The organism is Vibrio sp. E14 (assembly GCF_020515785.1).
GTDB lineage: Bacteria > Pseudomonadota > Gammaproteobacteria > Enterobacterales > Vibrionaceae > Vibrio > Vibrio diabolicus.
In genome coordinates this window covers 1-82,146 of sequence record NZ_JAHPJI010000012.1, presented here as the reverse complement: position 1 = coordinate 82,146, position 82,146 = coordinate 1, and the positions used below count along the sequence as shown (strand labels likewise).

81 protein-coding genes are annotated in these 82,146 nt (G+C 46.8%); 45 read left to right on the top strand and 36 right to left on the bottom strand.

Features of this window, described 5'->3' with window-relative positions:
* Positions 1-336: 336 nt before the first annotated feature.
* From hemG to LIX84_RS21420, 3 genes are read right to left on the bottom strand one after another with little or no spacing between them, the layout of a single operon-like run.
* Positions 337-864, bottom strand: coding sequence for a menaquinone-dependent protoporphyrinogen IX dehydrogenase (gene hemG / locus LIX84_RS21430; RefSeq protein ID WP_047010266.1), 528 nt, complete (start codon positions 862-864; stop codon positions 337-339).
* Positions 865-873: 9 nt separating this feature from the next.
* Positions 874-2,331 carry a TrkH family potassium uptake protein gene (locus LIX84_RS21425; RefSeq protein WP_226422138.1) on the bottom strand — a complete coding sequence of 486 codons (1,458 nt, stop codon included), beginning with the start codon at positions 2,329-2,331 and terminating at the stop codon, positions 874-876.
* Between the two features lie 46 nt (positions 2,332-2,377).
* Positions 2,378-3,001 (bottom strand): YigZ family protein, encoded by a 624-nt coding sequence (locus tag LIX84_RS21420; protein WP_074190073.1) that lies wholly within the window; start codon positions 2,999-3,001, stop codon positions 2,378-2,380.
* Positions 3,002-3,262: 261 nt separating this feature from the next.
* Here LIX84_RS21420 and fadB point away from each other — a divergent pair, with 261 nt between their 5' ends.
* The 3 genes from fadB (at position 3,263) to acuI (ending at position 7,886) form a co-directional block, all read left to right on the top strand.
* Positions 3,263-5,434 (top strand): fatty acid oxidation complex subunit alpha FadB, encoded by a 2,172-nt coding sequence (fadB, locus tag LIX84_RS21415; protein WP_226422137.1) that lies wholly within the window; start codon positions 3,263-3,265, stop codon positions 5,432-5,434.
* 14 nt (positions 5,435-5,448) lie between these two features.
* A complete protein-coding gene (gene fadA / locus LIX84_RS21410; protein ID WP_104971102.1) occupies positions 5,449-6,624 on the top strand; it encodes an acetyl-CoA C-acyltransferase FadA in 1,176 nt (391 codons plus the stop codon).
* A 281-nt stretch (positions 6,625-6,905) separates the two neighbouring features.
* The gene (acuI, locus tag LIX84_RS21405) at positions 6,906-7,886 is read left to right on the top strand and encodes an acrylyl-CoA reductase (NADPH) (RefSeq protein ID WP_104971101.1); all 981 of its coding nucleotides are present in this window, start codon (positions 6,906-6,908) and stop codon (positions 7,884-7,886) included.
* A 51-nt stretch (positions 7,887-7,937) separates the two neighbouring features.
* Here the strand turns inward: acuI and LIX84_RS21400 are convergent, their stop codons facing one another.
* Positions 7,938-8,882 (bottom strand): LysR family transcriptional regulator, encoded by a 945-nt coding sequence (locus tag LIX84_RS21400; protein ID WP_005378881.1) that lies wholly within the window; start codon positions 8,880-8,882, stop codon positions 7,938-7,940.
* A gap of 166 nt (positions 8,883-9,048) precedes the next feature.
* Positions 9,049-9,231: a hypothetical protein gene (locus tag LIX84_RS21395; protein WP_005394131.1), complete on the bottom strand. Its 183-nt coding sequence runs from the start codon at positions 9,229-9,231 to the stop codon at positions 9,049-9,051.
* A gap of 133 nt (positions 9,232-9,364) precedes the next feature.
* Here LIX84_RS21395 and tusA point away from each other — a divergent pair, with 133 nt between their 5' ends.
* Complete coding sequence (tusA, locus tag LIX84_RS21390) at positions 9,365-9,613, top strand: sulfurtransferase TusA (RefSeq protein WP_005394130.1); 249 nt, start codon at positions 9,365-9,367, stop codon at positions 9,611-9,613.
* A gap of 42 nt (positions 9,614-9,655) precedes the next feature.
* Here the strand turns inward: tusA and LIX84_RS21385 are convergent, their stop codons facing one another.
* Positions 9,656-9,916, bottom strand: coding sequence for a hypothetical protein (locus tag LIX84_RS21385; protein ID WP_031780377.1), 261 nt, complete (start codon positions 9,914-9,916; stop codon positions 9,656-9,658).
* A gap of 206 nt (positions 9,917-10,122) precedes the next feature.
* Positions 10,123-10,677 carry a TMEM165/GDT1 family protein gene (locus LIX84_RS21380; RefSeq protein ID WP_226422136.1) on the bottom strand — a complete coding sequence of 185 codons (555 nt, stop codon included), beginning with the start codon at positions 10,675-10,677 and terminating at the stop codon, positions 10,123-10,125.
* A 484-nt stretch (positions 10,678-11,161) separates the two neighbouring features.
* Between LIX84_RS21380 and glyQ the strand changes: the two genes are divergently transcribed.
* From glyQ to LIX84_RS21360, 4 genes are all read left to right on the top strand, one after another.
* Positions 11,162-12,079 carry a glycine--tRNA ligase subunit alpha gene (gene glyQ, locus LIX84_RS21375; protein WP_048625586.1) on the top strand — a complete coding sequence of 306 codons (918 nt, stop codon included), beginning with the start codon at positions 11,162-11,164 and terminating at the stop codon, positions 12,077-12,079.
* 12 nt (positions 12,080-12,091) lie between these two features.
* Positions 12,092-14,158 carry a glycine--tRNA ligase subunit beta gene (gene glyS / locus LIX84_RS21370; RefSeq protein ID WP_226422135.1) on the top strand — a complete coding sequence of 689 codons (2,067 nt, stop codon included), beginning with the start codon at positions 12,092-12,094 and terminating at the stop codon, positions 14,156-14,158.
* A gap of 218 nt (positions 14,159-14,376) precedes the next feature.
* Positions 14,377-16,461, top strand: a complete 2,085-nt coding sequence (locus tag LIX84_RS21365) for an alpha-amylase (protein WP_226422134.1) — start codon at positions 14,377-14,379, stop codon at positions 16,459-16,461.
* Between the two features lie 221 nt (positions 16,462-16,682).
* Positions 16,683-17,936 (top strand): valine--pyruvate transaminase, encoded by a 1,254-nt coding sequence (locus LIX84_RS21360; RefSeq protein WP_226422133.1) that lies wholly within the window; start codon positions 16,683-16,685, stop codon positions 17,934-17,936.
* Positions 17,937-18,021: 85 nt separating this feature from the next.
* On the opposite strand, the gene LIX84_RS21355 is transcribed toward LIX84_RS21360, so the two are convergent.
* From LIX84_RS21355 to dnaA, 6 genes are all read right to left on the bottom strand, one after another.
* Positions 18,022-18,459 carry an Hsp20 family protein gene (locus LIX84_RS21355; RefSeq protein ID WP_005458680.1) on the bottom strand — a complete coding sequence of 146 codons (438 nt, stop codon included), beginning with the start codon at positions 18,457-18,459 and terminating at the stop codon, positions 18,022-18,024.
* Between the two features lie 532 nt (positions 18,460-18,991).
* The gene (locus LIX84_RS21350; RefSeq protein ID WP_226422132.1) at positions 18,992-19,408 is read right to left on the bottom strand and encodes a GreA/GreB family elongation factor; all 417 of its coding nucleotides are present in this window, start codon (positions 19,406-19,408) and stop codon (positions 18,992-18,994) included.
* 346 nt (positions 19,409-19,754) lie between these two features.
* A complete protein-coding gene (gene gyrB, locus LIX84_RS21345; RefSeq protein ID WP_005394109.1) occupies positions 19,755-22,172 on the bottom strand; it encodes a DNA topoisomerase (ATP-hydrolyzing) subunit B in 2,418 nt (805 codons plus the stop codon).
* A 13-nt stretch (positions 22,173-22,185) separates the two neighbouring features.
* The gene (gene recF, locus LIX84_RS21340; protein ID WP_005394107.1) at positions 22,186-23,265 is read right to left on the bottom strand and encodes a DNA replication/repair protein RecF; all 1,080 of its coding nucleotides are present in this window, start codon (positions 23,263-23,265) and stop codon (positions 22,186-22,188) included.
* A gap of 9 nt (positions 23,266-23,274) precedes the next feature.
* Positions 23,275-24,375, bottom strand: coding sequence for a DNA polymerase III subunit beta (gene dnaN, locus LIX84_RS21335; protein ID WP_005394106.1), 1,101 nt, complete (start codon positions 24,373-24,375; stop codon positions 23,275-23,277).
* A 63-nt stretch (positions 24,376-24,438) separates the two neighbouring features.
* Positions 24,439-25,845 carry a chromosomal replication initiator protein DnaA gene (gene dnaA, locus LIX84_RS21330; protein WP_005378835.1) on the bottom strand — a complete coding sequence of 469 codons (1,407 nt, stop codon included), beginning with the start codon at positions 25,843-25,845 and terminating at the stop codon, positions 24,439-24,441.
* A gap of 412 nt (positions 25,846-26,257) precedes the next feature.
* On the opposite strand from dnaA, the gene LIX84_RS21325 reads away from it, so the two are divergent.
* The 23 genes from LIX84_RS21325 to glmU all read left to right on the top strand — a co-directional run bounded on the left by LIX84_RS21325 (position 26,258) and on the right by glmU (position 46,507).
* Positions 26,258-27,004: an amino acid ABC transporter substrate-binding protein gene (locus LIX84_RS21325; protein ID WP_005378831.1), complete on the top strand. Its 747-nt coding sequence runs from the start codon at positions 26,258-26,260 to the stop codon at positions 27,002-27,004.
* Between the two features lie 114 nt (positions 27,005-27,118).
* Positions 27,119-27,790 (top strand): amino acid ABC transporter permease, encoded by a 672-nt coding sequence (locus LIX84_RS21320; protein ID WP_005378829.1) that lies wholly within the window; start codon positions 27,119-27,121, stop codon positions 27,788-27,790.
* Positions 27,787-28,524: an amino acid ABC transporter ATP-binding protein gene (locus LIX84_RS21315; protein WP_226422131.1), complete on the top strand. Its 738-nt coding sequence runs from the start codon at positions 27,787-27,789 to the stop codon at positions 28,522-28,524. The genes LIX84_RS21320 and LIX84_RS21315 overlap by 4 nt, the downstream gene beginning before the upstream one ends.
* Before the next feature lie 242 nt (positions 28,525-28,766).
* Complete coding sequence (rpmH, locus tag LIX84_RS21310; protein WP_005378825.1) at positions 28,767-28,901, top strand: 50S ribosomal protein L34; 135 nt, start codon at positions 28,767-28,769, stop codon at positions 28,899-28,901.
* A 46-nt stretch (positions 28,902-28,947) separates the two neighbouring features.
* A complete protein-coding gene (rnpA, locus tag LIX84_RS21305; RefSeq protein ID WP_005394102.1) occupies positions 28,948-29,271 on the top strand; it encodes a ribonuclease P protein component in 324 nt (107 codons plus the stop codon).
* Entirely contained in the window at positions 29,238-29,495 is a 258-nt protein-coding gene (yidD, locus tag LIX84_RS21300) for a membrane protein insertion efficiency factor YidD (protein WP_005378822.1), read from the top strand. Before rnpA ends, yidD begins: the two co-directional genes overlap by 34 nt.
* Positions 29,496-29,497: 2 nt before the next feature.
* The gene (yidC, locus tag LIX84_RS21295; RefSeq protein ID WP_005383834.1) at positions 29,498-31,120 is read left to right on the top strand and encodes a membrane protein insertase YidC; all 1,623 of its coding nucleotides are present in this window, start codon (positions 29,498-29,500) and stop codon (positions 31,118-31,120) included.
* A gap of 130 nt (positions 31,121-31,250) precedes the next feature.
* Entirely contained in the window at positions 31,251-32,612 is a 1,362-nt protein-coding gene (mnmE, locus tag LIX84_RS21290) for a tRNA uridine-5-carboxymethylaminomethyl(34) synthesis GTPase MnmE (RefSeq protein ID WP_005383836.1), read from the top strand.
* A gap of 100 nt (positions 32,613-32,712) precedes the next feature.
* Entirely contained in the window at positions 32,713-33,147 is a 435-nt protein-coding gene (gene mioC / locus LIX84_RS21285; RefSeq protein WP_005378900.1) for an FMN-binding protein MioC, read from the top strand.
* 477 nt (positions 33,148-33,624) lie between these two features.
* Positions 33,625-35,520, top strand: coding sequence for a tRNA uridine-5-carboxymethylaminomethyl(34) synthesis enzyme MnmG (gene mnmG, locus LIX84_RS21280; RefSeq protein ID WP_005378901.1), 1,896 nt, complete (start codon positions 33,625-33,627; stop codon positions 35,518-35,520).
* Positions 35,520-36,155 carry a 16S rRNA (guanine(527)-N(7))-methyltransferase RsmG gene (gene rsmG / locus LIX84_RS21275; protein ID WP_226422130.1) on the top strand — a complete coding sequence of 212 codons (636 nt, stop codon included), beginning with the start codon at positions 35,520-35,522 and terminating at the stop codon, positions 36,153-36,155. The genes mnmG and rsmG overlap by 1 nt, the downstream gene beginning before the upstream one ends.
* Positions 36,156-36,165: 10 nt before the next feature.
* Complete coding sequence (locus LIX84_RS21270; RefSeq protein ID WP_005383838.1) at positions 36,166-36,939, top strand: ParA family protein; 774 nt, start codon at positions 36,166-36,168, stop codon at positions 36,937-36,939.
* A gap of 24 nt (positions 36,940-36,963) precedes the next feature.
* A complete protein-coding gene (locus LIX84_RS21265) occupies positions 36,964-37,845 on the top strand; it encodes a ParB/RepB/Spo0J family partition protein (protein ID WP_085344405.1) in 882 nt (293 codons plus the stop codon).
* A gap of 189 nt (positions 37,846-38,034) precedes the next feature.
* Positions 38,035-38,424 (top strand): F0F1 ATP synthase subunit I, encoded by a 390-nt coding sequence (locus LIX84_RS21260; protein WP_005378921.1) that lies wholly within the window; start codon positions 38,035-38,037, stop codon positions 38,422-38,424.
* Positions 38,425-38,432: 8 nt separating this feature from the next.
* The gene (gene atpB / locus LIX84_RS21255) at positions 38,433-39,245 is read left to right on the top strand and encodes a F0F1 ATP synthase subunit A (protein ID WP_005378922.1); all 813 of its coding nucleotides are present in this window, start codon (positions 38,433-38,435) and stop codon (positions 39,243-39,245) included.
* Positions 39,246-39,302: 57 nt separating this feature from the next.
* Complete coding sequence (gene atpE, locus LIX84_RS21250) at positions 39,303-39,557, top strand: F0F1 ATP synthase subunit C (RefSeq protein ID WP_002540812.1); 255 nt, start codon at positions 39,303-39,305, stop codon at positions 39,555-39,557.
* A 74-nt stretch (positions 39,558-39,631) separates the two neighbouring features.
* Positions 39,632-40,102 carry a F0F1 ATP synthase subunit B gene (gene atpF / locus LIX84_RS21245; protein ID WP_031780375.1) on the top strand — a complete coding sequence of 157 codons (471 nt, stop codon included), beginning with the start codon at positions 39,632-39,634 and terminating at the stop codon, positions 40,100-40,102.
* Positions 40,103-40,116: 14 nt separating this feature from the next.
* Positions 40,117-40,650 (top strand): F0F1 ATP synthase subunit delta, encoded by a 534-nt coding sequence (gene atpH / locus LIX84_RS21240; RefSeq protein ID WP_005394085.1) that lies wholly within the window; start codon positions 40,117-40,119, stop codon positions 40,648-40,650.
* Between the two features lie 13 nt (positions 40,651-40,663).
* A complete protein-coding gene (atpA, locus tag LIX84_RS21235; RefSeq protein ID WP_005394084.1) occupies positions 40,664-42,205 on the top strand; it encodes a F0F1 ATP synthase subunit alpha in 1,542 nt (513 codons plus the stop codon).
* Positions 42,206-42,249: 44 nt separating this feature from the next.
* The gene (gene atpG, locus LIX84_RS21230) at positions 42,250-43,116 is read left to right on the top strand and encodes a F0F1 ATP synthase subunit gamma (RefSeq protein ID WP_005394082.1); all 867 of its coding nucleotides are present in this window, start codon (positions 42,250-42,252) and stop codon (positions 43,114-43,116) included.
* A gap of 35 nt (positions 43,117-43,151) precedes the next feature.
* Positions 43,152-44,555, top strand: a complete 1,404-nt coding sequence (atpD, locus tag LIX84_RS21225) for a F0F1 ATP synthase subunit beta (RefSeq protein ID WP_005383849.1) — start codon at positions 43,152-43,154, stop codon at positions 44,553-44,555.
* An 18-nt stretch (positions 44,556-44,573) separates the two neighbouring features.
* Complete coding sequence (locus LIX84_RS21220; protein ID WP_005378937.1) at positions 44,574-44,996, top strand: F0F1 ATP synthase subunit epsilon; 423 nt, start codon at positions 44,574-44,576, stop codon at positions 44,994-44,996.
* 149 nt (positions 44,997-45,145) lie between these two features.
* A complete protein-coding gene (gene glmU / locus LIX84_RS21215) occupies positions 45,146-46,507 on the top strand; it encodes a bifunctional UDP-N-acetylglucosamine diphosphorylase/glucosamine-1-phosphate N-acetyltransferase GlmU (protein ID WP_226422129.1) in 1,362 nt (453 codons plus the stop codon).
* Positions 46,508-46,588: 81 nt separating this feature from the next.
* Here glmU and LIX84_RS21210 read toward each other — a convergent pair whose 3' ends face one another.
* Positions 46,589-47,329 carry an amino acid ABC transporter permease gene (locus LIX84_RS21210; RefSeq protein WP_226422128.1) on the bottom strand — a complete coding sequence of 247 codons (741 nt, stop codon included), beginning with the start codon at positions 47,327-47,329 and terminating at the stop codon, positions 46,589-46,591.
* Positions 47,330-47,444: 115 nt separating this feature from the next.
* On the opposite strand from LIX84_RS21210, the gene LIX84_RS21205 reads away from it, so the two are divergent.
* The gene (locus LIX84_RS21205; protein WP_226422127.1) at positions 47,445-48,221 is read left to right on the top strand and encodes a transporter substrate-binding domain-containing protein; all 777 of its coding nucleotides are present in this window, start codon (positions 47,445-47,447) and stop codon (positions 48,219-48,221) included.
* A gap of 45 nt (positions 48,222-48,266) precedes the next feature.
* On the opposite strand, the gene punC is transcribed toward LIX84_RS21205, so the two are convergent.
* On the bottom strand, positions 48,267-49,472 hold the full coding sequence (punC, locus tag LIX84_RS21200) for a purine nucleoside transporter PunC (RefSeq protein WP_104974661.1): 1,206 nt from the start codon (positions 49,470-49,472) through the stop codon (positions 48,267-48,269).
* A 152-nt stretch (positions 49,473-49,624) separates the two neighbouring features.
* Between punC and punR the strand changes: the two genes are divergently transcribed.
* Positions 49,625-50,527, top strand: coding sequence for a DNA-binding transcriptional activator PunR (punR, locus tag LIX84_RS21195; RefSeq protein WP_005394068.1), 903 nt, complete (start codon positions 49,625-49,627; stop codon positions 50,525-50,527).
* Between the two features lie 55 nt (positions 50,528-50,582).
* Here punR and ilvA read toward each other — a convergent pair whose 3' ends face one another.
* From ilvA to ilvG, 5 genes are read right to left on the bottom strand one after another with little or no spacing between them, the layout of a single operon-like run.
* On the bottom strand, positions 50,583-52,130 hold the full coding sequence (ilvA, locus tag LIX84_RS21190) for a threonine ammonia-lyase, biosynthetic (RefSeq protein WP_104971093.1): 1,548 nt from the start codon (positions 52,128-52,130) through the stop codon (positions 50,583-50,585).
* Positions 52,131-52,132: 2 nt separating this feature from the next.
* Positions 52,133-53,974, bottom strand: coding sequence for a dihydroxy-acid dehydratase (ilvD, locus tag LIX84_RS21185; protein ID WP_182020077.1), 1,842 nt, complete (start codon positions 53,972-53,974; stop codon positions 52,133-52,135).
* A 14-nt stretch (positions 53,975-53,988) separates the two neighbouring features.
* Positions 53,989-54,927: a branched-chain-amino-acid transaminase gene (gene ilvE, locus LIX84_RS21180; RefSeq protein ID WP_005378953.1), complete on the bottom strand. Its 939-nt coding sequence runs from the start codon at positions 54,925-54,927 to the stop codon at positions 53,989-53,991.
* A 12-nt stretch (positions 54,928-54,939) separates the two neighbouring features.
* The gene (ilvM, locus tag LIX84_RS21175) at positions 54,940-55,224 is read right to left on the bottom strand and encodes an acetolactate synthase 2 small subunit (protein ID WP_005378958.1); all 285 of its coding nucleotides are present in this window, start codon (positions 55,222-55,224) and stop codon (positions 54,940-54,942) included.
* An 11-nt stretch (positions 55,225-55,235) separates the two neighbouring features.
* The gene (ilvG, locus tag LIX84_RS21170) at positions 55,236-56,882 is read right to left on the bottom strand and encodes an acetolactate synthase 2 catalytic subunit (RefSeq protein WP_005394061.1); all 1,647 of its coding nucleotides are present in this window, start codon (positions 56,880-56,882) and stop codon (positions 55,236-55,238) included.
* 464 nt (positions 56,883-57,346) lie between these two features.
* Here ilvG and LIX84_RS21165 point away from each other — a divergent pair, with 464 nt between their 5' ends.
* The gene (locus LIX84_RS21165; RefSeq protein WP_226422126.1) at positions 57,347-58,870 is read left to right on the top strand and encodes a YifB family Mg chelatase-like AAA ATPase; all 1,524 of its coding nucleotides are present in this window, start codon (positions 57,347-57,349) and stop codon (positions 58,868-58,870) included.
* 55 nt (positions 58,871-58,925) lie between these two features.
* On the opposite strand, the gene LIX84_RS21160 is transcribed toward LIX84_RS21165, so the two are convergent.
* A complete protein-coding gene (locus tag LIX84_RS21160) occupies positions 58,926-59,882 on the bottom strand; it encodes a DUF2860 domain-containing protein (RefSeq protein WP_226422125.1) in 957 nt (318 codons plus the stop codon).
* 149 nt (positions 59,883-60,031) lie between these two features.
* Here LIX84_RS21160 and LIX84_RS21155 point away from each other — a divergent pair, with 149 nt between their 5' ends.
* Entirely contained in the window at positions 60,032-60,910 is an 879-nt protein-coding gene (locus LIX84_RS21155) for an acyltransferase (protein WP_226422124.1), read from the top strand.
* Between the two features lie 46 nt (positions 60,911-60,956).
* On the opposite strand, the gene LIX84_RS21150 is transcribed toward LIX84_RS21155, so the two are convergent.
* The 5 genes from LIX84_RS21150 to LIX84_RS21130 form a co-directional block, all read right to left on the bottom strand.
* Positions 60,957-61,559, bottom strand: coding sequence for a thiol:disulfide interchange protein DsbA/DsbL (locus tag LIX84_RS21150; RefSeq protein WP_005379036.1), 603 nt, complete (start codon positions 61,557-61,559; stop codon positions 60,957-60,959).
* Between the two features lie 34 nt (positions 61,560-61,593).
* On the bottom strand, positions 61,594-62,580 hold the full coding sequence (locus tag LIX84_RS21145) for a serine/threonine protein kinase (protein WP_074190074.1): 987 nt from the start codon (positions 62,578-62,580) through the stop codon (positions 61,594-61,596).
* Between the two features lie 54 nt (positions 62,581-62,634).
* Entirely contained in the window at positions 62,635-64,056 is a 1,422-nt protein-coding gene (ccoG, locus tag LIX84_RS21140; RefSeq protein WP_006742922.1) for a cytochrome c oxidase accessory protein CcoG, read from the bottom strand.
* Between the two features lie 313 nt (positions 64,057-64,369).
* Entirely contained in the window at positions 64,370-64,636 is a 267-nt protein-coding gene (locus tag LIX84_RS21135; RefSeq protein WP_048625604.1) for a YihD family protein, read from the bottom strand.
* A gap of 166 nt (positions 64,637-64,802) precedes the next feature.
* Positions 64,803-64,970: a hypothetical protein gene (locus tag LIX84_RS21130; protein ID WP_005379043.1), complete on the bottom strand. Its 168-nt coding sequence runs from the start codon at positions 64,968-64,970 to the stop codon at positions 64,803-64,805.
* A 296-nt stretch (positions 64,971-65,266) separates the two neighbouring features.
* Between LIX84_RS21130 and LIX84_RS21125 the strand changes: the two genes are divergently transcribed.
* Complete coding sequence (locus tag LIX84_RS21125; RefSeq protein ID WP_005394045.1) at positions 65,267-66,073, top strand: sporulation protein; 807 nt, start codon at positions 65,267-65,269, stop codon at positions 66,071-66,073.
* A gap of 70 nt (positions 66,074-66,143) precedes the next feature.
* On the top strand, positions 66,144-66,797 hold the full coding sequence (gene trhA, locus LIX84_RS21120) for a PAQR family membrane homeostasis protein TrhA (RefSeq protein ID WP_226422123.1): 654 nt from the start codon (positions 66,144-66,146) through the stop codon (positions 66,795-66,797).
* A gap of 38 nt (positions 66,798-66,835) precedes the next feature.
* Here trhA and LIX84_RS21115 read toward each other — a convergent pair whose 3' ends face one another.
* The 6 genes from LIX84_RS21115 to def form a co-directional block, all read right to left on the bottom strand.
* The gene (locus tag LIX84_RS21115) at positions 66,836-67,420 is read right to left on the bottom strand and encodes a DUF3157 family protein (protein WP_085344704.1); all 585 of its coding nucleotides are present in this window, start codon (positions 67,418-67,420) and stop codon (positions 66,836-66,838) included.
* A gap of 25 nt (positions 67,421-67,445) precedes the next feature.
* Positions 67,446-68,891, bottom strand: coding sequence for a TrkH family potassium uptake protein (locus LIX84_RS21110; protein ID WP_006742925.1), 1,446 nt, complete (start codon positions 68,889-68,891; stop codon positions 67,446-67,448).
* Between the two features lie 9 nt (positions 68,892-68,900).
* Complete coding sequence (trkA, locus tag LIX84_RS21105) at positions 68,901-70,277, bottom strand: Trk system potassium transporter TrkA (RefSeq protein ID WP_005394041.1); 1,377 nt, start codon at positions 70,275-70,277, stop codon at positions 68,901-68,903.
* A 64-nt stretch (positions 70,278-70,341) separates the two neighbouring features.
* Positions 70,342-71,625: a 16S rRNA (cytosine(967)-C(5))-methyltransferase RsmB gene (gene rsmB, locus LIX84_RS21100; RefSeq protein WP_025628789.1), complete on the bottom strand. Its 1,284-nt coding sequence runs from the start codon at positions 71,623-71,625 to the stop codon at positions 70,342-70,344.
* Between the two features lie 80 nt (positions 71,626-71,705).
* Entirely contained in the window at positions 71,706-72,653 is a 948-nt protein-coding gene (fmt, locus tag LIX84_RS21095; RefSeq protein ID WP_005461453.1) for a methionyl-tRNA formyltransferase, read from the bottom strand.
* A gap of 33 nt (positions 72,654-72,686) precedes the next feature.
* Entirely contained in the window at positions 72,687-73,205 is a 519-nt protein-coding gene (def, locus tag LIX84_RS21090; protein WP_005379068.1) for a peptide deformylase, read from the bottom strand.
* Positions 73,206-73,343: 138 nt separating this feature from the next.
* Between def and LIX84_RS21085 the strand changes: the two genes are divergently transcribed.
* The 4 genes from LIX84_RS21085 (at position 73,344) to LIX84_RS21070 (ending at position 76,665) form a co-directional block, all read left to right on the top strand.
* Entirely contained in the window at positions 73,344-74,438 is a 1,095-nt protein-coding gene (locus LIX84_RS21085) for a LysM peptidoglycan-binding domain-containing protein (protein ID WP_226422122.1), read from the top strand.
* Positions 74,422-75,534: a DNA-processing protein DprA gene (gene dprA / locus LIX84_RS21080; protein ID WP_226422121.1), complete on the top strand. Its 1,113-nt coding sequence runs from the start codon at positions 74,422-74,424 to the stop codon at positions 75,532-75,534. Before LIX84_RS21085 ends, dprA begins: the two co-directional genes overlap by 17 nt.
* A 2-nt stretch (positions 75,535-75,536) precedes the next feature.
* The gene (locus LIX84_RS21075) at positions 75,537-76,016 is read left to right on the top strand and encodes a DUF494 family protein (protein ID WP_005379074.1); all 480 of its coding nucleotides are present in this window, start codon (positions 75,537-75,539) and stop codon (positions 76,014-76,016) included.
* Positions 76,017-76,095: 79 nt separating this feature from the next.
* Complete coding sequence (locus LIX84_RS21070) at positions 76,096-76,665, top strand: DNA topoisomerase family protein (protein WP_104971082.1); 570 nt, start codon at positions 76,096-76,098, stop codon at positions 76,663-76,665.
* 68 nt (positions 76,666-76,733) lie between these two features.
* On the opposite strand, the gene LIX84_RS21065 is transcribed toward LIX84_RS21070, so the two are convergent.
* A complete protein-coding gene (locus LIX84_RS21065) occupies positions 76,734-77,867 on the bottom strand; it encodes a 5-(carboxyamino)imidazole ribonucleotide synthase (RefSeq protein WP_226422120.1) in 1,134 nt (377 codons plus the stop codon).
* Between the two features lie 4 nt (positions 77,868-77,871).
* Positions 77,872-78,357, bottom strand: a complete 486-nt coding sequence (gene purE, locus LIX84_RS21060; protein ID WP_203343684.1) for a 5-(carboxyamino)imidazole ribonucleotide mutase — start codon at positions 78,355-78,357, stop codon at positions 77,872-77,874.
* Positions 78,358-78,556: 199 nt separating this feature from the next.
* Here purE and LIX84_RS21055 point away from each other — a divergent pair, with 199 nt between their 5' ends.
* From LIX84_RS21055 to LIX84_RS21040, 4 genes are all read left to right on the top strand, one after another.
* On the top strand, positions 78,557-79,114 hold the full coding sequence (locus LIX84_RS21055; protein ID WP_226422119.1) for an L-threonylcarbamoyladenylate synthase: 558 nt from the start codon (positions 78,557-78,559) through the stop codon (positions 79,112-79,114).
* Between the two features lie 47 nt (positions 79,115-79,161).
* A complete protein-coding gene (gene hemF / locus LIX84_RS21050; protein ID WP_114324044.1) occupies positions 79,162-80,079 on the top strand; it encodes an oxygen-dependent coproporphyrinogen oxidase in 918 nt (305 codons plus the stop codon).
* Positions 80,080-80,180: 101 nt separating this feature from the next.
* Positions 80,181-81,014 carry a shikimate dehydrogenase gene (aroE, locus tag LIX84_RS21045; RefSeq protein ID WP_226422118.1) on the top strand — a complete coding sequence of 278 codons (834 nt, stop codon included), beginning with the start codon at positions 80,181-80,183 and terminating at the stop codon, positions 81,012-81,014.
* Between the two features lie 3 nt (positions 81,015-81,017).
* Positions 81,018-81,281 carry a DUF1488 domain-containing protein gene (locus LIX84_RS21040; RefSeq protein ID WP_005461429.1) on the top strand — a complete coding sequence of 88 codons (264 nt, stop codon included), beginning with the start codon at positions 81,018-81,020 and terminating at the stop codon, positions 81,279-81,281.
* Between the two features lie 7 nt (positions 81,282-81,288).
* Here the strand turns inward: LIX84_RS21040 and LIX84_RS21035 are convergent, their stop codons facing one another.
* Both LIX84_RS21035 and LIX84_RS21030 read right to left on the bottom strand, forming a co-directional pair.
* Positions 81,289-81,837: a gamma carbonic anhydrase family protein gene (locus LIX84_RS21035; protein WP_005461433.1), complete on the bottom strand. Its 549-nt coding sequence runs from the start codon at positions 81,835-81,837 to the stop codon at positions 81,289-81,291.
* Between the two features lie 97 nt (positions 81,838-81,934).
* Positions 81,935-82,146 (bottom strand): hypothetical protein (locus LIX84_RS21030; RefSeq protein ID WP_226422117.1); only part of this gene is annotated, 212 nt, incomplete at its 5' end.

The following is an 82,146-nucleotide window of genomic DNA, read 5'->3' as shown; positions in this document are numbered from 1 at the left end:
AGTATCTAATTGGATTATCATCAACGAGTGCCCACACAGATTGATAGGTCTATATTGTTAAAGAGCTTTCCTGTTGAGCTTTGCTCAAAACAGGACGGCCATTTTAGCGAGTTAAAGTTTAGTGTCAATCACTTTTTTCAAACTTTCTTCAAGCGTTTCCGCTTGGCTAATTTGGCTTGCTAACTTGGCTTTCGTTTCTTTCGAAGCGTTGTCGTGTCAGCGAGGTGGCATTATAGAGATTGCGATCACATTGGCAAGCCCTTTTTCTCGTTTTTTTTGATTTTTTTATCGTTCGGATAAATTTGCATCAAAAGCGGTCAAAAGAGCACGTTATTTCTACAGTTCTCTGAATTTATCTGCGAAAAGAGCCACTTTTTCCCAATTGGTGTATTCCACTTCTTTGGTCGTATCGGTTTCGCCACCTGTCATCGACATAATGAACCTAATCATAGTTCTGTCGAACCAGCCGTAACGTGGGTAATAAAGTGCACCAGCAAAAACACCGATTAGCGTTGGTCTCCAAGGCGACTTAATTAGGAACTTGCGAATGTAGGCACTACCTTCAGGTGTATCCTTTCCTTGGTCCTCTTTACGAGCGGTTAGGTTTACGCAGAAAAATGCCACTTTATTTTGCTCCAATTGATTGAGGTTTCGCTCAATAAACTGGTATAGCTTTTTATTAAGATGGCCATAGCGAATAGAGGCGCCTATCAACACTCTGTCGTATTGGCTGAAGTCAATCGTCTCGACATTATGTAAATCCACCAGCTCACAATCGAAGTCTGGAAGTTGTTCATCTATATAGTGAAGAATTTTTTTAGTCTGCCCTTCGCGGGAAGAGTATAGAAATAATGCTTTTGCCACGATTTCCCCTTAGCTACGCCAAAACGTCGGCGTAAGTAGAATAAGTAAGGTAAAGATTTCCAAACGACCAAACAGCATAGAAACTATCAATACCCATTTTGCTTTGTCGTTAACATCACCAAAGTGAAGCGCCACTTCTCCCAAGCCAGGACCGAGGTTGTTCAGAGTCGCAGCCACCGCAGAGAATGCACTGAGCTCGTCCATCCCTGTAGCAATCAAGCCCAACATACAAACCACAAATACCAATGCGTACGCGGAGAAGAAACCCCAAACCGCATCGACAACACGTTGCGGTAGGGCACTGCCACCTACTTTGATGGTGTAAACCGCGCGTGGATGGACTAAACGTTTTAGTTCACGCGCACCTTGTAAGGTAAGAAGCAGGATACGGATCACTTTCATGCCGCCGCCTGTTGAACCAGCACAACCACCGATAAAAGAGGAGAACAATAGCAGTACAGGTAAGAAGAGCGGCCAATCCGCAAAACCTGTCGTCGTAAAGCCCGCAGTTGTCGAAATTGACACGGTTTGGAAAAGTGCCTGATCGAAAGCATCGTATGTCGATGTGTAAGAGTGATGTTTCAGTAATAATAGAAAGCAAATGACAAATAGCAGCACTTGAATAAACAAGAAGGCGCGAAACTCAGGATCTTTCCAGTAATACTTGGGATGTACGCCACATGATGCAAATGCAGCAAAGTGCAGCGTGTAGTTACATGCAGATATAAGCAGAAAAACCACCGTAATCAGGTTAATCGCGTAACTATCAAAGTATCCGATGCTGGCATCGTGGGTAGAAAAGCCACCAATGGCAATGGTGGAAAAGCTGTGACTGATGGCGTCAAATGGCGTCATACCAGCTAACCAAAAAGCCGATGCACAGGCGATAGTCAGGCTCAAATAGATGTACCAAAGCGCCTTAGCAGTTTCTGCTATGCGCGGCGTCACTTTAGTGTCCTTGACTGGACCAGGGATCTCGGCGCGGTAAAGCTGCATACCACCAATGCCAAGTACTGGCAAAATCGCCACAGCTAATACGATGATTCCCATACCTCCGAACCACTGCAGTAACTGTCGATAGAATAGAATCGCTTTAGGTAACTCATCCAAACCAACAATAACGGTCGCCCCGGTCGTAGTGAGAGCAGAAAACGATTCAAAAAACGCATCTGTGACTGAGACGTTCGGGTTGTCAGCAATGAGAAAGGGGATCGAGCCTGCACTGCCAAGTACTGTCCAGAATAAGACGACAATAAGAAAGCCATCTCGAGCTTTAAGCTCGTGCTTATACCTGCGGTTTGGGTACCAACAAACGGCCCCACAAAACAGCAGAACAAAAAATGTCGTGACAAAAGGCACACCTGCACCATCTCGATAGATCAGCGCAACGAGTGCTGGCGCAAGCATAGTGACACTAAAGAGTGCGAGCAGTAGCCCGACGATTCGAATAATTGAACGAAATTGCATGGATAAATTGACTAGCGAAGCTGTCCCTGTTGCTTCCTGTTTTTCATTATTGTCCGTCTAGCGGAGTGACAATTGCCTTTGCCCCGCTTTTATTGATGATTGCTTGGGTAAACGCGCTCACTTCTCGAAGCTCAATTTCCACCACTAATACGACCTGATCGCTGTATTCAGCCTCGACTTCTATCGCACCAAATTGCGGCATGATTGACTGTGCGATCGGCATAAACCCATAGTCTAACGTTAGTCTGAGCTTTGTGGTTATTTTTTTCTCAATAGTTTGAAGCAGCTTGAGCGCTTGTTGTACTCCACCCCCATACGCTTTAACCAAGCCGCCTGTACCTAACTTGATTCCACCAGAGTATCGCGTGACCACTGCCGTGATCTCCCCCACACCAGATCCAGACAGCTGCGCCAGGATCGGTTTGCCTGCAGTTCCGGATGGCTCCCCATCATCACTAAAACCCCATTTCATTGAATCTTCCGGGCGACCAGCAACAAAGCCCCAACAGTTATGTCTAGCATCAGCGTGTTTAGCTTTGATTTGATCAACAAATGCTTTTGCAGCTTCGATACTTGGCGTGTGCGCCAAATAAGTAATGAATACGCTCTTTTTAATTTCTTCTTCAAATTGAGCGAGCTCTGCTGGAATCAGATAAGGCTTGTCATTCATAGGATTATGGATTCAGGTCTATTTGCCTGAAGTCTATCACGAGTGTGATTTACCCGTCGCATAAGATCTGCCACAGCGCACAATGTTAAACACTTGTTTAAAAAATGTATTGAAATTAGACAATCCACGATCCAAACTAACTTTACTGGTCAAACCAGAACAAAAATAAAACGACTTCCTCGATACCTATTTGCCGAGGTACACGGCGTCGTTGAAATAGGTATACAGACAATCCACGATTGTATGTCATGGAGATAGACAATGATTTACCAAGCCGAAACCCTACAGGTAAAGGAAATACAAGATGGTATTGCAGAGCTAAGCTTCTGCTCTCCAAAATCCGTCAACAAACTCGACCTAGCGACATTGGAATCGCTAGATAAAGCTCTTGATGCGCTCATTGCCCATCAAGGCCTCAAGGGGTTGTTGCTCACCTCAGATAAAGACGCATTCATTGTAGGCGCAGACATTACCGAGTTTTTAGGTCTGTTTGCTAAAACGGATGCCGAGCTCGACCAATGGCTGCAATTTGCTAATAGCATCTTTAACAAATTAGAAGACTTACCCGTTCCGACCATCTCAGTGATCAAAGGCCACGCTCTTGGTGGCGGTTGTGAATGTGTACTAGCAACAGACATGCGTATTGGTGACAAAACCACCAGCATCGGCCTACCAGAAACGAAACTGGGAATCATGCCAGGCTTTGGTGGCTGTGTACGCTTACCTCGCGTTATTGGCGCAGACAGCGCAATGGAAATCATCACCCAAGGCAAAGCATGCCGAGCTGATGAAGCATTGAAAATTGGCTTACTCGATGCTGTTGTAGAGACTGATGCTTTATACGAATCAGCACTACAAACTCTTAACTCTGCAATTAACGAGAAACTTGACTGGCAAGCACGCCGAGCACAGAAAACATCTCCGCTAACGCTGAGTAAGCTTGAATCAATGATGAGCTTCACCATGGCGAAGGGTCTGGTGGCACAAAAAGCAGGTCCTCATTACCCTGCCCCAATGACAGCCGTTATCACGATTGAAGAAGGTGCTCGCTTTGCACGTAATGAAGCGTTAGACATTGAACGTAAGCACTTCGTGAAATTGGCTAAATCGGAAGAAGCAAAATCACTGGTTGGCCTATTCCTTAACGATCAATACATCAAAGGCATTGCGAAAAAAGCAGCGAAGTCAGCAAGTAAAGACACGCAACGTGCAGCCGTATTAGGTGCAGGTATCATGGGTGGCGGCATTGCTTACCAATCAGCGCTAAAAGGTGTGCCTGTCTTAATGAAAGACATCGCGCAAGCGTCGCTCGACCTAGGCATGACTGAAGCATCTAAGCTGCTGAATAAACGCTTATCTCGCGGTCGCATTGATGGCTTTAAGATGGCGGGTATTTTAGCGTCAATCACACCGAGCCTACATTACGCAGGTATTGAGAACTCTGATGTGATTGTTGAAGCTGTCGTTGAAAACCCGAAAGTAAAAGCAACCGTTTTGAGTGAAGTTGAATCCCATGTCGGTGACGACACCGTTATCACCTCAAACACCTCGACGATTCCAATCAACCTATTGGCAAAATCACTAAAACGCCCAGAAAACTTCTGTGGTATGCACTTCTTCAACCCAGTGCATCGTATGCCTCTTGTTGAGATCATCCGTGGTGAGCACACCTCTGATGAAACCATCAATCGTGTTGTGGCGTATGCTGCGAAAATGGGCAAATCACCAATTGTCGTTAATGACTGCCCAGGGTTCTTCGTTAACCGCGTATTGTTCCCATACTTTGGCGGCTTCAGCATGCTACTTCGTGATGGTGCTGACTTTACGAAAATCGACAAAGTCATGGAGCGTAAGTTTGGCTGGCCGATGGGACCGGCGTACTTGCTTGATGTAGTCGGCATTGATACCGCGCACCACGCACAAGCTGTGATGGCAGAGGGTTTCCCTGAGCGTATGGGTAAACAAGGTCGTGATGCGATTGATGCACTATTCGAAGCAGACAAATATGGTCAGAAAAATGGTAATGGCTTCTACAGCTACACCATAGATAAAAAAGGTAAGCCGAAGAAAACCTTCTCAGAAGCGATCTTACCAGTACTTGCTGACGTTTGTGCCGATAAGCATGACTTTGACGATGAGACCATCATTCAACGTATGATGATTCCAATGATCAACGAAGTGGTGCTGTGCCTTCAAGAAGGCATCATCGCTACTCCGCAGGAAGCAGACATGGCATTGGTTTATGGTCTTGGTTTCCCTCCATTCCGCGGTGGCGTATTCCGCTACCTAGACAGCGTGGGTATTGCTGAATACGTTGAAATGGCAAAACAACACGCCGAGCTAGGTGCGATGTACCAAGTACCGCAAATGCTGATTGATATGGCGGCGAAAGGTGAAAGCTTTTACGGTGCACAACAGCAAGGTTCTATCTAAGGAGGGATTCTAAAATGACTAATCAAACAAGAAATGTTGTCGTAGTCGATTGTCTACGTACTCCAATGGGTCGCTCTAAAGGTGGTGCTTTCCGTCATACACGAGCAGAAGATCTATCTGCGCGTCTAATGAAAGGCATTCTTGCACGTAACCCACAAGTGAACCCAAGCGAGATTGAAGACATCTACTGGGGTTGTGTACAGCAAACACTAGAGCAAGGCTTTAACGTTGCACGTAATGCCGCGCTACTCGCGGGCCTGCCGATTGAAATTGGCGCTGTGACGGTTAACCGTTTGTGTGGCTCATCCATGCAAGCGCTGCATGACGGTACACGTGCGATCATGACTGGCGATGCTGAAATCTGCCTAATTGGTGGCGTTGAGCACATGGGGCATGTGCCGATGAACCACGGGGTAGACTTTCACCCTGGTATGTCAAAGAACGTAGCAAAAGCTGCGGGCATGATGGGCTTAACGGCTGAAATGCTTGGTAAATTACATGGCATTAGCCGTGAGCAACAAGACGAGTTTGCCGCGCGCTCTCACGCTCGTGCGCACGCAGCAACCGTAGAGGGTCGCTTTAAAAACGAAATCCTACCAATTGAAGGCCATACGGCTGACGGTACACTGTTTACTCTCGACTATGATGAAGTGATTCGTCCAGAGACAACAGTTGAAGGTCTGTCTCAGCTTCGTCCTGTGTTTGACCCAGCAAACGGCACAGTAACAGCCGGTACATCATCAGCGCTGTCTGATGGCGCATCAGCGATGCTGATCATGAGCGAAGAGAAAGCCAATGAGCTTGGCTTGAAAATTCGCGCACGTATTAAGGGCATGGCGATCGCAGGTTGCGATCCATCCATCATGGGTTACGGCCCTGTACCTGCGACGCAAAAAGCGCTCAAGCGTGCTGGTCTTTCAATTGAAGACATGGATGTGGTTGAGCTAAATGAAGCATTTGCAGCGCAATCTCTGCCATGTGCTAAAGACTTAGGTCTGCTTGATGTGATGGATGAGAAGGTCAACCTTAACGGTGGTGCGATAGCATTGGGTCATCCACTAGGCTGTTCTGGTTCACGCATCTCAACAACGTTGATCAACCTAATGGAAGCGAAAGACGCGAAATACGGTCTGGCCACCATGTGTATCGGTTTGGGTCAGGGTATAGCGACCGTATTTGAGAGGCCTTAACGCTTGGAGTGAAGTAGGCTCAAAACGACGATGGTCGTAGTGATCTACTCAACAACCAGCATGAAATGAATAAATACTAAAATAATTTAGTATTACACTTAAGGGCGACATCAGATGTCGCCCTTTGTTTTACGCCAAACACAGTAAATATGCATACAAAGCATACATGAAATGAGTAACTTTCATTTTATTCATAGATAGAGAAGACATAGACTTATAGACAGTTAATATCTTGCTGTATGTGGCAACTGAGTCACGCTAACGCAATTTCGGAGAACCTTATGTTTAATGCTCTAGTTCTAAACCAAGAAGACAAACGCACTATCGCTAGTATCGAGCAAATCGATGAAACACAACTGCCGGAAGGCGACGTTCTGGTTGAAGTCGATTACTCATCGTTGAATTACAAAGATGGTTTGGCGATCACAGGTAAAGGTAAAATCATCCGTAACTTCCCGATGGTACCTGGCATTGATCTAGCGGGTACGGTTGTAAGTTCTGAAGATTCGCGTTACCAAGCTGGTGACAAAGTGGTCTTAACTGGCTGGGGCGTGGGTGAAAACCATTGGGGTGGCATGGCTCAACGTGCTCGTCTAAAAGCGGATTGGCTCGTGCCACTACCAAAAGGTCTAGACAGCAAAAAAGCAATGATGGTTGGTACTGCTGGCTTCACTGGTATGCTATGTGTTCAAGCACTGCTTGATGCAGGCATCAAACCTGAAGCTGGTGAAATCCTAGTAACGGGCGCAAGTGGCGGCGTAGGCTCGGTAGCAGTAACGCTCCTAGCGCAGCTTGGCTACAAAGTTGCAGCAGTGACAGGACGTGTAGAGAAAAACGGTCCGCTACTTGAAAAACTAGGTGCTAGCCGCATCATTGACCGTACTGAATTTGAAGAACCAGCACGTCCACTTGAAAAGCAAATATGGGCAGGTGCGGTAGATACCGTCGGCAGCAAAGTACTAGCAAAAGTATTGGCGCAAATGGATTACAACAGTGCAGTCGCCGCTTGTGGTCTTGCAGGTGGTTTTGATCTACCAACTACAGTGATGCCGTTCATCCTACGTAACGTTCGTCTACAAGGTGTGGACTCAGTAATGTGTCCAACAGAGAAACGCATCGCAGCATGGGAAAAACTGGTTGAACTACTACCAGACAGCTATTTCGAGCAAGCATGTACTGAAGTAGAACTAGCAGAAGCACCAAAATACGCAGAAGACATCACCAACGGTCAAGTAACAGGTCGTGTGGTTATCAAGCTATAAACACTGACTCAGCGTAAACAAACGAAGAGCCGGCATTGCTGGCTCTTTTTGTTAGCAGTTTAGTCCCATATCTTCGATACGCTTAGCTATTAGACGGCTACATTCTTCACGCACAATCGTTCTTAACCATTCTTGAGCAGGAGAATGCTCGCAACGCGCATGCCAAATCATCGAATACTCAAATGGAGTAAATTGGAATGGTAATGGTTTCACCACCAAGTCATAACGCTCGGCAACCAGATACGCCAAGTCCGCTGGCACTGTGATGATAATTGGCAAGGTATCCATGATCGCCAATGCGGCTTCTAAATGATAAGCCCGCAGAACCATTTTACGCTTAGGTTTCTCCATCAAAGCTTGTTCGATCAGTGCCTTAACACCATCACTGATGGCGATCATGGCATGTGGATGACTCAGATAATCATCCAAGCTCATTTCTTTATCCGCTAATGGATGCTGTTTTGAAAGCATACACAGCACCCCCACTCGCCCCAACACTTCACTGCGTAGCGGCTCCACCGGACCTGTCGGGCGACAAATCGCTAAGTCTGCACCTTCATAAGTGAGCTGATCTGATAAACGGTCGTGTTGCAGTGGTAAGAAGTTAAAAGACACGTTTGGCGCTTCTTGGTAAATTCTCGGCAAAGCAAACGGCAGAATGGTTTGCATGGCATAGTCGGTGGTCACGATGTTAAAAGTCTGTACGCATTGCAATGGGTCAAACTCAACCGGAGATAACAACTGACGTAAAGACTCTAATGGCTCGCCTAATGAGCGATCGATCTCTAACGCTTTCTGAGTTGGGATCAAATGCTGCCCCTGACGAGTAAACAGCGGGTCTCCCAATAAGTCACGCAGACGACCAAGCACACGACTCATTGCCGATTGACTCAAATTCAGACGTGTTGCCGCCTTACTGACACTGTTTTCTTCTATCAGTACTCGCAACGCAACCAGTAAATTTAAATCTCGGCGATAGATGTCTTCCAGTTCCACGAATTAGCCACTTATTTTGTATGTGTTTGGGTAAATTGTACTCTTCAGGCAAAAAAAATCCCGCCTTTCAGCGGGGAAGCCCAAGAAAAATGGGGATAGTGTCGGAATGAAGTGTCGGTAAAAATAGGTGAGCGTTATTAAAGTATTCTGATCGAAGCAAAAAGCGCTAATTTTCTTGCTCAGATGCACCTGACCATTTGCGCATCTCGATCCAAATCCCAATAATAGTGGCAACCATGCCTACAAGAGGCATCAAAGAGGTGTCAGCTGGCGTTCTGAGTACCAAAGCACAAAACGAGATAAAACAAAGTACGGAGTAAATCGTAAGTCTGTCTAACGCTGTTAACATTGCCTCTCCCTTGCTAGTTGTTACCAAATTGTTAATTTAAGGTAAAACAAAAAATTCCGTTTGCCAAGTGGTTATTGAATATTTTTTCAACGAACGTAGAATTCACCGCTAAGTTAGTTACGAGAATCACACTATGAGCTTTAATCCTGAACTGGCAACAAAGACATTAGAGGCGGAAGGACTGCGCTGCCCAGAGCCAGTGATGATGGTCAGGAAGACAATTCGCAACATGCAAGATGGTGAGATTTTGCTGGTCAAAGCAGATGACCCATCCACGACTCGAGACATTCCGAGTTTCTGCCGTTTTATGGATCACCAATTAATTGCGGCACAAACGGAGCAAGTTCCGTATCAGTACCTGATCAAGAAAGGATTGGAATAATCTGGTCGAATTAAAAACGGCAGCCGATTGGCTGCCGTTTGTTTATTCATCGTATTCGAGTGTGCGAACTTCTGATTGGAGCTTGTTGAGTTGTTTTTTCATTGCCCGCATCTCTTCATGCATAGGAATGATGTGGGCTACGCGAATCCACGCCTCTACTGTTAATCCAGTAAGAACGAACGATCCTGCCACAATCGGCAACCACATATCAGTCAGTACCATCGCTAACAAGCACAGCGCCAAACCAAAGGTGAATAAATAACTCTGACTCTTTGGGGTCATCCCCATGTAACGTGTAAGCATAAACTTGCCCTCTCGCTATCATTCACACCATTAAACTACCATGACAAGTATGACACTAATATGTCATCCGTCACGCTACGGAGCGATTTTAAGTCAGAGTTTGAGCTACGCCACTAATTCGCTAGTTATTGATTATTTGCATCATTTTAACGATTGTTCGCGGATAACATTTTCCATTTTCAGGCTGCGTTATCCGCCTAAAAACATTAAAAGAAGGCCGCACCAATCGCCAACAACACGAACAAAGTAGCGGTGACTTTACGAATCAAACCCAGGGGCATCTTGTCTGCTGAAAGCTTACCAATTAACACCACAGGCACGTTTGCCAACAGCATACCAATGGTCGTGCCAAGTATGACCCAACTCAGCGCATCCGGGTACTGTGCGCCTAGGATAGAAGTAGCGATCTGAGTTTTATCGCCAATCTCAGCCACAAAGAAAGCAATAAAGCTGGCAATGAAAGGACCTCGGTTTGAAATCTGTTCGTCTTCATCCAACTTATCAGGAATCAACACCCAAGCCGCCATCGCGACAAAACTGACCACCAGCACCCACTTTAAAATATCAGGTGATAAATAGTCAGCGACAACCACACCTAACCATGCAGCCAAAGCGTGGTTGGCAATGGTTGCCAAAAAGATTGCTGCAATAATTGGGATTGGTTTGCGGTAACGACTTGCGAGTAATAGAGATAGCAATTGGGTCTTATCGCCAATTTCTGCTAACGCTACAGTAGTAATTGAAATAGCTAAAACGCTCACGACATGCTCATTGGGGCAGGGATTATTATTTTTAACCGAAGACAAACCTCACGCCCCTACCCCGGTTCGTGATGATTTGTCTAAGGTCTTGCTAAACTTGAAAGGCTTCAAGTCTCGAACGCCATGGTGATTTTGCACCAATTATGTTGACGGACGAACCAGATGAAACAGAAACTTCATCAGGTAAGCTACTCCCCAAAGACAGGCGCAATTCTAGCCACCTTTGTTGCGCTTCTCAAGAGCCAAAGCAGGCAAAAACTCCCTTTTAAGAAAAATACAGTAGATAACGCGGTAAAAATTCATTAAAGGAGAAAATCGCCCACGAATTAATCAAGATTAGCTCTACTCCCATGCTCAATATCTGGTTATACTAGATTGTTAATTTATTCAACCGTAATTACTCTTTATCGCCGTTGTTAGAGTTGAAAAACTCGGCATAGATGACGAATTAACGAGTAACAAGAGAATCGCGCGAACCTGACTTATGCAAAAATACGATATCAAAACCTTCCAGGGAATGATCCTCGCGCTGCAGGATTATTGGGCTCAAAATGGTTGTACCATTGTTCAACCGCTAGATATGGAAGTGGGTGCGGGTACCTCTCACCCAATGACCTGTCTACGAGCGCTTGGCCCAGAGCCAATGTCGACAGCTTACGTACAACCTTCACGTCGTCCTACTGATGGCCGTTACGGTGAAAACCCTAACCGTCTTCAGCACTACTACCAATTCCAAGTAGCGCTAAAACCATCGCCTGACAATATTCAAGAGTTGTACCTTGGCTCCCTTGAAGTTCTTGGTATTGACCCTCTTGTACACGACATCCGTTTCGTAGAAGACAACTGGGAAAACCCAACACTAGGCGCATGGGGTCTAGGCTGGGAAGTTTGGCTAAACGGCATGGAAGTGACTCAGTTTACGTACTTCCAACAAGTTGGCGGCCTTGAGTGTAAACCAGTCACTGGTGAGATCACTTACGGTATCGAGCGTCTAGCAATGTACATCCAAGAAGTAGACTCTGTTTACGACCTAGTTTGGAACATCGCGCCAGACGGCAGCAAGGTGACTTACGGTGATATCTTCCACCAAAACGAAGTAGAGCAATCGACTTACAACTTCGAGCACGCAGACGTTGAATTCCTATTTGGTTTCTTCGAACAGTGTGAGAAAGAGTGTAAAGAGTTGCTTGAGCTTGAAAAGCCACTGCCATTACCTGCTTACGAGCGCATCCTAAAAGCAGGTCACGCATTCAACCTACTAGACGCGCGTAAAGCGATCTCAGTAACTGAACGTCAGCGTTACATCCTGCGCATTCGCGATCTGACTAAGTCAGTAGCAGAAGCATACTACGCATCGCGTGAAGCTCTTGGCTTCCCAATGTGTAAGAAAGAACAAGCGTAAGGGGTAGAGAACATGGCAAAAGAATTTCTAATCGAGCTAGGTACAGAAGAGCTACCACCAACGCAACTTCGTACGCTAGCTGAAGCATTCGCAGCAAACTTCGAAGCAGAACTAAAAGGCGCTGAGCTAGCTCACGAAGGCGTAAAATGGTTTGCGGCTCCTCGTCGTCTTGCACTTAAAGTCGCGGCACTAGCAGAAAGCCAATCAGACAAAATCGTTGAAAAACGTGGCCCTGCGGTTTCTGCAGCGTTTGACGCGGAAGGCAACCCAACCAAAGCGGCTCAAGGCTGGGCACGCGGTTGTGGTATTTCTGTTGACCAAGCAGAGCGCATGGTTACAGACAAAGGCGAATGGCTACTGTTCAAACAAGAAGTGAAAGGTCAGCCAACGTCTGAGATCGTCGTTGAACTTGCAGCGAAAGCACTAGCAAACCTACCTATCGCAAAACCAATGCGCTGGGGTAACAAAACAACTCAGTTCATCCGTCCAGTTAAGACGCTAACCATGCTAATGGGCAGCGACCTAATCGAAGGCGAGATCCTTGGTGTTGCTTCTGACCGCACTATCCGTGGTCACCGCTTCATGGGTGAGCAAGAGTTTACTATCGATTCTGCTGAGCAATACCCTGCGATCCTAGAAGAGCGCGGTAAAGTAATGGCAGATTACGAAGCGCGTAAAGCAATCATCCTAGCTGACGCACAAAAAGCGGCAGCAGCAGTTGGCGGTATCGCTGACCTAGAAGATGACCTAGTAGAAGAAGTAACGTCTCTGGTTGAATGGCCAGTGGTACTAACAGCGAAGTTTGAAGAAGAGTTCCTAAAAGTACCTTCTGAAGCATTGGTTTACACCATGAAAGGTGACCAAAAATACTTCCCTGTTTACGACGAAAACAAGAAGCTACTACCTAACTTCATCTTCGTATCGAACATCGAATCAAAAGAGCCTCGTTACGTAATCGAAGGTAACGAGAAAGTGGTTCGTCCTCGTCTTGCTGACGCAGAGTTCTTCTTCAACACAGACCGTAAGCGTCCGCTTATCGACCGTCTGCCTGAACTAGAGCAAGCGATCTTCCAAAAGCAACTGGGTACGATCAAAGACAAAACAGACCGCATCACAGAACTTGCTGGCTACATTGCAGAGCAAATCGGTGCTGACGTTGAGAAATCAAAGCGTGCTGGTCTACTAGCAAAATGTGACCTAATGACCTCAATGGTATTCGAATTCACGGATACTCAAGGCGTTATGGGTATGCACTACGCTCGCCACGACGGTGAAGCAGAAGAAGTTGCAGTAGCACTGAATGAGCAATACATGCCTCGTTTCGCAGGTGATGAACTGCCATCAAACGGTGTTTCAACTGCAGTTGCAATGGCAGACAAGCTAGACACTATCGTAGGTATCTTCGGTATTGGTCAAGCGCCTAAAGGCAGCGACCCATTCGCACTACGCCGCGCATCTCTAGGTGTACTACGTATCATCGTTGAATACGGCTACAACCTAGATCTTGTTGACCTAGTAGCGAAAGCGAAGTCACTGTTTGGCGACCGCCTAACCAACGACAACGTTGAACAAGACGTTATCGAGTTCATGCTTGGTCGTTTCCGTGCTTGGTACCAAGACGAAGGCTTCAGCGTAGACATCATTCAAGCGGTTCTAGCGCGTCGCCCGACTAAACCAGCAGACTTCGACCAACGAGTTAAAGCGGTTTCTCACTTCCGTGAACTGGAAGCGGCAGAGTCTCTAGCAGCAGCGAACAAACGTGTTGGTAACATCCTAGCGAAATTCGACGGCGAACTAGCAGAAGAAATTGACCTAGCATTGCTACAAGAAGACGCAGAGAAAGCACTAGCAGAAAGCGTTGAAGTCATGACTGAAGCACTAGAGCCTGCATTTGCGACCGGTAACTACCAAGAAGCCCTAAGCAAGCTAGCAGATCTGCGTGAGCCAGTGGATGCGTTCTTCGATAACGTAATGGTAATGGCAGACGACGAAGCACTTAAGAAGAACCGTCTGACATTGCTGAACAACCTGCGTAACCTGTTCTTACAGGTCGCAGATATCTCTGTCCTTCAAAAGTAATTCATTACTGATTCAGAAGTGATTAAGAGATAAGTAAAGGGAAGCGTCGGCTTCCCTTTTTTGTTGTCTTTAAACGGAGATAATCGGTTCTTATTATTCATTTTGTGAACAAGGCAAAAATTTGTAGGGTGAGACACGTTTAACTTGTTGGTGCAGAGCTCGGATTGTAGAGGCTCAGTTTTGCTATAACTGGACTGTTTATTCGGGGGAAGGACACAATGAAAAAAACAATTCTCGCACTCTCTATTGGACTATTGAGCGCCTGCAGCCAGATTCCAGAAAATGCTATCGTACTGAGCGTTGGAGACGATACTGCCGTCTTCGAACCAAACTCTAACGGCTTACTTGTCGCCGAGCAAAAACTCGAAAAAGGCAGCTATACCTTTACCATTGCCGACAGTAACCAAACCTGCGGCAGCAGCTTTGCTCTAGCAGAAGAAGATCGCATCAAATTCAATCGTCCATTAAAAATGGATAATTGCGCCACTGATGCACAAATGCCACTGCGCATCTTCAAAGCCAATACCTATCAATTTACGCTCAATCCAACCACCAACGAGCTAACTGTTAGGCTCAAACCCAAACAGAACCAAGACATTACCTACTCTTGCCCTGTCGCAACCGATACGCCAAAAACCATCAACGTTGCTCAAACCTTTAATGATGGCACAGTCGTTCGTGATGCCTTAACCGGACAAGAAGCCACAGTCACCAATGGCAGCGTCACCATGCAGCCGGGTCCTATGAGCCAAGGTCTATTGCTGCTAGAAGAAGTTGAACAGCAAGCCGATAAACCGTTCAGCTGGGATAACGCGACGGTGTACTTCGTCATGACCGACCGCTTCTACAATGGCAACCCAGACAACGACAACAGCTACGGTCGCAGCAAAGACGGAAAATATGAGATTGGTATCTTCCACGGTGGTGACTTAGCGGGTCTAACGAAAAAACTCGATTACATCGAATCACTTGGTGTGAATGCTATCTGGATAACCTCACCACTGGAACAAATCCACGGCTGGGTTGGCGGCGGCGATAAAGGCGACTTTAAGCACTACGGCTACCACGGTTACTACCATCAAGATTGGACCAAGCTTGATGCCAACATGGGGACCGAAGATGAACTCAGAACCTTCGTCGATACCGCCCACAAGAAAGGCATCCGCGTGATTTGGGATGTAGTCATGAACCACACAGGTTATGCGACATTAGCAGACATGCAGGAATTCGGCTTTGGTCAGCTTTACCTAGATGACCAAGAAGCCAAAGAAGTCCTTGGTGAAAAATGGACCGACTGGCAGCCAAAATCAGGACAAAGCTGGCACAGCTTCAACGACTACATCAAATACGGTGATAGCGAAGCGTGGGATAAATGGTGGGGCAAGGATTGGATCCGCACCGACATTGGTGACTACGATGCTCCGGGCTACAACGACATCACCATGTCTTTGAACTACCTACCGGATCTCAAAACCGAATCGACCCAGAAAACCGGATTACCAAACTTCTTCCGCAATAAAGACACCAATGCGCAAGATGAGCTGCAAACCCCGCGTGAACACCTCATTACCTGGTTATCCGATTGGGTGCGCGACTACGGCATTGATGGCTTCCGCGTTGACACGGCCAAACACGTTGAAATGGAAGCGTGGGCAGAGCTGAAAGCCAGCACCACTAAAGCGCTTGCCCAGTGGAAGCAAAACAACCCAGACAAAGCCTTGGATGACCTACCTTTCTGGATGACAGGTGAAGTGTGGGCACACAGCGTGGTGAAGAGCCCGTATTTCGATAACGGCTTCGATTCCATCATCAACTTCGAGTTCCAATCTGATGTGGCACCAAAAGCGCTGAAATGTTTCGCTCAACTCGATAGCGATTATCGCCGCTACGCAGAACGTATTAACTCCGATCCTGAGTTCAACGTGTTGAGTTACCTTTCTTCGCACGATACTCAGCTGTTTTGGTCGGCACGCAGCCGCAGCTTCGATGACCAAGCACGCGCTGCAAATGCACTGATGCTGGCTCCTGGTGCAATACAGATCTATTACGGCGATGAGATTGCTCGTGATTTTGGTATTACCGGTTCCGACCCTACTCAAGGTACTCGCTCTGATATGCCATGGGATAAGATTCATGGCGAACGTGAAGACTTGCTGCAACATTGGCAAAAACTCGGCGAGTTCCGTCAACGCCACCCAGCGGTTGCGCAAGGCAAACACATCACTCGCAATCAAGAAGGGTATTACGCGTTCGAGCGCCAATACCACGACGACAAAGTGCTGATCGTCTACACTGGCGAATAGCCGATTCACTCCACCAGCAAGGGAAGCATTTCGCTTCCCTTTTTTATTCACTGCTCATATCCCCATCATCTGGTCTGATGACAAACTTTTTTCTTCTTCGAGTAAATTCACACTTTGCGTCGTAATAACATTAGGGTAAGGTCAAGTATTACTCTATAAGCTGATGTTTCATCAGCATTCAATACACATAAGCAATCACAATGAATTAGGTATCAGTCAGCATGCAGTTCTCAAAGTTTGGTGAAAAATTTAATCAGTATTCAGGTATCACGCAGTTAATGGACGATTTGAATGATGGTCTACGCACACCAGGTGCCATCATGCTCGGTGGAGGTAACCCAGCCGCCATTCCTGCCATGCTCGATTACTTTCACCAAGCCAGTGAGGAAATGCTCGCCAGTGGGGAGCTCGTCGCCGCCCTCGCCAACTACGATGGTCCGCAGGGTAAAGACACGTTCGTCAAAGCGCTAGCTCAGTTATTCAGTGAAACTTACGGCTGGGATATTTCCGAAAAGAACATCAGCCTAACTAACGGCAGCCAAAGTGGCTTCTTCTACTTGTTCAACTTACTCGCAGGTAAACAGCCAGACGGTTTGCACAAGAAAGTGCTACTGCCTATCGCGCCTGAGTACATCGGTTATGGCGACGCGGGCATTGATGAAGACATCTTTGTCTCATACCACCCAGAAATCGAACTGTTAGATAACGGTCTGTTTAAATACCACGTCGATTTTGAGCAGCTAACCGTCGACGACTCTGTTGCGGCAATCTGCGCGTCTCGCCCAACTAACCCAACGGGTAATGTACTGACAGACGAAGAAGTACGTAAGCTGGACAAGCTAGCACGTGAGAACAACATTCCGCTGATCATCGATAACGCCTACGGCTTGCCGTTCCCGAACATCATTTTTGAAGATGTCGAACCGTTCTGGAATGAAAACACCATCCTGTGCATGAGCTTATCTAAACTTGGCTTGCCGGGCGTGCGTTGTGGGATTGTGATTGCGAGTGAAGAAATCACTCAAGCATTAACCAATATGAATGGCATCATCAGCCTAGCGCCGGGCAGTGTGGGTCCAGCGCTGGCAAACCATATAATTGGCAAAGGCGATCTGCTTAAACTGAGTTCAGAGGTGATTAAGCCGTTCTACAAGCAGAAGTCGCAACGTGCGGTTGAACTACTCCAAGAAGCGATTACCGATGAGCGCTTCCGTATCCACAAGCCGGAAGGCGCTATCTTCTTGTGGTTATGGTTTGATGAACTGCCAATCACAACAATGGAACTGTACCAACGCTTGAAAGCGCGTGGGGTATTGATAGTCCCGGGTGAATACTTCTTTATTGGCCAGCAAGACGAATGGGACCACGCTCATCAGTGCTTACGCATGAACTACGTTCAAGACGATGAGATGATGCAGAAAGGGATTGCGATTATCGCGGAAGAAGTGGAAAAGGCTTACCAGCAAGGTCTGTAATACGAAGCAATCGCTTCGGCTACTCCAATTAAAAAGAGCGCCAACTGGCGCTCTTTCTCACTCTATAGGGCAAATAACTTGCTGATTAGTTGCTTTCTAGCAGGTTGTTGCCACCGATAGCAATTTTACGTGGTTGCATTGCTTCTGGAATTTCACGAACCAAGTCAATGTGTAATAGGCCGTTTTCCATTGAAGCGCCAGTCACTTTTACATAATCCGCTAGCTGGAATTTACGTTCAAAGTCGCGCTCTGCAATGCCTTGGTACACGTAGTTTTTGCCTTCTTCTGCTTTGCGTTCGCCCTTCACAATCAACATGTTTTCGTTTTGAGTCAGATCGAGTTGGTCTTCAGAGAAGCCAGCAACTGCCATAGTAATACGGTAGTTATGCTCGTCTTTTTGCTCAATGTTGTACGGAGGGTAACCGCCAGAAGTATTTTTCGCTGTATTCGCTTCCATCAGGTTTAGCAGACGATCAAAGCCAATTGCATTACGGTATAGTGGTGAGAAATCTACGTTACGCATAAATCTATCCTCTTAATTAAGCAATAGTCTTAGCTCAGATGACCTTCATCTCACAGGCGTGTTTATGCAAAAACCAACGCAGAGCTAAGAGATTCTTATCATTCCGCAGGCCATCATTTGGCTCGGAGACATGATAGGAAATCTAAAGGTTTAAGTTGTGTGCTAAAACGCCATATCCTCTTTTGAGCGATCTCGTTTTAGCGATTCCAGAGGGCTGTCTTCTAGTCTCTAGCAAGCCAGTCATCCTCTTCACAACTAGATATAAGGTCGTCAAAAATGACTTTCAAGGGAAAAAATAAAAAATTTTAAGTGCGCTCGCTATCTCCCCAGAAAGGTCAGTTTACCCTCGCTTTGCAATCGGTATTAAAAAGCCCACCTTTCTGGTGGGCTCAATCTGCACTCTACTTGCGGGAAGATTTACGCGCTTTTACAACGCCCTTTTCTGCCGCCTTTTCCTGTTTTAACTTACGCTTTTCTTTCAGACTCAACTGTGGTTGTTTCTTGTCTTTCTTACTCATGACTTCACCTCTATTTATTGACACAACAGACAGCCACACAGCATTCTCTGCGCTGGTGGCTGCGATTGATGAACAATTTCAGTAATCACAAAGCAGCGTCGCTGATTAAAAATTTCCACTTCGAGCGCATCATTTTTAGCTCGACCTAACAATCGAGCCCCCAAATAAGAATCGACCGCTAGCATACCTGTCATCGGTTGCCCCTTGCGCGAGCTGACTAACGTCATGCGATATTGATAGGCGCGTTCAACATCCACTAAGCGAACCGTGTCCCCAACCGCAATACGAGCTCGGTTACGGCAATGGGCCTGTTGCTCGCAGGTTTCAAATAGCGATAACAACCTTAGTGGTGATTGATAGGTTAAAAAGCGACTGGTTAACCACCAAGTTCGCAGCGCCAAACAGTACGCCGAGAACCAGCGTTCAAACATGATTATTTCCTTCTTAATGCCTTGTCTTACAAATAAATTCAGTGCATTGAACCGGAAGTGCATCACCTCCGGCTTAGTTCAGGAAAGTCATCACCATTTTCTCAACCTCCTTATTCATCAGCTCTTCAGCACTATAGCGAGCAGAAAAAAGAAAGCAAAAGCGCCCAAGCGAACAAAATGGCGAGAAAAAAAGAAAACAGAAATAAAATGGCAAGCTTGATCAGGTTATTGGCAATTAGCACCAGAAAAACCAAAGTCTTGGCAGAAAGTGGCGATTTTCATTGGTGGTTAAAACAAAAAAAAGCAGCGATTTCTCGCTGCTTTTTTCTATTAAGATAAGTTGTCGTTACACGTCTAAGTTCGCTACTTTCAGCGCGTTTTCTTCGATGAAGTTACGACGAGGTTCTACTTGGTCACCCATCAGTGTTGTGAACAATTGGTCTGCGCCTACCGCATCCTCAATCGTTACTTGCATCATGCGACGCGTTTCTGGGTCCATAGTCGTTTCCCACAGCTGATCTGGGTTCATCTCACCTAGACCTTTGTAACGCTGACGGCTCAGACCACGCATTGACTCTTTAACCAACCAATCAAGCGCTTCTGCAAAGCTTGCTACTGGCATCGTACGCTCACCACGTTTGATGTACGCACCTTCTTCCAGAAGCCCATCCAGTGCTTCTGATAGATCAGCCAATTTGCCGTACTCTTTCGAGTTTAGGAAATCGATGCTAATTGCATGTTCGTGCGTCACGCCGTGAGTACGAACCACGATCTTAGGCAAGTTTAAGCCTAGTTCTTCGTGCTGCTCAACTTCGTAGCTGTATTGGCTCGCGCCCACTTCTTTCGCATTCAGCTGCTCAATAAGCTGCTTCGTCCACGCTTCAACAACTGATGCGTCATGGCATTGCTCAGGCGTTAGACGAGGAGTGTAGATCAACTCGTTTACCAAAGCACTTGGGTAACGACGGCTCATACGTTCCGCTAGTTTAATACCCGCATTGTACTGTTGAACAAGCTTCTCTAGTGCTTCACCTGCCAATGCTGGTGCTTCTGCGTTTACGTGTAGCGATGCATTATCCAGAGCCAATGATACTTGGTATTGGTTCATCGCTTCTTCGTCTTTGATGTACTGCTCTTGTTTCCCTTTTTTCACTTTGTAAAGTGGTGGCTGAGCGATGTACACGTAACCACGCTCGATAAGCTCTGGCATTTGGCGGTAGAAGAAGGTCAATAGTAGCGTACGGATGTGCGAACCATCGACATCGGCATCGGTCATGATGATGATGTTGTGGTAACGCAGCTTGTCCGGGTTGTACTCGTCACGACCGATACCACAACCTAGTGCGGTGATCAGTGTTGCTACTTCTTGCGAAGATAGCATCTTGTCGAAACGTGCTTTTTCTACGTTAAGAATCTTACCTTTTAGCGGTAGGATTGCTTGGTTCTTACGATTACGGCCTTGTTTTGCGGAGCCGCCTGCCGAATCACCCTCCACTATGTATAGTTCAGAGAGTGCCGGATCTTTTTCCTGACAGTCTGCAAGTTTACCTGGAAGGCCAGCTAGGTCTAGTGCACCTTTACGGCGCGTCATTTCACGAGCTTTACGCGCTGCTTCACGAGCACGTGCTGCATCGATGATTTTCGAACAAACCATCTTCGCTTCTGTCGGGTTCTCAATCAGGAACTCAGACAGTTTTTCACCCATTGCAGACTCAACAGCTGATTTCACTTCAGAAGAAACCAGTTTGTCTTTTGTTTGGCTTGAGAACTTAGGATCTGGTACTTTCACCGAAACAACCGCAGTTAGACCTTCACGCGCATCGTCGCCTGAAGTCGCTGTTTTCGCTTTCTTCGAGAAACCTTCTTTATCCATAAAGCTGTTCAATGTACGTGTTAGCGCAGCACGGAAACCAGCAAGGTGAGTACCACCATCACGCTGTGGGATATTGTTGGTAAAGCAGAAGATATTCTCTTGGAAACCATCGTTCCATTGCATCGCCACTTCAACTGAAATGCCGTCTTCACGCTCAGAGTTAAAGTGGAAGATTTTTTCGATGATTGGCGTTTTGTTGGTGTTTAGGTGATCAACGAACGCTTGAATACCACCTTCATACATGAAGTGATCATGTTTGTCCGCTTCACGTTCATCAACCAATTTGATCGACACACCAGAGTTCAGGAATGACAGTTCACGCAGGCGTTTCGCCAGAATGTCATAGTGAAACTCAGTGTTAGAGAACGTCTCGGCACTTGGCCAGAAACGAATTTGTGTACCGGTTTTATCCGTATCACCCACAACGGCTAGTGGCGCTTGAGGCTCACCATGGCGGTAGGTTTGCGTATGGATATGGCCACCACGATGAATCGTCAGCTCAACTTTCTCAGATAGAGCGTTTACCACTGAAACACCTACCCCGTGAAGACCACCCGATACTTTGTATGAGTTATCGTCGAACTTACCACCCGCGTGAAGTACCGTCATGATTACTTCTGCTGCAGAGACATTTTCCTCTGAGTGGATTTCTGTTGGAATGCCACGACCATCATCGCTAACGGAAACCGAGTTATCCTCATGAATTGTCACAACGATGTCTTTACAGTGACCTGCCAACGCTTCATCAATTGAGTTATCCACCACCTCGAAAACCATGTGGTGAAGGCCGGTGCCGTCGTCCGTATCGCCGATGTACATTCCTGGACGCTTACGTACCGCATCCAGACCCTTCAGTACCTTAATACTCGATGAATCGTAATTTTCAGACATGAGTTTCTCTCTTCTAGTTTGACTCTATCCTGCCATGTTCCACATGAAACAATTTACCGTTATCGTCCAACATATCGGCGATTTGGCTTTCAGTGATAGAGCTTACAAATACTTGTGCGCCCGTCTCTTTTAAGCAGTCAGCAAGACGCTTGCGACGTTGGCTATCTAATTCCGACGCGAAGTCATCAATTAGGTAAATGCATTGTTTACCGGTCATCTCTGTCAGGTGTTGCCCTTGCGCGACACGCAATGCACACACCATGAGTTTTAATTGACCGCGTGACAGAACATCTTCAACGGGCGTTCCGTTCACTTTAATGCGCAAATCAGCTTTGTTTGGGCCACTAAAGGTGTATCCCAATGCCTGATCACGCTCAAAATTCTTTTCTAGTATCTCGTGGTATGGGGTGTCTTTATCCCAGCCACGATAATACTTCAATTGGATCTCAAATTCTGGCAAAAATGTCTGACAGATAGTTTCTGCGACGGTTTTCATCTGCTCGATGTAACTTGCTCGCCATTGGCTGATGTTTTCAGCCAACCCTGCCATTTCCTGATCCCAATAACTGAGCTCACGATAACTATTGGCGGTTTTCAACAACGCGTTGCGCTGCTTGTTAAGGCGTTTGAACCTTCCCCATGCTTGATAAAAAGCGGGCTCGGTATGAAACACGCCCCAATCAATAAACGCACGACGATGTTTAGGGCCATCTGTCAGTAAATCAAACCCTTCTGGGTGTATCAACTGCAGAGGCAGAACTTGTGCCAACTGCGCTAATTTTTGTCCAGATTGACCGCCTATTTTAACCTCTGTTGAGCCATCACGCTGCTTATTAATGCCGATAGGTAGCTCAAATTGATCCGAGTTCAAAAAACGACCATGAACAAACAGTTCGTCACACTCATTTTGTATCACTCGTCCGGTGAGAGAACTCTTGAATGAGCGGCCATGCCCGAGCAGGTAAACCGCTTCTAAGACACTGGTTTTACCGCTGCCGTTCGGCCCGATAAGAAAGTTAAAGCCTGCTGATAACTCAATATCACAGGCTTTAATGTTTCGAAACTGCTGAATGATGAGACGAGAAAGAGGCATTCAGTTGGCTTATAGACGAATTGGCATCACCACGTACATGGCACTGTCATCGTCGGCATTTTCAATCAATGCGCTAGCGTTAGCATCCGACATCGACACACGTACATTTTCACAACGCAACGTGTTCAGAACATCAAGCACATAGCTTACGTTAAAGCCGATTTCGATGGCGTCACCTTCAAAGGTCACATCAAGCATCTCTTCCGCTTCTTCTTGTTCTGGGTTATTCGCGGTTATGCGCATTTCAGTATCAGCCAGATTCACACGCACGCCACGGAATTTTTCGTTGGAAAGAATCGCAGCACGAGAGAAGGCTTGGCGCAACTCGTCACAACTTGCTATTAGGGTCTTATTGGTGCTCTGAGGCAATACGCGGCGGTAGTCAGGGAAACGACCATCAACCAACTTAGAGGTAAAAGTAAAGTTATTCACCTCAGCACGAACATTGGAGCTACCGATCTGAAGTACTACAGGTTGCTCTGGCGCGTCCATCAACTTCACTAATTCTTGCACACCTTTGCGTGGCACGATGATTTGCTTCTGCGCAAAATCCGCACCCAGCTGAGTTTGCGATACCGCCATACGGTGGCCGTCCGTCGCCACGCTGCGTAGCGTGGTACCGTCAATTTCAAACAACATGCCGTTGAGGTAGTAACGAACGTCTTGATTCGCCATCGAGAACTGAGTTTTGTCGATCAGCGTACGTAGATCGGCTTGGCTCAGTGATACTTCCACTTCACTTTGCCAATCTTCAATATTAGGGAAATCGTTCGCAGGAAGCGTTGCCAATGAGAAACGGCTGCGACCAGAGCGAACTTGTACGCGATCACCTTCTAATACAAATGTGATGATCGCATCGTCCGGTAAACCACGGCAGATATCGAGAAACTTACGCGAAGGAACGGTAATGCTGCCCGCTTCAAAATCACCTTCTAGCGTCACTTTGCTTACTAACTCTACTTCAAGATCGGTTGCCGTCATCGACAATACGTTCTCTTCTACTTTAAGAAGTAGGTTACCCAGGATTGGCAGAGTTGGTCGGCCACCTAAAGCGCCCGAAACCTGCTGTAGCGGTTTGATTAAATGACTACGTTCAATGGTAAATTTCATGCTTGGCTCTTTACGCTGTCAGCTCAATAAATGATTTGCTTAGAATACCGTTATTCTAACCGATTACGAGGACAGGGTGCGAATCAAGTTAGAGTAATCTTCTTTAATATCGTGGCTCTCTTCACGCAGCTGCTCAATCTTGCGACACGCATGAAGTACGGTCGTATGATCGCGGCCACCAAACGCATCACCAATTTCAGGCAGGCTGTGGTTGGTTAGCTCTTTTGCTAACGCCATGGCCAGCTGACGAGGACGCGCTACAGAACGAGAGCGACGTTTGGACAGCAAGTCAGCCACTTTTATCTTGTAGTATTCCGCCACCGTCTTTTGAATGTTATCGATCGTCACCAGCTTCTCTTGTAGAGCAAGCAGATCGCGCAGCGCTTCACGAACAAAATCAATCGTAATTGGGCGGCCAGTAAAGTTCGCGTTAGCGATAACGCGGTTCAGTGCACCTTCTAGCTCACGAACGTTCGAACGCAGACGCTTGGCAATGAAGAATGCCACTTCATCAGCAAGGTGGATTTGGTGATCTTCGGCTTTTTTCATCAAGATCGCCACACGCGTTTCAAGCTCAGGCGGCTCGATCGCAACAGTAAGACCCCAACCAAAGCGAGATTTAAGACGATCTTCAACGCCATTAATCTCTTTAGGATAACGGTCAGACGTTAAGATGATCTGCTGGTTACCTTCCAATAGTGCGTTGAAGGTATGGAAGAATTCTTCTTGCGAACGTTCTTTATTAGCAAAGAATTGGATGTCATCGATAAGGAGTGCATCCACACTGCGGTAGTAGCGTTTGAATTCTTCAATCGCATTGTTTTGCAGCGCTTTCACCATGTCTTGCACAAAACGCTCTGAGTGCATGTAGACCACTTTCGCGTTCGGGTTGTTATCCACAATCGCGTTACCCACCGCATGCAATAAGTGGGTTTTACCCAAACCCGTGCCGCCGTATAGGAATAGTGGGTTGTAAGCTGCACCTGGGTTATCCGATACCTGACGCGCCGCAGCCAAACCCAGTTGGTTCGACTTACCTTCAACAAAGTTGTCGAACTTGTGTTTTGGGTTCATGTTTGAGCGGTGATTGATCGCCGCAATCGCTTGAGCGTCGTCATCCCAGGTTTTGTGTACTGGCTTACGTGCCTGTAATTGCGCAGGTGCAGATGACTCCGCAGCTACATCTGCAGGCGTACGTGTCGGCGCTGGTTTTGGAGCAGAGACAGGTCGACTCCCCACTTCAAAGCGTAAGTTAGGAATGTCGCCACCACAGTATTCCTGTAGTAAACGAGTAATATTGTTCAGATACTTATCACGCACCCAGTCCAACACAAAGCGGTTTGGCGCGAATAGAGTGAGAGTATTGTCATTGAGCTCCGCTTGTAGCGGACGAACCCACATGCTGAATTCTGTAGCTGGTAGCTCTTCTTGAAGCTGCTGCAAACATTGCAGCCAAAGCGAAGATGACACGGTGCCCCCACTGAGTAATTGAATTATCGGAAAAGACTGGCAATTTTACCTGTTGATAACCAAGATCGCCAGCGATTGATCGACGATCCAGTGAATAAGATCCAAGTTATTCACAATTATTTCTGCAAACTTGATGAGATCAACACACCTTGCCCCAAATTTGCCCACACAACGATCCACAATTGGGCAAAATTCACAAGATCGAGTGATTGGTGATAAGTCTGTGTATTATTTTATTCCCAATGCTGATTTTGTCGATCATTTCCCCTGGTTCAGTTCGCATTTTTGTCACATTTAACATTCTTCTTCTATTATCTAATAACTCACAGGTCTAGGTTATTGCTCTTGGTTATTTATTTAATTGAGCTAACTAACAGTAGTATTTCCAACCATAAAATTATGGAGATGTATTATGAAAAACTGGATTAAGGTTGCCGTTGCAGCCATTGCACTGTCGGCAGCAACCGTACAAGCCGCTACTGAAGTCAAAGTTGGTATGTCAGGTCGCTACTTCCCGTTTACTTTTGTAAAGCAAGATAAGCTACAAGGCTTTGAAGTCGACATGTGGGATGAAATCGGCAAACGCAACGATTACAAAATCGAATACGTAACAGCCAACTTCTCTGGTTTATTTGGTCTGCTAGAAACCGGTCGCATCGATACGATCTCCAACCAAATCACCATGACTGATGAGCGTAAAGCCAAATACCTATTCGCAGACCCTTACGTTGTAGATGGCGCACAAATTACCGTGCGTAAAGGCAACGACAGCATCAAAGGTGTTGACGATCTCGCGGGTAAAACCGTTGCTGTGAACCTAGGATCTAACTTCGAGCAACTGCTTCGTCAGTACGACAAAGATGGCAAGATCAACATCAAAACGTACGACACTGGTATCGAACATGATGTGGCACTCGGTCGTGCAGATGCATTTGTAATGGATCGTCTTTCTGCATTAGAGCTGATTAAGAAAACCGGTCTTCCTCTGGAATTGGCGGGCGAACCGTTTGAGACAATTCAAAACGCATGGCCTTTCGTGGACAACGAGAAAGGTCGTAAGCTGCAAGAAGAAGTAAACAAAGCACTGGCTGAGATGCGCGCAGATGGTACAGTAGAGAAAATTTCCGTGAAGTGGTTTGGCGCTGACATCACGAAATAAGAACTCTTTGTACTTTAGGCCGCAAAGTGGTATCACTCTCGGACTAAAATAAACTTACGTAAAGGTGGAACTTGTTTTCCACCTTTTCTTTTCTCTAGCCTTTAGGTAAGCCGTATGGGATTTGACTTTAATTACATGTTGGAACTGCTGCCGATATTGCTGAAATATCTTGGCACTACCATGGAAATGGCGACGTGGGGATTGGTGTTTTCACTGATTTTATCCGTCATTTTAGCCAATATTCGCGTATTTAAACTGCCAGTTCTGGATCAATTAAGCCAACTGTACATCAGCTTCTTCCGTGGCACCCCACTCTTAGTTCAGCTTTTCCTGCTTTATTATGGCTTACCACAAATCTTCCCATTGATGGTGGGTATTGATGCCTTCTCAGCAGCGGTGATCGGTTTAACGCTGCACTTTGCCGCTTATATGGCGGAAAGCATTCGTGCCGCCATTATTGGTATTGATCGTAGCCAGATGGAAGCCAGCTTATCGGTGGGCATGACAACATCTCAGGCGATGCGCCGCGTCATTTTGCCTCAAGCAACCCGCGTAGCGCTGCCTTCACTGATGAACTATTTCATCGATATGATCAAGTCAACGTCTCTCGCCTTTACGCTTGGTGTGGCTGAAATCATGGCCAAAGCACAGATGGAAGCCTCATCAAGCTTCCGTTTCTTTGAAGCTTTCCTTGCGGTTGCACTTATTTACTGGGGCGTGGTGGTGATTCTGACTCGCGTACAAATCTGGGCAGAAGCAAAACTGAATAAGGCGTACGTACGATGATTAAGTTAGAAAATATTCACAAACGTTTTGGTGAGACTGAAGTGCTGAAAGGCATCGACCTCGATATTCAGCAAGGTGAGATCATTGTGATTATCGGTTCAAGTGGTACGGGTAAATCAACCTTGCTGCGTACGGTGAACTTTCTAGAACAGGCAGATGAAGGCCGTATCACGATAGATGAAGTCTCTGTTGATACTCAAAAACACACAAAAGCCGAAGTATTAGCGCTGCGTCGTCGAACTGGCTTTGTGTTCCAAAACTATGCCCTGTTTGCCCATATGAATGCGCGCCAGAATATTGCCGAAGGTCTAGTGACCGTTCGAGGATGGAAAAAAGCCGATGCTCTCAAACGAGCGCAACAAATTCTGGATGACATCGGCCTTGGGGATAAAGGCGATAGTTATCCAGCGGCATTGTCTGGCGGCCAACAACAACGTGTGGGTATCGGCCGAGCGATGGCGCTGCAACCAGAACTGCTGTTATTTGACGAACCAACTTCTGCGCTGGATCCTGAATGGGTCGGAGAAGTTCTCTCATTAATGAAGAAGTTAGCTAATCAGCATCAAACCATGCTGGTGGTGACGCACGAGATGCAATTCGCGAAAGAAGTCGCTGATAGAGTGATCTTCATGGCGGAAGGCAATATCGTTGAGCAAGGTTCTCCACAGGATATCTTCGATAATCCACAAGATCCTCGTTTGAAAAAATTCCTTAACCAAGTAGGAATAGAGTAACGATCAAGCATCAGGATCGATTGATCCTTGAGATTTTACTCACACTACGTATAATCGCCCGGCCGGAATTTCGTACTCATTGAGTCATTGACACATTATGTGAGTGTGATTACAATTCCGCCTCTTTGTTGAGAGGCGTCGGTTGTCCTTCTCTATATAAAGAGCTTCTTTATATAAGAAAGCAAATACCCACGCCGGGTTTAACAAGAACCTAAAACTACTGATCAGTAAAGGTAATTATCATGAAACGCACTTTTCAACCTACAGTTCTAAAGCGCAAGCGTACTCACGGCTTCCGTGCTCGCATGGCAACTAAGAACGGTCGTAAAGTTATCAACGCACGTCGTGCAAAAGGCCGTGCGCGCCTATCAAAATAATCGCTAGTTTATTTTGAACACGTACGCGTTTAATCGGGAGTTACGTTTGTTAACTCCCGAGCATTATCAAAACGTCTTCCAGCAAGCTCATCGAGCTGGCTCGCCTCATTTCACCATCATTGCTCGCAATAACAAACTTTCTCACCCACGATTAGGTTTAGCGGTTCCCAAAAAGCAAATCAAAACGGCTGTCGGTCGTAACCGATTTAAGCGTTTGGCTCGTGAAAGCTTTCGTAACAATCAACATCAGCTTCCAAACAAAGATTTTGTTGTGATTGCGAAGAAAAGCGCGCAAGATTTAAGCAATGAGGAAATTTTTAAGTTGTTTGATAAGCTATGGCAACGCCTGTCTCGCCCTTCACGTGGATAGCCATTGGGCTCGTTTATCTGTATCGCTGGTTTATCAGCCCTTTGATTGGTCCTCGTTGCCGGTTCACACCAACCTGTTCCACTTACGCGCTAGAAGCTTTGAGAGCTCACGGTTTTGTAAAAGGATGTTGGTTATCAGGCAAACGTCTATTAAAATGCCACCCTTTGAATGAAGGGGGGTATGACCCCGTTCCACCAGTCCAAAAACAAGACAGAGATAACTAACGATGGATTCTCAACGTAATATCCTGCTCATCGGTTTGGCCCTGGTTTCTTTTTTGCTGTTTCAACAATGGCAAGTTGCAAAGAATCCAGAACCTCAAGCAGTTGAACAGGCTCAATCAAGCAGCACTCTACCTGCACCATCTTTTGCTGATGAACTTGACCCAGTTCCTGGTCAACAGCAAGCTTCTGCAAAAACTATCACAGTAACGACTGATGTTTTAACTCTGTCGATCGACACCGTTGGTGGCGATGTGGTACATGCCAACCTTAACGAATACTCTGCTGAGTTAGATTCATCAGATTCCTTTGTTCTGCTTAAAGACGCTCAAGGTCACCAATTTATCGCTCAAAGCGGTCTAGTGGGTCCTCAAGGTATCGACTTGAGCAGCACAAATCGCCCTCACTACAACGTAAGTGCAGACAGCTTCACAATGGCTGACGGTCAAGATGAACTTCGCGTTCCGATGACATTCACTGCAAACGGCATCGAATACACCAAAACTTACATCTTTAAACGCGGCAGCTACGCGCTTAATGTTGAATACGATGTAGTGAACAACTCAGGCAACAACGCAACATTTGGTATGTACGCTCACCTACGTCAAAACCTAATGGACGATGGTGGTAGCATCACAATGCCTACTTACCGTGGTGGCGCATACTCAACAGAAGATACGCGTTACAAGAAGTACAGCTTTGATGATATGCAGGATCGCAACCTGTCTCTTAACCTAGCCGATGGCCAAGGTTGGGCAGCAATGATTCAGCACTACTTTGCCGCAGCTTGGATCCCACGTAACGAACCAGGTACTAACCTATACACTCGTGTAATTGGCAACCTAGGCGACATCGGCGTTCGTATGCCGAACAAAACTATCGCAACAGGCGATCAGGCTAAGTTTGAAGCAACACTTTGGGTTGGTCCAAAACTGCAAGATGAAATGGCAGAAGTGGCACCTAACCTAGACCTAGTAGTGGACTACGGCTGGTTATGGTTCATTGCGAAGCCTCTTCATATGTTGCTTTCATTCATCCAGAGCTTTGTTGGCAACTGGGGTGTGGCAATCATCTGTCTGACCTTCATCGTTCGTGGTGCAATGTACCCACTAACAAAAGCGCAATACACGTCTATGGCGAAAATGCGCATGCTACAGCCTAAGCTGCAAGCAATGCGTGAGCGTATCGGTGATGACCGTCAGCGCATGAGCCAAGAAATGATGGAACTGTACAAGAAAGAGAAAGTGAACCCACTAGGTGGCTGTTTACCTCTTATCCTACAGATGCCTATTTTCATCGCACTATACTGGGCGCTAATGGAATCGGTAGAGCTACGTCACTCACCATTCTTCGGTTGGATTCATGACCTTTCAGCGCAGGACCCTTACTACATCCTGCCGCTATTGATGGGTGCGTCTATGTTCCTAATCCAGAAGATGAGCCCAACAACGGTAACGGATCCAATGCAGCAGAAGATCATGACCTTTATGCCGGTTATGTTTACCTTCTTCTTCTTGTTCTTCCCATCAGGTCTCGTTCTGTACTGGTTGGTGTCGAACATCGTAACGCTTATCCAGCAAACTCTGATCTACAAAGGATTAGAGAAAAAAGGCTTACACAGCAAGTAACCTTTTAGGAAATGATTGAGAAAGGCGGCCAAAAGGTCGCCTTTTTGTTTTTGGCTGATTACAATTCAGCTAATTAATTGTGATGGCTCCCTAGGTATCTTCCCTATAGCCCAGCTCAAAAGGCAAAATTATGACTACAGATACGATTGTCGCTCAAGCGACCGCGCCTGGTCGTGGCGGTGTCGGTATTATTCGAGTTTCTGGCCCTAAAGCCAACCAAGTGGCGTTAGAAGTCACTGGCAAAACACTAAAGCCCCGCTACGCAGAATACCTGCCGTTTAAGTCAGAAGATGGCACTGTGCTTGATCAGGGCATCGCACTGTACTTCCCTAACCCGCACTCATTTACCGGTGAAGACGTACTTGAGCTGCAAGGCCATGGCGGCCCCGTCGTGATGGATATGCTGATAAAACGCATTCTAGGTATAGATGGTATCCGAGCAGCTCGTCCTGGTGAGTTCTCTGAGCGCGCGTTTCTGAACGATAAACTCGACCTAGCTCAAGCCGAAGCGATTGCAGACCTCATTGATGCCAGTTCTGAAGAAGCAGCAAAATCGGCGCTGCAATCCTTACAGGGCGCATTTTCAGGCCGCATTAATACCTTAGTTGAGTCGCTGATTCATTTGCGTATCTATGTTGAAGCAGCCATCGACTTCCCTGAAGAAGAGATCGACTTTTTGGCCGACGGTAAAGTGGCTGGTGACCTACAAGCCATCATCGACAACCTAGATGCGGTGCGCAAAGAAGCTAACCAAGGCGCTATTATGCGTGAAGGGATGAAAGTCGTGATTGCGGGTCGTCCAAATGCGGGCAAATCAAGCCTACTAAACGCGCTATCGGGTAAAGAATCTGCAATCGTAACCGACATCGCAGGAACCACGCGTGATGTACTGCGTGAGCATATCCATATTGATGGCATGCCACTACACATCATTGATACAGCAGGTTTGCGTGATGCTTCCGATGAAGTAGAGAAAATCGGTATCGAACGCGCGTGGGATGAAATAGCCCAAGCAGACCGCGTGTTGTTCATGGTGGATGGCACGACAACCGATGCCACCGATCCGAAAGATATCTGGCCAGATTTTGTGGATCGCCTACCAGACAACATTGGCATAACTGTGATCCGTAATAAAGCGGATCAAACGGGTGAAGATATGGGGATCTGCCACGTCAATAACCCTACTCTTATCCGTTTGTCAGCGAAGACTGGTGCAGGGGTTGAAGCTCTGCGCGATCATCTCAAGGAGTGTATGGGCTTCTCTGGCAACAGTGAAGGTGGGTTTATGGCTCGTCGTCGTCATCTCGATGCATTAGAACGTGCCGCACAGCACCTTCAAATAGGCCAGGAGCAGCTTGAAGGCTATATGGCAGGTGAAATATTGGCTGAAGAGCTACGTATCACCCAACAACATCTCAATGAGATTACCGGTGAGTTCAGTTCTGACGACTTACTGGGACGAATCTTCTCTTCATTCTGTATCGGGAAGTAAATAATCGAACGCGCGGTGCTGAGCTTAACTCACACCGCGTTTCTTTTTGTACGGCAAGCCATCCATGAGCTTTAGCCGTCGCATTCAATAAGGAAGAAGTATGATCCACATTATTACAGGCAGCACGTTAGGTGGCGCAGAATACGTAGGGGATCACCTGAGTGATCTACTCAACGAGAATGGATTTGAAACAACGATCCACAACCAGCCTTCCCTCAGTGATATCGAAAATCAAGGTACGTGGTTGGTGATCACCTCTACACATGGAGCTGGTGAGTATCCTGATAATATCCAACCTTTTATCGCAGCATTACAAAATACACCGCCAAAAATGACTGATGTAAAATTTGCGGTGATTGCGATTGGTGACTCTAGCTACGATACGTTCTGTGCCGCTGGTCAACACGCTTATGATTTATTAGAGGATATTGGTGCAACCCCTCTCGCAGATTGCTTTAAAATCGATGTACTGAGCCATGATGTGCCAGAAGACGCCGCAGAGATGTGGTTAAAAGAGAATATCGAACGTTTTTAAACTCACGACTTTCCCTTCAACAGAGTCGAAATTCGGCTCTGTTTTCTCCCATGTGAATAACTCCCACCAAATTATTTTGTTTAACCGCTCAAAAACCAACCAAACAGACTGTGGATAACTACAATAAGATCCAGTGATTTTCCTTTAGTTATCCCAATAACAACTTTTATCAATTTTACCCCCTGTGTATAACCACCACTTTTGATCCCAGGTAATCCTCGTTCTGATCCAATCATGATCACAAGATATGATCCAAAGAAGATCCATGATCTTGTTGATCATTTTTAGGTTATCCACAGAAACGGTCGATCCTAATAGTAGATCTAATAAAAGATCATATATATAGATCTTATATATATTTATCTTGAAGCTTAAAACGGATAAAACGAGAAAACGTTTTTCTCTCTGGCATAAAGCAGGTAAAATACGGCTCCTTTATCTGTCCATTAAATCCCTTTGAATACCTGAGGTCAGTTCATGCTTTATCACGAAAACTTTGACGTCATTGTTGTCGGTGGCGGACACGCAGGAACGGAAGCCGCGCTCGCATCTGCACGCACAGGACAAAAAACGCTTCTCCTTACCCATAACATCGATACATTAGGCCAGATGTCTTGTAATCCGGCGATCGGTGGTATTGGTAAAGGTCACTTAGTAAAAGAAGTGGATGCTATGGGCGGTTTGATGGCTGAAGCCATCGACCATGCAGGTATTCAGTTTCGTACACTAAATGCCTCCAAAGGTCCTGCAGTACGAGCAACTCGAGCTCAAGCCGATCGCGCTCTGTACAAAGCGTACGTTCGTAATGCATTGGAAAATGCGCCTAACTTAACGTTGTTCCAGCAGTCAGTTGATGATCTGATTGTTGAACAAGATCGCGCAGTTGGTGTGGTAACTCAAATGGGACTTCGCTTCCATGCGAAAGCCGTTGTGCTAACCGTGGGTACCTTCCTTGGTGGTAAGATCCACATAGGTATGGAAAGCTCGTCTGGTGGTCGTGCCGGGGATCCACCATCGATCGCATTAGCGGATCGACTGCGTGAACTGCCGTTCCGTGTGGATCGTTTAAAAACAGGTACTCCACCGCGCATTGATGCTCGTACTGTTGATTTTTCAGTGCTAGAAGCTCAGCACGGTGATAACCCAACGCCTGTATTCTCGTTCATGGGCAAACGTGAACAGCATCCGCGTCAGATTCCATGTTTCATCACCCACACCAATGAACAAACTCACGATGTGATCCGCAGTAACTTGGATCGCAGTCCAATGTACGCAGGTGTGATTGAAGGTATTGGTCCGCGTTACTGTCCGTCTATTGAAGACAAAGTGATGCGTTTCGCTGACAAAAACAGCCACCAAATCTTCATTGAGCCAGAAGGCCTAACCACGCACGAGTTATACCCTAATGGTATCTCGACCAGCTTGCCATTTGATGTGCAAGTACAAATCGTGCGCTCAATGAAAGGGTTTGAAAATGCACACATCGTTCGCCCAGGTTATGCGATTGAATATGATTTCTTCGATCCACGTGATTTGAAGCAAACGTACGAGACGAAGTTCATCCATGGTTTGTTCTTTGCTGGCCAGATTAATGGCACGACTGGCTACGAAGAAGCCGCAGCGCAAGGCTTGATGGCCGGTCTAAATGCAAGCTTGTTTAGCCAAGACAAAGAAGGCTGGAGCCCACGTCGTGACCAAGCTTACATGGGCGTGTTGATTGATGACTTATCGACCATGGGTACCAAAGAGCCGTACCGCATGTTCACTTCTCGTGCGGAATACCGCCTGCTACTTCGTGAAGATAACGCCGATTTACGTTTAACGGAAAAAGCGCGCGAGCTAGGCTTGATTGATGATGTTCGTTGGGCTCGCTTTAACGAGAAAATCAACAATATGGAAACGGAGCGTCAGCGTTTGAAAGCAACGTGGATGAATCCGAAGTCAGAGGGTGTTGATGAGTTGAACAAGCTGCTGAAAACCCCAATGGCCCGTGAAGCGAGTGGTGAGGATCTTCTGCGTCGTCCAGAGATCACTTATTCGCAACTGACGCAACTTGAAGCGTTTGCTCCTGCTCTTGAAGATCAGCAAGCGGCTGAGCAAGTTGAAATTCAAGTGAAATACGATGGTTACATCAAGCGTCAGCAGGAAGAGATCGAAAAATCACTGCGTCACGAAAATACCAAGTTACCTGCTGATTTGGATTACCGCGATGTAAAAGGTTTATCAAACGAAGTCGTTGCTAAACTGAGCGAGGCCAAACCAGAGAGCATCGGTATTGCATCACGCATTTCTGGTATTACGCCTGCTGCAATTTCTATTCTACTTGTTCACTTGAAAAAGCATGGTTTGCTGAAGAAAGGTGAGGAAGAATAATGAGCGCATTGCGAACAAAGCTGGATTCACTGATCGCGAAAACCGATTTGGAAGTGTCAGAACAGCAACGAGAGCAGTTAGTTGGTTATGTCGAACTGCTCGACAAATGGAACAAAGCGTACAATTTAACATCGGTACGTGATCCGCTTGATATGTTAGTGAAACATATTCTTGATAGTATCGTTGTAAGCGCACACCTGCCCGGTGAGCGCTTCATTGATGTTGGTACTGGTCCGGGGTTACCGGGCATCCCTTTGGCAATCATGAACCCTAAGAAAACCTTCTTTTTGCTCGACAGTCTTGGCAAACGCATCCGTTTTATCAAGCAAGTTGTGCACACATTAGGGCTGAAAAACGTGACACCAATTCAAAGTCGTGTCGAAGAATTCCAACCTGAAGAAAAATTTGATGGCGTTTTGAGTCGAGCTTTTGCTTCAATGATAGACATGGTGGAATGGTGCCACCATTTGCCGAAACAAGAGCACGGGGTGTTTCTAGCGCTGAAAGGACAGCACCCTAAAGATGAAATGGATCAGCTTCCTGAATGGTGCAGTGTGACAGAGATCATATCTTTGGCTGTTCCTGAGTTGGAAGGTGATCGTCATCTAGTAATCTTATCGCGCAAGGAAAATTAGCGAGGTAATCGTGGGTAAAATTGTAGCAATCGCCAACCAGAAAGGTGGGGTCGGCAAAACAACAACGTGCATTAACTTAGCGGCTTCGATGGCGGCAACAAAGCGCAAGGTTTTGGTGATCGATCTCGACCCGCAAGGCAATGCTACGATGGCCAGTGGCGTGGATAAGTATATGGTCGACGCCACCGCATACGATCTTTTGGTCGAAGATACACCGTTCGATCAAGTCGTTTGTACCCAAACAACAGGGAAGTATGATTTGATCGCGGCGAACGGCGACGTCACCGCGGCAGAAATCAAATTGATGGAAGTTTTCGCTCGTGAAGTGCGTCTAAAAAATGCATTGTCCTCAGTTCGCGATAACTATGATTTCATCTTTATTGATTGTCCTCCTTCTCTAAACCTTCTTACAATCAATGCGATGGCGGCAGCTGACTCTGTGCTGGTGCCGATGCAATGTGAATACTTTGCGTTAGAAGGTTTAACTGCTCTTATGGATACAATCAGCAAGTTAGCGGCTGTTGTGAATGAAAACCTCAAAATCGAAGGTTTATTGCGTACCATGTACGACCCACGCAACCGCTTATCGAATGAAGTATCCGATCAACTTAAAAAACACTTTGGGAATAAAGTTTACCGTACTGTCATTCCGCGTAATGTTCGTTTGGCTGAAGCGCCAAGTCACGGTAAGCCAGCAATGTACTACGATAAGTACTCCGCAGGTGCCAAAGCGTATCTTGCTCTAGCGGGCGAAATGCTCCGCCGCGAAGAAATCCCAGTTTAACTCTAACCTAAGGAATTCAATCCCATGTCTAAGCGTGGTCTCGGAAAAGGACTGGATGCGTTATTGTCGACCAGTTCGTTTGCTCGTGAAAAACAGCATATTGCATCGCATAGCCAAGAATTATCGGCAGACGGTGAGTTAACCGACTTAGCGATTGGTCAATTGCAACCGGGCGTATACCAACCGCGTAAAGATATGGCGCCTGAAGCGCTAGAAGAATTAGCGGCTTCGATTCAGTCACAAGGCATTATTCAGCCAATCGTGGTTCGTCAGGTTGAAAGCGGCCAGTTTGAGATCATCGCTGGTGAGCGCCGCTGGCGTGCGGCAAGGCAGGCTGGTTTAAAACGTGTGCCGTGTTTGGTGAAGAAGGTCGAAGATCGCGCGGCGATTGCCATGGCGTTGATTGAGAACATTCAACGTGAAGACTTGAATGTGATTGAAGAAGCGCAAGCGCTTGAGCGCTTACAAGACGAATTTACGCTTACGCATCAACAAGTCGCAGAAGTGATTGGTAAGTCGAGAACGACGGTCAGTAACTTGTTACGTTTAAATCAGCTTGAGTCCAATGTGAAAAGCTTGGTTGCGGATAAATTGCTAGAAATGGGTCATGCGCGAGCGTTATTGGCCTTGCAGGGTGAGCAGCAGGTTGAGGTTGCTCAACAAGTCGCGAAAAAGCAAATGACTGTTCGTCAAACCGAACAGTTAGTAAAAAAGTGCTTAGCCCCACAAAATGAGCAAAAAGGGCAACAAGAAGATACCGAAGCTGAGCAAATGTCGCATAAATTGAGTCAGCTGCTTGATGCAAAAGTTTCTCTGACCCGTTCTGCAAACGGAAAAGCGAAATTGACGATAAGTCTTGATGAGCCTCACAAATTGGACCAACTAATTGCCAAGCTTGAGGCCTAGATGAGATAATTGATTTAGGTCAATTAATCTAATTAATCGAATTTTGTGCGAAAGTTGTCGTTTTGTAAACAAAACTGTAAGTTTTTGATGCAATCGAATTGCTTTACGTTGAACTGAACGTATAATTTTCGCCAATTTCCCAGCACAGAGAGTTTAGTGCGAAGTGGATATTACTAGAGGTACGAATACATGGTAGCTGCGTTAGCTAGACCAGGACGAGAGCTCGCAAGGCAATTGTTAATGATCCAGTCTGGCGCGGTTATTTTTGTGGCAGCAGGAATGGCGGTAGCCATAAATCCTGACTGGGGATTTTCAGCGCTGATTGGCGGAGGCATTTTTGTTGTTGCCAATGCAGTATTCGCGCTGTGTGCTTTCATGTTTAGTGGGGCTCGCGCTGCCAAGCGCATCGCGGCTTCCTTCTATACGGGTGAAGTACTGAAAATTCTCATCACGGTTGCACTGTTCTATGTTGCCTACATGTATATGCAGGTGGAACTTGTTCCCCTCAAACTAACCTATTTGCTGGTACTAGGTATTAATATCTGTGCACCAGTGCTATTCATTAACAACAAAAAATAGGATGAGTTATGGCTGCGCCAGGTGAAGCGCTAACATCGTCCGGTTACATTGCCCACCACCTTTCTAACCTATCGCTGTATAAGTTGGGTTTAGTAGGGTCGGAGACAAGTTTCTGGAACGTACATATCGATAGCCTGTTTTTTTCTTGGTTTACTGGTTTAATCTTCCTCGGAATTTTTTACAAAGTAGCGAAGAGAACAACAGCGGGTGTACCGGGTAAGCTTCAGTGTGCTGTAGAAATGATCGTTGAATTTGTCGCCGATAACGTCAAAGACACGTTCCATGGACGCAACCCACTGATCGCGCCTTTAGCACTGACTATCTTTTGTTGGGTATTTTTGATGAACGTGATGGACTTAGTTCCTATCGACTTCTTACCGTACCCAGCAGAACATTGGCTAGGTATCCCTTACCTTAAGGTTGTACCGTCTGCTGATGTGAATATCACCATGGCTATGGCTCTAGGCGTTTTTGCATTGATGATTTACTACAGCATCAAAGTGAAAGGTCTAGGTGGATTCGCAAAAGAACTTGCACTACATCCATTCAATCACCCACTTATGATTCCGTTTAACCTACTGATTGAAGTGGTATCGCTACTGGCGAAACCTCTATCACTTGGTATGCGTCTATTCGGTAACATGTTCGCGGGTGAGGTTGTATTCATTCTTTGTGCGGCAATGCTACCATGGTACTTACAATGGATGGGTTCACTACCGTGGGCAATCTTCCATATCTTGGTTATTACGATTCAAGCCTTCGTATTCATGATGTTGACAATTGTTTACCTGTCAATGGCACACGAAGATCCTGATCATTAATTTTTTTAAAGCTTTTTATTTGGGCACTAAGCCAACAACTATAAATTGGAGATAGTAATGGAAACTTTACTGAGCTTTTCTGCAATCGCCGTAGGTATTATCGTCGGTCTTGCTTCTCTTGGTACAGCGATTGGTTTCGCACTGCTAGGTGGTAAATTCCTAGAAGGTGCTGCACGTCAACCAGAAATGGCTCCTATGCTACAAGTTAAGATGTTCATCATCGCGGGTCTACTTGATGCGGTTCCAATGATCGGTATCGTAATCGCGCTACTATTCACTTTCGCAAACCCATTCGTTGGTCAACTAGGTTAATCACCTTTAACTCGGGACGAGCGATTAGCGCTTGTCACTGATTAACACTAAGTCCAAATAGAGGGGTAGCTGTTGTGAACATAAACGCAACTCTGCTAGGTCAAGCAATCTCGTTTGCACTATTTGTGTGGTTCTGCATGAAGTATGTATGGCCACCATTGATGAAAGCGATCGAAGAGCGTCAGAAGAAAATTGCTGATGGCCTTCAAGCAGCAGAACGTGCTGCGAAAGACTTGGATCTAGCACAAGCCAACGCTTCTGATCAATTGAAAGAAGCGAAGCGCACAGCAACTGAGATCATCGAACAAGCGAACAAGCGCAAGTCTCAAATTCTTGATGAAGCTCGCGAGGAAGCTCAGGCAGAACGCCAGAAAATCCTAGCGCAAGCAGAAGCAGAACTTGAAGCTGAACGCAATCGTGCGCGCGATGACCTGCGCAAACAAGTTGCTACTCTGGCTGTAGCTGGTGCTGAGAAAATCCTTGAGCGTTCTATCGATAAAGATGCGCAAAAAGATATTCTCGACAACATTACTGCAAAACTTTAAGTCTGGGGGCGCATATGTCTGATTTGACTACTATCGCACGCCCCTATGCTAAAGCAGCCTTCGACTTTGCTTTAGAGAAAGACCAGTTGGACCAATGGGGCCAAATGTTATCTTTTGCTGCTGAAGTGGCTAAAAACGAACAAATGAACGAACTTCTAACCGGTTCGGTTTCTGCTGATAAAATGGCAGAGATTTTTGTTGCAGTTTGCGGCGAACAAGTTGATACGCACGGTCAAAACCTTTTGAAGGTGATGGCTGAGAATGGTCGTTTAGCGGCCCTTCCTGATGTTTGCACAGAGTTTTACACTCTGAAGAAAGAGCATGAGAAAGAAATCGATGTTGAAGTCATTTCAGCTACAGAACTTTCTGATGAGCAACTTGCAAACATTGGCAGCAAACTTGAAAAGCGTCTTGAACGCAAAGTGAAGCTGAATTGCAGTGTAGATGAGACCCTACTTGGTGGGGTTATTATTCGAGCCGGAGACCTAGTCATCGATGACTCAGCGCGTGGTCGTTTGAACCGCCTGAGCGATGCATTGCAGTCTTAATGGGGATTGGAGCATGCAACTTAATTCCACGGAAATTAGCGATCTAATCAAACAACGTATCGAATCTTTCGAAGTTGTTAGTGAAGCTCGCAACGAGGGTACTATCGTATCGGTAAGCGATGGTATCATCCGCATCCACGGCCTAGCGGACGTGATGCAAGGTGAAATGATTGAATTACCGGGTGGCCGTTATGCACTGGCACTTAACCTTGAGCGTGACTCGGTTGGTGCGGTTGTAATGGGCCCATATGCTGACCTTAAGGAAGGCATGAAAGTTACAGGTACTGGCCGCATTCTTGAAGTGCCAGTTGGTCCAGAACTACTAGGCCGCGTAGTAAACACGCTGGGTGAGCCTATCGATGGTAAAGGTCCAATCGAAGCGAAAATGACTTCGCCTGTAGAAGTGATCGCACCAGGTGTAATCGACCGTAAATCGGTAGACCAACCTGTGCAAACTGGTTATAAGTCAGTTGACTCAATGATCCCAATCGGTCGTGGTCAGCGTGAGCTTATTATCGGTGACCGTCAGATTGGTAAAACAGCACTGGCGATCGATGCGATCATCAACCAGAAAGACTCTGGTATTTTCTCTATCTACGTAGCAATTGGTCAGAAAGCATCGACTATCGCTAACGTAGTTCGCAAACTAGAAGAGCACGGCGCACTACAAAACACGATCGTTGTAGTTGCATCAGCTTCTGAATCTGCAGCGCTGCAATACCTAGCGCCATACGCAGGTTGTGCGATGGGTGAATACTTCCGCGATCGCGGTGAAGACGCACTGATTGTTTACGATGACCTATCTAAGCAAGCGGTAGCTTACCGTCAGATCTCTCTACTACTTAAACGTCCACCAGGCCGTGAGGCATTCCCAGGTGACGTATTCTACTTACACTCGCGTCTACTAGAGCGTGCAGCTCGTGTAAACGAAGAGTACGTAGAGCGTTTCACTAACGGTGAAGTGAAAGGTAAGACTGGTTCATTGACTGCTCTTCCTATCATCGAAACTCAAGCAGGTGACGTTTCAGCATTCGTACCGACTAACGTAATCTCGATTACCGATGGTCAGATCTTCCTACAAACTGAGCTATTCAACGCCGGTGTTCGTCCAGCTGTTGACCCAGGTATCTCAGTATCTCGTGTAGGTGGTTCAGCTCAGACGAAAATCATCAAGAAACTATCAGGTGGTATCCGTACAGCACTAGCTGCATACCGCGAACTAGCTGCATTTGCTCAGTTCTCTTCTGACCTTGATGAAGCAACGAAGAAACAGCTAGACCATGGTCAAAAAGTAACAGAACTAATGAAGCAGAAGCAGTACGCTCCAATGTCTGTATTTGATCAAGCTCTAACTATCTTCGCGGCAGAGCGCGGTTACCTTGATGATGTAGAACTTAACAAAGTTCTAGATTTCGAGGCGGCTCTACTATCGTACGCTCGCGGTCAATACGCTGAACTAGCAGCTGAGATCGACAAGTCTGGCGCTTACAACGATGAAATCGAAGCTCAGTTGAAGAAACTGACTGACGACTTCAAAGCAACCCAAACTTGGTAATTAGGTCGGTGGCAGTTTCTGCCACCAACTAACGGAGAGTAACGATGGCCGGCGCAAAAGAGATACGTAATAAAATCGGTAGTGTTAAAAGCACGCAGAAAATTACGAAAGCGATGGAAATGGTAGCAGCTTCAAAAATGCGTCGTTCTCAAGATGCAATGGAAGCTTCTCGTCCATACGCTGAAACAATGCGTAAAGTGATCGGTCATGTGGCTAACGCAAACCTAGAGTACCGTCATCCGTACCTAGAAGAGCGTGAAGCTAAACGTGTTGGTTACATCATCGTTTCGACAGACCGTGGTCTGTGTGGTGGTTTGAACATTAACGTGTTCAAAAAAGCCGTTACAGACATGCAAGCATGGAGAGAGAAAGGTGCTGAGATTGAGCTTGCCGTTGTTGGCTCAAAAGCAACAGCTTTCTTTAAACATGGTGGCGCAAAAGTTGCGGCACAGGTTTCTGGCCTGGGTGATAACCCGAGCTTAGAAGACCTAATCGGTTCTGTTGGCGTAATGCTGAAGAAATACGATGAAGGTGAACTGGACCGTCTATACGTAGTATTCAACAAGTTTGTGAATACTATGGTTCAGCAACCAACGATCGATCAATTGCTACCTTTGCCTAAATCGGACAGCGAAGAGATGCAGCGTGAGCACTCATGGGACTACATCTATGAGCCTGAGCCAAAACCTCTACTGGATACGCTACTAGTGCGTTACGTAGAGTCTCAGGTATACCAAGGTGTGGTTGAGAACCTTGCTTGTGAACAAGCGGCTCGAATGATTGCGATGAAGGCTGCAACGGATAACGCAACCAACTTGATTGACGATTTGGAACTTGTGTACAACAAAGCCCGTCAGGCTGCGATCACACAAGAACTATCGGAAATCGTTGGTGGTGCAGCTGCGGTTTAAGCTTAGGTAAAACGAAATAGTTTAGAGGATTAACGATGGCTACAGGTAAGATCGTACAGATCATCGGTGCGGTAGTCGACGTAGAGTTCCCACAGAGCAATGTACCTAGTGTATATGACGCTCTAAACGTAACGGACTCAAAAGAGCGTCTAGTTCTTGAAGTTCAACAACAGCTAGGCGGTGGCGTAGTTCGTTGTATCGTAATGGGTAGCTCTGATGGTTTACGTCGTGGAGTTGAAGTGGTTAACACTGGCGCTCCAATTTCAGTACCAGTCGGTACTAAAACTCTAGGTCGTATCATGAACGTCCTAGGTGACGCGATTGATGAGCGTGGTGAAGTGGGCGCGGAAGAGGTTTACTCTATCCACCGCAGCGCACCAAGCTACGAAGAACAATCAAACGAGATCGCACTTCTAGAAACGGGCGTTAAAGTAATCGACCTAATTTGTCCATTCGCTAAGGGTGGTAAAATAGGTCTATTCGGTGGTGCAGGTGTTGGTAAGACCGTTAACATGATGGAACTTATCAACAACATCGCACTACAGCACTCAGGTCTATCCGTATTTGCGGGTGTTGGTGAGCGTACTCGTGAAGGTAACGATTTCTACTACGAGATGCAGGAAGCGGGCGTTGTAAACGTTGAGAAGCCTGAAGAATCGAAAGTAGCGATGGTTTACGGTCAGATGAACGAGCCACCAGGTAACCGTCTACGTGTTGCACTGACTGGTCTAACAATGGCAGAACGTTTCCGTGACGAAGGTCGTGACGTACTACTGTTCATTGATAACATCTACCGTTACACACTTGCAGGTACAGAGGTATCGGCACTGCTAGGTCGTATGCCTTCTGCGGTAGGTTACCAGCCAACTCTTGCAGAAGAGATGGGTGTACTTCAGGAGCGTATCACGTCAACGAAATCAGGTTCTATCACGTCTGTACAGGCGGTATACGTACCTGCGGATGACTTGACTGACCCGTCTCCAGCAACCACGTTCGCGCACTTGGATGCAACGGTTGTACTTAACCGTAACATCGCTGCAATGGGTCTATACCCTGCGATCGACCCACTAGATTCAACATCTCGTATGCTTGATCCACTAGTAGTTGGTCAAGATCACTACGAAGTTGCTCGTGGCGTTCAGCAGACACTTCAGCGCTACAAAGAGCTGAAAGACATCATTGCTATCCTAGGTATGGACGAGCTATCTGAAGAAGATAAGCAAGTTGTATCTCGTGCACGTAAGATTGAGCGTTTCCTAACTCAGCCTTACCACGTAGCAGAAGTATTTACAGGTGACCCTGGTATTTACGTACCTCTAAAAGAGACTCTACGTGGCTTTAAAGGTCTACTAGCTGGTGAATACGACGACATTCCTGAGCAGGCATTCATGTACTGCGGTAGCATCGACGATGCTATTGAGAATGCGAAGAAGCTATAAGGCTAACTAGGAGGCGATATGGCAGCAATAACCTTTCACCTAGACGTAGTAAGCGCTGAGAAGAAAATCTTCTCTGGTCGTGTTGAAACGTTTCAGGTGACCGGTAGCGAAGGTGAACTTGGTATTTTCCATGGTCACACACCGCTGCTGACCGCTATCAAGCCTGGTATGGTGCGTATTGTGAAACAGCACGGCCACGAAGAAATCATTTATGTTTCTGGTGGTATGGTAGAGATTCAGCCTGGTACAGCGACTGTACTGGCTGATACCGCTATCCGTGGTGAAGAGCTAGACGCAGCGAAGGCAGAAGAAGCCAAGCGCCGAGCTGAGGAGCAAATCCAGAATCAGCATGGTGACATGGACTTCGCACAAGCGGCCAGTGAACTGGCTAAAGCCATTGCTCAGCTACGAGTTATCGAGCTGACAAAAAAGCGTCGCTAAGCTCAATTAGCAACGTTGCATGACAAAAGGCGGCCAAATGGTCGCCTTTTTGATTAATTTTAGTTGGAAATTTACCTTACTCCATTAACTATTTTAAAAGAGCTGTTTAAAATAACGGCCAATTAACATAAAACGTCAATAGGTTATCAATGAAATTCAGTGCTGTGATTCTTGCTGCGGGTAAAGGTACCCGTATGCATTCGAACATGCCTAAAGTGCTACACACTTTGGCAGGGAAGCCAATGGCAAAACATGTGATTGATACATGTACTGGTCTTGGTGCACAAAATATTCACTTAGTATTTGGTCACGGTGGTGATCAAATGCAAACCACTCTTGCTGAAGAGCCAGTAAACTGGGTGCTGCAAGCGGATCAGTTGGGGACTGGCCATGCAGTTGACCAAGCATCTCCTCGCTTCGAAGACGATGAGAAAATCCTCGTGCTTTATGGTGATGTGCCATTAATCTCAGCTGAAACCATCGAGAACTTGTTGGATGCTCAACCAACTGGTGGTATTGCACTGCTTACAGTGATGCTTGATAACCCAACAGGTTATGGTCGTATTATTCGTAAAAATGGTCCTGTTGTTGCGATCGTTGAGCAAAAAGACGCAACGGAAGAACAAAAACAAATTAAAGAGATCAACACGGGCGTGATGGTTGCTACTGGTGGGGATCTCAAGCGTTGGTTGTCTGGTTTAAACAATAACAACGCGCAAGGCGAGTACTACCTAACTGACGTTATTGCAGCCGCACACGATGAAGGTCGCGCCGTTGAAGCAGTACACCCAGTCAATGCCATTGAGGTGGAAGGGGTCAACGACCGCGCACAGCTTGCTCGTTTAGAGCGTGCTTTCCAATCAATGCAAGCTCAGAAGCTACTAGAGCAAGGTGTGATGCTACGCGATCCAGCACGCTTTGATTTGCGTGGTGAGTTGCAGTGCGGTATGGACTGTGAAATTGACGTGAATGTTATCATTGAAGGTAAAGTATCACTCGGTGATAACGTGGTTATAGGTGCGGGTTGTGTACTGAAAGATTGCGAAATCGACGACAACACCATCGTTCGCCCTTACAGTGTGATTGAAGGTGCAACGGTTGGTGAAGAATGTACCGTTGGTCCATTTACTCGCCTTCGTCCTGGTGCTGAGATGCGTAACGATTCCCATGTGGGTAACTTCGTAGAAGTGAAAGATGCGCGTATCGGAGAAGGCTCAAAAGCGAACCATCTAACTTACCTTGGTGATGCTGAAATCGGTCAACGTACGAACATCGGTGCCGGTACGATTACTTGTAACTACGATGGTGCGAACAAGTTTAAAACCATCATCGGTAATGATGTATTTGTTGGTTCTGATAGCCAGTTGGTGGCGCCTGTCACTATCGCTGATGGCGCAACCATCGGTGCAGGCACGACGCTGACAAAAGATGTTGAAGAAGGCGAGTTAGTGATTACTCGCGTCAAAGAGCGCAAAATTAATGGCTGGCAACGCCCTGTAAAACAGAAATAAGCAGTACCTGCACTCTGTCGCTATATTGTCAAAGCCGCTCAACAAGAGCGGCTTTGTTGTTTCTAGCTAAAGGCTTCATCGTTAGTAACTGGGAATGGCGATGCGTTTTTCGAGCCAACGAACGGCTTGGGATACGAATAGAATGAGCAACAAGTACTCCAAAACGAGGAAGGTATAAATCTCTAGGGGTAAGTACTCATTCACCACTAGCTCATTGGCACGGCGAGTCAGATCGCTTAAACCAATCACACTGACTAAAGAGCTCATCTTGAGGATGTAGATAAATTGATTGCCCAATGGTGGGAGAATTTGTCGAAACGCTTGGGGAAGAATTACCAAGCGCATCTTTTGCCAATAGCTTAAGCCCAAAGATTCAGCCGCTTCATGCTGGCCACGACTGATGGCTTGGATTCCGCCGCGAAACACCTCCGCCATAAACGCACTCTCAGCAATGGTCAGTGCAATAACACCCGCCCAAAAGTGATTGAGTGAGACATCCAACAGCGTTGGCATGCCGTAATACACCCAAAGTAGTAAGACTAAAACAGGCACTGAGCGGACTACCTCGACATAAATGCGGTTGATCCACTTCAAGTAGGGAGAGTTCGACAGAGCCGGTAGGGCGATGATTAAACCTAATGTCATCGCAAATAACATACTGAGGAGTGATACTTGGATGGTGTCACTAAATCCGGCGATTAAAAACTTCAGATTGGTGAGTCCTTGCTCCGTAGAGGGATCGAGTACATACCAGCCCCATTGATAATCTGAGCAACCTGTGAGCAACAGCAGCGAAATCAGCCATAGAGTTCGAAAGGTCACATTTACTCCCTGAATTAACTAAAAAACTTCCATTGTTGCTGCTATGTTATCAATAGAGCTTTAATAAAGGTTAATCATTAAACCGTATAAGGTCATTATTTTTAAGGGAATAAAAATGAAAAAGATTTTACTAGCGCTAGGAATGTGTTTACTTGCTGCAACTCAAATTGCTCATGCTGAAAGCCGTCTTCAATCCATTTTAGACAATGGTGTACTCCGTGTTGGAACGACGGGAGATTGGAATCCGATGACGATGAAAGACCCTGCAACCAACAGTTATCGTGGCTTTGATATCGACGTAACGACCGAGCTTGCTAAAGATCTCGGTGTAAAAGTAGAGTATGTAGCCACGGATTGGAAGACGCTAGTCAATGGCATTACCGCCAATAAATACGATATTACTGGCAGCGCGTCCCTGAATATGTCGCGCGCGAAAGTCGCTGGATACAGCCAACCGTATTTCTACCTTGCCTTTGTACCCGTTGTGCAAAAGAAAGATCTCGCCAAATTCTCTGATTGGGCAGATTTTAATACGCCTGATGTGAAAGTCGCGGCGACACTAGGAACGGTGCAAGAAAAAATGGTGAAAGAGTTTTTCCCGCTGGCTCAACACATTGTGATTGAAGCGCCAGCGCGCGACTTCCAAGAATTACTAGCTCGCAGGGCCGATGTATCGGTGACGTCCAATGTGGAAGCAGCGACGTTGGTGGACAAGTTTAAACAACTGGCGATAGTACCAGTGACCGCTCCGCGTAAACCGACACCAATTGCGATGCTGTTGCCGCAAAACGATCAAGTATGGATTAATTACATCAACCATTGGGTTGAGCTGAAAAAGACCCAAGGCTTTTTCAAGCTGACTGCCAAGAAGTGGGGGTTGAAAAGCTTATAAACAAAAAGAGCCGCATTACGCGGCTCTTTTTTATTATCTGAACAATTAAAGTTCGTCTTCACTCACTACACGAGCATTGTCTGGAGTCGTGAAGTGCTGAGACAATTCACGGTTAGATAAGATGTAACCCATCCAAAGACCACCCATACAGATGATGATTGCAACGCCCGTTACCATTTGAGCTTGGCTTGCCATTGCAGCAACTAATGCGCTTGATAGACTGCTCACAGTAATTTGTAAGCTGTTTTGCAGGCCTGCAGCTGTTGCAGGGCTTTGCTTAGCACTTGCCAACGCGCGGTTTACTACGATTGGGTATAGCGCACCATTGGCTACCGCAATTAAACAGAAAGGCGCTAGAATTGGCCAGATAGAAGACAGTTCCCATTGTGAGGCAATGAATATCATTATTGCCGCGACACTAAATAGTCCAATCAATTGACGTAGAACTTTTTCATCACCAAATTTACGAACGCCGACTTTACCCAAGTAACCACCAGCCATAAACGCGATAGTTTGTGGGATAAAGCTCAAACCAATATCTTTTGCTTCATAGCCTAGTTGCGCCATGATTTCTGGCATACCAGTTAGGTAAGCAAAGAATGCAGCCGAAGCCGTCGCAAACATAAATACGTTGCCAAGGTATTTTTTAGAACTCAGCAGCGCTTTGATGTCGGCAGAAATACTGGTTTGTTTGATTTCTGCTTTCTCGTCTTTTTGGGCCATTGTCGCAAAGACCAAGAAGACACCAACTAGTGTTAGCGTAATAAAGATACTGTGCCAGCCGAAGTTATCTGCCAATACTACCCCTAATTGAGGTGCTAGCGCTGGTGATAGCGCGACTAACGGCATGATCGTTGCGAAAATTTGCTGACTGCTGCTTGAGTAGCGTTTAATGACCATGGCTTGCCAGATCACGGCTGGTGCACATACACCGATAGCTTGGATAAAGCGCAGTGTCAGTAGTTGCCATACTTGGTCACAGAAAGCCAAACCGAATGACGCGATAGTAAACAGCACTAACCCGGCCGCGAGTGTATTGCGGTGGCCAAATTTATCGGATGCCAATCCCCACATTAGCTGGCCAACCGCCATACCAACTAGGAATACCGTTAAAGAGAGCGCTATTTGCTCTGGGCCTGTTGCAAAGTCGATTTCCATCGCTTTGAATGCTGGCAGATACATATCGGTAGCAACGAAGCCAAGCATCGATAATGCTGCCAGATAAATGAGCTGTAGTTTTGAGATTTTCATGATTCAACCAGTCAAATTATTTAATCATTTTTTAATCAACATCAGTTGGCGCCAACCCTGATTTATTTACCTTATTATTCTATTTTTCGATTTTGATAAAATAAAACGCTAAAATTGTTGGTTATCAATCAAATTTTTTGAAAGGTTAAATCATGTTCTCTAAAGCATCTCTGGAAATGCTGGATACGGTTGCTCGTTTAGGCAGTTTCACCGCTGCGGCTGAGGTGCTGCATAAAGTCCCTTCAGCCATCAGTTATGGAGTAAGGCAGGTCGAGCAAGATTTAGATGTGGTGCTGTTTCGACGCTTACCGAGGAAAGTGGAGTTAACTCCAGCAGGTGAACTTTTTATGGCTGAGGCTCGCTCTTTGCTGCGTCAAATGGAAGAGGTGAAAGCACAAACACGCCGAGCAGCTCAAGGATGGAAGAGCACGTTAAAGCTGACCTTAGATAACGTGGTGAAGTTAGAGAAGCTCAAACCTTTGGTGGAAGATTTTTATCGCGAGTTTGAATTTGCTGAATTGCAGATCAATATGGAGGTCTTCAATGGTTCTTGGGAGGCTATAGCACAAGGACGAGCTGATATAGTCGTTGGAGCCACGTCTGCGGTTCCCGTTGGTGGGGATTTTGAAGTCAAAGATATGGGCGTATTGGATTGGGCATTTGTGATGTCTCCCGCTCATCCCTGTGTTCGCCAACAAGTGCTTACTGAAGAGTTTGTGAGTCAATTTCCGGCGATCTGCCTTGATGATACTTCGAACGTGCTGCCAAAGCGCCATACTGGCCATTATCCGCAACAACGCCGATTGTTACTACCCAACTGGTACAGTGCAATTGAATGTTTGAAAAATGGAGTTGGCGTGGGTTATATGCCACGTCATATTGCAACGCCACTGATCAATGATGGTGTGCTGGTGGAGAAGGTGATGCCAGATGATAAGCCGCTCAGTCATTGTTGCTTGGTCTGGCGCAAAGATGATAATCATAAATTGATCCAATGGATGGTGGATTACCTAGGATCGCCTAATCAACTACATCAAGATTGGTTACAGTCATAAAAAAACACCTCGCAATAGCGAGGTGTTTTATTTGATATGTTTGGAGCGTGGCGTTTTATGACAGGAAGAACTTGTAAGACGGGTTGTCTGTTTCGTCTTTGCATTGATAGCCAAGTTCGCGCAAATGTGCCGAAAACTGAGCTAAATCTCCTTCATCTAACTCGAAACCACATAAAACGCGTCCGTAGTCTGCGCCGTGGTTACGGTAGTTGAACAAGCTAATATTCCAATGGGTACCAAGAGTGCTTAAGAATTTCAGCAAGGCACCTGGGTACTCTGGAAATTCAAAGCTGTAGAGTCGCTCTTTGAGTTGCTTCGATGGCTTCCCGCCGATCATGTAGCGAACGTGTAGCTTCGCCATTTCATCGTCAGAAAGGTCAACCACCGGATAGCCACCTTCACGTAGATCGTGAATGATGTTTTCTAACTCTTCTTGACCGCCTTGCAGACGAACACCGACAAAGATATTAGCGAGTTCGTCATCGTTATAACGATAGTTAAACTCCGTAACTGCACGGCCGCCAATCAAGTTACAGAACTCAAAGAACGCTCCTTGGCGTTCAGGGATCGTCACTGCCAATAAACCTTCACGTTTTTCACCTAGCTCGCAACGTTCTGACACATAACGTAACCCGTGGAAGTTGGTGTTTGCGCCAGACAGTACCGTGCCTAGGTTTTTGTCTTTCAGCTTGTTCTGTTCAGCAAATTTCTTCAGCCCCGCCAGAGCAAGCGCACCCGAAGGCTCAGCAATCGCACGGGTATCTTCAAAGATGTCTTTTACGGCTGCGCAGATTTCATCACTAGAGACCGCAATATGGCCATCAATGTACTTTTGACACAGACGGAAAGTCTCTTCACCAATGCGTTTTACTGCGACGCCATCGGCAAACATGCTGACTTGGTCTAGTACCACTGGTTCACCAGCATCCAGCGCGGCTTTAAGACAAGATGAGTCTTCCGGCTCTACGGCAATGACTTTGATTTCTGGCATGAGCTGCTTCACGAGTACCGCAACACCGGCAGCTAAACCGCCACCACCGACAGGAACAAAGATGTAATCAAGGTGACCATTTTGCTGCAGCATTTCCATACCGATGGTGCCTTGACCTGCAATCACCAGTGGGTGATCGAAAGGAGGGACAAAAGTGTAACCATATTGCTCTGACAAACGTTCGGCTTCTGCTTTTGCTTCATCAAAGTTGCTGCCGTGTAGTACCACATTGCCACCAAAGCTGCGTACGGCGTCGACTTTGATATCCGGCGTGGTCTTTGGCATCACGATGGTAGTTTTGATGCCCAGCTTAGTGCCAGACAGCGCCATGCCTTGAGCGTGATTACCTGCCGATGCTGCGATGACACCAGCGGCTTTTTGTGCTTCAGTTAGGCTTGCCACCATGTTGTACGCACCGCGTAATTTAAATGAGTGCACGGGTTGGCGATCTTCGCGCTTGATTTGCACATTGTTACCAATACGTGCAGACAATCGTGGCATTTCTTGCAGTGGTGTTACTGTTGCGACTTCATACACCGGAGCGCGGAGGATTTGGCGCAGATAGTCTGCGCCAGTTTGATTTACTTTCTTTTCGGGTTGAGATTCCATCATTGCTAGCCCTCTAGCTTCGACTTGTCTCGTACTGCACCCTTGTCAGCACTGGTGGCCATGCTCGCGTACGCTTTAAGTGCAAAGGAAACTTCTCTTTGACGATCAACAGGTTTCCAGCCAAGTTCGTCTTGTTTTGCACGGCGCTCTGCAAGTTCCTGTTCAGACACTTCGAGTGAAATTGAACGGTTCGGAATATCAATCGCGATCATATCGCCCGGTTTCACCAGTCCAATAGCACCGCCGTTAGCGGCTTCAGGAGAAGCATGGCCGATAGAGAGTCCTGATGTACCACCAGAGAAACGACCGTCAGTCAGCAGTGCACATTCTTTACCAAGTCCCATCGATTTTAGGTAAGTGGTTGGGTAAAGCATTTCTTGCATGCCTGGGCCACCTTTTGGACCTTCATAACGGATAACAACCACGTCGCCTGCTTTTACTTTGCCGCCTAAGATGCCTTCTACGGCGTCTTCTTGGCTTTCAAATACCACGGCTGGGCCAGTGAACTTATGAATGCTTTCATCAACACCAGCTGTCTTAACGATACAACCATCTAATGCGATGTTGCCTGATAGAACGGCTAGGCCACCTTCTTGGCTGAAGGCGTTGTCTTTCGCGCGAATACAACCTTCTGCACGGTCGTCATCAAGGCGATCCCAACGACAATCTTGCGAGAACGCTTGGGTGGTACGAATACCCGCAGGGCCTGCGCGGTAGAACTTAAGTACCTCTTCGTCTTCCGTTTGGATGATGTCGTATTTTGCCAACTGCTCTTTCATTGAAAGACCCAGTACGGTGCGAGCATCATTGTGCAGTAGACCTGCACGATCTAACTCACCAAGAATCGCCATTACACCACCAGCGCGGTGTACGTCTTCCATATGATATTTCTGAGTGGATGGTGCCACTTTACATAGGTGTGGCACTTGGCGAGACAGGCGATCGATATCTTCCATATCGAAATCCACTTCACCTTCTTGCGCTGCAGCTAACAGGTGCAAAATGGTGTTGGTTGAACCACCCATGGCAATATCCAGTGCCATTGCATTTTCGAAGGCATCATAAGTTGCGATGTTGCGTGGCAACGCGGATTCATCATCTTGCTCGTAGTAACGACGAGTCAGTTCAACAATGCGTCTGCCCGCGTTAAGGAATAGCTGTTCACGATCAGCGTGAGTCGCCAACATAGAACCGTTGCCCGGCTGAGAAAGACCCAGTGCTTCTGTTAGGCAGTTCATCGAGTTTGCCGTGAACATGCCTGAACACGATCCACAGGTTGGACATGCGCTGCGTTCGATCTGCTCGCTTTGCTCATCAGATACTTTTGGATCCGCGCCTTGGATCATTGCATCAACAAGGTCTAGTTTGATGATCTGATCAGAAAGCTTGGTTTTACCCGCTTCCATTGGACCACCAGAAACAAAGATAACTGGGATGTTAAGACGCATAGACGCCATCAACATTCCCGGAGTGATTTTGTCACAGTTAGAGATACATACCATGGCATCAGCACAATGCGCGTTGACCATGTATTCTACTGAGTCTGCGATCAGTTCGCGTGAAGGCAGTGAGTAAAGCATGCCGCCGTGACCCATTGCGATACCATCATCAACCGCGATGGTGTTGAATTCTTTCGCGATGCCGCCTGATTTTTCAATTTCACGTGCGACAAGCTGGCCCATGTCTTTAAGATGTACGTGACCCGGAACAAATTGAGTAAACGAGTTCACCACGGCGATGATTGGTTTACCGAAGTCTTCTTCTTTCACACCCGTTGCACGCCACAGCGCGCGTGCACCCGCCATGTTACGACCATGTGTGGTGGTAGCTGATCTATATTTTGGCATTTCTTAAATCCTTCTTACTTCTGTTCTGGGTACACATAGTCTAACCAGCCCCACTTATCTTCCGTGGTGCCGTCAAATAGGCCAAAGTAGGCTGCTTGTAGTTCTTTAGTGATTGGGCCGCGTTTACCTGTGCCCACTTCTATTTTGTCGATGGTTGCCACTGGCACAATTTCAGCTGCAGTACCTGTCATGAAGACTTCATCGGCAAGGTAAAGCGCTTCACGTGCAATATTGGCTTCACGCACTTCATAACCTTTATCGCGTGCAATCGTCATGATCGAATCACGCGTGATGCCCGGCAGAATCGCGCTGGTTGCTGGTGGTGTAGTGATCACGCCATCTTTGATAACGAAGATGTTTTCGCCAGCCCCTTCTGATAGGTAACCATCAACGCTCAGTGCGATACCTTCGTCGTATCCGTGACGACGGGCTTCACCACCAACCAGTAGTGAAGATAGGTAGTTACCGCCGGCCTTAGCTGCTGTCGGGATGGTGTTTGGTGCCGCGCGGTTCCAGCTTGAAATCATCGCATCCACGCCTTTCTCTAGCGCTTCTTCGCCTAAGTAAGAGCCCCAAGGGAATGCCGCAATGATTAGATCCATTTCAGTGCCAACTGGTGGGCACACGCCCAAACCAACATTACCGACAAAACCTAATGGACGAATGTAAGCGCTATCGAGTTTGTTTTGGCGCAGTGTTTCGCGGGTAGCTTCCATGATTTCTTCTACAGAAAAAGGGATCGGGAAACGGTAAATCTTGGCGGAATCTTTTAAACGTTGTGCATGCTCACGGTGACGGAAGACAATTGGGCCTTTTGGTGTGTTGTAACAGCGCACGCCTTCAAACACGGATGTACCATAGTGCATTGCGTGAGTCAGAACGTGAACGTTCGCCTCTGCCCATGGAACCATCTCACCATTAAACCAAATGAAATCTGCAGTTTTCGTTGCCATTTGTTGCCTTCCTTATGCACTTACGTGTTGTTGTAAGTTGTGATTTGGCAGTTCATCGTTGCGGATTTTTAGCACCTCAACCTTACGAACGTCCCACAACTTCTCTATTTGATTGATCAAAAACGAGATTGGTCGATCGCTGTCGACGATGATCTCGACGCTGGCTACTTTACTTTCATGGTTTTGCGTAGCAGCGACTTGTTTGATCACGAAGCCTCGGTGACGAATCACACGTAGAACGCGCTCCAACAGTACCGGTTTGTCATCGGCTTTGATGTCGAGTAAATATCTGTCCATGCGATTGTCTCCTATGTATTTTCCAACATATCACTGTTTGATGCGCCTGGTGGCACCAATGGCCACACGTTTTCTTCTTCATCAATCAAAACGTGAAGCATGTAAGAAGTTTCACTCGCTAGCATCTCTTTGAGAGCCGGTTCGACTTCTTCTTTCTTGGTGATGGTTTTGCCCGGGATATCGAACGCTTTTGCTAGCATCACGAAATCTGGGTTGTCATCAAGAATGGTTTCACTGTGGCGACCGTCGAAAAACAGCGATTGCCATTGGCGAACCATGCCAAGACGTTGGTTATTAAGAAGGACAATCTTCACTGGAATCTGACGACGCTTCAGCGTGCCCAATTCCTGCACGTTCATCATAAATGAACCGTCACCTGTAATAAGGATAGACTGATCATCAGGACGTGCGACTGCTGCACCCATCGCTGCTGGCAAGCCAAAGCCCATGGTGCCAAGGCCAGCAGAAGTGATGAAATTTTGTGGTTCGCGTGGCTGGATATGTTGCGCTGCCCACATCTGGTGCTGACCGACATCAGTCGAGACAATTGAGCTGTCTGGCATCATGTCTGACAGTTGTTTAAGCAATAGCGGTGCGTAGATTAACTCGCCCGGGTGGTCGTAACGCCACTTAAAGCCGCTGCGCAGACTTTCACTGTGATGAACCCACGGTGAGATATCTTGAGTCAGCTCTAGCTGAGGAAGAATGGTGTTGATGTCGCCACGTAATGGTGCGTTGGCGTGGCGCAGTTTATGAATCTCCGCAGCATCAATGTCGATGTGAATCACTTTCGCATTTGGTGCAAACGTGTCGAGCTTACCCGTCACACGGTCATCAAAGCGTGCGCCAACCACGATCAATAGATCGGCTTCTTGAACCACTAGGTTAGCGGCTTTGGTGCCGTGCATGCCCAACATACCAAGATAGTGAGGGTCATGGCGTTCAATGGTACCGAGGCCTTTTAGTGTGCTAACTGCTGGCATTGGGTTTAAGCGAAGGAATTCGCGTACTGCATCGGTTGCTTTAGCGAGTTGCACGCCACCACCAACATACAACACTGGGCGAGTTGAGGCTGCCAGTACATCTTGTGCGCGCTTAATGTCTTCAGCGCTGACATCTTCGATTGCAGGCGCTACGTATGGAGGCAGTAGATCTGTTGGGGTTTGAGCCAGTTGAACGTCTTTGGCGATATCGACAATGACTGGACCCGGACGACCCGTTTTGGCCACTTCAAACGCTTCGGCTAGCGTTGGCGCTAGGTCTTCAATTTCGGTCACGAGATAGCTGTGCTTAGTACAGGCTAGGGACATTCCGATCACATCCATTTCTTGGAATGCATCGGTACCGATATGAGAGCTAGCAACCTGGCCTGTGATGGCAACTAGAGGTACGGAGTCAAGGAAAGCGTCGGCAAGGCCGGTAACAAGGTTAGTGGCCCCTGGGCCGGAAGTTGCCATGCATACGGCAACGTCTTGTGTGGAACGAGCCATACCAATTGCGGCCATGGCGGCCCCTTGCTCATGACGGCATAGGATGTGCTCCACCCCTCCGTCATACAAAGCATCGTAGATTGGCATGATGGCCCCGCCGGGGTAGCCAAAAACGGTTTCGATGCCTTGCTGTCTTAAAGCAGCTACGACAAGTTGTGCACCAGTCATCGTAAACCTCCTTTGCTACGTTGTGGCTCGTAGCTATTGCCATATTTATTGCACTTCATGTGCACTCCCATTCTTCCCGTTAAACTGTCCGAGGGTTAGACAGATGACAACTTGTAGTTGTAAAAAAACCCCCGGACTTTTCAGTGCGGGGGTTTTTTGTAATTTGTGGTTACCTTTCGCCCACAATACCCCGCGCGGTGCCAATAATGACCACGATAATCAGGGCTAGCAGTGCGTTGATATGAGCGAAAAGGTTCATCTGTCTGTCGTTCTTTTTTCGTTAAAAAATGTTGTGTAATGTTCTACGAAATTGTTTGCGTCATTAGTGGTATCACACAATTCCGCTGCATGACAAGCAAAAAGTCATTCTTTTTTCACATTAACTCTCAATTGGGACGCGGTATATAACATAACCAACTAGATAAAACATTTGTTTACAGAGTGTTCAAAAAATTGAGGAACGTATGGGGCTGGCAATCATTCATAGTCGAGCAAGCGTCGGGGTGCAAGCGCCATCGGTTAGTGTAGAAGTTCATATCAGCAACGGCATGCCAGGGTTTACCTTAGTAGGCTTGCCAGAGACAACGGTAAAAGAGTCCAAAGATCGCGTTCGTAGCGCGATCATTAATTCTAATTTTCAGTTTCCAGCTAAGCGGATCACCGTTAATTTAGCTCCAGCAGATTTGCCCAAAGAGGGAGGGCGTTTTGATCTTCCTATTGCATTGGGAATTTTGGCCGCTTCGGAGCAAATCGCGACAGATAAGCTTAAAAACTACGAATTTGTTGGCGAGTTAGCGCTATCTGGTGGTCTGAGACCTGTAAAAGGTGTGCTGCCTGCTGCGCTGGAAGCCAGTAAGATTCAACGTCATTTAGTGGTCCCACATGTGAATGGCGATCAGGCGGCGCTGGTGGGGAAGGAACAACATAAATCGGCCCAATCATTACTGGAAGTATGTGCCGAGCTTTGTGGCCAACATCGGCTGAATCTTTTTCAAACGCCTAAGCGCAAAATAGTCGAAAAACATGGTCGAGACTTACAAGATATTATTGGCCAACAACAAGGTAAGCGCGCACTGGAGATTGCTGCCGCTGGAAACCACAACTTACTTTTCCTTGGCCCGCCAGGTACTGGAAAAACGATGTTGGCTTCGCGTTTGTGTGACTTATTACCGGAAATGAGTGACGAAGAAGCAATGGAAACCGCTTCGGTGGCATCGTTGACTCAGAGTGAAATTAATGAGCATAACTGGAAGTCGCGTCCGTTTCGTTCTCCGCATCATTCAAGTTCAATGGCTGCATTAGTTGGCGGTGGCTCGGTACCCAGACCCGGGGAGATCTCTTTAGCCCACAACGGCTTGTTGTTTCTCGACGAAATGCCCGAATTTGACCGAAAGGTGCTGGACTCGTTACGCGAACCGCTCGAATCTGGTGAGATCATTATCTCTCGAGCGCAAGGTAAAACACGCTTTCCGGCTCGCTTCCAATTAGTTGGAGCATTGAACCCAAGTCCGACAGGATATTATGAAGGCAATCAAGCGCGCACCAATCCACAAGCCATTTTGCGCTACCTTGGTCGATTATCTGGACCACTGTTAGATCGCTTTGATATGTCTTTAGAAATCCCAGCTTTGCCCAAAGGGACATTAGCAGAAGGTGGTGATCGCGGTGAGCCGACCGCTATCGTTAAAGAACGTGTGAATCATGCGCGTACCAATATGTTGAACCGCAGTGGTAAGGTCAATGCACTGCTAGGTAGTCGAGAAATTGAGGCGTTTTGTCCCTTGCACAAGAGTGATGCTGAGTTTCTTGAAACCGCTTTGCATCGTTTAGGACTCTCGATTCGTGCGTATCATCGTATTATCAAAGTGGCGCGAACAATCGCCGATCTGGATGGGGCGGAGCAAATTGAACGAACGCACTTGGCCGAGGCACTTGGGTATCGAGCGATGGACCGTTTACTGAAACAGCTTACGGCGCAAGCGGTATAGACAGCAAAGTGTCATCGCAACAAGTGTTGTAAGCACCTTGTTGCGATGAAGGACGTTAGAAGGTGTAGTTGAGACCAAGCGACAACAGGTACTCTTTCTCCTCATAAAACGTGATATTCGAGTCAGTTTGGCTATAGCCGGCTAAAGAAATGAACGACCAGTCTTGCCAGTCAAATACGTTTTGATATTCATAGGCTGCAAATAGGCTGACGGTGTCGTCATTTCGTGTTTTAGCAAAAGTTTGGCTAGTGGCTTGATAGTCTTTCCATGCATAACCTGCGGTGAGGGCCAACCGATGACGATTGATAAATTTAAACCAACTGATGTCAAACCCGTACGAATCAAATGATTCCGCCTTACCGTCGGCATCTTGATTAATGTAGGTAAACGCCGGTTGCAACATGGATGTTTGATTAAGTGAAATCCGATAGTCACCTTTAACGTAGTAAAGGCTCGCATCGCGAGCGAGTGAACGGTCCGTTACTTCTTCTTGCTCAATGTCTTTATCAGCATAAGCGAGATCAAGGTTGAAGTTTTTATCAATCAATCCTTTGATTTGAAAGCGATAGGCATTGCCGTCCACATCCGTTTCTTTACGGGCGGTTCCGACTTGATATGGGTTACGCCAAGTTTCGCTTTTGAGCACGGTCGGTAGATAGGAAATATCGAGCACGGTGCCGGATGGCAACTCGTGTTGATAGCCCAGCTGAAAAGCGAGTGTACCAACCGCGACATCGGAACGTGTGGTACCCGCGTACACTTGGTGATTGAGTCGGTTACCAAAAGTGTAAGTAATGCTTCCTAGCGGCGCAGCGATAACGGAACTGTCACTATCGGCGCGCTTATCGAGAGAATCGATGGTGTTACTATTTTCCGTATTGAAGTTGGATTCTGATGATACAAATCCGGCATTCAGCGAAATTTCACCGCCAAAACCTGCGGTTTCAGCGAGTTGAGCCTGAGCAGAACTGACGACAAAGGCCAAAGGCAAGAGAATTAGCCTTGGTTTCATTCGTTATCTCCTTATTGTCGAATGAGTGGTGCAAATATTGGTTGAGGTAACAAATCTGACCATTCCCACGCATATTCCAATGTGGCAAAGGCGCAGTATAATTACACGCTGTTTTATTCTTCACACATTATCACTGTTGTTTGACTATCATGTTGGCATATTTGTTATTTTTTTTTAACGCTTCTTTTGTGATTCTCAATTCTGCGCTGTGTTCACTCGCAATTTGTATTATCGCTGTGTTTAAAGTATTGCTTCCAAGCGTGGAGCTAAAAGCGAAAGCGACCGCTTGTGCCAACAAGGTGATGTGGTTATGGGCTACCGTTAATGCGGGCATTCTGGCGGTTTCTAACCGTGTTGACTGGGATGTTCAGGGCGGTGAGGCGCTGAAAAAAGACGGGTGGTATCTGTTGATCAGTAATCATCTCAGTTGGACCGATATTGTGGTGCTTTGCTGTGTGTTTAAAGATCGCATTCCTATGCCGAAGTTTTTCCTCAAACAACAACTGTTGTATGTGCCTTTCATTGGGATGGCGTGTTGGGCGCTCGACATGCCATTTATGCGTCGTTATTCGCGAGAGTATCTGATCCGCAACCCGCACAAACGAGGTCAAGATTTAGAGACGACACGTCGCTCGTGCGCTAAGTTCAAACATACACCAACCACAGTGGTTAATTATGTCGAAGGCACTCGATTTACCGAAGAAAAACAGCGTAAGAGTAAGACGAGCTACCAATATTTGCTGCAACCAAAATCGGGCGGGATCGCATACACGTTAGCGGCAATGGGGGAGCAGTTCGAGAACATTATCGATGTGACGCTGGCGTACCCAGAAAATACAAATAAGCCATTCAAGGATTTATTAATGGGCCGAATGGGCAAGGTTGTTGTGCGTGTGAATGTGTTGCCCGTCGATGAGCGAGTGCTTGGTGATTACTTTAACGATAAGCCCTATAAGCGACAATTTCAGCAATGGTTGGGTGATGTGTGGCAAGAAAAAGATCGGTTGCTACAAGAGATTTACAAATAAACAAAAGGGGAGCGATGAGCTCCCCTTTTGATTGATATCGATGCGCTTATTTTAGTGTCAGCAAGTAGTTCACCAGAGAGAAGTACTCATCCATTGTCTTGATGCTTTGTGCTTGAACTAGGTATTTGTTGTTAACGATAACCGCAGGAACGCCGGTTAGACCGCTGTTTTCAAATTGCTTGTCCATACGGCGAACCATGGAATCAACCGCAAAGCCTTTGAATGCAGAGTCGAATTTCTTCGCGTCTACACCTTCATCAAGGAAGATTTGGCGAAGCTCTTCATCGTTACGTGGCGCCTTCTTTAGATTGTGGATGCGGTTAAACATCACTGGCACCATTTTGTCTTCCACTTTTAGTGCAACCATGGTCGCGTAGGCTTTGCTCATTGATGGGCCCATGTTGCCACCCATGAAAGAAACGTGGTTTTTTAGTAGTTTAGTGCCTTCTGGCAACTGCTTTTTCAGTTGCTGGATAACAGGTTCAAAGCTATTACAATGCGGGCAGTAGAAAGAGAAAAACTCCGTCACAAGAGGTTTTTTTGATGCCTCAAGATCCAATACTTTGTAATGTTCACCTTCTTTGAATTGCGCTGCATGTGCTGACAGGCTTAGCATCAGCATAGAAAACAGTGCGAACAGTTTTTTCATCGAAATATCTCCATTTTTGAATTTGTGGCCTGACTTACCATTGAGGCATTAAAGACAGCGGTGCTTCTTCTAAAGCGGCGATCTGCTCTTTAAATGCAAGGACCTGACCTTCCCAGTATTTTGGCTCATTAAACCATGGAAAAGCGAGAGGAAACGCAGGGTCATGCCAACGTTTTGCTAGCCATGCCATATAGTGCACCATTCGTAGACCGCGAAGTGGCTCAATTAGTTTCAATTCTGCGGGGTTAAAGTCGCAAAACTCTTGATAAGCTTCTAAAACAATATCCAGCTGCATCAGTTTGTCTTGGCGCTCACCGTTCAGCAGCATCCATAAGTCCTGCACAGCAGGGCCGTTACGAGCGTCATCCAAATCAACAAACATAGGGCCATCTCGCCACAAAATGTTGCCTGGGTGGCAATCGCCATGCAGCCGAATGGTATTGAAGCCTTCTTGCCAGTGGCTTTCAATCGATTTGATCAGCATATCCAAGTCATTGAAGAAGCTGTTCTCCAAGTGCATTGGAATCATGTTGGCGTTTTGCAGAATCTCTCTTGGTTGATACAGGTATTCTTGCAAGCCAATCGTTGGTCGATGTTGGAAGGCTTGGCGGCTACCCACTTTGTGGATGCGCCCAAGGAAACGCCCTACACCTTCGAGCTGATCTAAGTTGTCAACCTCGTACTGGCGACCACCCACGCTCTCAAACAGCGCAAAGGCATAGCCTTGATAGTGATGCAGGGTTTCACCGTTGATGCGCACAGGTGGTGCGACGGGGATTTCGTTTCCAATTAGTTCTAAAGTGAAGTCGTGCTCCTCTTGGATCTGTTCATTGCTCCAACGTTCAGGACGGTAAAACTTGACGACATAACGACGACGCTCTTCGTCAGTGAATTGATAAACACGGTTTTCGTAGCTATTGAGGGGAAGAAAGCCTGATTCTGCGCGAACGCCGATGCTTTCTAACGCGTACCACATAAAATCTGGGGTAAGGGCGTCAAAGTTAAACATACTTTGGGACATATAAACAAAAAGGCTCATTGCTGAGCCTTTTTCCATTAGTCACTGAAGTAGACGCTATAGTTTTTTTATAAAGCGGCTTTCCACTTCAATGGTGAATTCGTTGCTCTTATCGGTGAGTATAAACTGAATTGTCGTAATCGCAGAGTTTAGCTTGTCAGGATCGGCGCCAAGACTCATTGGTAAGTTCAATACTTCACCTGGCTGTACCTGAATTGTCTGCTTACCGTACCAGCTCACATCGGATAGCCCTTCAACATCCAACGAGTATTCTTGCACTTGCTGGGTTTTGTTGATCACTTTGAGGGTGTAGGTGTTTTCTACTTCGCCTGAGCTATTTACCCGGAACAGTTGGTTACGGTCGCGAATAACACTCATGCCTGCTGGGTCTACCGCTGCGATTTGGGCAAAGAACAGACCAATCATGACCAGTAGCACAGCTCCATAGCCCAGCAGCTTCGGACGCATGACTTTGGTACTCTTACCCGATAAGCGATGCTCGGTGGTGTAGCTGATTAGGCCTTTTTCGTAACCCATGCGGTCCATGGTGTTGTCACACGCATCAATACAGGCGCCACAGTTAATACATTCATATTGTAAGCCGTCACGAATATCGATACCTGTTGGGCACACCTGCACACACAAATCACAATCAATACAATCCCCCAAACCAAGTTGCTTTGGATCGGCTTTGCGCGGACGTGGACCACGTTTTTCACCACGTTTGGCATCATAGCCAACGATGAAGGTGTCTTTATCAAACATGGCAGACTGGAAGCGCGCGTAAGGACACATGTGAATACACATGATGGAACGCATCCAACCAGCATTACCATAAGTACAAATGGCAAAGAACATTACCCAAAAGACGGGCCAGAAGTTGGCGTTAAAAGTGAAAAAGTCGATAACCAATTGCTTCATTGGAACGAAGTAGCCAACAAAAGTAAAACCAGTGGCGAGCGCAATGGCAAACCAAGCGATATGTTTGATGGTTTTGCGCATCGCTAAATTTGCCGTCAGCTTATTGGAGTCCTGCTTACGACGCTTATTGGCGCTGCCTTCCAGTTTCTCTTCAAACCAGATATACATGAAGGTCCAGACGGTTTGTGGGCAGAGATAGCCACACCAAACTCGACCTAAGAAGGTGGTAATAAAGAACAACCCAAACGCCGCGATCACAAATAGCAAGGCGAGTAGGGTAAGATCTTGCGGATACAACGTGGTACCGAAAAAGTTGAACTGCTGGTTGCCAATATCGAGCAAGATCGCTTGACGTTCACCGTAAGGAATCCACGGTATCAAAGCGAAGAGAAGCAGTAAGAACCAACCACCGTAACGACGCAGTTTCTGGTAAGTCCCTTTGCTTTCGCGTACATAGATGCGATTACTTGGGTTGAACCGATCCCCATTCCCTTTATGAGTCTTAGGGTTGTAGGTTTTAGGAGTCACATCTTTGATATCGATCTTATCCTGACTCATGCACTCATCCTTCTTAGGCTTTTATAATGTACGGCGTCATTTCTATTGATGTCGCTCGATGACATTGCTACTTCGTCCTTATCATAAATCATGACCGGACATAATTATTTTAGTAAATACTGATGAACGGCGATTATACAATCAATAACAATTCCTTTTCTTTAACGCAGTCAACGTTTAACAACAAAAGTCAGTACAGTTAACCTGATAATTGGCTGAACAGTTATAACCAATTGTAGGACTAAAAATTTTAGTTATAAAAAAGCGACTCACTTGAGGGAGTCGCTTAAAGAATACTGGGCTGTTGAACCGGTTATTTGATGATGCCACGAGCGCGCAGAATCGCAGTTTTAAAATCATCTTCTTGGTCTTTCTTAAGACCTGGGATCATTTCGTCTTTGCTGCTGTTACGCATTTTAAGGTGGTAGATCAGCACGTCGTCGGTCAGATCTTCTAGCTTACCTTCGTAGCCTGCTTCTTTCGCTAGCTTCACGATGAACTGCAGTAGGTTCATTTCTTGGTCTTTATGCCATTCAGGCTCTAGTAGCTCAAGCAGCTCTTCAATGCGATGACACTTCATTTCTTTCTCCACAGAATTTATAGGTGTAATTAGCTGTAAAGGTACCAAATTGCTTTGCGAAGACCAAATAGGAAAAACTATCTATTTCACTGTGTTTTGTTCTAAGTCGTTGAGGTGGTTTGAGTCGCGTGCAAAGAAAAAAGCGCAGCTGGCGCCGCGCTTTTGATTAAGCTGCTTTGATAACTTTGGCCGGAACACTCGACATCATTGCTGTCTTCTCAACCAATGTCATTGCTGGCGCAACTTGCTTTGCCTTTGGTGCAGTAGTAAAGCCACTGCGGCGGCGCATTGCACTAGTATTAGTGTGTGCGAACCTGACTGTTGTTGGGCGCATTAATTTACCTAACTGTCAGGCATATCCATTGCCGATGTAATGGCCTGAATCATTATGAGCTAGGCTCCAACAAGATTGAAGAATCACTCTTCTGGCTCTCGCCAATCCAGTTAATGAATCAGGAATACCGATATGCATGCATATCACATATAAGATTAGCATCCTTGTAATAATTGGTCGATAGTTGAGCAATTGAATTGTTTAGATTTTGTCATTTTGTCGCGATGATCGAGGCAATTTTTGTTTGATCCCTCGATCAGCAGTAGTAGTATGAGATCTCGACGAAGGAGGTGCCTATGTCATTTTTGAAGAAGACACTTGCCAGTTTTGGGATTGGGAGCGCTAAGGTCGACTCAATCCTAAATCAAGACGTGCTATATCCTGGTCAAAGTGTGGATGTGTCTATCCATGTTTATGGTGGTGCCACTGAACAAGCGATCGACAATATCGATTTAAAACTGTGTTGTCGCTATATCGCGGAAGCTCCTGATGACCGTGGTGCGCGAGAAGGACACAGCATGCGCCGAGTACCTCAGACTCATGTGCTTGCTAAGTGGAGCCTCCCTTATGCGTTTACCATCCATTCCGGCGAAGAGCGTACCTTCGATGTTCAGCTCGATGTGCCTTGGAATACGCCTGTCACCATTGGTGACGCCAAAGTGTGGCTCGAAACCGGCTTGGACGTTGCTGCTGCTTTAGACCCGACCGATAAAGACATCCTCACCGTTCGACCTGATCCACTAATGGATGCGGTGTTATCCGCATTTGAAGCGCAAGGTTTGCGTATTCGCCAAGTGGAGTGTGAGGAAGTAAAAGGGTTCGACCTGCCATTTGTGCAAGAATTTGAGATGGTGCCGACTGACGGGCCATACCATGGCGTGTGGCGTGAGTTAGAATTTGTCGCTCATCGTAGCGAGCAAGAACTCAAATTATGGTTTGAAGTTGACCGCACACGCAAGGGCGAGGGTGGCATGCTCGCAAGCTTACTAGGTAGCGGAAAACTCAAACGAGAGTTGACCATTCCAGCCACGACTAAGCTTGATCAAGTGGGCGAGCTTGTACTTAATTATCTCGATCAAACCACGGCCGTTCATGAGTCTTAATTTAAGCTTACACGTGTAAGCCTAATGTGCCATACTAGAGCAAATTTCAAACTCTAGTATAGGCGCATTGATGTCTGAACTGCAGAAACCTCAATACAGTCAACGCGAAGAACTGGCCAATACCATCACTCATGGCATTGGGATGATTTTTGGTATTGTTGGCTTGATACTGCTGCTAATCAAAGCCATAGACCAGCAAGCTGATACGCTGACGCTGGCCAGTATGGCTGTCTATGGTGCGAGTATTATCGTGCTATTTTTGGCTTCGACGCTGTATCACGCAATTCCGCACCCCAACGCCAAACGCTGGCTAAAAACTTTCGATCACTGCGCCATTTATCTACTCATTGCTGGCAGTTATACGCCTTTTTTGTTGGTGAGTTTACGTACGTCGCTCGCGTTTGGTTTGATGATTGTCATCTGGACCATTGCTCTACTCGGCATCATTATGAAAGTCGCGTTTGTTTACCGATTTAAAAAGCTTTCCTTGATGACGTATTTGGTCATGGGCTGGCTGTCGTTGATTGTGATTTATCAGTTGGCGATCAACTTGGATATTGGCGGACTGACATTACTCGCAGCTGGTGGGATTGTGTATTCACTGGGGGTGATTTTCTACGTTGCGAAGCGTATTCCATTCAATCATGCGATTTGGCACGGCTTCGTTTTAGCGGGTTGTGTGTGTCACTTTTTCGCAATTTATTATTTTGTCGAGCCTATCTAACGGATAGATATGAACTCGACAAAACATGTGTTATCACATTAACGAGTTTTCACTTCTAACACTTTGGCTGAAAACTGGTATTGCTGAGACTGCGGCACTGCCAGTTTGATGCTTTTACCCTGTTCTGCTTGTTGTGGTCGCAGGTAAGTATCCGCCATTCGCTTGATGGATTGCCAAACTGTGACTTTTTCTTTCGCCAGTTGCTGGCCAGACATATCAAATACCAGAACTTCCACTTCAACTTGAATCACCGATTGTGAGCTTTGATTGGTAATGGACGTTGGCAGTACGAGCTCACTATCTTGATAGCTCGCGGAGCCAATCAGTACGTCGACACCAGAGTCAGACAGCTGCATGGTTGGCTTTTTGGCGTTTACCACCACGGTAGTGCCAACAGTTTTAGTCACAACTGGAATTGTCGCAATTGCGGGAGATGCGATCGTTTCAACCGCACTTGTTGTCGCTTGCGTCTCTGTTGCTTGCTGCGCAGTTTTTTTCATGACGTATTCCCAAGTAAAGTCATCGTTTAACTTCACTTCTCGACCATCGGCTAAAGTGATGACTTTAGCGGCGTATGTGGATGAGGCGGCAAGTAGGGTCGCCAGAGTAATCCATGTTTTCATTGTTATACCTTTTATTTGTGTCTGCTTAACGGCGCCAAAACGCAGGGAAGAACAGTACAAGAATAGTCAGAATTTCCAAGCGGCCCATCAACATGCCAAAGCTCAGAAGCCACTTGGCGGTATCTGGCAGAGGCGCGAAGTTACCCGTCGGTCCAATCACGCTTCCCATACCCGGGCCGACGTTGGCTACCGCAGTGATGGCACCAGAGATGCTAGTGATGGGGTCTAAACCCAGCGCACTCAAGCAACCCGCGATGAAGATTATGGTGATAAAGAACATCAAGCCAAACGCGACCACCGAGCGAACAATGTCATCATTCACTGGGCGTTGGTTGTAGCGCTGTACAAACACACCTGAAGGGTGAATCAATTTCATCATCTGTTTGTTCAGCAGTGTCATTGCGATTTGGAAACGGAAGATTTTGATCCCACCAGACGTTGACCCCGAACATGCGCCCGCCATCATTAAGAAGGCAAAAAGAGTGGTGGGTAATGCGCCCCACGCGGTGAAGTCCTCTAAGCCAAAGCCGGTTGTGGTGACGACTGAGACGATATTAAACATCGACACTCGCAGCGCATCCAGAATGGTGTATCCATCTCGAATCACTAACCAGGCTGAAATCACTAAGCTTGAGAACACGAACAGGTACGCGAATCCTCGAACTTGAGCGTCGTTAACCAACACATCAATACGGCGTTTACGTAACGCGGCGATGAAGAGCAAAAATGGCAAGCCACCTAGGAACATAAAGGTGGTTGCTACCCAATGTGCGCCATTAGAGAAGTGGTTCATCGACCCGTCGGATGTAGAGTATCCGCCAGTTGATAGCGTGGTAAAGGCGTGATTGATCGCTTCAAACAGGTTCATGCCTGTGACCAAGTAGCCCACAATGCATAAGCCAGTAAGCATCAAATAAACTGCTACGATGTTTTTGGCGACCGTTTTTGCTCTCGGGCTACTTTTATCCGACCAATCGGATGATTCGGTTTGGAATAGTTTCATACCACCGACATTGAGCATAGGTAGTACCGCCACCGCCATTACGATAAAACCAATCCCCCCAAGCCACTGCAAGATAGAACGCCACAACAAAATACTTGGCGCCATGTTGTCTAAACCGCTGAGCACTGTGGAACCAGTGGTAGTAATGCCTGACATGGTTTCAAAGTAGGCGTCGGTGAAGCTGATGTGGTTGATAAACACAAATGGCAAGGCGGCAAACGCACTGGCGATGGTCCAAACCAGACTGGTGATGAGGAACATATCGCGTACGCTGAGTTTGAACTTAGCGGTTCGACCGATCGTCAAACAAATGAAAGCGGCAAGGTGCGTGATCACAACAGCTTGGGCGAAATCGAGAAATCCCCCCGTACCAGTGAAGAAAGCGACCAAAGTCGGCACGTACATAAACAGGGCCAGTTTGGATAAAACCAGCCCGATAACAAACAGTACGGGACGTAAGTTGACCATAGGAAAATCCTAGAGGAAGAATGGACTCGGCTGGAATAGCGCTTCGACGTCTGATACGTATTTTTTGTTGACCAGGAACATCACCACATGGTCATCCTGCTCGATGACCGTACGGTCGTGGGCAATAAGGACTTCTTCGCCACGAACGATAGCACCAATGGTGGTCCCAGGTGGAAGTTTAATATCTCCAATCGCGCGCCCAACCACTTTGGATGTACTTTCATCACCGTGAGCGACGGCTTCAATGGCTTCTGCAGCGCCGCGGCGAAGTGAGGATACGTTCACGATATCAGCGCGACGAACGTGTGTCAGCAAGGCGGAAATGGTCGCTTGCTGAGGTGAGATCGCCACATCAATTACGCCGCCTTGTACCAGATCTACATAAGCGCCACGTTGGATCAGCACCATTACTTTTTTCGCACCCATGCGTTTTGCCAACATCGCAGACATGATGTTGGTTTCATCTTCGTTGGTCAGCGCGATGAAGACGTCGACTTGGTCGATGTTCTCTTCCGAGAGAAGCTCTTGGTCTGCCGCGTCGCCGCAGAACACGATGGTGTTTTCTAGCTCTTCTGACAGTTTTTCTGCACGTTGGTAGTTACGTTCAATCAGCTTCACGCTGTAGTTTTGTTCTAAGCGCTTTGCGAGACTGGCACCAATGTTACCCCCGCCAACAATCATGATGCGGCGGTACGGTTTTTCTAGGCGCTGAAGTTCACTCATCACTGAGCGAATATGATTACTTGCTGCAACGAAGAACACTTCATCGTCGGCTTCAATGATGGTAGTGCCTTGCGGGCGAATCGGACGGCCTTGACGGAAAATCGCTGCCACACGGGTATCGATGTGTGGCATGTGCTCACGCAAAGCAGACAGCGCGTTACCCACCAACGGTCCACCGTAGTAGGCTTTTACCGCCACTAGGCTGACTTTCTGTTCAGCAAAGCTCACCACTTGCAGCGCGCCTGGGTATTGGATCAGACGTTCGATGTAGCTCGTAACGAGTTCTTCTGGTGCGATAAGGTGATCGACAGGAATGGCGCCAGATTTAAACAGGGCTTCTTTTTCGGCCAGATATTCTGGAGATCGAATACGCGCAACGCGGTTTGGGGTGTTGAATAGAGTGAACGCGACCTGACAGGCGGCCATGTTGGTTTCATCAGTGTTGGTCACCGCGACGAGCATATCGGCGTCTTGTGCGCCCGCTTCGTGCAGCACGTCGGGGTGGCTCGCATGGCCATTGACCACACGCAGGTCGTATTTGTCCTGTAATTCGCGCAGTCGGTCGGCATTGTTGTCGACGATGGTGATGTCGTTGTTTTCACCCACTAGGTTTTCTGCCAGTGTGCCGCCAACCTGACCTGCACCAAGAATAATGATCTTCATACTCTTTTCTCGTTATCTGAAAAAGGCGATTGAAATCACTCCAATCGCCCTATTTAGCATGCTGTTACGCGTGTGTTTTAGTTAGCACTGCGTAGTAGAAACCATCCATGTCTTCTTCGCCTGGTAGAATTTGACGACCAGGCTGGTCGGGATCAGAATCCAGCAGTTGCGCATCCGCGGTACGTGCTAAAAACGCTTTTACTTGCTCCACGTTTTCTTGCGGTGTGATTGAACAAGTCGCGTAAACCATTGTGCCGCCGGGTTTCAGTTGCGTCCACATGGCATCAAAAATTTCACTTTGTAGCTCTGCTAATGCGGCGATGTCGTCTGCACGACGTAGCCATTTTATGTCTGGGTGACGACGAATCACGCCAGTCGCAGAACATGGGGCATCCAGCAAAATGCGATCAAATTGCTCGCCTTGCCACCATTCTTGTGGATTACGCGCATCACCGCAAACCACTTTTGCCTGAAGGTTGAGACGCTTCAGGTTTTCATGCACACGTTTCAAGCGTGTGTCGTCGCAGTCAATCGCGACCACTTCACTGCCCGACGTGCGCTCTAGAATGTGTGCCGTCTTGCCACCTGGCGCTGCACAGCAATCTAAAATCAGTTCGCCGTCTTGTGGTTTTAGGTAGTTGATCGAGAGCTGCGCTGCCGCATCTTGTACTGAAACCCAACCTTTCTCAAAACCAGGTAGCTTCATCACGTCACATGGCGCGGCCAATTTTATGGCGTCCATTGCTTCTGTGTGTGGTGTGCTATCAATGTTTTCATTTTTGAGTAGCGCAAGGTATTCATCACGAGTGTGATGTTGGTGGTTCACACGCAGCCACATTGGTGCTTTTTGGTTGTTCGCTTCAACAATGCTTTCCCATTGCTGTGGGTAGGCCTCTTGCAGCAGTTTTAGTAACCAGCTTGGGTGACCGTACTTGCCAGCGTTGTTGCTGACGGCCATTTGGTCGAGTTCTTCTTGGTTGCGTTGGTAGTTACGCAATACAGCGTTAATCAAACCACGCAGACGAGGACCTTTCAGCTCTTTAGTGCCTTCAACCGTTTCACCGACAGCTGCGTGCGCAGGAATGCGCATGAAGCTAAGTTGGTAAATACCAACCAGAATTAGGTGATGGAATACACGTTGTTTGCCTTTGAGCGGCTTATCCATCAACTGGTTTGCAATCATTTCTAGGCGAGGTAGGTAACGTAGCGCACCGTAACAAATCTCTTGTAGCAGAGCGTGGTCACGAGGTCGTACCGTTTGTTGAGCCGCTGGAAGAGCGCTTGAAAGTGAATGGCCCTTGTCGACGACAAGATACAGGACGTTAGCAGCCGCAGCGCGAACATTCATGATGAGTACCTTAAAGTAAAGGAGGGCATCTCTGCCCTCTAAAAGTTCGTATTATTGGGGATGATAACCCCTAGTATGGCTTAAACCAGCAGAGTGCCAACTTCAAACCAAGCTGCACGTGAGTTTAGAATATCCTGAACTGACATGGCTTTTTTGCCAGGAACTTGCAGTTGCTCTAGCACCAGTACGCCGTTGCCTGTCGCAACATAAATACCGGTTTTATCTGCTTGCACGATGGTGCCGGCTGGCTTGTCACTGGTTTGCTCTGCCACACGGCTTTGCCATACTTTGATGCTGTTTTCTGCCGCCTCAAAGTGGCTCATTGGCCATGGGTTAAATGCACGAACGCAGCGCTCAATGTGAGCCGCATCGTCGTTCCAGTTAATGCGTGCTTCTTCTTTGCTGAGTTTTTTCGCGTAGTTCGCTAGCTCATCGTCTTGCTTCACTGGCACTGCTTTACCCGCAGCAATGTCGGCTAGGCAGTCAATCAGGGCTTCTGGGCCAAGCTCCGCCAATTTTTCGTACATTGAAGCGCTGGTATCTGTCGCTTCGATTGGCAGCGTTGCAATCTTCAGCATATCACCAGTGTCGAGACCGATGTCCATCTGCATGATGGTCACGCCAGTTTCTGCATCGCCCGCCCAAATAGAGCGTTGGATTGGAGCCGCACCACGCCAACGAGGTAGGATAGAACCATGTACGTTGATACAACCCAGTTTAGGGGTATCAAGAACCGCTTGTGGCAGTAGCATACCGTATGCCACGACAACCATGAGATCGGCGTTCAGATCGGCAAGTTCTTGTTTCGCTTCGTCGGACTTAAAGCTTTCAGGTTGGTAAACCGGGATGTTGTGTTCTAGCGCCAGTTGTTTTACCGGTGGCGCAGCCAATTTCTTGCCACGACCCGCTGGACGATCTGGGTTTGTGTAAACCGCGATGACTTCATGCTCCGAAGACAACAACGCCGCCAAGTGACGGGCGGCGAAATCCGGAGTACCTGCAAAGACAATACGTAAAGACTGACTCAAGGTAGACTTCCTTCTAATTGGTATGGTTCGAGATTAAGCGTTTTGCTGCTTCTCGTTAAAGCGTTTGATTTTTGCTAGCTTGTCCTGAATGCGTTTGCGTTTCAGTGGCGATAGGTAATCCACGAACAGCTTACCTTGTAAGTGATCAAGCTCGTGTTGAACACAAATCGCTAGCAGGTCGTCGGCTTCGAAGGTGAACTCTTTGCCATCACGATCCAGTGCTTTAACGGTAACTTCTGCAGCGCGAGGCACAAGTGCGCGTGCACCTGGTACCGACAGACAGCCTTCTTCGATGCCATCTTCGCCACGCTTTTCCAGAATCTCAGGGTTGATTAGCACCATCGGCTCATCGCGAGTTTCTGAAATATCAATCACTACGATACGTTTGTGGATATCAACCTGCGTTGCAGCAAGGCCAATACCTTCTTCGTCGTACATGGTTTCAATCATGTCATCGACGATTTTTTGAATCTCAGGCGTCACCGCTTCAACAGGCTTTGCGACTGTGCGCAGGCGATCATCCGGGAATGTTAATACTTGTAATACAGACATATTCACTCGAAATATTGAACTGTGCCGAAACAGCACAAACCTTGTTGGCTCAATTCTAGACATTTTATAGCCTAAATGACAGCATCCTTGCACCAATTTCCATTCTGGTTCCTGCTTAATAGACCAAGGACGAGGGTCATGAATCGAATTTTCCGCAACGTTGCCAGTGTTACGTTGCCGTTACTTTTCTCTTTCAACGCTGTAGCAAATGTGGATGCGAAACCACTGACTGTTAAAGATGATGCGCCACAAACATATGTAGTCGTGAAGGGCGATACGCTATGGGATATTTCGGCCATGTACTTGGATAGCCCGTGGTTGTGGCCTCGTTTATGGCAAGTAAACCCGGAAATCGACAACCCTCATTTAATTTATCCCGGAGATAAGCTGTCTTTGGTGTGGATTAACGGTCAGCCCGTGTTAAGCCTAAAACCAGTTAAGAAGATTAGCCCGAAAGCACGCATCACGGAAAAGAAAGCGGTACCAACGGTCGCGGAAGGTTTGGTGATGCCGTACCTCAAATCGGATCGATTGCTGGATCAAGATGCGTTGAACAGTGCAGCAAAAGTGATGGGTAGCAGCAAAGGCAGTAAGTATCTGACGGCAGAAGATGTGCTGTATATCAATGGTAATCAGACCGCGACAGGCTGGGCTATTTACCGACCTGTAGAAACGTTTTCGCGTGACGATGTGTCTAAAGAGATCACCGCGCTGCGTTTGATAGCCAAAGGTGAGCTCGTTGAAGCTTCGAGCGGTTATTCTGGTTTGAAGATCACTTCTCAATTGCAAGAAATCCTGCGTAACGATATCGCGTTGCCAAATCAATCAGTCGAGAACACTGACTTCACGACTACGTTCTACCCGCTGCCGTCGCCACGAGACAGCTCTGCAAAGTTGCTAGGCAATATCGAAGGTATTCGCTTTAGCTCAACCAACCAGGTCGTGGTAATTGATAAAGGCACGTCAGACAATCTGAAGCAAGGCAGTGTGTTTGATTTAAAAGAAGACGCGCACCCAGTTTACAAAGACGGCGATGAGTTCAAGAAAGAGTTTGGTGTCCTCGATAAGAAAATAACCTTACCTCAAAGCAAGGTTGGCGAGTTGCTGGTCATTCGTCCTTATGAGTACTTTAGCTTGGCGTTGATCACAACCAGCACTAAACCCATCAATAAAGAGGTCTCTGTGGTTTCGCCTCTGACGCAAGAGCCGACCACCAATGAAACCACGCAATAACGACAGTGACCTTGCTGCCTGGTTAAAACTGAGTTGTTTACCAGGCATTGGCGGGGTCAAAATGAATAAGCTACTGGCAAGAGACACGCCGCGTAACATCGTAAACTTCTCTCCCGAACAGCTACAACAACTTGGGTTAACAACTAAGCAAATTCAAGCTTGGGCTTCAACAGATAAAGAAGTTGAAGCCTGTTTAAGTTGGCTTGAGGCTTCTACAAATCATCATATCCTGACACTGACTGACCCGCTTTATCCACCTCAACTCAAACAAATCGTTGCGCCGCCACCTCTGCTTTTTGTTCAAGGAAATTCTACTTGTCTTTCGCAGCCACAGATAGCAATGGTTGGCAGCCGAAATGCGAGTATTGATGGCTTACAGCATGCACGCCACTTTGCCGCAGAATTTGCTCAGCACGATTTTATTGTCACCAGTGGTCTCGCTTTAGGCATTGATGGCCATGCGCATGATGGTGCGTTGCAAGCAAAAGGTAAGACGATTGCGGTGCTGGGATCTGGCTTAGAAAATATTTATCCGGCACGTCATCGTGGTTTAGCGCAACGTGTTATTGAACATGGGGCTTTGGTGTCTGAGTTTCGCCCCAACGCCAAGCCGCGCCCGGAAAACTTCCCGCGTCGAAACCGCATTATTAGTGGATTATCGCTAGGTGTACTGGTCGTCGAGGCGGCGAAAAAGAGCGGCTCGTTAATTACAGCTCGTTACGCGCTTGAGCAAGGTCGAGAAGTATTTGCGCTGCCAGCGTCAATCAATGCCCCCAATGCCTGCGGTGGAAACCAGTTGATACGTCATGGCGCTTGCCTCGTAGAAAAGACGAAAGATGTCTTAGATGAAATACAGTCTTTGCTTGATTGGTCTATTAATCAGAGTACCGATTTATTTTCTACGTTAAATGATGAAGAAGAATTGCCATTTCCTCAGCTGTTAGCTAACGTAGGAAGTGAAGCTACACCGGTTGATATTCTTGCAAACAGGACCAATATACCTGTCCAGGAAGTCATGATGCAGCTCTTAGAGTTAGAACTCTCTGGGCATGTCGTTGCGGTTTCAGGTGGCTATATTCGAAAGGGGAGGGGCTAGCTATGATGATGGATATACTGATGTATCTATTCGAAACCTACATCCATAGCGATGCAGAGTTACAGGTCGAACAAGACGAGTTGGAAGAAGAGCTGCTCCGTGCAGGCTTCCAACAAAAAGATATCTACAAAGCCCTTGTCTGGTTAGAAGAGCTTGCCGCATTGCAGCAAAGTGACACCTCTTCTGCAATCTCGACTTGCATGGCTTCGTCATCAACTCGTATCTACACAGCGAAAGAGATGCAGCGTTTAGATTTGGAATGCCGAGGGTTTTTATTGTTTCTCGAGCAAATCAATGTTTTAACCACAGAAACTCGCGAAATGGTGATTGACCGAGTGATGGGTCTAGAAACGAGTGAGTTTGAGCTTGAAGACCTCAAATGGATCATTTTGATGGTGCTGTTTAATGTGCCTGGCAATGAAAACGCTTATACGCTAATGGAAGAGCTGTTGTACACCAAGGAACAAGGGATTCTTCACTAACCCAATCTAGACAAGTTCGAGTTTAGCTAGCAAGAACGCGAGCTTGTCTTTTGGTGTGTTTTTTCACGAAACGGTAAGTATGAGTAGTAAAATCGACAACACCCTTTTCTCTGCCCATGAACACGCATTGGAACACGAGCCGTGTCCTAAATGTGGCAGTGAGTTGATCCTCAAACATGGCAAACACGGTCCCTTTCTTGGCTGTAGCCACTACCCAAGCTGTGATTACATCAAAGCCCTGCATAACAATGATGGCCACATTGTCAAAGAGCTTGGCGTTCCTTGTCCAGATTGTGGTAACGAGTTGGTATTACGCCAAGGGCGTTATGGCATGTTTGTTGGTTGCAGTAACTATCCGGCTTGTCATCATATTGAGTCGATTAATCAACCTGAGCCAGAAAAGCAGCCGCAAGAGCAACACGCGTGTCCTGAATGTGGTAAAGGTCATTTAGTTGAGCGTAAGACGCGCTTTGGTAAAGCTTTCTACGCATGTGATAACTACCCTAAATGCAAATTTGCAGTGAATCTCCCTCCGGTTAAAGGGAGATGCGAAGAATGTGGTTTTACTTTGTTGGTGGAGAAGAAACTCGCCAGTGGTGTGAAATTGCAATGTGCCAATCGTAAGTGCCAGCACACCCAACAAGGGTAAATACATCAAAGGAATTAAAAAGGGTCGCATCGTGCGACCCTTTTTTGTTTTTTTTTTGCTGCCAAACGTTAGTGCTGAGGCTGTTTAGCGAACGCTTGCACGGCTGGGAAAGCTATTGGGTCTAAGATGTCTGCCAGAGCGCACAACCTACGGTGCAATTCTCCTGGGTAGTCGCCACACACGTTGATGTGTCCCATCTTGCGACCTGCACGTTTCTCTTTGCCATACCAATGAAGGTGGCAACCATCCATTGATAACAATGCTTCTGGTAGTGTGTCTTCACCAAGAATATTGATCATTGAGGTTTCACGAACCAATTTCGTACTACCTAATGGTAAGCCGCATACTGCGCGCAGATGGTTTTCAAACTGACACGTTTCTGCACCTTGCTGTGTCCAGTGACCGGAGTTGTGCACTCGTGGGGCAATCTCATTCACTAACAGTGTGCCATCGACATCAAAGAATTCGAGCGCCAATACACCAACGTAATCTAGGCTATCTGCGACGGCCGTGAGCATCTGCTTGGCTTGGGCTTGCAGTTCTGGCGCATCAATTGCGGTGGATAAGCTCAATACGCCATTGATGTGAACGTTTTCTGCTAGAGGGTACACTTCAACGCTGCCATCTTTACCGCGAGCACCTACAAGTGATACTTCGCGGTTAAAAGGAACAAACTCTTCAGCAACAATCGCTTGAGTAGGTGTTGCCGCGATGCACTCTGCCATCTCAGTCCAAATGTCGTCGACTTGAGAAGCGTCTTTTAAGCGCCATTGACCTTTACCATCGTAACCACCCAATGCACTTTTCAGAACCATTGGCATACCAACGTGTTCAATTGCGCGCTCAAAGTCTTCACGAGTTTCAATCACGTAGTATTTCGCGTTGCGCACGCTAGCATCATCAAGCAGTGCTTTTTCAATACGGCGATCACCACCTGCTTTGATGGCTTGCGTACTTGGTAGGAACTTGCCGCTCGCTTCGCAAACCTTGAGCACGTCATGTGGAATATGCTCGAACTCGGCAGTAATCACATCAACTTGCGTAATCGCATTTTCCAAGCCATGGCCAAGTACCTGTTGAGTTAAAGGGTGAACGACATCACCGCTGCTGACATCGTAAGCCGAGATTTGGATGTTCAGTGGTGCACCAGCCAGAGACATCATGCGAGCCAACTGACCTGATCCGAGAACCAGTACATGCATCTGATTAATCCTCAGCTGGATTTGGGTTAGCCAGTACGGTTTCCGTCTGTTCATTGCGGAACGCTTCTACCTTCGCCATGATGTTTTCATCATGAGTGCCTAGGATTTGCGCTGCTAGGATACCTGCGTTTGCTGCGCCCGCTTCGCCAATCGCTAATGTACCAACCGCAATTCCCTTTGGCATCTGTACAATAGAGAGCAGTGAATCCATACCTTTCAGTGCACGAGACTGAACCGGAACGCCGAGTACTGGCACACTGGTGAATGCCGCTGCCATGCCTGGCAGGTGAGCCGCGCCACCCGCACCAGCGATGATTACTTTTATACCACGTTCTTTTGCACTGCTTGCGTAATCGGCTAACAGCTGAGGAGTACGGTGAGCTGACACCACTTTTGTTTCGTAAGGTACGCCAAATTGGTCTAGCATGTCTGCTGCTAGTTTCATGGTTGGCCAATCGGATTTAGAACCCATGATGATACCGACTTTCATCTCAAACTCCTTCAAGCTGCAAAATTAGGTGAGCTGATAAATTTGTGCGCATTATACGGGGATTTTTATCTCAAGCAAACGTTTGCGCCTTGTTGTTGACGCTATTGATACATTTTATAAAAAAATTGCTTTAGTGTCTGAGAATGAATATTTGTACACTTAGTGAAAATAATACAGTCAGACAATCAGGAAGTAATCGGTGGATAACTTTGAACAAGTGCTCAACGCACTACAACAAGGCGCAGTGATTGCCTACCCAACAGAAGGGGTTTTTGGTGTCGGATGCGATCCAGATAACCCAGAAGCAATTCAAAAACTGCTGGAGCTCAAGCAGCGCCCGGTGGAAAAAGGGCTGATTCTGATCGCTGCAAGTTATGAGCAGCTCTTGCCGTATATTGATGAATCTCAACTGACTCCAGAACAATTAGCGACCGTTCATGCAACTTGGCCTGGTCCATACACTTGGATCATGCCAGCGAGCGATAAAGTCTCCAACTGGGTTTCAGGACAATTTGATTCAATTGCAGTTCGTGTGACTGATCATCCTTTGGTTCAAAAGATGTGTAATGCATTCGGAAAGCCGTTAACCTCTACCAGCGCGAATCTTTCCGGCTTGCCACCGTGTATGACCACGGAAGAAGTCGAAGAGCAATTGGGTGACAAGCTGGTGGCCATTCTTCGTGGTGAAACCAGCGGTCGTGATAAACCCAGCGAGATTCGTGACGCCAAGACTTCACAAATATTAAGACAGGGCTAACCCTGCTTGCCAGTCATCAACAGGTATCACGTAATAGGTAATAACGTATGTCAGCAATCGATAAGCACGCCGTAAAGCAGTTCCTGATGTCACTTCAGGACTCCATTTGTCAGCAGTTAGAACAAGAAGATGGAAAGGCCGTCTTTGTCGAAGATGCATGGCATCGTGAACCGGGCGAACGTCTTGGTGGCGGTGGGCGCTCACGTGTTCTGCGTGATGGCCTTGTTTTCGAGCAAGGTGGGGTGAACTTCTCGCATGTAGAAGGGAAAGAAATGCCAGCATCTGCGACGGCACATCGTCCGGAGCTAGCTGGTCGCCGTTTTGAAGCGATGGGGGTCTCTTTGGTTATCCATCCCAAAAACCCTTACGTCCCAACTTCTCATGCGAATGTGCGTTTCTTTATCGCAGAGAAAGAGGGTGAAGACCCAATTTGGTGGTTTGGTGGTGGTTTCGACCTGACTCCTTTCTATCCTTTCGAAGAAGATTGTCAGTCATGGCACGATACAGCTAAGGCAATCTGTGCCCCATTTGGTGAAGACGTGTATGCCGAGCACAAAGCGTGGTGTGATAAGTACTTCTTCTTGCCACATCGAAACGAAACTCGTGGTGTTGGTGGTTTGTTCTTTGATGATTTGAATCACTGGGAGTTTGATAAGTGTTTCGATTACATCAAAGCGGTGGGTGAAGGCTATTGCCAAGCTTATTTGCCGATCGTGTCTCGTCGTAAAGACATCGAATATGGCGAGCGCGAACGTGAATTCCAACTTTACCGTCGTGGTCGTTATGTTGAGTTCAACTTAGTGTACGACCGTGGCACTTTATTCGGTTTACAAAGTGGTGGGCGTACCGAGTCGATTCTGATGTCGATGCCGCCGTTAGCGCGATGGGAGTACCGCTACGAACCAGAAGCAGGAACGCCTGAAGCCGAACTTTACGATCGATACCTGAAACCACGCGAATGGTAAGCACGGAATCTCCTTTTCTATATAGATAGATAGTGATAGGGTCATCTGTAATCAGATGGCCCTGTTTTCTCTATATCTAAGTAAGGAATAAAGGTAAGGAAATGACCCCGCAAATCGATCGTTACGCCGTGTTTGGTAACCCTATCGGGCACAGCAAGTCGCCATTTATCCATACACTCTTTGCTCGTCAAACGAATCAGTCCCTAACATACACCGCAGAATGTGCGCCTTTGGGTGGATTTATCGAGACGGCGAAAGCATTTTTTGCTGACGGCGGCAAAGGCTGTAACGTGACCTTGCCTTTTAAAGAAGATGCCTATCAATTTGCCAGCCGTTTGACTGAGCGTGCTCAGCTTGCTGGAGCAGTGAATACACTTAAGAAGCTTGATGATGGTGAAATCATTGGTGATAACACTGATGGTGCAGGCTTAGTGCAAGACTTGTTGCAACATCAAGTTGTTTTAGAAGGTGCACGTATCCTAATTATTGGCGCTGGTGGTGCCGCTCGAGGAGTGATTAAACCATTGCTCGATCAAAAACCAACATCTCTAACGATAACTAATCGTACATTTTCCAAAGCCGAAGAATTGGCAGAATTGTTTTCTGCGTATGGCCCTGTTACAGCAAAAGAGATGAATACCATTGCTGAAGAGTACGACGTCGTAATCAACTCCACGTCTGCATCATTGAGTAGTGAGTTACCTGCAATCTCTTCCTCGGTATTCGCCACCAATAGTACAAGCTACGACATGATGTATGGCAAAGGTGACACCACATTTAACCAATGGGCTAAGCAACACGGTGCGGCATATGCTTATGATGGTTTAGGTATGTTAGTTGGCCAAGCTGCTGAGAGTTTTATGTTATGGCGCGGTCTTCGTCCAGGAGCCAAACAGATTTTGCGTGAATTAAGAAAGAACCTTGAAGGTCAATAAGCGATGAATCAATCCATTTTATTCCCAGACATGCAATCATGGGATGAAGTATCACAATCAGTAAACTTTGCGGCGCAACAATCTGGTGCGCTAATAGAATGCTTTGTGACGAAACAAAAGTTAGAAAAGTTATCTGGCTCAGAGTTAGATACGGAGCAGGCCGTGATCTCTGCTTTTATTGACTACCGATTTGATCTGGAAGAAATAGCAGAAGAGTTAATAGAAGATGAAGCCTTCAATGAAGAAGGCCATATCATCATTGGTTAACAGACCTTTAGTTCAAGTCTTCTACTTCATGTAAGTAGTCGTTTTTGTTTTGAACATAGTTATTGGCAGACTTTTGCAAAAAAGCTCGTTCTGTCTCTGATAGAGGGCGAGCTTGTTTCACTGGACTACCGACATAAAGATAACCGCTTTCTAATCTCTTTCCTGGCGGTACTAAACTGCCCGCTCCAATCATCACCTCTGATTCAATAACGACAGCATCTAAAACAATCGCCCCCATACCAACCAATACACGATCGTGTATCTCACAACCGTGCAGCATCACTTTGTGGCCAATCGTAACGTCATTGCCAATAATAAGTGGATAGCCGTTTGGGTTTTCAGAGTTCTTATGGGTGACATGCAAAACACTGCCATCTTGAATATTAGTTCGATCACCAATGTGAATGTGGTTCACATCGCCTCGTGCCGCTACTAATGGCCAAATGCTAGAATCGTCCCCAATACGGATATCTCCGACTAACACTGAGGTTGAGTCAACGTAAACACGCTCACCAAGTTGGGGCTTTATACCTTTGTAGCTTCTAATTGAGCTCATCTTTTCTCCTTATTAGGGGCGATTACTGGGGATATGGAGGTAGAATAGTAGTGAAAACTCGCCTTTTAGAATAAAAAACACCCAAACGATAAAAAAATCAAAAAAAACGTGAAAAAGGGCTTGCCAATGTGATCGCAATCTCTATAATGCCACCTCGCTGACACGGCAACGCTTCGAAAGAAACGAAGTCGAGGTTAGCAAGCCAAATTAGCCAAGCGGAAACGCTTGAAGAAAGTTTGAAAAAGTGATTGACACTAAACTTTAACTCGCTAAAATGGCCGTCCTGTTTTGAGCAAAGCTCAACAGGAA

Coding starts and splice junctions, on each gene's coding strand:
- LIX84_RS21425 (WP_226422138.1), bottom strand. CDS start 2,331: ATGCAATTTCGTTCAATTATTCGAATCGTCGGGCTACTGCTCGCACTC.
- LIX84_RS21420 (WP_074190073.1), bottom strand. CDS start 3,001: ATGAATGACAAGCCTTATCTGATTCCAGCAGAGCTCGCTCAATTTGAA.
- fadB (WP_226422137.1), top strand. CDS start 3,263: ATGATTTACCAAGCCGAAACCCTACAGGTAAAGGAAATACAAGATGGT.
- fadA (WP_104971102.1), top strand. CDS start 5,449: ATGACTAATCAAACAAGAAATGTTGTCGTAGTCGATTGTCTACGTACT.
- acuI (WP_104971101.1), top strand. CDS start 6,906: ATGTTTAATGCTCTAGTTCTAAACCAAGAAGACAAACGCACTATCGCT.
- LIX84_RS21395 (WP_005394131.1), bottom strand. CDS start 9,231: ATGTTAACAGCGTTAGACAGACTTACGATTTACTCCGTACTTTGTTTT.
- tusA (WP_005394130.1), top strand. CDS start 9,365: ATGAGCTTTAATCCTGAACTGGCAACAAAGACATTAGAGGCGGAAGGA.
- LIX84_RS21385 (WP_031780377.1), bottom strand. CDS start 9,916: ATGCTTACACGTTACATGGGGATGACCCCAAAGAGTCAGAGTTATTTA.
- glyQ (WP_048625586.1), top strand. CDS start 11,162: ATGCAAAAATACGATATCAAAACCTTCCAGGGAATGATCCTCGCGCTG.
- glyS (WP_226422135.1), top strand. CDS start 12,092: ATGGCAAAAGAATTTCTAATCGAGCTAGGTACAGAAGAGCTACCACCA.
- LIX84_RS21365 (WP_226422134.1), top strand. CDS start 14,377: ATGAAAAAAACAATTCTCGCACTCTCTATTGGACTATTGAGCGCCTGC.
- LIX84_RS21360 (WP_226422133.1), top strand. CDS start 16,683: ATGCAGTTCTCAAAGTTTGGTGAAAAATTTAATCAGTATTCAGGTATC.
- LIX84_RS21355 (WP_005458680.1), bottom strand. CDS start 18,459: ATGCGTAACGTAGATTTCTCACCACTATACCGTAATGCAATTGGCTTT.
- LIX84_RS21350 (WP_226422132.1), bottom strand. CDS start 19,408: ATGTTTGAACGCTGGTTCTCGGCGTACTGTTTGGCGCTGCGAACTTGG.
- gyrB (WP_005394109.1), bottom strand. CDS start 22,172: ATGTCTGAAAATTACGATTCATCGAGTATTAAGGTACTGAAGGGTCTG.
- recF (WP_005394107.1), bottom strand. CDS start 23,265: ATGCCTCTTTCTCGTCTCATCATTCAGCAGTTTCGAAACATTAAAGCC.
- dnaN (WP_005394106.1), bottom strand. CDS start 24,375: ATGAAATTTACCATTGAACGTAGTCATTTAATCAAACCGCTACAGCAG.
- LIX84_RS21325 (WP_005378831.1), top strand. CDS start 26,258: ATGAAAAACTGGATTAAGGTTGCCGTTGCAGCCATTGCACTGTCGGCA.
- LIX84_RS21320 (WP_005378829.1), top strand. CDS start 27,119: ATGGGATTTGACTTTAATTACATGTTGGAACTGCTGCCGATATTGCTG.
- LIX84_RS21315 (WP_226422131.1), top strand. CDS start 27,787: ATGATTAAGTTAGAAAATATTCACAAACGTTTTGGTGAGACTGAAGTG.
- rpmH (WP_005378825.1), top strand. CDS start 28,767: ATGAAACGCACTTTTCAACCTACAGTTCTAAAGCGCAAGCGTACTCAC.
- yidD (WP_005378822.1), top strand. CDS start 29,238: ATGGCAACGCCTGTCTCGCCCTTCACGTGGATAGCCATTGGGCTCGTT.
- yidC (WP_005383834.1), top strand. CDS start 29,498: ATGGATTCTCAACGTAATATCCTGCTCATCGGTTTGGCCCTGGTTTCT.
- mnmE (WP_005383836.1), top strand. CDS start 31,251: ATGACTACAGATACGATTGTCGCTCAAGCGACCGCGCCTGGTCGTGGC.
- mioC (WP_005378900.1), top strand. CDS start 32,713: ATGATCCACATTATTACAGGCAGCACGTTAGGTGGCGCAGAATACGTA.
- mnmG (WP_005378901.1), top strand. CDS start 33,625: ATGCTTTATCACGAAAACTTTGACGTCATTGTTGTCGGTGGCGGACAC.
- rsmG (WP_226422130.1), top strand. CDS start 35,520: ATGAGCGCATTGCGAACAAAGCTGGATTCACTGATCGCGAAAACCGAT.
- LIX84_RS21265 (WP_085344405.1), top strand. CDS start 36,964: ATGTCTAAGCGTGGTCTCGGAAAAGGACTGGATGCGTTATTGTCGACC.
- LIX84_RS21260 (WP_005378921.1), top strand. CDS start 38,035: ATGGTAGCTGCGTTAGCTAGACCAGGACGAGAGCTCGCAAGGCAATTG.
- atpB (WP_005378922.1), top strand. CDS start 38,433: ATGGCTGCGCCAGGTGAAGCGCTAACATCGTCCGGTTACATTGCCCAC.
- atpE (WP_002540812.1), top strand. CDS start 39,303: ATGGAAACTTTACTGAGCTTTTCTGCAATCGCCGTAGGTATTATCGTC.
- atpH (WP_005394085.1), top strand. CDS start 40,117: ATGTCTGATTTGACTACTATCGCACGCCCCTATGCTAAAGCAGCCTTC.
- atpA (WP_005394084.1), top strand. CDS start 40,664: ATGCAACTTAATTCCACGGAAATTAGCGATCTAATCAAACAACGTATC.
- atpG (WP_005394082.1), top strand. CDS start 42,250: ATGGCCGGCGCAAAAGAGATACGTAATAAAATCGGTAGTGTTAAAAGC.
- atpD (WP_005383849.1), top strand. CDS start 43,152: ATGGCTACAGGTAAGATCGTACAGATCATCGGTGCGGTAGTCGACGTA.
- LIX84_RS21220 (WP_005378937.1), top strand. CDS start 44,574: ATGGCAGCAATAACCTTTCACCTAGACGTAGTAAGCGCTGAGAAGAAA.
- glmU (WP_226422129.1), top strand. CDS start 45,146: ATGAAATTCAGTGCTGTGATTCTTGCTGCGGGTAAAGGTACCCGTATG.
- LIX84_RS21205 (WP_226422127.1), top strand. CDS start 47,445: ATGAAAAAGATTTTACTAGCGCTAGGAATGTGTTTACTTGCTGCAACT.
- punC (WP_104974661.1), bottom strand. CDS start 49,472: ATGAAAATCTCAAAACTACAGCTCATTTATCTGGCAGCATTATCGATG.
- punR (WP_005394068.1), top strand. CDS start 49,625: ATGTTCTCTAAAGCATCTCTGGAAATGCTGGATACGGTTGCTCGTTTA.
- ilvA (WP_104971093.1), bottom strand. CDS start 52,130: ATGATGGAATCTCAACCCGAAAAGAAAGTAAATCAAACTGGCGCAGAC.
- ilvD (WP_182020077.1), bottom strand. CDS start 53,974: ATGCCAAAATATAGATCAGCTACCACCACACATGGTCGTAACATGGCG.
- ilvE (WP_005378953.1), bottom strand. CDS start 54,927: ATGGCAACGAAAACTGCAGATTTCATTTGGTTTAATGGTGAGATGGTT.
- ilvM (WP_005378958.1), bottom strand. CDS start 55,224: ATGGACAGATATTTACTCGACATCAAAGCCGATGACAAACCGGTACTG.
- ilvG (WP_005394061.1), bottom strand. CDS start 56,882: ATGACTGGTGCACAACTTGTCGTAGCTGCTTTAAGACAGCAAGGCATC.
- LIX84_RS21165 (WP_226422126.1), top strand. CDS start 57,347: ATGGGGCTGGCAATCATTCATAGTCGAGCAAGCGTCGGGGTGCAAGCG.
- LIX84_RS21160 (WP_226422125.1), bottom strand. CDS start 59,882: ATGAAACCAAGGCTAATTCTCTTGCCTTTGGCCTTTGTCGTCAGTTCT.
- LIX84_RS21155 (WP_226422124.1), top strand. CDS start 60,032: ATGTTGGCATATTTGTTATTTTTTTTTAACGCTTCTTTTGTGATTCTC.
- LIX84_RS21150 (WP_005379036.1), bottom strand. CDS start 61,559: ATGAAAAAACTGTTCGCACTGTTTTCTATGCTGATGCTAAGCCTGTCA.
- LIX84_RS21145 (WP_074190074.1), bottom strand. CDS start 62,580: ATGTCCCAAAGTATGTTTAACTTTGACGCCCTTACCCCAGATTTTATG.
- ccoG (WP_006742922.1), bottom strand. CDS start 64,056: ATGAGTCAGGATAAGATCGATATCAAAGATGTGACTCCTAAAACCTAC.
- LIX84_RS21135 (WP_048625604.1), bottom strand. CDS start 64,636: ATGAAGTGTCATCGCATTGAAGAGCTGCTTGAGCTACTAGAGCCTGAA.
- LIX84_RS21130 (WP_005379043.1), bottom strand. CDS start 64,970: ATGCGCCCAACAACAGTCAGGTTCGCACACACTAATACTAGTGCAATG.
- LIX84_RS21125 (WP_005394045.1), top strand. CDS start 65,267: ATGTCATTTTTGAAGAAGACACTTGCCAGTTTTGGGATTGGGAGCGCT.
- trhA (WP_226422123.1), top strand. CDS start 66,144: ATGTCTGAACTGCAGAAACCTCAATACAGTCAACGCGAAGAACTGGCC.
- LIX84_RS21115 (WP_085344704.1), bottom strand. CDS start 67,420: ATGAAAACATGGATTACTCTGGCGACCCTACTTGCCGCCTCATCCACA.
- LIX84_RS21110 (WP_006742925.1), bottom strand. CDS start 68,891: ATGGTCAACTTACGTCCCGTACTGTTTGTTATCGGGCTGGTTTTATCC.
- trkA (WP_005394041.1), bottom strand. CDS start 70,277: ATGAAGATCATTATTCTTGGTGCAGGTCAGGTTGGCGGCACACTGGCA.
- rsmB (WP_025628789.1), bottom strand. CDS start 71,625: ATGAATGTTCGCGCTGCGGCTGCTAACGTCCTGTATCTTGTCGTCGAC.
- def (WP_005379068.1), bottom strand. CDS start 73,205: ATGTCTGTATTACAAGTATTAACATTCCCGGATGATCGCCTGCGCACA.
- LIX84_RS21085 (WP_226422122.1), top strand. CDS start 73,344: ATGAATCGAATTTTCCGCAACGTTGCCAGTGTTACGTTGCCGTTACTT.
- dprA (WP_226422121.1), top strand. CDS start 74,422: ATGAAACCACGCAATAACGACAGTGACCTTGCTGCCTGGTTAAAACTG.
- LIX84_RS21075 (WP_005379074.1), top strand. CDS start 75,537: ATGATGATGGATATACTGATGTATCTATTCGAAACCTACATCCATAGC.
- LIX84_RS21070 (WP_104971082.1), top strand. CDS start 76,096: ATGAGTAGTAAAATCGACAACACCCTTTTCTCTGCCCATGAACACGCA.
- LIX84_RS21065 (WP_226422120.1), bottom strand. CDS start 77,867: ATGCATGTACTGGTTCTCGGATCAGGTCAGTTGGCTCGCATGATGTCT.
- purE (WP_203343684.1), bottom strand. CDS start 78,357: ATGAAAGTCGGTATCATCATGGGTTCTAAATCCGATTGGCCAACCATG.
- hemF (WP_114324044.1), top strand. CDS start 79,162: ATGTCAGCAATCGATAAGCACGCCGTAAAGCAGTTCCTGATGTCACTT.
- aroE (WP_226422118.1), top strand. CDS start 80,181: ATGACCCCGCAAATCGATCGTTACGCCGTGTTTGGTAACCCTATCGGG.
- LIX84_RS21040 (WP_005461429.1), top strand. CDS start 81,018: ATGAATCAATCCATTTTATTCCCAGACATGCAATCATGGGATGAAGTA.
- LIX84_RS21035 (WP_005461433.1), bottom strand. CDS start 81,837: ATGAGCTCAATTAGAAGCTACAAAGGTATAAAGCCCCAACTTGGTGAG.